Origin of the sequence: Micromonospora sp. WMMD987 (assembly GCF_029581435.1) — a bacterium.
GTDB lineage: Bacteria > Actinomycetota > Actinomycetes > Mycobacteriales > Micromonosporaceae > Micromonospora > Micromonospora rifamycinica.
The window spans coordinates 1,151,488-1,265,574 of sequence record NZ_CP120861.1; the positions used below are offsets into that span (position 1 = coordinate 1,151,488).

The window sequence follows — 114,087 nt, forward strand, 5'->3', positions numbered from 1 at the left end:
CGTACGCCGTGACCCGTGGTCGTACCCGTCCCCGGCTCGACATCGCCCTGGAGGCGCTCGTCGAGACGACGGTGCGCGGTCGCGCTGCTGCCGGTGGCAACGGCGGTCAGGGCCGGGAGCACCAGTACATCGCCGCGCTGTGTGACGGACGCGTGCAGTCGCTGGCCGAGATCGCGGCCCGGATGCAGCTTCCGCTCGGCGTGGCCCGGGTGCTCATCGCCGACATGGCGACGGACGGCCTGGTCGCGGTCCACGAGCCGACCATTCTGGACGACTCGGACGACGCGGTGGGCACTGAACTGCTGGAGAGGGTGCTGAGTGGACTTCGCAGGCTCTGACATGTCGCAGCGACCGCCTGCCCCGAACGGGCGTGTGACGTCGGCGAAGATCGTTATCGCCGGTGGGTTCGGCGTCGGCAAGACGACGCTGGTCGGTTCGGTCTCGGAGATCACACCGCTGACCACCGAGGCCATCATGACCTCTGCCGGCGTGGGCGTCGACGACACCCGGCAGGTGCCGGGCAAGACGACGACCACGGTGGCGATGGACTTCGGCCGTATCTCGATCGATCGGGATCTGATCCTGTACCTGTTCGGTACGCCCGGTCAGACGCGGTTCTGGTTCATGTGGGACGAGCTGGTCCGGGGTGCTATCGGTGCCGTGGTCCTGGTCGACACCCGCCGGTTGGCCGACTGCTTCGCGGCGATCGACTTCTTCGAGCACCGACGGTTGCCGTACCTGGTGGCCATCAACTGCTTCGACGGGATGCAGTACCACGACCCGCAGGACGTCCGGGACGCGCTGGCGATCTCGACCGACGTCCCGGTAGTGGCCTGCGACGCGCGTAACCGCGAGTCGACCAAGCACGTGTTGATCTCGCTGGTCGAGTACGTGCTGACCATGCGTCGTTCGCGCGCGGCGGCACCGGCCTGACCGTTTCGACGCGCCCGGTGGCGGCTCCGGCCGTGACCGGGCGCGTCCGCGTGTGCGGACGACGGCCCTGCCGACCGTCGGCGGCGCTGATGGTCGCCACGCCGACAGGCCGGGCACACCTACCTGGGTGTGCCCGGCCTCTTCGTGGGGTTCGTCAGGACCGGTAGCCGGCGGACCGGAACTCGTACTCCCGGTCGTCCTCCCGCTCGGTCGGATCCCGGCTGAAGTCCCAGCCGCCGGCGGCCTCACGACCCGGCCGACCGCCGACGGCGAAGCCGCCGATCTCCTGTCCGCGCCGCCAGCCCCGGAAGTAACCGGTGGTGTTCTCGGCGAGGCTCGCCGCGTCCCGGACGATCCGCAGCGGACGCTCCTCGCGCAGCGGCGAGCCGGGCACCAGATTGGCCTGGGGAACCCGCTTGGGTAGCCCGGCCGGGGTTTCCGCACCCACCGCCGGGCTCGCCACCTTTTCGGCGGCCTGCCAGCCGGTGTCCGCGGTGGACGACCATTGCAGGTCACTCTCGTCGCCGTGCCCGACGAACCATGCCGACTTGGCCTGGGCGAAGATCAGCAGGTCACCGTCGCCTTCGTCGGAAACCGGCGGCGGCCGGTGCTCCATCGGCGGGGGACGGCGCTCGACCGGCTCCGGCCGACGGTCCAGGCTGGCCCGATCGCTGCGGGTCGGCCGCTCGGGACGGTCGAGGGGTTCCGGTCGGTCGAGGCGCTCGGGACGGTCGAGGCGCGCGGCCCGGTCCGGCCGGTCGAGTCGCCCGGGACGGTCGACCCGGGTGGGACGGTCGAGGTGTTCCGCCCGGTCCAGACGTTCCGGACGCTCGGACCGGGTGGGCCGCCCGGAACGACCGGCCTGCTCCCGGTCCACCAGGCGCAGAGGCGGGGTGTCCAGGTGCGGTTCGGCGGTGTCGGGGCCGTCCCGCAGCGCCCGGTCGGCCAGCGGCGGCGGCTCCACCAGCCGCAGCATCGGCGGCTCCTGGGGCAGGTCGTCGGCGAGCCACGGCGGGGTGACCCGACGCCCGGCCCCGGGGTCGGCAGGAGCGTCCGTCGAGCGACCGGCGCGCTCACCGTACGCCGGGACCACCGGGTTGGCGGCGGAGCTGTCGGCCGGATCCTCGGGGTTGTTGACCAGTGGCCAGTTCGCCCGGGAGCCGGGTGGGGCGGTCGGCTCCGGCTCGGGGCGGGAGAGCGGCACCGGGACGTTCAGGTCGGTCGCGCTGAAGCCTCCGGTGGGCGTCGAGAGCGCGCCGGTGGTCTTGGGTCGGGGCGGGATCACGGTGCGCTGCCGTTCGGCCCGGGCGTTGTTGATCGCGGCCGTGGTGAGGGTCGGCCGGAACGGCTCACCGGCCTCGGCGGGCGGCACGTTGCCGCGCTGCGCCGGGGCGATCGGAGTGATGCCCGGCGGAGGCGGCGGAGGGGCCGAGACCGGCCGGTTGGCCGGCGCGTCCATGCCCCGCCGGATCGGCGGGATCATCGTCGTCGGGGCGTCCGACGCCGATCGGGCCGACGCGGCCGGGTCGACGCGTCCGGGCGGCGCCGAGGTCGGCAGCGTGGACACGGCTGCCGGGGTCACCGGCCGGGGGGCCACCGGCGGCGGGGCTACCGGGGCGGGGGCGACCGGCGGCGGACCGAGCGGCCGGGGGACGGCCGGCGACGCACCGCCGGGGACCGGCTCGGGGCGGCTGCGCCGACCGGTCGGGACGGGCGGCGCCGGCTCGACGGGCCGCACCGGACGCAGCCCGGTGCCGGTGCCGCTGATGCCGGTCAACTCGCCGACCTGCTCACCCCGGCGGGCGGCGGCCCGGCGGCCCGGCAGTGGACTCGGGACGCTGACCCGGGTGCTGAGCGCGCTCACCAGCGCCTCGCAGCCGGCGTCGCAGGCGCGTACCGCGGCGACCGACTGCCGGACCGTCTCGGCTACGGCTGAGGTGAGCGCGCGGTTGACGGTGGCCCGGCGCGGCGTCTCGGAGATGGCCACCCGCAGCGCGGTGACCGCCGCCTCGATCTCTCCGGCCTCGGCCACCCCGTCGGCGGTGAGCTGCGCGGTCACCGCCTCGGCGGCCACCGACAGGTCGCGGCCCCGGGCCGAGGTCCCGCCGAGCATGTTCGGCTCGGGCAGCGCGTCGAGGACGGCCAACGCCACCGGCTCGGCCGGGTCCGGGTACGCCCGCAGGGCGGCCGGGTAGAGCTCCCGGAGCACCTCGCGCAGCGCCACGGCGGCGGAGTGCCGGCCGCTGGACAGGGCGGCGTGCGCCGCGAGGACCTGCTTGAAGCCGGCCAGGTCCCGGGAGGCCGGGAGGGTCACCGCGGAGAGCGCGCCGGCCTGGAGGGCGCGGGCCAGGCCCACCGCCCGCCGCTCGGCCGGCGCGGACTGCATCTCGTCCAGGGAGTCGTCGTCGGCGAACCGCTCGGCGAAGTCGTCGACCGAGTCGTCGTCGGCGATCGCCAGTGGACGGCCCGCCGCGCTCAGCAGCGAGGTGACCGCGTGGTCGTCGCTGTCGGCCGCGATGGCCACGCCGCTCGGCCCACCCGACCGCTCCACGAGGAGCGTGACGAGCTGGGCGTAGCCCGCCGCGTCGTCACCGATCTCGTAGACATGCAGCAGACGGCCTGCGTCGTCGACCACGGCGGACGTCAGCGTCGATCCGGCCGAGGCCGGTCGGTCGGCCGGATCTGCCGAGGCCAGACCGCAGTACACGCGCACGAGCGCCACGGCGTCGTCCTCCTCCCGGGACACAGGTCTATTCTCTGCCAGCCAATGATGCTCCCCGCTCAGCGTCAGTCGCGCCAGTCCACGACGGCAGAGATCTTGCCGACAATGGTGCGCCATCCCAGACTCGCGGTCTGTGCGCCGATTTTCTTCAGCCGCCTACGGCCGAGAAATCCACCGACTCCGCCGTTGACAGAAGCGCGGAGCGCCTCGTCGAGGTCGTCCAGGCTGGAACCGGCCGAGAGCATGTCCAGCACGGCGGGTAGCCGCAGCGCATAGGACAGGTCACGGGCCACCTCGCCGGCCTCGATCAGGAGGGTCGGATCCCACGTGTCGTGTCCGCCGCGCAGGTTCTCCACGACCAGGTCGAGTTCGTAGGTGTCCTCGTCACGCGGAGCGATGTCGGCCGGCTCCACCCGTTCGGACAGTTCATTCCAACCGTCCAGTTGAGACAGGTCGTGGGGTGCGCCGGACCGGATGAAGGTGACGAGCGATTCGGGCGTCTTGAACAGCAGCAGCCGGCCCTTGTGGCTCAGGAAGACCGGCACCTCCTCGTCGCCGTCCGCGTCTTCCTCGTCGCCGTCCGCGTCCTCGTCGGCGCTGTCGGCGTCGGTGTCCGTGGCGTCGGTGTCCGTGCCGTCGGCGTCGCGCTTGCCGTCGGCGCGCTTGCCGTCGGCGTCGTCCTTCCGGTCGGCGTCGTCCTTCCGGTCGGCGTCGTCCTCGTCGTCCTCGGCCGAGAGGGCGGCGAACTCCTCGTCGAGGATCACCACCTCCTCGTCGTCCTCGGTCTCGACGACCTGGCGGCGGGCCAGGAAGGGGTCGTCCTCGTCGCGCTCGGCGACGTCCGTCGGGGTCAGCTCACGCGCGGACCGGTACGCCCGGAGCGTGAAACCGGTGCCGGCGGGCAGGGCGATCTCGACCGGATCGATGCTGAACTCGTCCCAGAGCGAGCGGTCGACCGTGCCGGGCTCCAGGTCCGGCCCGTCGGTGTCGCCGAGGTCGGGTTCGTCGGCGTCGGGCCGTTGGGGCGACTGGCGGGCCACGCTGACCTCCGTGTGCGTCGGGTTGCCCACTCGGCGGCACTGCGGCTGCCAAGTGACTCTGGGCACATACCCTAATGGGCGTCCGTCCATCGGCCGACCCCGCACCCCGACGGCGGTCGAAACCCGGCGATCGCTGGCGGTCCGGCCGCTGGACAAGTAGCGTAGCTACGTATGAAGGCTCAGGCACTGCACGGCCACCTCGACGCCCTGCTGATGGCCGTGCTGGAGCAGGGCGAACTGCACGGTTACGCCGTCATCGAGGCGCTGCGCGCCCGCAGCGACGGCCAGCTCGACCTGCCGACCGGCACCATCTACCCGGCGTTGCGCCGCCTGGAGCGGGCCGGCCACGTGGCCAGTTCCTGGAGCACCGTCAACGGCCGGGAACGGCGCACCTACCGGCTCACCGACTCCGGACGGGCGTCGCTGGCCGGCGAGCGGGCCGGTTGGCGCGAGTTCAGCGCCACCGTCGGCCGCTTCCTCGACCCCGCCGGTCCGGCCGCCGCGCCGGCCTGATCCCGCGCCGGCCTGATCCCGCGCCGGCCTGATCCCGCGCCGGCCTGATCCCGCGCCGGCCTGATCCCGCGCCGGTCGGCCACGGCCGGGTGACCTGACCGGCCGCCGGCCCCACCCCGCACCGGTCGCCGGTCGTCGACGGTGGACCCGGGGCTCCGGTCGCCGCGACGTGCCGCGTCGCCGGTCAGCGGGCCGCGGTCAGCCAGGAACGGCTGGCCCGGAACAGCGAGAAGTGCGCGGCTCCGGCCAGCACCGCCCCGACGATCATCGGTGGCCAGGTCAGGGCCGCCTCCCACAGCCCGACCGACCAACCGAAGAGCGCCGTCCCGGCGACCGCCCCGACAGCCAGCGTGCCGACCAGCCCCAGCCCGAGCAGCCGACCCGCCGGTGTGGTGGCCCGCCCCCGCCGGGCCGCCCGACGCCCGGACAGCAGGACGGCCAGCGCCAGCCCGGCCACGGCCAGCCAGACCGCGTCCAGCGACCCGGCGAGCACCTGGTAACCGGCCGGCGGCGGCGTCCCGCCGTCGCTCCAACTCGACCCCTGCCAGGTCAGGTCCCCGCCGGCCGACAGCACCACGGCGATGCCCAGCGCCCGCCGGGACAGCCCTCGCAGCGCCCCGGCGGCCAGTTCCGCCTGGTACGCCGGAACCAGCTCGCCCGGCGTCCCGAAGTCGGCCACCGCGCGCCGTTCGGCCTCCCGCGCCGGCAGCCCCCCGTCCCGGTACGCCTCGGTGGCGTCGTGCAGCGCGTCCCGTACCTCGCGGAGCAGTTCGGTCTTCAGCCGCCTCGGGCCGTGCAGCCGGGACGTCAGGTCACGGAGCCGCTCGTCGATCCCCACCTCGTCGCAGGCACGCATGGCACCACCCTGCCACGGCCGGCGCACCGACGCGTCGGGGAGATTCCCGGACCCACGACCCACGACCGGGATCCCGACCTCGGACCCGCGCCCCGGCCCCCGCCCCCGGCTGGAGCCGCCCCCGGCCGGAGCCGCCCCGGTCGGCGGGGTCAGGGTGGCGGGGTCAGGGCGTCAGCGCCAGGTACCCGCGCTCGGCGGCCTCCTGGAGCAACCACTGGTCCCGGTACCAGCCGGGGGTGGCCACCAGGTCGGCGTGCCGTCCACGTTGGATGACCCGCCCGGCGTCCAGGACCACGACCTCGTCCAGGCCGGCCAGCCCGCTCAGCCGATGGCTGATCAGCAGCACCGAGTGCCCGGCGGGGGTGGCCGCCAGCGCCCCGGCGAGCACCGCGTCGGCGGCGACCGGGTCGAGGCCCTCGGTCGGCTCATCCAGCACCAGCACACCGGGAGCGGCGAGCAGTGCGCGGGCCAACGCGAGTCGTTGCCGCTGCCCGCCGGAGAGCTGCCCGCCCTCCTCACCGACCAGGGTGTCCCAACCGTCCGGCTGCTCCCGCACCCAGTCCAGCAGGCCGGCGGCCCGGCTCGCGTCGGCCAGCTCCGCCTCGCCCGCGTCGGGTCGGCCGAGCAGCAGGTTCTCCCGTACCGAGGCGTGGAAGACGTACGCCTCGGCGAGTAGCCCGCCGATCATCCGGGGCAGTTCCTCGGGCGGGTACGCCGACACGTCCCGCCCGGCCAGGGTGGCCCGGCCGGCGTCGGGTACCACCGCACCGGTCAGCACGGCCGCCAGCGTGCTCTTGCCGGCGCCGCTGGGGCCCACCACGGCGATCCGCCGGCCGGCGGGCAGGTCGAGGTCGATTCCGGCCAGGGCGGGCGGGGCACCCTCCCGGTAGCGGACGACGACCCCGTCGAAGCGCACGTCGTACCCGGCCGCGGTGCCGGCGTCCGGGGCCGCCGGCTCCGGCCGCCGGGGCGCGGGCTCGTCGAGCAGGGCGGCGACCCGGGACAGGCCGGCGCGCAGCTGGGTACGCTGCCGGGCCGCGCCGACCAGCGCCAGCGCGATCTCCACGGCGGCGAGGGCACCGATCGCGAGTACGCCCACCAGCACCCCGCCCACCTGCGCACGGAGGGCGGTGAGCACGACTCCGGCAGCGGTCAGCCCGGCCACCAGCACCCCGGCCGCGTCCACCGCGAACCCGGTCGCGGCGAGCCGGCGCTCCAGCCGGGCCAGCCGGTCGGCGCGTCGGGTCGCGGCCCGTAGCGCCTGGCCGGTGGCGCCGAAGGCGGCCAGGTCGGCGGCACCCTGGGTGAGGTCGACGGCGTCGGTGGCGAGCGCCCCGCGCAGCGGCGCCACCTCGTCGGCGGCCCGTCGGGTCAGCGCGGTGGCCAACATCGGCAGCGCCACCCCGGCGACCAGCAGGCCGACCGTGAGCACCCCGGCGGCGGGCAGCGAGATCAGGGCGGCCCCGCCGACGGCCACCACCCCGACCAGGGCCGCCGCCGCCCCCGGGACGAGCACCCGCAGCAGCAGGTCCTGGACCGCCTCCACGTCGGAGACCAGCCGGCTCAGGGCGTCGCCGGTACGGTGGACGGCCCGGCCGGGGCAGGCGGCGAGGGTGGCGAAGACCCGGGTGCGGACGTCGGTGACCAGGCGGAGGACGGCGTCGTGGCCGGCGAGCCGCTCGGTGTACCGCAGCACGCCCCGGCTGACGGCCAGCGCCCGGACGGCGACGATGGCGACGGTGAGCCGGTCCAGCGGCGGTCGGCCGGCGGCGCTCATCAGCAGCCAGGTGGCGGTGGCCATCAGGGCCAGCCCGGCGAACTCGGTGGCCGCGGCGAGCAGTCCGGCCCCGAGCAGCCGACCCAGGTACGGTCGGGCCAGCCGCAGCACCACCCGCTCGGGCCGTTCGGCCCGGGTGGCCCGCTCGGCGGCGGCCTGTGCGGGCCGCCCGGTGGGGGCGGGACCGGTGCTCATCGGCGGGCCTCCCCGGCCGGGGTGGGGGTCAGTTCGGTCACCCGGCCGGCGGCGACGTGCAGCACCCGGTCGGCGTCCGCCAGCAGAGCCGGTCGGTGCGCCACCAACAGGGCGGTACGGCCGGCGACCAGTCGCCGGGTGGCGTCCAGGACGACCGTCTCGCTCGCGGTGTCCAGCCGGGCGGTCGGCTCGTCCAGCAGCACCAGCGGGGCGTCCCGGAGGAGGGCGCGGGCCAGGGCGACCCGCTGCCGCTGGCCGCTGGACAGCCCGTGACCACGCTCGCCGAGCAGGGTGTCCAGCCCGTCGGGGAGGGTGCCCACGACCTCGTCCAGCGCGGCGTCGGCGACCGCGTGGGCGAGGGCGGTGTCCGGGGTGTCGGGGGCACCGAGCCGGATGTTGTCGGCCAGCGTGGCGGCGAACAGGTGGGCCCGCTGGGGCACCCAGGCGATCTGCCGACGCCAGTCGTCGGGGTCGACGTCGGCCAGGTCGACCCCGTCGACGGTGATCCGGCCGGCGGTCGGGGTGACGAAGCCGAGCAGCAGTCCGAGCAGGGTGCTCTTGCCGGCGCCGCTCGGCCCGACGATGGCGATCCGTTCGCCGGGCCGGACGGTGAGCGTGACGTCCCGTAGCGCGGTGGTCCGTGGGTAGGCGACGGTGACGTCGTGGAACCGGATCTCGCCGGCCCCGGACGCCGTCCGGGCGGTGCCGCCGGCCGGGGAGGAACCGGCCGACGCCGTGGCGACCGGACCGGCGGCTGCGGCCCCGGCGGCTGCGGCGTCGGTGGCCCGGGTCGCGGCGGTCCCGGTCGCGGTGGCCCCGATGGTGGTGGCCCCGGCGTCGGCGGCCCCGGTCGCGGTAGTCCCGGGAGCGGCCGGGCCGGCCGGTACGGCGGAGACGGTCAGCGCCTCGTCCAGCGCGGTGAGCCCCTCCATGCTGGCGTGGAACCGGCTGCCGGCGGTCCGCAACGGCAGGTACGCCTCCGGGGTGAGCAGCAGTACCAGCAGCGCGGTGGCCAGGGTGATCCCGCCGTCGAGCAGCCGGATGCCGACCGGCACCGCGACCAGCGCGACCGACAGGGTGGCGACCAGCTCCAGCACCAGCGCGGAGAGGAAGGCGATCCGCAGGGTCTTCATGGTGGCGGCCCGGTGCCCGTCGGCCATCCGGCGGACCACCTCGGTCTGTGCGGTGGCCCGACCGAACGCGCGCAGCGTGGGCAGCCCGGCGATCATGTCGAGGAAGTGTCCGCCGAGCATCGACAGCCGTCGCCACTGCCGTTCGGTGGCGGCCTGCGCCTGCCAGCCGAGCAGCGCGCCGAAGACCGGGATCAGCGGCAGGGTCAGCACGACGATCAGGGCCGAACTCCAGTCGGCGAAGACCAGCCGGGCGAGCACGGCCGCCGGCACGGTGACGCTGAGCACGAGCTGGGGGAGGTAGCCGGTGAAGTAGGCGTCCAGCGCGTCGAGACCGCGGCCGGTGAGGGTGGCGAGCTGTCCGGCCCGCTGGCCGGCGACCCAGCCCGGACCGTGCCGGCCGACGGCGGCGAGCAGGTCGGCGCGGAGGGTGGCCTTCACGGTGGCGGCGGCCCGCGCAGCGACGGTGCCCTGCCCCCAGGTGACCAGGGACCGCGCGCCGACGGCGACGACGAAGCCGGCCAGCGCGACGGTGTCCAGCCGCCCGTGGATGCCGGTGGCGAGCACCGTGGCCAGGGCGGTGGCCTGGGCGACGACCAGCAGCGCGGTGAGCCCGCCGAGGGCGGCGAGCACGGCGAGGTCGCGCCGGGCCCCAGGAACCCGGCGCAGCAGACGCGGGTCGAAGGGACGGCGGTTCACCAGTACACCGGTGCCCTGCCGTCGGTCCGTCCCCGGAACACCCACCAGCACATCGCCTGGAAGCCTAGTAGGGCCGGCAGGAGGGGCAGCGCCAGCCAGCCCAGTAACCGCAGGGTCGGCCCACTGGCCGCCGCGTCGGCGACACTCAGCGTGGCCGCCGGATCGATGGTGGAGACCAGCGCGGCCGGCCAGAGCGCCGCACCGGTCAGGGCCACCGGCAGCGCGAGCGCCGCACCGGTGGCGGCGAGGGCCACCCCGGGCTGACCGCGACCGAGCGCCGACCGGGCCGCCAGCAACACTCCGACCAGCGCCACCACCAGGAGTACGGCGGGCAGCGGCTGGCGGGTCGTGGCGCGTACCCGGTCGGAGAGCAGGCCCAGCGCGGTGGCCGCGCCGACCGTGGCGAGTGCCCCGGTGACCAGCCGGCGGGCCAGCCGGGCGGTCACCGGGGCGTCGGCCGCCGGCAGCCGCAGGGTGAGGAAGGTCGCACCGTGCGCCGCGACCAGGGCGGTCAGCGCGAGCCCGGTGGCGGCGACGAACGGGGTCGCCAGGTGGGTCACCCCGGCGACGTGGCCGTCGACCTCCAGCGGTACGCCCTGGAGCTGCCCGGCGAGCAGGGCGCCCCAGCCGAACGCGGCCAGCGCGCTGCCGGTCGCCACCACCCGGTCCCAACCCTGCCGGGCGGACGCCCCGGTGGCCCGGCTGCGCAGCGGCACACCGGCGGTGACCAGGATCACCCCGGCCAGGGCACCGGCGACGGCGGGGTAGTGGCCGGAGAGGAGTTCCCCCTCCAGGGTGGGGAAGGCGCCGAAGAGCAGGCCGATGGCGGCCACCAGCCAGACCTCGTTGCCGAGGAAGAACGGGCCGAGCGCGGTCAGCGTGGCGCGGTGCGCGGCCGGGGTGTCGCGTCGGGCCAGCAGCAGCCCGACCCCGTAGTCGAGACCGCCGAGGACCAGGTAGCCGGCGAAGAAGAGACCGAGCAGGGCGTACCAGAGGGGTGCCATCGGGGTCCTCTCAGGCGAAGGCGGGGGTGGGCCGGGGCTCGGTGTCGAGGGCGTCGGGCGGTCGACCGAGCGCCGGGTCGGCCGCGCCCCGGGCGGCGTGCCGGGCGAGCAGCGTCCAGTTGGCGACGGTGAGCCCGCCGAGGAGCAGGCTGAAGCCGATCAGCGAGGCGAGCATCAGACCCGGGTCGACGCCGGAGACGGCCCGGTCGGTGGGGAGCAGCCCGTACGCGGCCCAGGGTTGCCGGCCCACCTCGCGGGCGAGCCAGCCGAGGATCACCGCGGCGAAGGGCAGCGGCAGGGCGAGCAGGATCAGCCAGAGCGGGAAGCGCAGTCGGATCACCCGGTCCCGCCAGAGCAGCGGCAGCAGCAGCCAGACGCTGCCCAGCAGGAAGCCGATCAGGATCATGAAGCCGAGCCCGACGTTGGACAGCACCGGTGGGGTGTAGTCACCCGGACCGAACCGGGTGGTCCATTCGGCGATCCGGGCGTCGGCGGTCGGGCCGCCGTCGAACTTGGTCGGTTGGAACTCGCCGACCGGGCCGAACTGGGCGAAGCCGAAACCCTGCACCAGGCTGACCGCCACGGCGGCGGTGACCAGCCCGATCCGCAGCGCGGTGCGGTGCAGGGCGAAGTCGGTGGTACGCCGCAGCAGGTGCCCGGCGCTGACCGCGGCCATCAGCATGCCGCCGGTGAGCAGCCCGGCGGCGAGCACGTGGCCCAGCGCCATGCCGAGGGTGGGGTTGCGCAGCAGCGCCCCGAAGTCGGTGAGGTGGGCTACACCGTCGCGTACCCGGTAGCCGACCGGGTGCTGGAGCCAGGCGTTCGCCACCATGATCCAGAAAGCGGAGGCGTACGCGGTGAGCGCGACCCCCCAGAGCAGCGCCAGGTGCACCCCGCGTCGCAGCCGGTGCCAGCCGAAGATCCACATGCCGAGGAACGTCGACTCCAGGAAGAACGCGACGAGCGTCTCGATCGCCAGTGGGGCGCCGAAGACGTTGCCGACGTAGCGCGACAGACCGCTCCAGTTCAGCCCGAACTGGAACTCCATCAGGATGCCGCTGGCGATGCCGAGCACGTAGTTGATCACGTAGAGCTGGCCCCAGAACCGGGTCAGCCGTTCCCACTGCGGATTGCCGGTGACGAACCAGGCGGTCTGCATCCCGACCAGGAGGGTGACCAGCCCGAGGGTGACCACGACGAAGAGGAAGTGCAGGGAGGTGGTGGTGGCGAACTGCAGGCGTGCGAGGAGCAGGGTGTCCATGGCCGCTCTCCAGGGGTTGGCTCGCTTTCCGTAGGGAGCCTACACGTAGCTTGGCTACCTATTGGCACCCGTGTCGCCCCGCACCGGGTGCGGGGGCGTCGGTGCTACCGGGAGCGGGGCGTCAGCTCAGGAAGAGGGAGATCGGGAGCGCGGCCAGGGTGGTCGTCACCGCCAGCGCGGCGGCCCCGAGCAGCCGGGGCGGCCGGTCGGCGACCAGCAGCCGCTGCACCCGGACGTCGAGGTCGCGGTCACCGAGGCCCAGCGCGCCGGCCGGGGTGACCCGGTCACCGGCGGCGGCGAAGCGCCGCAACGCGCCCGCCAGCGGGGCCTCCGCATGCAGCTCACGCGCCTTGTCGTCGGCCCGCATCTCGACCAGCAGGGCCACCCGTTCGTGCGCGGCGCGGACCCACCGGAACCAGGGCAGCGCCCGCCGCAGCGCGGTGAACGGCAGCAGCACCAGGTCGTGCCGCTCCTGGGCGTGCGCCCGCTCGTGGGCGAGCACCGCCGCCAACTCGGCCCGGTCCAGCAGGCTGAGGGTGCCGGCGCTGACCACCACCCGGGGACGCACCCCGGGCAGGCAGTACGCGGCGGCGCGGGGATGGTCGAGCACCAGCGCGCCGGGAATCGTGGGATCCCGGCGGGCCACCAGGGTGAGCAGGTCCCGGTGCCGACGCTGGGCGCGGACGGTGGAGTGCACGCTGCGCACGGTGGTGGCGAGCAGCACCGCGCCGATGCCGAAGCCCACCCCCACCAGGGCCAGGTGGACGGCGGTCACCCCGGCCGGGAGGGTGCCGTGGCCGAGATCGTCGGCGAGGGTCAGCAGCGCCCCGCCGGTCGGGCGGTCGTACCCGGTCAGCCCGAGTGCCATCGGCAGGCCCATCGCGGACAGCCCGAGGGCCAGCCCGACCGCCTGCCAGCAGACGATCGCCACCCGGGGGGCCCGCCACGTCCAGGTGGAGGCGGCCAGGACCTGCGCGGTCAGCCAGCAGGCCAGCACCGCCCCGGCGAAGTGCACCGCGTATGCCATGGTGGCCGCCCTACCGGTCCGTCGCCTCGTCGGCGACCCTGGCCCGGCCGGTACGGGGTTCCACGAACTGGTCGGTCGACCCGGCCGACGCCGGCCCGGTCAGCCCCGCCTCCGCGCCGAGCGCCGCCCGCAGCACCTCGGCCTCGGTGCCGGTCACCGAGCGGGCGAAGCGCACCAGCGCGGCGTCCCGGCTGCCGCCGAGGTCCAGCGCGTCGAGCATGAGCTGGGCGATGTGCGCCTCGCGGCTGGCGGCGGCCCGGTAGCGCCAGGCCCGCCCCTCGCGTCTGCGCTGCACCATGCCCTTGCCGGCGAGCCGGTCCAGCACGGTCATCACCGTCGTGTACGCCAGCTCGCGCCCGTCCAGCGCCTCGGCGACCTCGCGCACGGTCACCCCGTCCGACGTGCCCGGGACCACGTCCCAGAGCACGTCCATCACCGCCCGCTCAAGATCGCCCAACCGAGTCACCCGGCAATCCTACCCCTGGTAGTACGACCGGCTGTCGGACGTCCCGGCGGGCTGCCGACCGGCACCCGACCCGGCCGGTCACGTGCCCTTGGGGTGCCAGACCGTCTTGGTCTCCAGCAGCGCGGTCATCCGGGAAAGGCCCGGGTCGCCCGTCCAGTCGTGGTCGGCCGGGACCGGTCGGAGCACCCGCTTGAGGTTCTCCGCCGCCCTGGCCTCCAGGTCGGTCGCCAGCTCGGTACCGGTCACCCCGGCCAGGTCGATCGCGTTGACGTCCAGGTGCGCGGCCAGCGTCGGCGCGGTCTCGGTGATCCGGCCGGTGAGCAGGTTGACCACCCCGCCGGGCAGGTCCGAGGTGGCCAGCACCTCGGCCAGGGTCACCGCCGCCAGCGGGGCCGCCGGGGAGGCCGCCACCACCACCGTGTTGCCGGTGACGATGGCCGGGGCGATCACGCTGACCAGGCCGAGCAGCGCCGGGGACTCGGGGGCCACCACGGCCACCACCCCGGTCGGCTCGGGCGCGGACAGGTTGAAGTACGGCCCGGCGACCGGGTTCGCGCCGCCGTACACCTGGGGGAGCTTGTCGGCCCAGCCGGCGTACCAGACCCAACGGTCGACGGCCGCGTCCACCTCGTCGCCGGGGACGCCGAGCGCCACGAACTGCTCGCGGCGGCCCTCCAGCATCTCGGCGACGCGGTAGAGGATCTGACCCCGGTTGTACGCGGTCGCGCCGGCCCAGCCCTTGACGGCGGCGCGGGCGGCGACCACGGCGTCCCGCGCGTCCTTGCGGGAGGCCAGTGACACGTTCGAGTCCTGCACGAGATACGACCGTCCCGACTCGCTGCGCGGGAACTTCCCGCCGATGAAGAGCTTGTACGTCTTGCGTACCGCGACCCGCTCAGACATTGAGGTACGCCTCCAGCCCGTGCCGGCCGCCCTCGCGGCCGTAGCCCGACTCCTTGTAGCCGCCGAACGGCGAGGTCGGGTCGAACTTGTTGAACGTGTTGGCCCACACCACCCCGGCGCGCAGCCGGTCGGCGGTCCACAGGATGCGGGAACCCTTGTCGGTCCAGATCCCGGCCGACAGCCCGTACGGCGTGTTGTTGGCCTTCTCCACCGCCTCGGCCGGGGTGCGGAAGGTCAGCACGGCCAGCACCGGGCCGAAGATCTCCTCGCGGGCGACCCGGTGCGCCTGGGTGACCCCGGTGAAGATGGTCGGCGCGAACCAGAACCCCCGGTCGGGCAGCTCGCACGGCGGCGACCAGCGCTGCGCGCCCTCGGCCGCCCCGGCGTCGGACAGCTCCCGGATCCGGGCGAGCTGGGCGGCCGAGTTGATCGCCCCGACGTCGGTGTTCTTGTCCAGCGGGTCGCCGACCCGTAGCAGCGCCATCCGTCGCTTGAGCGCGTCGAGCACCTGCTCGGCGACGTTCTCCTGGACCAGCAGCCGGGAGCCGGCGCAGCAGACGTGGCCCTGGTTGAAGAAGATGCCGTTGACGATCCCCTCGACGGCCTGGTCGACCGGCGCGTCGTCGTAGACGATGTTGGCGGCCTTGCCGCCCAGTTCCAGGGTGACCTTCTTGCGGGTGCCGGCCACCGACCGGGCGATGGCCTTGCCGACCTCGGTGGAGCCGGTGAAGGCGACCTTGTCCACGCCCGGGTGCTCCACCAGGGCACGGCCGGTGTCGCCCGCGCCGGTGACGATGTTGACCACGCCGGGCGGCAGGTCGGCCTGCTGGCAGATCTCGGCGAACAGCAGCGCGGTCAGCGGGGTGGTCTCGGCGGGCTTGAGCACCACCGTGTTGCCGGCGGCCAGCGCCGGGGCGACCTTCCAGGCCAGCATGAGCAGCGGGAAGTTCCACGGGATGACCTGCGCGGCCACCCCGAGCGGCTGCGGGTCCGCGCCGCCGTGCCGGCTCGTCGGCCTCCCGCCGAATCCGGCGTACGACAGCTTGTCGGCCCAGCCGGCGTAGTAGAAGAAGTGCGCGGCGACCAGCGGCAGGTCGACGTCCCGGGACTCGCGGATCGGCTTGCCGTTGTCCAGCGACTCCAGCACCGCCAGTTCCCGGGAGCGTTCCTGGATGATCCGGGCGATCCGGTACAGGTACTTGGCCCGGTCCCGGCCCGGCATCGGACCCCAGACCTTGTCGTACGCCTTGCGGGCGGCGCGGACCGCCCGGTCGACGTCCTGCGCCCCGGCCCAGGTGACCTCGGCGAGCACCTCCTCGGTGGCCGGGTTGACCGTCTTGTCGAGGCTCTCGCCGTCGACGAATCTGCCGTCGATGAACAGGCCGTAGGACGACCTGATGTCGACGATCGCGCGCGACTCGGGCGCAGGGGCGTACTCGAACATCATGCTCAGTCCAGGGTGAAGTAGTCGGGACCGGGGTAGGCGCCGGTCGTCAGCTTGGTGCGCTGCATCAGCAGGTCGTTGAGCAGGCTGGACGCGCCGAACCGGAACCAGTCCGGGCTCAGCCAGTCGCCGCCGACGGTCTCGTTGACCATGACCAGGTACTTGATCGCGTCCTTGGTGGTCTTGATCCCGCCGGCCGGCTTGACGCCGACCTGCCGCCCGGTGGTGGCCCGGAAGTCGCGGACCGCCTCCAGCATCACCAGGGTCACCGGCAGGGTGGCGGCGACCGGGACCTTGCCGGTGGAGGTCTTGATGAAGTCGCCGCCGGCCAGCATCGCCAGCCAGGAGGCCCGCCGGACGTTGTCGTAGGTGGCCAGCTCGCCGGTCTCCAGGATCACCTTGAGGTGGGCCGCCGGACCGCCGTCGGCAGAGCCGCAGGCCTCCTTGACCGCCCTGATCTCGTCGTAGACCTCGGCATAGCGGCCGGCCAGGAACGCGCCCCGGTTGATCACCATGTCGATCTCGTCGGCCCCGGCGGCGACGGCCGCCCGGGTGTCGGCGAGCTTGACGTCCAACGGGGCCTGGCCGGACGGGAACGCGGTCGCCACGCTGGCCAGGTGCACGGCGCTGCCGCGCAGCACCTCGGCGACGTGCGGCACCATCGCCGGGTAGACGCAGACCGCACCGACGTGCGGGCAGGTCGGGTCGGCCGGATCCGGGCGGAGCGCCTTGGCGGCCAGGGCGCGGACCTTGCCCGGGGTGTCGGCCCCCTCCAGGGTGGTCAGGTCGACCATCCGGATGGCCAGGTCGATCGCCTGCGCCTTGGCGGTGGTCTTGATCGAGCGGGTGCCGAGCTGCGCCGCCCGCTGTTCCACGCCGACCTGGTCCACCCCGGGCAGGCCGTGCAGGAAGGACCGCAGCGTGGTCTCGGATCGTCCCAGCTCGGAGAGGTCCGACCGGGCCGACGTCGTTGTCGCCGTCATGACCCGAATACTACGCAGCCGCGCGTCGGGTGATCCTGGTCACAGCAGCCCCGGTCGGGGTGGCCGTCGGCCCGGACACCGCCGCAGGGTCCGGTGGGCGGGGACGCCACGGTCGGCTACGGGCGGGGCGGTCCGGCCCTTCGGGCGCGGGTGAGCCGCGCCGCCGCCCGCCGCGCACCCGTACTGCCGGCGGGGCCGGACCGGTAGGTTGGGCGATCGTGGACGTACACGTCATTGACCACCCGCTCGCCCAGTCGCGGCTGACCGCCATGCGGGACGCCCGGACCGACTCGTCGTCGTTCCGGGCCGCGCTGCACGAACTCACCACCATGCTGGTGTACGAGGCCGCGCGCACCTTCCCGGTCGAGAAGTACCCGGTGCGGACGCCGGTCACCGGGGCCGAGGGCACCCGGCTGGCGAACCCGCCGTTGCTGGTGCCGGTGCTGCGGGCCGGCCTCGGGATGGCCGACGCGGCGCTCGGGCTGCTGCCGGAGTCGTCGATGGGCTTCGTCGGCCTGGCCCGCGACGAGAAGACGTACGAGCCGCGCGCCTACATGGAGTCGCTGCCCCGGGACCTGGCCGGGCTACCGGTGCTGGTGCTGGACCCGATGCTGGCCACCGGCGGTTCGCTGGAGCACTGCTGCCGGCTGCTCGCCGACCGGGGCTGCACCGACATCACCGTGCTCTGCGTGCTCGCCGCCCCGGTCGGCATCGCCCGCCTGGAGCGGTCGGGGTTGCCGCTGCGACTGGTCACCGCGTCGATCGACGAGGGGCTGAACGACAACATGTTCATCGTCCCGGGGCTCGGCGACGCCGGTGACCGCCAGTTCGGCGGCATGCCCCGCTTCTGACCGGCAGCCCCGCTCCGGCCGGCACGCACCGCCCTGGCCCGCACGCACCGCTCTGGCCGGCAGCCCCGCTCTGGCCGGCAGCCCCGCTCCGGCCGGCACGCACCGCCCTGGCCCGCACCGCCCTGGCCCGCACGCACCGCTCTGGCCGGCACGCACCGGCCTGACCTGCGGGAACACCCGGCCGGTCGGCGGTTCGCGGAGGAGCGGTGCGGTCGGCCGGCGGGGTCGCCTTCCCACGGAGAGCGAGTCGGGGAGCGCGGTGTGCGTTCAGGCGCTACCGTCTCGGGCCATGACTGGTGTTGCGCTGGCCGAGGAGTTGTTGCTTCTCGCGTATGACGATGAGTCCGGCAAGGCGACCATGCCCAGGATCGGTCTCGACCTGGGGATGGCCGCCGCCGTCCTGGTCGAGTTGGCCCTCGCCGGCCGGATCGCGTACGTCGACGGGAACCTGGCGGTGACCGACCCGACGCCGGTCGGCGAGCCGATCCTGGACGGGGTGCTGGGCCGGCTGGCCGCCGACACCCCGCACAGCCCGTCGTCCTGGGTGCAGCGGTTGCGGCACGGCCTGCGCGACCGGATCCTCGGTGACCTGGTCGACCGGGGGGTGGTGCGCGACGTCGAGGAGACCGAGCTGGACTTCATCGTGGTGCACCGCTACCCGACCACGGACCCCTCGGTGGAGCAGGACAGCCGGCGGCGGCTGGCCGAGGCGCTGGCCGGCGAGCAGCTCCCCGACGAGCGGACGGCGGCGCTGGCCACCCTGGTGGCGGTGCTGCGGATGGAACCGGCGCTCGGCCTGACCGGCACCGCCGCGCAGGACGCCCGGCGGCGGCTGGAGGAGATCGCCGGTGGGGCCGGCTTCTCCGGCACGATCAGCCTGGAGGAGTCGGTGGTCCGCCCGTCGGTGGCCCTGGTGGTCACCGCCCTCGGGCAGGCCGTCGACCAGGCCCTCGGCAAGCGCGCGGTCGGCTGATCCTGGCCGCCGCCACACGCGGCCCCGACGGATCACCCGGGAGCCTCCGCCACACGCGGCCCCGACGGGTCACCCGGGAGCCTCGCAGTTTCCTGGTTGTAGTGGCATCCACCCCGCTCGTATGCCACTACAACCAGGAAACTGAGTTGATCATGCCGCGCGGAGTGCGTGCGGGGGTGTGAGAGGGCGAGGGCAGCGGCGGTCCCGGTGCGCAGGGCGTGCGGGCCGGGATCAGCAGGCGCACCGTGGGCTGACCGGACCGCCGCCAGTGGGCCGGACCGCCGTCAGTAGGTGAGCCGGTGGGCCTTGAGGTCGGTGACGAAGGCGGACCAGGCGGCGGGTGGGACGGTGAGGGCCGGGCCGGTCGGGTCCTTGCTGTCCCGGATGCCGATGATGCCGGGGAGGTTGTCGGCCACCTCGACGCACTCGCCGCCGTTGGTGCCGCTGCGGGTGCTGGTGCGCCAGCGGGCGCCGGTCAGGTCACTCATGGCATTCTCCCCGGATCGCATCGATCAGCTCGGCCGATTGTCCCGCGTCGAGGGCGAGGGAATCCAGCCCCTTCCATACCCTTTCGTAGGCGGCGATCTCCGCCGGCTGGTCGAGGTAGAGCGCGCCGGTGAGCCCTTCGACGTAGACGGTCGGTGGCTCGCTCGGGTTGCCGAGTGCCGAGGGTGGGAAGTCGAGCAGCACGAAGGTGCCGGCCTCGGCGGCCAGCGGTGGCCCGGCGGCCAGCGGCAGCACCCGGACGGTGATGTTGTGCCGCTCGCCGACGGCCAGCAGGTGCCGGAGCTGGTCGGCCATCACCGACCGGCCCGGCACCGGGCGGCGCAGCACCGCCTCGCTGAGGATCACCGTCAGCGTGGGGGCCGGTGGAAGTCGCCGGGCCAGCAGCCCCTGCCGCTGGATGCGAAGGCTGACGATCTTGCTCCGCTCATCCTCGCCCAGTTCGGGCCGGTTGTGCTGGAAGAGCGCGGTGGCGTAGCCGGGAGTCTGCAACAACCCCGGCACCAGCTCGGCGTTGTAGTAGCGAATGCTGCTGGCGACGTTCTCCAGGCCGACGTAGAGCGAGAACCAGGCCGGCACGGCGCTCCCGTGGGCGTGCCACCACCCCTCGGCCCGACTCACCTCGGCCAGCCCCAGCAGCACGCTCGTCTGGTCGGGGGTGGCCCGGTACAGGTCGCAGAGCACCCGGACGTCCGGCATCTTGGCCGGCGTGAGGCCCCGCTCGATGCGCCAGAGCTTCTGTCGTGAGCAGTCCAGCTCCCCGGCCGCTGCTTCGATGCTCAGCCGGGCGTCCTCCCGCAATTGGGTGAGCAGCCTGCCGAGCTGCCGTCGCGGCACTGTCGAACTGTTTGTTTCACGCAACGTGCAACACCTTTCCGTCCAGAATGAAACAACGGTCCGCCGCCTATGCAACAGCACGGAGAAAGCACCCCGATGGCGTCGGATAAATGGTGAGAGTGATGCGCTGATGCTAATCGCGCGAACGCTTTGCCAGCAAGAGGTGACACCGGGTGACATTCGGTGGGCGTGGCGGTTCGACGTGATCGATCCCCACCGGTTGCGGGTGACCGGCACCCATCGGTCGTGGCGGATCGGTACCCGCCGCCGCCCTCACCGCCAATTCGCCCGCCCGCCCGAGTGCGGGTTGCGGGGGAAGCGCGCAATTTCATTGTTGTAGTGGCCTCCGAGCGGGATGGATGCCACTACAACAATGAAATTGCGTTGATCATGCAGTGTGACGCGCGGCGAGGAACGTAGTGGGGCGCTCGCGCTGCATGCGGTGGGGCGCGGGGCGGGCGGAGGTCAGATGCCGAGGGCGGCGGCGACCTCGGCGCGTAGCGTGGTGAGCGCCGCCGCCGCGCGCGTCCGGGCCGCCGGCACGTCCCCGTCCGCGACCGGCTCCACCACCTCCAGGTACGCCTTGAGCTTCGGCTCGGTCCCCGAGGGACGGATCACCACCCGGGCGGTGGCGGTCCGCAGGATCACCACGTCGGCGTCGGGCAGCAGGTCCTGCGCCCCGGTGACCGGCGCACCGAGCAGCGTGGTCGGGGTGGTCGCGCGCACCCGGGCCATCGCGGCGGCGATGATCCGCAGGTCGTCCACCCGGACCGAGAGCTGGTCGGTGTGGTGCACGCCGAACTCGGCGGCCAACTCGTCCAGCCGGTCGGTCAGGGTGCGCCCCTGCGCCTTCAGCCCGGCGGCCAGCTCGGCGACGGTCAGCGCGGCGGTGATGCCGTCCTTGTCCCGCACGTGCCCGGGGGCCACGCAGTAGCCGAGCGCCTCCTCGTAGCCGTACGCCAGCGGGGGTGTCCCACCCCCGGCCCGGACGATCCACTTGAACCCGGTCAACGTCTCGTCGTACGCCCGGCCCCGGGCGGTGCACATCGCCCGGAGCAGCGACGACGACACGATCGTGGTGGCGTACAGGCCGTCCACGCCACGCCGCATCAGGTGGTCGGCGAGCAGCACCCCCACCTCGTCCCCGCGCAGCATCCGCCAGCCCGTCGCGGCCGACGGCTCCCGCACCACCACCGCGCAGCGGTCGGCGTCCGGGTCGTTGGCGATCGCCAGGTCGGCGTCGGTGGCCCCGGCGAGGGCCACCAGCCGGTCCACCGCGCCGGGCTCCTCCGGATTGGGGAAGCTGACCGTCGGGAACGCCGGATCCGGCTCGGCCTGGTCGGGCACCACCCCGGGCACCGGGAAACCGGCCCGCGCGAAGGTCGCGGTCAGCACCGCCGCGCCCACTCCGTGCAACGGGGTGTACGCCACCCGCAGGTCGCGCGGCCCGCCCGGGTCGATCACCGCGACGGCCCGCTCCACGTACGCGGCGACCAGGTCGTCGCCGAGCACCTGGCCGGGCGGCCCCAGCGGCACCTGCGCCAGCGGACCGACCGCACGGATGGCCGCCTCGATGCCGGCGTCGGCCGGCGGCACGATCTGCGCACCCGCGCCGAGCGCCCCACCGAGCCCGGCACCCAGATAGACCTTGTAGCCGTTGTCCTGTGGCGGATTGTGGCTGGCCGTCACCATCACCCCGGCCACCCCGTCGAGCCTGCGCACCGCGTACGCCAGCACCGGGGTGGGCAGTGGCCGGGGCAGCAGCAGCGCGGGTCGGCCCGCGCCGGTGGCGACCTGGGCGGTGCGCTCGGCGAACGCCCGGGAACCGTGGCGGGCGTCGTACCCGATCACCAGCGGGCCCTCACCGCCCTCGGCGGCGAGCCAGCCGACCAGCCCGGCCGCCGCCCGGGTGACCACCGCGAGGTTCATGCCGTTCGGGCCGGCCCGCAACGGGCCGCGCAGCCCGGCCGTGCCGAAGGTCAGCGGGCCGGCGAACCGGTCGGCCAGCTCCGGCGCGCTGGCCGGCAGCCGGTCGAGCACGGCCCGCAGCTCGTCCCGGCTGGCCGGGTCGGGGTCGTCGTCGAGCCAGCGCCGAGCCTGGTCACGGATCCGGTCGAGGTCAGTGCTTTCCGCCGCCATTGCCTCTTGATAGCACGGCGGCGGACCACCACGCCCGGTCGGCCGGGACCGCCACGCCCGGTCGGCTCAGCTGGACCCGGTGAGCTGGAACGACTTGACCATCTCGTCGAAGATCGGCCGGCTCTCGGTGAACTTGGCATCGGTGGCGGAGAGGTAGAACGAGTAGACCTTCCCCTCGTGCACCACCCCGCGCCACACGCCGTGCCGCTTGTCGTCGCCCTCGCCACAGGTGTACTCGAGCTCGGCGGCCGACTTTCCGGCCAGGTCCTTCTCACCCATCGCCACCTGCTCGTAGGGCTTGGGGCAGGAACTCGTCCGGTTCTGCAGGCCGTTCTCGGCGACCTCGGCCCACCGGGTCGAGGAGCCGCCGAACTTCTCGGTGAGGATGCGCACCTTGCGCCCCTTGTCCTGCGGGTCGACGTAGTCGATGTAGACCCCGCCGGTCGCCTTCTGCCAGCCCTTCGGCACGTTCACCCGGATGCCCCGGGCGCTGTGCTCCTGCATCGGTGGCAGCGCGCCGCCACCGGCGGCCGGCGTGCTCGGGCCGGCCTGCGGGGGCGGGGTCGGCTCCGGGTCGCCGCCACCGAACAGCGCGACCGCGCCGATCAGCAGCACCACGGCCAGGCCACCGGCCGCCGCGAGCTGGAGCCGGCGCGGCCAGCCCCGCACCGTGCCGACGAGTCGACCGCCGGCGCCCTTCGCCCGGCCGAGTGCGCCGCCGTCGGCGTCGCCCGGCGGTGGGGGTGGCGACGTCCACGACTGACCGGTGCCCGGGATGGACCACTGCCCGCCGTACACGGGCTGGGTCGGCTCGACGCTCCCGCCGCCGTAGATGGCCTGGGTCGGCTCGGCCGCCCCGTAGGCGGGCCGGGCCGGCCCGGTGCCCGTGCCGATGCGCTGGGTGGCGTCCGGGTGCCCGCCGATGCGCTGGGTGGCGTCGGGGGTGCCGCCGATCCGCTGGGTGGCCTCCGGTGCGCCGCCCGGGGTGATCCGCTGGGTGGCCTGGGTGGTGCCGTACGTCCCGGCGGTCGGTCGGGTGGGCAGTGCGTCGGCGGTGGACCCGCCCGGTGCCGGCATCGCGCCGGTCGGGGTGTGCAGCGGGCCGGCGAGCGCGTCGGCGCTGGTGTCGTCGAGGGCGGCGGCGGAGGTGACCACCGGCTTGGGCCGTTCACCCCGGCGCAGCTTCGCCAGCCGGTCGGTCAACGACTCGCCGGCGGCCAGCATCGCCCGGCCGCCGATCTGTCCGCCCGACTTCGGCTCGGCCGGCGGAGCGGCCACGGCCGGCAGCGTCGAGGGACGCTGCACCGGCACCACCGCGTACGGGTCGGTGACCGAGTTGACCGCGGTCGCCGTGCTGGTCAACGGGCCGGCGAGGAGCTCGCGCAGCATCGCGCGGGCGGTGTGCACGTCCAGCCGACGGGCCGGGTCCTTCTCCAGCAGGCCCATCAGCACCCGGGTCAGCGGGCCGCTGCGCTGCGGGGTGGCCGGCGGATCCTCGACCACCGCGTGCATGGTCTCGATCGGGTCGCCCTTGTCGAACGGCGGTCGACCCTCGACGGCCGTGTAGAGCGTCACCCCCAGCGAGAACAGGTCACTGGGCGGGCCGAAATCCTGCCCCATGGCGCGCTCGGGGGAGATGAAGTGCGGTGAGCCGAGCACCATCCCGGGGGTGGTGAGCTGGACGTCGGTGGGCATCCGGGCCACCCCGAAGTCGGTCAGCACGCAGCGGCCGTCGGTGCAGATCAGCACGTTCGCCGGCTTGACGTCGCGGTGCAGCACCCCGTTGGCGTGCGCGACCTCCAGCGCGCCGAGCAGCGCGATGCCGATCTTGGCGACCGCCCGGCCGGCCACCGGGCCGTCCTCGATCACCATGTCGGCGAGGCTGCGGGCGTCCAGCAGCTCCATCACGATCCACGGTCGGCCACCCTCGGTGACCACGTCGTACACCTGGACCACGGCCGGGTGCTGGATCGCGGCGGCGGCGCGCGCCTCGCGCAGGGTGCGTTCGTACATCGCGTCCCGGTCGCTGGGGGCCAGCCCCGGAGGCAGGACCACCTCCTTGACCGCCACGTCACGTCGCAGCAGGGTGTCTGTCGCCCGCCAGACCGTGCCCATGCCGCCGTTGCCCACCGAGGAGCGCAGTGAGTACCGGCCACCGATGATGGTGCCGGGTGCCGCGCGTCCGTTGGAGGGACTCACTGGTCCGCCGCTCCACGTCGGGATCTGAGTCACAGAAAAGCCACCGGGAAAGTCGAGGGGGCTGGGACACAACCTCTCTATCTTGCTGGTTCCGACGCCCGATGCGAAACCCGACGCGGCGGACCTTTGTCCTGACCGACGGTACCGACCGTGCCGTCGAACCGTGTGTACCTGGCCGTTCACCTCCCGTCGACCGATGCCGAACCGAGATGTGCGGCATCGGTCACCACGCCGACGACCGCCGTGCGTCCTACCATCCGTGGATGAGCGATGCGCGGGCTAGCGAGTCGGGGTTCCCCATCAAGGGCGTCTACACGGCCGCCGACCTCCCCCCGGAGCTGGACTCCCGGCTCGGCGAGCCCGGCGGGTACCCGTACACCCGGGGGGTCTACCCGACGATGTACACCTCCCGGCCGTGGACGATGCGGCAGTACGCCGGCTTCGGCACCGCCACCGAGTCCAACGCGCGCTACCACCAGCTGCTGGAGGCCGGCACGATGGGCCTGTCGGTCGCCTTCGACCTGCCCACCCAGATGGGGTACGACTCCGACGACGCCGTCGCGCACGGTGAGGTGGGCAAGGTCGGGGTGGCGATTGACTCCATCGAGGACATGCGGCTGCTCTTCGCCGGCATCCCGCTGGACAGGGTGTCCACCTCGATGACCATCAACGCGCCCGGCTCGGTGCTGCTGCTGCTCTACCAGCTCGTCGCCGAGGAGAACGGCCTGCCGGGCTCGGCGCTCAACGGCACCATCCAGAACGACATCCTCAAGGAGTACATCGCCCGGGGGACGTACATCTTCCCGCCGAAGCCCTCGCTGCGGCTGGTGGCCGACACCTTCGCGTACTGCCGCGGGGAGGTGCCGAAGTGGAACACCATCTCCATCTCCGGCTACCACATGGCGGAGGCCGGTGCGACGCCCGCGCAGGAGATCGCCTTCACCCTGGCCAACGGGGTGGAGTACGTCCGGGCCGCGCTGGCCGCCGGGCTGGCGGTGGACGACTTCGCCCCCCGGCTGTCGTTCTTCTTCGTCGCCCGGACGACGCTGCTGGAGGAGGTGGCGAAGTTCCGTGCCGCCCGACGGATCTGGGCCCGGCTGATGCGCGACGACTTCGGCGCGAAGGATCCGAAGTCGATGATGCTGCGGTTCCACACCCAGACGGCGGGGGTGCAGCTCACCGCCCAGCAGCCCGAGGTCAACCTGGTCCGGGTGGCGATCCAGGGGCTCGGCGCGGTGCTCGGCGGCACCCAGTCGCTGCACACCAACAGCTTCGACGAGGCGATCGCGCTGCCCACCGAGAAGGCCGCCCGGCTGGCCCTGCGCACCCAGCAGGTGCTGGCCTACGAGACCGACCTGACCGCCACCGTCGATCCGTTCGCCGGGTCGTACGTGGTGGAGGCGATGACCGCGGAGATCGAGGCGGCGGTGAACGGCCTGATGGACCGGGTCTTCGACCACGGTTCGGCGGTGGACGCCATCGAGGCGGGGTTCCAGAAGCGGGAGATCGAGCAGTCCGCGTACCGGTTCGCCCAGCAGGTCGACACGGGGGAGCGGGTGGTGGTCGGGCTGAACCGGTTCCAGGTGGACACCGAGGAGCCGTACGAGCCGCTGCGGGTGGACCCGGCGATCGAGGTGGCGCAGGCGGAGCGCCTGGCCCGGCTGCGGGCCGGGCGGGACGGGGCGGCGGTCGAGCGCGCCCTCGCCGAGCTGCGGACCACCGCCGAGGGCGACGGGAACGTGCTCTACCCGATGCGGGAGGCCCTGCGGGCCCGGGCCACCGTGGGTGAGGTATGCGGGACGCTGCGCCAGGTCTGGGGGACGTACCGCCCGAGCGACCGCTTCTGATCCGCCGGTGGGTAGGGGTCGACGTCGGGGCACGGCGGGGGCTCACGGGGTCGCGGGGCCGTCGGTGGGGAGCTACGGTCGGTGACGGCCGGCGGGTACGCCGTACGTCGGGCCGCCCGGCCGGGCGGTGTCCCTGCCCGCGGGGGCGTGACGTCCGGGGCCGCTGGGTAGACCTGAACGGGTGATCGGGACGGACAGCATGTCCGGGCATGCTCAGGGGGGCCGTGCCACGGTCGGGAACCGCGCGCTCACCCAGGGACGTCGGCTAGTTGTCCGACCGGCGGTCAGTGGGGGCCGCTAATGCGACAATTCGGGTATGACGGCCCGGGTCGACGCCGATTTCGCGACCGCCCAATCGGTTACGCGTTGTAGGAGGTGGGGGGCAGATGACGGCGTCCGACCGCGATCTACCTGCTGTCCGGCAGATATTCGACCCCTCCCACCAGGGATTACGTGACGCTGCGCGGTCTGATCGCTACGGTAACGAGGTTGCGCAGCGTCACCGTCGGAGGTCTAGGCTGTCTGCTGTCCGCCCCGATGATCCATCCATTTCTAGTGATCGAGAATTCGACGTGACGAGTGCGTTGACGCTGCCCGAGGGCAGCCTGCTGGCGTCGTCCTGGCCGGAGGCACCGCCCGGGTCGCAGCCCCTGCCCCACGACCTGGACCACCTGCTCGCGGTGCGGGTGCCCGGCCTGATCGCCACCCGCCGCCACCTCCACTCCCACCCGGAACTCTCCGGGGAGGAGTTCGAGACCGCGGCGCTGATCGCCCGGGAGCTGACCCTCGCCGGGCTGCACCCCCGGCTGCTCCCCAAGGGCAACGGGGTGATCTGCGACATCGACGGCCGCCCCGACGGCCCGGTCGTCGCGCTCCGCGCCGACATCGACGCGCTGCCGCTGACCGACGTGAAGGACGTCCCCTACCGCTCCACGGTGGACGGGGTCTGCCACGCCTGCGGCCACGACGTACACACGACCGTGCTGCTCGGCGTCGGGATGCTGCTGGCCCAGCTCGCCGACGCCGGCCAGCTCGACGGCCGGGTCCGGCTCATCTTCCAGCCGGCGGAGGAGATCCTGCCCTGCGGGTCGCTGGAGGTCATCGAGGCCGGCGGCCTGGCGGACGTGGTGCAGATCTTCGCCCTGCACTGCGACCCCAACCAGCCGGTGGGCAAGGTGGGGCTGCGGGTCGGCCCGATCACCGCGGCGGCCGACAACGTCACCGTGCGGCTCACCGGGCCGGGTGGGCACACCGCCCGTCCGCACCTGACCGTCGACCTGGTCGACGCGCTCGGCCGGCTGGTCACCGAGGTCCCGGCCCTGGTCGCCCGCCGGGTGCCGGCCAACAGCGGCCTGCTGCTGGTGTTCGGCCACGCCTCGGCCGGCACCCGGTACAACGTCATCCCGTCCGAGGCGAGCGCGGCCGGCACCCTGCGGGTGATGGACCGCGACACGTGGGAACGGGCTCCCAAGATCGTCGCTCAGGTCGTCCAGGACGTCATCGCGCCCACCGGTGCCACCGTCGACCTGGAGTACCTGCGCGGTCGTCCACCGGTCAGCAACGACGCCCGCGCCATCGACGTCCTCACCGCCGCCACCGCCGCCGCCCTCGGGCCGGAGGGGATCGCGGAGACGCCGCAGAGCATGGGTGGCGAGGACTTCTCCTGGTATCTCGAACACGTTCCCGGCGCGCTCGCCCGGCTCGGCGTCGGCCGGGCCGGCGGCCCCACCGTCGACCTGCACCGGGCGTCCTTCGACGTCGACGAGCGGGCCGTCCCGGTCGGGGTGCGGCTCATGGTGCAGACCGCGTTGCGGGCACTGGCGGCGGTCCGGTAGGAGCCGGCGGCCGGCCCCCACCGACCGGTCCCACCGGCGGCGGGGGCTGCCGCCGACGGCGTCGCCGCCGCAGCACCACCACCAGCGCGGTCACCGGCACCCCGATGAGCAGCAGCCAGGGCAGCAACGCGCCGAGCACGGTCAGCAGCACGCCCATCGAGGCGAGGAAGACCGTCCAGCCGCCGCGCAGACCCACCATGAAGCCGGTCCGGTCCGCCTCCTCCTCGTCGGCCGTCGAGGCGTCCCGCCCCACGAAGGTCACCGTGACCGTGGAGAGCGCGGTCAGGTCGGCCAGCCGACGCTTCTTCGCCTCCAGCGAGGCCAGGTCCGCCTCCCGGCGGGTCACCTCGTTCTCCAGCGAGACCAGCTCCGCCACCGTGTTGGCCCGGGCCAGCAGCCGGCGGGCGCTGTCCACCCGGGCGCGCTGGGTGGTGATCCGGGCGTCCAGGTCGACGGTCTCCTCGGTGACGTCCTGGGTACGGATCTCGCGGCGCTGCTGCCGACCGAACCCGGCCAGCTCGTCGACGAGCGGAGCGAACTTCGCCGCCGGCACCCGCAGTTCCAGTTCCGCCTGGGCGGACGCGTCGGCACTGCGGCGCTGGTCCCCGCCGACGAACCCGCCGGCGGCGGTGACCGCGTCCACCGCCCGACGGGCCGCGCCCTCCACGTCGTCCACCTGCACCCGCATCGTTCCGGTGTAGATGATCGCCCGCTGGTCGACCCGCAGGTCCGGGGCACCGGCACCGGCCTGCCCCGACCCCGCCGGGCGGTCCGGCGCCGCGCCGCCCGGGGCTCCCAGCGCCGGTGCCTTCTCGACCGGTGCCGCCCCGCCGGAGTCGGCCGAGTCCCTGCCCCGGTCGGCAGCCCCGCACCCGGCCAGCAGCAGCGCCGCCAACCCGATCGCGGCGAGCGCGCGTGCCCCGCCGGTCGCTGTCCTCAGTGTCATCCCCGCTCCCGTCGTCGTCGCCCCGGTTCCTCAGGCGATAGTTCGGACGCGGCACGGGGCCGCCCCGGTTCCGGCAGACTGCGCTGAGGACATCACGATTCGATAAGCGAGGAATCACGATGCGGCTCACCAAGTACGCGCACTCCTGCCTCCGGCTCGAACGCGACGGGGCGGTGCTGGTCGTCGACCCGGGCGGGTTCAGCGACCCGGCGGCGCTGGACGGGGCGGACGCGGTGCTGGTCACCCACGAACACCCCGACCACCTGGACGTGGCCGCGCTGACCCGACGGCTGGACCGGGAACCCGTCCCGGTGTACGGGCCCGCCGCGCTCGCCGCCGTGCTCGGCGACGCGGCGGCGGCACTGGTCCCGGTCACCCCGGGTGACACCTTCACCGCCGCCGGTGTCCCGGTACGCGCCGTCGGCGGCCGGCACGCCGTCATCCACCCGGACATCCCGGTGGTGGAGAACATCGGCTACCTGTTCGACGGGACCGTCTACCACCCCGGCGACGCGTTGCACGTCCCCGAGGACGTGGCGGTGGAGACGCTCTTCGCCCCGATCCACGCCCCCTGGTCGAAGTTCTCCGAGGTGGTCGACTTCATCCGGGCGGTCGCCCCCCGCCGGGCGTACGCCCTGCACGACGCGATGCTCAACGACAACGGGTACGGCGTGCTCGACCGGCAGTACGCCGCGTTGTCCCGTACCGACTACCAGCGGCTGGAACCGGGTAGCCGGATCGACGTGTGAACCGTGGCCGCCGACGAGTCCGAGCTGACCCGGCAGCTCTACCGCACCCCGCCCGCCCGGTTCGTCGCCGCCCGGGAGGCCGCCGCCGCCGAGGCCCGCCGGTCCGGGGACACCGCCGCCGTCCGACGGCTGGCCCGGTCGAGGCGGCCCACCGTGGCGGCCTGGCTGGTGAACCTGCTCGCCCTGGACCGTCCGGACCTGGTGGCCGAGTTGGGGCCGCTCGCCGAGGCGCTGCGCGGCGCCCAGCGCGATCTGAAGGGGGCCCGGTTGCGGGAGCTGTCCGGGCAGCGGCGGGCGCTGGTCGCCGCCCTGGTCGCCGAGGTACGCCGGCTGGCCGCCGATCGTCCCGACGCGCCACCGGCCGCCCGGCTGCCGCTGGCCGAGGTGGAGGCGACCCTGCACGCGGCGCTCGCCGATCCCGGGGTCGCCGAGCAGGTGCGCTCCGGTCGGCTGCTCAGGGCGGTGCACCACTCCGGCTTCGGTGAGGTCCCCCGTCCACAACTACGCCTGGTCACCGGCGGTGGCGCGGCGGACACCGGCGGGGGGAGGAAGGCCACCGGTGGTGGGGCGCAGGCCACCGGCGGCGGGAGGAAGGCCGGCGGTGGCGACGTGGGGGCCGACGCCGGCGGCGGGGCGGAGTCTGGCGGCGTACCCGGGCGGGGGGCGGACCGTGGCGGTGCCCGGCGGGCCCGTGACGAGCGGGAGGCGGCGCGGGCCGTGCGGGCCGAACGGGGTCGACGACGCCGTGCCCTGGTGCGGGAGCTGGCGGCGGCCCGGGCCGCCCAGCGGCAGGCGGAACGGGAGCGCGACGGCGCGGCGACGGCCGAGCGGACGGGCGTCGACGCGCTCGACCGGATCGAGCGTGAGCTGGCCGACCTGGAGCGTCGTCGGGCCGCCGCCGAGCAGGAGCTGGGCCGGGCGCGACTGGCCCGCCGGGCGGCCGAACGGAACCACGTCGCGGCCCGTCGCCGCACCGGAGAGGTCGAGGCGGCCATCGAGGCGCTGGACGCCGAAGGGGAGGACGCCACGGCTGGCGGCGGCCAGGCAGACTGAGCACGATGAATACGTGCAACGGGTGGTCGGGATGACACCGGAACAGGTCGCCGCCGGCAGCAAGCCCGCCGTGCTGGAGCTGGGGGAACTGTTCAGCAGGAGCCCGGAGACCCTGCAACGGGCGAGGGAACTGGGGCTGTCCGGTTGGGCGTTCTACGTCACCGGGCGGGCCGGCGCCCTGGGCGACATCCACGCCGAGACGGTGGCGGCGGCGCTGGGCTTCCTCGCCCCGGAGGCCGTCGCCGACGGGTGGGACACCGCCGTCCGGGTGGTCCGGCCGCTGACGGTGGCCAACGCCCACCTGACCGAGTGCTGTCGGTGGGGCACCGCCACCCTCGACGGCCTGCCCGGCACACCCCGGCTGACCGCCCTGCTGGAACGGGTGGTGGTCGCCGCCGACGCGACCGGTATGCCGCTCTTCGCCGCCTGGCGGGCCATGCCGCTGCCGGAACACACCGACGGTGCCCGCGCGGCCGCGGCGCTGCTGCTGCTGCGGGAGTACTTCGCCGGGGCGTACCTGCTCGCGGTGCGGGCCGCCGGGATGACACCGCTGGAGGCGGTACTGGCCGGTCCGGCGGGGGAGGGCGGGGCGGCGGCGTGTGGGTGGTCCCCGCCGTACCCGGCGATCGGGCCGTTGGTGCGGCGTCGGCTGTGGGCCGAGGCGGTGACCGACCGGCTGGCCTCGACCGGCTTCCGGGCGCTCCGCCCGGCCGAGGGGCGGGAGCTGATCGAGCTGCTCAGCGACCTGCGGGCGGGACTGCGGCCCGACCCGGCCGGGTAGCCCGCCGGTCTCCCGTCGCGGCCGGCGGCTCCGGATCCGGCGCTGTCCCGGCCGGCCGCCCCTGACCCGGTGGCGCCGCGTGCGGCGGGGTCGCGGTGGGTGCCGGCCGGAAAACCGGCGGCGGCCGGCGCGGTGGGCTGCCAGGATCGGCGACGTGACGCTCCCCGCCGGCTGGACCGCCCGCCGCCCCACCCTGGACGACGTGCCCGCGTTGCTCGCCGTGGTGCACGCCGCCGACACGTTCGCCATCGGTCATCCCGACTTCGACGCCGACGACGTCCGGGCCGCGCTGACCGCGCCGTTCTTCGACCCGCAGCACGACTCCTGGCTGCTGACCGATCCCGATCAGCGGGTGGTCGGCTGGGCGCTGGTGGACAACCCGACCGGGGTGGGTCGCGAGGCCCTGGACGTCTTCGTCGACCCGCACCGGGCGGCGGCGCTGCGCGCCACGCTGCTCGACCGGATGCTGCACCGGATCGCCGTCCGGGCCGCCGAGCGGGGCCGACCCGCGCTGACCGTCCGCGCCACCGTCTGCGCCCCGGAGACCCGCTGGGCCGGTGAGCTGACCGCTGCCGGTTTCACCCGGGTCAAGCGGTACCTGCGGATGAGCCGGTCGCTGGCCGACCTGCCGGCCGAGCCGCCGCCCCCGCCCGGGGTGACGGTCCGCCCGCTGCGGGCCGGTGACGAGGCCGACCTGCGGCTGTTCCACCGGATCCACGACACCGCCTTCCGGGACACCCCGGACTACGAGCCGGTCGGCTTCGCCGGCTGGCGGGACCGGCTCACCGACGCCGGCCGGGTCTGGGACGAGTGGTTCGTCGCCGAGGTCGACGGTGAGCCGGCCGGCGCGCTCAACTCGTCCGACCAGGCGGTGGACCAGGACATGGGCTGGGTTCGCACCCTGTCGGTGCTGCCCGACCACCGGCGGCGCGGAGTGGGGGCGGCGCTGCTGCGGCGGGCGTTCGCGGTCTATGCGGACAAGGGCCGGGCCCATGCCGGGCTCGGCGTCGACCTGGCCAACCCGACCGCCCCGGTCACCCTCTACCGGTCCGTGGGCCTGCGCGAGAGCCGGTGGACCGACGTGTACGAGCGGAGCGTGCCGGCCCGCGCCCGGGGGTGACACGGCACACCCGGCGGGGTCGCCGTCGGACGGCACCGGCCGCGGTAGCACACTGGGCGGGTGCGAAACGCGTTACGCCGAGGCGGTGCCGGTGGGGCGGGACCGCAGCTCGGAGACGTAGTCGTCGGGTGCGCCCGCCTTCTCGGCGGCGTTCGCGATCTCCGACAGGTACCAGGCGGTCGGCAGGCCGCCCTCGTAGCCGTCGAAGACGTACACCCAGGCGGTCACGTCCCCGTCCAGCGTCGAGACCCGCACGGTGAGCTTGCGGTACGTGCCGGCGGTGACGCCCTCCAACTCGTCGAGCTGCGCGGCGTCGTACGGGTCGATGTCGTACAGCGCCACGAAGACCCGGTCACCCGGGGACTCGACCACGGTGCTGACCGAACCCTCCCAGCCGATCACGTCCTCGCCCGCGAAGGTCAGCCGCCATCCCTCCAGCCAGCCGACACCCACCATCGGCGAATGCGGACAGTAGGCACGCATCCGGGCGGGGTCCAGGTTTGAGCCGTAGGCCGCGTAGTGACGCACGGCGATGACGATAGCCCGACGGACGGGTGGGGGAGAATACGACGGTGCGTGTCGCACGGGTTCGGGAGAAGAAAGTCACTGTGAACACCGAGAGAGGTCGAGGGCTGTGAGCCGCATCGTGATCATCGGCGGGGGGCCGGCCGGCTACGAGGCGGCCCTGGTCGCCGCCCAGCTGGACGCCGACGTCACCGTGGTGGAGGCGGAGGGCGCGGGGGGTGCCTGCGTGCTGTCCGACTGCGTCCCGTCGAAGACCTTCATCGCCAGCTCGGAGGTGGTGACCGGTTACCGGGACACCGAGGAGTTCGGCATCCACTCCGACGGCCTGGAGGCGGTCACGGTCGACGCCCGTGCCGTGCACGAGCGGGTCAAGCGGCTCGCCCTGGCCCAGTCCGCCGACATCCACGCCAAGCTGATCAAGGCCGGGGTGACCTTCGTCGCGGGCACCGCCCGGCTCGGCGAGGACACCCTCGGTCACACCCACCGGGTCGTGGTCACCCCGGCCGACGGTGGCGGGGAGTACTCGATCGCCGCGTCCACCGTGCTGGTCGCCACCGGTGCCACCCCGCGCCAGTTGCCCACCGCGCTGCCCGACGGGGAGCGCATCCTCACCTGGCGGCAGGTGTACGACCTGCCCGAGCTGCCCGCCCACCTGATCGTGGTGGGGTCCGGTGTGACCGGTGCCGAGTTCGCCAGCGCCTACCAGGCGATGGGGGTCGAGGTGACCCTGGTGTCCAGCCGGGACCGGGTGATGCCGCACGAGGACGCCGACGCGGCGATGGCCATCGAGCAGGTGTTCCGCAGCCGGGGCATGAGCATCCTCAACAACTCCCGGGCGGACGCGGTCCGGCGTACCGCCGACGGGGTGGAGGTGGTCCTCTCCGACGGGCGGGTGGTGGCCGGTTCGCACGCCCTGATCGCCGTCGGCTCGATCCCGAACACCGCCGGCCTCGGCCTGGCCGAGTACGGCGTCGAGCTGGCCAAGGGCGGCTACGTCACGGTCGACCGGGTGTCGCGGACCAACGTCCCCGGCATCTACGCCGCCGGCGACTGCACCGGCGTCCTGCCGCTGGCCAGCGTCGCCGCCATGCAGGGCCGGATCGCGATGTGGCACGCCCTCGGTGAGGCGGTCCGGCCGCTGCGGCTGCGGACCGTGGCCGCGAACGTCTTCACCGACCCGGAGCTGGCCACCGTCGGCGTCTCCCAGGACGAGGCGGACGCCGGCCGGACCCTGGCCCGCCAGGTGATGCTGCCGCTGACCGGTAACGCCCGCGCGAAGATGGACGACCTGGCGGACGGCTTCGTCAAGCTGTTCTGCCGCCCGTCCACCGGCCAGGTGGTCGGCGGGGTGGTGGTGGCCCCGAAGGCCAGCGAGCTGATCCTGCCGATCACGATGGCGATCGAGAACAACCTCACCGTCAACGAGCTGGCCCAGACCATCACCATCTATCCGAGCCTGTCCGGTTCGATCACCGAGGCGGCCCGCCAGCTCATGCTGCACGAACTCGAATGACCCGGTGACGGGGCTCGGCACACCCCCGCCGGTGGCTCGGCGCACGCCGCCGGTCCGGTGGTGTCGGAGCGGGCCGGGTTCCGTGACGTCGGCGGGATCAGGTGATCATGGTGGGTTCGGGGTGGACGCGGTCAGGTCGGTGGCGGTTCCCCTGCTGGCGGCGCGGGAGCTGAGCAGGGTCATCGTCCAGCCGGCCGCCCCGAACCCGACCGCCGCCGCTGCCGCGACCAGCCCCAGCCGCCAGGCCGATCCGGTGAGCGCGGTGCCGCCGAGGTGGCCGACCGTGGCCCCGTAACCCGCCCAGCCCACGGCCGCCAGCGCCTCGTAGCAGAGGAACAGCCGGTAGGGGTAGCGGCTGCGGCCGGCGGAGAAGCAGGCCGCCATCCGGCCGCCGGGTACGAACCGGCAGAGCAGGATGGTCAGCGGTCCGGGGCGGCGCAGCCCCCGGGTGACCCGCCCGGCGACCCGACGGGCCCGACCGGGTGCCACGTGCCGGGCCGGTCGCCGGTCGGGGGCGCTGCGGCCGAGCAGGTAGCAGGCCAGGTCGCCGACGAAGACGCCGAGCGCCCCGACACCGATGGTCCACGGCAGGCTGAGCCCGCCCACCACGGTGAGGGCGCCTCCGGTGATCATGACCGCCTGGGTCGGGATGACCGGCACGAAGGCGTCCGCGACCAGCAGGCCCATCAGCAAGAGGTACGCCACCAGGGGCGATGCGACGTCAGTGAGAAGCTCGGGCACGACTGCCACCTCGCCGGTCAGGGCCGATTCCAGACTCCGAGCCTCCCGGTGGCCGGGCCGGGACCGGCGGGCGGACCGGCAGGTGGTGACCACGGACACCTCCGGCGTCCGCGAACGGGACCGCGTGACTGCGCGCCGTGTGCCACCGGTAGCAGCGCGGAGGGACGTCCGCCGCCTGCCGCTCGCCGGCTGCCGCTCGTCGCTCGTCGCCCGGAGGGGGTCGGCGGATCGGGGGTCGTCGGCGTACCGTTGGGTACGCGGCTTCGCCCGCGTCAGGTCCCCCGTTCCTGACGCGCGGGCCGCCCTGGGTCGCCGGCAGGTCCCGTGCCGGCGACCCGCCTAATCTCCGCCCCGGCGGTACCGGGGAGCCGTGTTCAGGGCCGGGGCGTCGCACCGGGGGTCACCGGATCCCGTCCGGGGCCACGGCACCGGTCGGTCCCGGGTCGCACCTGTTGATCATGTTGACCGTCGATTCTGAGGTGGGAAGCTCACTCCACCGTATCGTCGTCGCCGCCGCACGCCCGACCAATAACGTGCCCGTGCGGTCGGCGTCGGCCGTCCGGCTCACCGCCGGGCAGGTACGCCGGGCCGCACCGGGCCGGCGGACCGGACGCCGCGGGCCGGTCCCTCGTCGGCGGTAAAGCGTTCGCCCCGGGCGTCGCCGGGGTCGTACCGTCGCCGGTATGCGCAGTGCGGTGGTGACCACGACGCCGGGAGATCCCGGCGTGCCGCACTGACGTTCACCGTCGACGAGGCCCCGGGCGATCCGCCCGGGGCCTCGTGGCGTTCGGGGCGGATCACCTCCGGGGCGTACCCGATCAAGGAGCGCGACATGATCGACCACCGCAGGCTCGGCCGGGAGCTGGACCTGTTCGTCTCCGATCCGCTGGCGGGGGCCGGACTGCCGATCTGGCTGCCGGCCGGCGCGGCGGCCCGGCACGCCGTCGAGGAGTACGTCCGCGAGTTGGAACGTCGGGCCGGCTACCAGCACGTCTACTCCCCGCCGCTGGGCAAACGGGAACTGTTCGCGCTGTCCGGGCATCTCGGCTACTTCGCCGACGACATGTTCCCGCCGATGCGGTTGAGCGCCGACGACGAGTTCGTGCTCCGGCCGGCGCTCTGCCCGCACCACGCACTGGTCTACCGGGCCCGGGGCCGCTCCTACCGGGAGTTGCCGCTGCGCGTCGGCGAGCTGGGCGGGATGTACCGGGCGGAGCGGTCCGGAGTGCTCGGCGGGCTCTCCCGGGTGCGGGCCATCTCGCTGAACGACGCGCACAACTTCTGCACCCTGGAGCAGGTCGGCGACGAGGTACGGGAGATCCTGCGGCTGATCCGGGAGGCGCACGCCGCGCTCGGCGTCCGCCCGTCGGGGTTCCGGCTGTCGCTGCGGGGGCCGGGAGCGAGGTACGTCGGGGACGACGCGTCCTGGGCCCGTGCCGAGGAGCTGCTGCGCGCCGCGCTCGACGGGGTGGGGCACGAGGAGGCGCCAGGCGAGGCCGCCTACTACGGCCCGAAGATCGACATTCAGATCGTGGACGCGGCCGGTCGGGAGTCGACCCTGTCCACCGTTCAGCTCGACTTCGACAAGCCGGAGAAGTTCGACCTGTCGTACACCGGTCCGGCCGGCGACCGGCGGCGGCCGGTGCTGGTGCACCGCAGTCTGGTAGGGAGCATGGAACGGCTGTTCGCCTACCTGATCGAGGTGCACCAGGGCGCGTTCCCGCCCTGGTACGCCCCGGTGCAGCTGCTGCTCCTGCCGGTCGACGCCGGCCCCGCCGGGCAGGCCGGGGCGGTGGCCGGGGTCGCCCGCCGGGCGGTCGACGCCGGGCTGCGGGTCGAGGTGGACGCCACCGGTTCGCTGGGTGCCCGGGTCCGCGACGCGGCCCGCCGCCGGGTGCCGTACGTCGGGGTGGTCGGGGCCCGGGAGGCGGCCGACGACGCGGTGGCCCTGCGCCTGCGCGACGGCCGCAGCCTCGACCCGATGCCGGTGGGCGAGGCGGTGGGGCTGATCGGCGCGGTGGTCGCGGCCCGCTCGGGCGGACTGCTCCCGGCCGGCTGACCGCGGCGGGGCGGGACCGGGAGCGACGCCCCCGGTCCCGCCCCGCCGGTACGACACCCTCAGCCCCGGGCCGGTGCCGCGGCCACCGCTTCCGGCGCATCCTCGTCGTCCACCACCGCGGCGGTGAACTGTGCCTGGTAGAGCCGGTGGTACGCCCCCCGCGCGGCGAGCAGCTGCTGGTGGGTGCCCTGCTCGACGATCCGGCCGTGCTCCATCATCAGGATCAGGTGGGCGTCGCGGATGGTGGAGAGCCGGTGCGCGATGACGAAGCTGGTCCGGTCGGAGCGCAGCGCCGCCATCGCCCGCTGCAACAGCACCTCGGTACGGGTGTCCACCGAGCTGGTCGCCTCGTCCAGGATCAACAGCGACGGCTCGGCGAGGAACGCCCGCGCGATGGTGATGAGCTGCTTCTCACCGGCGCTGACGTTGCTGCCCTCCTCGTCGATGACGGTGTCGTACCCGTCGGGGAGGCTGCGGACGAACCGGTCCACGAAGGTGGCCCGGCTGGCGGCGAGGATCTCCTCCTCGGTGGCGTCCGGGCGACCGTAGGCGATGTTGTCCCGGATGGTCCCGCCGAAGAGCCAGGTGTCCTGGAGCACCATGCCGATCCGGCCACGCAGGTCGTCGCGGCGCAGCGTGGTGATGTCCACCCCGTCCAGGGTGATCCGCCCGGAGTCGAGTTCGTAGAAGCGCATCACCAGGTTGACCAGGGTGGTCTTCCCGGCGCCGGTGGGGCCGACGATGGCCACGGTGTGGCCGGGCTCGGCGACCAGGGAGAGGTCGTCGATCAGCGGCCTGTCCGGGTCGTACCGGAAGGAGATGTTCTCGAACTCGACCCGGCCGTGCGGTTCGTCGACCCGGGCCGGGGCGGTCGGCTCGGGGCTCTGCTCGTCGGCGTCGAGCACGGCGAAGACCCGTTCGGCGGAGGCCACCCCGGACTGGAGCAGGTTCGCCATCGAGGCGACCTGGGTGAGCGGCTGGGTGAACTGTCGCGAGTACTGGATGAACGCCTGCACGTCACCGAGGCTCATCGACCCGGACGCCACCCGGAGCCCACCGACCACGGCGATCGCCACGTAGCTGAGGTTCCCGATGAACATCATCGCCGGCATGATGATCCCGGAGATGAACTGCGCGCCGAAGCTGGCCCGGAACAGCTCCTCGTTCTTGGCGTGGAAACTGGCCTCGACCTCGGGCTGGCGACCGAAGACCTTGACCAGCTCGTGGCCGGTGAACGCCTCCTCGATCTGGCCGTTCAGCTCACCGGTGTGCGCCCACTGGGCGATGAACTTCCGCTGCGACCGCTTGGCGATCCGCTGGGTCACGACCACCGACAGCGGCACCGCGACCAACGCGACGAGCGCCAGCAGCGGCGAGATCCAGAACATCATCCCCAGGACGCCGACCACGGTCAGCAGCGAGGTGAGCAGCTGGCTGAGCGTCTGCGACAGGGTCTGCGAGATGTTGTCGATGTCGTTGGTGACCCGGCTGAGCAGCTCGCCCCGGGGCTGCCGGTCGAAGTAGGGCAGCGGCAGCCGGTTGAGCTTGTCCTCCACCTCGGCGCGCAGCCGCAGCACGGTGGCCTGCACCACCCCGTTGAGCAGCCAGCCCTGCCACCACGCCAGCAGGCTGGCCGCCACGTACAGGCCGAGCGCGAACAGCAGCGTCCGGCCGAGGGCGTCGAAGTCGATGCCGGCCCCGGGGACCACGTCCATCCGGGCGAGCATGTCGGCGACGTTGTCGTTGCCGGCGGCCCGCATCCCGGCCACCGCCTGGTCGACGGTGGTGCCGGACGGAAGCTGCCGGCCGAGCACCCCGGCGAAGATGATGTCGGTGGCGTGGCCGAGGATCTTCGGGCCGACCACGCTGAACCCGACGCTGGCCACGGCCAGGGTGATGATGCCGGTCAGCGTCACCCGGTGCGGTCGCAGCCGGCGGAGCAGCCGACGGGCCGACGGCCCGAAGTTCATCGACTTCTCCGCGGGCATGGCGGCGCTCATCCACGGTGGGCCACCGCCACGCCGGCCGGCGGCGCTGGGCAGCCGCTGCGGCGCGGCCCCCTCCGGGGCCTTCTTCTGCTCGGGTACGGCGGTCATGCCGGCACCCCCGTCGTCTGCTGGGACGCCACGATCTCGGCGTACGTCGGGCAGTCGTCGAGCAGTTCGTCGTGTCGGCCCATTCCGACCACGCCCCCGTCCTCCAGCACGATGATCTGGTCGGCGTCGATGATCGTGGACACCCGCTGGGCCACGATCACCACTGCGGCCTCGGCGGTGACCGGGCGCAACGCGGCCCGCAACCGGGCGTCGGTGCCCAGGTCGAGCGCCGAGAACGAGTCGTCGAACAGGTAGATCTCCGGTTTGCGGACCAGCGCGCGGGCGATGGCCAGGCGTTGCCGTTGCCCACCGGAGACGTTCGTGCCGCCCTGGGCGATCGGGGCGTCCAGCCCGCCGGACATCTGGGCCACGAAGTCGCGGGCCTGGGCGATCTCCAACGCCGTCCACAGCTCGTCGTCGGTGGCGTCCGGGTTGCCGTACCGCAGGTTGCTCGCCACCGTGCCGGTGAACAGGTACGGCTTCTGCGGCACCAGGCCGATCCGCCGCCACAACTCCTCCGGGGCGAGGTCCCGGACGTCGACCCCGTCGACCAGCACCTGGCCCGCGGTCGGGTCGACCAGCCGGGGGATCAGGGTCAACAGGGTCGTCTTGCCGGCGCCGGTGGATCCGATCACGGCGGTGGTCCGGCCGGGGGTGGCCCGGAACGAGATGTCGTGCAGCACCGGCGCGCTGGCCCCCGGGTACTGGAAGGAGACGCCGCGCAGCTCCAGCTCGCCGCGCCCGTCGACGTCGGTGACCGGGGTGGCCGAGGGGACCACCGAGGACTCGGTGTCCAGCACCTCGGCGACACGTTCGGCGCAGACCGCCGCGCGGGGCACCAGCATCAGCATGAAGGTGGCCATCATGACCGCCATCAGGATCTGCATCAGGTACGCCAGGAAGGCGGTGAGCGCGCCGATCTGGATCTGCCCGGAGTCGACCCGCTGGGCGCCGAACCAGAGCACGGCGACGCTGGAGACGTTGAGCACCAGCATCACCACCGGGAAGATCAACGCCATCAGCCGGCCGACCCGCAGGGCGGTGGCGGTGAGGTCGGCGTTCGCCACCCCGAACCGCTGCGTCTCGTACGGTTCCCGGACGAACGCCCGGACCACCCGGATACCGGTGATCTGCTCGCGGAGCACCCGGTTGACGGTGTCGATCCGGGTCTGCATGAGCCGGAAGCCGGGCACCATCCGACGGATGACCATCCCGAGCGTGACGGCGAGCACCGGCACGCTGACCAGCATCAACCAGGACAGGCCGACGTCCTCCCGCAGCGCCATCACCACGCCGCCGACGCTCATGATCGGGGCCGCGACCAGCATGGTGCAGCTGGTCAGGACGAGCATCTGCACCTGCTGCACGTCGTTGGTGTTGCGGGTGATCAACGAGGGTGCGCCGAAGTGGGCGACCTCCCGCGCGGAGAAGCGGTTGACCTGCCCGAAGATCGCCGAGCGGAGGTCCCGGCCGAAGGCCATCGCGGTGCGGGCGCCGAAGTAGACCGCCGCCACCGAGCAGGCGATCTGCACCAGGCTGACCACCAGCATCCAGCCACCGGTACGGATGATGTAGTCGGTGTCGCCCCGGGCCACCCCCAGGTCGATGATGTCGGCGTTGAGGCTCGGCAGGTAGAGCGAGGCCATCGTGCCGACGAACTGGAGCAGCACCACCAGGCCCAGCGGCCGGTGGTAGGGCCGCAGGTAGCGGCGCAACAGGCTGATCAGCACGGATGGCTCCCGGGCCTCGGGTCGGTCGTTCCCTGGTGCTGTGTTGTCAACCTCTTGTCCTCCCCGTCGGACATGGTCGTGATGACCTCGATCAGGAAATCCCGGATCACCGCGCGCCGGGCCGGATCGGCGTCGACGGAGGTGAGCGGGGTGGCGGTGTGCATCTGGTCGACCAGGGCCTGGGTGCGCTCGCGCCCCTTGTCGGTCAGCGCCAGTCGGACGCTGCGTCGGTCGGCGTCGTCGCGGCGGCGCTCGACGAAGCCGTCCCGTTCGAGGGTGTCGATGATCCCGGTGAGGGTGGCGGGCCGGACGAAACAGCGGTCGGCCACGTCCCGGTGGGTGGCGTCGTCGAGACGGGTGAGGGTGAACAGCACCCGCATCCCGGCCGGGGTGAGACCGTGGTGCTCGGCGAGGTATCGACCCCAGTGCTGGTCGACGAGGTGCCCGGCGACCGACAGCAGCCGGCCGAGTGGCACGCCGCTGAGCACGTCGGGATAGACGGGCAGTGGTTCCATCTGCACGGTAAGTATGTTAGCCCCCGGACCGTCAGGGGCCAAACGAAATGGTCAGAGCCACTGCGACGTACAGGATCTGCAACGCCGTGCGCGGCCCGAGCGGGGTGACGGGTCGACCGGCGAGCGTCAGACCGCGCCGGGCCGCCGAGACGTTGGCGGGGAACATCGCCACCATCAACAGCGCCAGGGCGGCGGCGGCCGGTCGGGCGGTGGCCGGGACCAGGAGCGCCGCGGCTCCGGCCAGCTCCAGCACCCCGGTGGCGGTGACCAGGCCGCCCGGATGGGGCAGGCGGGGTGGGACCATGGCGATCAGGTCCTCCCGGCGGGGTGAGATGAAGTGAGCGAAGCCGGTCAGCGCGAACAGCAGTGCCAGCCCGACGCGGAGCGCGGGATGCCAGCCGTCGAGTGCGGCCACGCCGGCCAGCCCGGCCAGGCGCGCGACGGCGGTGCCGGCGAGCAGAGCGATCAACGGAACCATGCGGGCCTCCTCGGGTGCAAATCTTTATGCTGACAAGATAGCCCCCGGAGCGGCCGTCTTGTCAACGTAAAGATATGCTGGGTGTCATGACCGACACCCGCGCCTACCACCACGGCGACCTACGCCGCGCCCTGCTCGTGGCGGCGGTGGCGGCGATCGAGGAGTCCGGTCCGGCGGCGCTCAGTCTGCGCGACCTCGCCCGCCGCGCCGGCGTCTCGCACGCCGCCCCCACCCATCACTTCGGCGACAAGGCCGGGCTGCTCACCGCCCTCGCCGTCGAGGGGTTCGACCTGCTGGCCACCGCCCTGACCGCGGCCGGTGACGAGCTGCTCGACGTGGGGGTGGCGTACGTCGACTTCGCCGTCCGCCACCGGGCGCACTTCGAGGTGATGTTCCGGCCCGACCTCTACCGCCCCGACGCCCCCGAGGTGCGGGCGGCCCGGGAACGGGCCGGCGCGGCGCTGCACCTCGGGGTGGCGGCCCTACCGCAGGACCGCACCGGCCCGGACGGGTCGCGGACGGACTCGCTGGCCGCCTGGTCGATCGTGCACGGCTTCGCCACGCTCTGGCTCTCCGGTGCGCTGCCGCCCGACGTCGAGGCCGACCCCCGCATCGCCGCCCGCACCGTCATCCGCCGCCTCTTCACCCCACCCCCACCCCACCCCTGACCCCGCCCCCACCTCCTCCGCCCCCGTCCCGGCCCGGGAGGGACGGAGGCGGGCGGGTGTGGTTGGGGGTACGGGTGGGATCACCAGCTGGTGGGGAGGGGCATGCCTTCGGTGTAGCCGGCGGTGCTCTGGACGCCGACCAGGGCGCGCTCGTGGAACTCGTCCAGGGTGCGGGCGCCGGCGTAGGTGCAGGCGCTGCGTACCCCGGAGACGATCTCGTCGATCAGGTTCTCGACGCTGGGGCGGGTCGGATCCAGGTACATCCGCGCGGTGGAGATGCCCTCCTCGAAGATCGCCTTCCGGGCCCGGTCGAAGGCGCTGTCCTCGGCGGTCCGCGCACTGACCGCCCGCGAGGAGGCCATCCCGAAGCTCTCCTTGTAGCGGCGGCCGTCGGGCTCGGTGTAGAGATCGCCCGGCGACTCGTAGGTGCCGGCGAACCAGGAGCCGACCATCACGTTGGACGCCCCGGCGGCCAGCGCCAGCGCCACGTCGCGGGGGTGCCGGACGCCACCGTCGGCCCAGACGTGCCGGCCGAGGGCGCGGGCCGCCGCCGCGCAGTCCAGCACGGCGGAGAACTGTGGTCGGCCGACCCCGGTCATCATCCGGGTGGTGCACATCGCGCCCGGTCCGACGCCGACCTTGACGATGTCCGCGCCCGCCTCGACCAGGTCGCGTACCCCCTCGGCGGTGACCACGTTGCCGGCCGCCACCGGCACCGTCGGGTCGAGCTTGCGGACCGCCCGCAGGGCGGCGAGCATCCGCTGCTGATGCCCGTGGGCGGTGTCCACCACCAGGGTGTCCACCCCCGCCGCGAGCAGCGCCTCGGCCTTGCCGGTGACGTCACCGTTGATGCCCACCGCCGCGGCTATCCGGAGTCGTCCCCGGTCGTCGACCGCCGGCCGGTAGAGGGTGGCGCGCAGCGCACCCTGCCGGGTGAGCACCCCGACGAGGCGGCCCTCGGCGTCCACCACCGGGGCCAGCCGCCGCCGTCCCGCGTTGAGCCGCTCGAATCCGGTACGCGGGTCCGCGTCGGCCGGCACCGTGTGCAGCTCGGTGGACATCACGTGCTGGAGCTGGGCGAACCGGTCAACCTCGTGGGTGTCCCCTTCGGTGACCACCCCCACCGGCCGACCCGCCTCGTCGACCACCACCACCGCACCGTGGGACTTCTTGGGCAGCAGGTGGATGGCGTCACCGACGGTGTCGGTCGGGCCGAGCGTGATCGGGGTGTCGTGCACCAGGTGCCGCTGCTTGACCCAGTCGACCACGGTGGCGACCACGTCGATCGGGATGTCCTGCGGGATCACCGCGATCGCGCCGCGCCGGGCGACTGTCTCGGCCATCCGTCGACCGGACACCGCGGTCATGTTCGCCACCACCAGGGGGATGGTGGTGCCGGTGCCGTCGCCGGTGGACAGGTCGACGTCGAGCCGCGAACCCACCTCGGAGCGGTTCGGCGCCATGAAGACGTCGTTGTAGGTCAGGTCGTGCGCGGGCACCGCGCCATGAAGGAACCTCACCCGGTCATCATTCCCGGTCCCGGTCCGTCCCGCCGCCCGTCGGTGGCTCACACCACCCTGCCCCGGCGGGCGTCCGGCACGCGACGGCCGTTCAGGTGATGGTGCAGATCGCCGCGCCGGCGGTGAGCACCGCACCGACCTCGGCGGTGAGCCCGGCGACCGTGCCGGCCCGGTGGGCGTGCAGCGGTTGCTCCATCTTCATCGCCTCCAGGACGACGACCAGGTCCCCCTCGGCGACGGTGTCCCCGTCCGCGACGGCGATCTTGACGATCGTGCCCTGCATGGGGGAGGTGAGCGCGTCGCCGCTGACCGTCGCGCCGGCGTTGGCGCCGCCGCCCCGGCGGGCCGGCTTCCGCGCGGTCGGCGCGGCGGTGGTCGTACCCCCGGAGAGGCCGGCGGGGAGGGTGACCTCCAGCCGCTTGCCGCCCACCTCGACCACGACGGTCTCGCGCGGGGCCGCCGCGTCGGCGGGGCCGGCGGTGGCGGTGAACGCCGGGACGGTGTTGTCGAACTCGGTCTCGATCCAGCGGGTGTGCACGGTGAACGGCTCGGTGGTGAACGCCGGATCCCGCACGACGAGGCGGTGGAACGGCAGCGCGGTGGCCATCCCCTCGACGATCATCTCGTCGAGCACCCGGCGGGCCCGCTCGATGGCCTCGGCGCGGGTCTCGCCGGTGACGATCACCTTGGCCAGCAGCGAGTCGAAGTTGCCGCCGATCACGTCCCCGGTGCGGACCCCGGTGTCGACCCGTACGCCGGGCCCGCCGGGCAGGCGCAGCGCGGTGATGACGCCCGGGGCGGGGAGGAAGTTGCGGCCCGGGTCCTCGCCGTTGATCCGGAACTCGATGGCGTGGCCGCGCGGGGGCGGGTCGTCGGTGAGGCGCAGCTTCTCGCCGTCGGCGATCCGGAACTGTTCACGGACCAGGTCGATGCCGGCGGTCTCCTCGGTGACCGGGTGTTCCACCTGGAGCCGGGTGTTCACCTCCAGGAAGGAGATGGTGCCGTCCCCGCCCACCAGGTACTCGACCGTGCCGGCGCCGTGGTAGCCGGCCTCCCGGCAGATCGCCTTGGCGCTGTCGTGGATCTGGGTCCGTTGCGCGGCGGTGAGGAACGGCGCGGGGGCCTCCTCGACCAGCTTCTGGTGCCGGCGCTGGAGCGAGCAGTCCCGGGTGCCGACCACGATCACGTTGCCGTGCTGGTCGGCCAGGACCTGCGCCTCCACGTGCCGGGGCCGGTCGAGGTAGCGCTCGACGAAGCACTCGCCCCGGCCGAACGCGGCGACCGCCTCCCGGGTGGCCGACTCGAACAGGTGCGGGATCTCCTCCAGGGTGCGGGCCACCTTGAGGCCGCGCCCGCCGCCGCCGAAGGCGGCCTTGATGGCGACCGGCAGCCCGTGCGTGGCCGCGAAGGCGGTCACCTCGGCGGCGTCGGCCACCGGGTCGGAGGTGCCCGGGACCAGGGGTGCGCCGGCCCGCTGGGCGAGGTGCCGGGCGGTCACCTTGTCGCCGAGGTCGCGGATCGCCTGCGGGGTGGGGCCGATCCAGGTCAGGCGTGCGTCGATGACGGCCTGGGCGAAGTCGGCGTTCTCGGAGAGGAAGCCGTAGCCCGGGTGTACGGCGTCCGCGCCGGACCGCCCGGCCACCTCGATCAGCTTGTCGATCCGCAGGTAGCTGTCGGCGGCGGTGTCGCCGCCCAGGGCGTACGCCTCGTCGGCGAGAGTGGCGTGCAGGGCGTCCCGGTCGGAGTCCGCGTAGACGGCGACGCTGTCCAGCCCGGCGTCGCGGCAGGCCCGGATGACGCGGACGGCGATCTCGCCGCGGTTGGCGATGAGAACCTTGCGCACCTGGTGCTCCTCCCGGGGGTCGTTGACTGGGGAGTGTATCGGCCGGTCGGAAGCACCCCTAACGATCACTCAGTGTGGGATGCCGCACTGTCGACGCCGGGGACTAGTCAAGTTTGGCTATTACGCTTGTGCGGTGTCTGCGACTCGGATGATGATCCTGGGGCTGGTTCGGTGGATGCAGCCCGTACACGGCTACGACGTGCGCCGCGAACTGTTGAGCTGGGGTGCCGACAAGTGGGCGAACGTGCAGCCCGGCTCGATCTACCACGCGTTGCGCAAGCTGACCGAGGAGGGCCTGTTGCGGACGGTCGCCACCGAGCAGGTCGGTGCCCGTCCGGCGCGCACCACGTACGAGGTGACGCCCAAGGGGGACGAGGAGTTCGAGACGTTGCTGCGGGCGCAGTGGTGGCGGCTGCACGAGGTGCCGGACCCGTTCGCGGCGGCCTTCTCGTTCCTGCCGGCGATGCCCCGCGAGGAGGCGGCGGCGGCGCTGCGCAACCGGGCGAACCTGCTGCGTGCCGGTGTCGAGTGGATGCGTGCCTCGTTGGACTCCGGCTGGGCGCGCAACAGCAGGCCGGTGCACGTGGCCTGGATGTTCGAGCTGTGGTTGGCCCGGGCCGAGGCGGAGATGGCGTGGTGCGGGCGGATCGCCGAGCGGATCGACTCGGGGGTGTCGTACCTGCCTGCTGGGCTGACGGGGACGGAGGTCTGGCCCGGCTGGACCGATGGCGGCGAACCACCCGACCGGAAAAGCAATAATCAAAGTTGACCATAGAAGCTATATCGCGTTAGCCTGCTCCCGACCCGATGGTGGGGAGCGCGCCGCATGGTGCCTCGGGGCAGACAGTGGCCGGCACGACCCGGCCCGGACGACCAGGAGCAGAAATGATCGAGACCAGGGGGCTGCGGAAGTCGTTCCGCTCCCGGCAGGGTCGGGAGACGAAAACGGTGGACGCCGTACGGGGGGTGGACCTCCAGGTCCCGGCGGGGGAGATCTTCGGCTTCCTCGGCCCCAACGGCGCCGGCAAGACCACCACCCTGCGGATGCTCGCCACGTTGATCGAACCCGACGGTGGCGAGGCCGTCATCGCCGGCGCCGACCTGCGCAAGGACCCGGCCGAGGTGCGCCGCCGGATCGGCTACGTGGCCCAGGGCGGCAGCACCTGGGACGAGAGCACCGCCCGCGAGGAACTCGTTCTGCACGCCCGGATGTACGGCATCGGCAAGGCCGAGGCGCACCGCCGCGCGGTCCGCGCCCTGGAGGCCTTCCAGCTCACCGAGTACGCCGACCGCAAGTGCAAGACCTACTCGGGTGGCCAGCGGCGGCGGGTGGAGATCGCCCTCGGCATCATCCACGAACCGAAGATCGTCTTTCTCGACGAGCCGACCACCGGCCTCGACCCGCAGAGCCGCGCGCACATGTGGGACGAGATCCGCCGGCTGCGTACCGAGGGGATGACGGTCTTCATCACCACCCACTACCTCGACGAGGCCGACGCGCTCTGCGACCGGATCTCGATCATGGATCACGGCGAGGTGGTCGCCGAGGGTACGCCGGCCGAGCTGAAGCGGGAGATCTCCGGCGACGTCGTGCTGGTCGGCCTGGACGTGGCGAGCACCCCGCAGGCCGCCCAGCTCCTCGACAGCGAGGAGTACCTCAACAAGTTGGAGACCGTCGACGAGGGGGGACTGCGCCTCTACGTCGACGAGGGCGCCACCGCCATCCCGCAGATCCTGCGCCGGCTCGACCACGCCGGGCTGGTCATGAGCTCCATCGAGCTGCACCGCCCCAGCCTCGACGACGTCTTCCTCACCAAGACCGGCCGCTCGCTGCGCGAGTCCTGAGACACCCCGGAGACCACGGATGAAATTCGCCCGCGACACCTGGCTGATCTTCCAACGCCAACTTCAACTGCTGCTTCGCAACCCGGTCTGGGTCTTCGTCGGCGTCTTCCAGCCGGTGATGTACCTGCTGCTCTTCGCCCCGCTGCTCAAGCCGGCCCTGAACGCGCCCACCCAGGCCGCCGCGTACAAGATCTTCGTGCCCGGTCTGTTGGTGCTGCTGGCCATCTTCGGCGGGCTGTTCCAGGGCTTCGGCCTGATCGCCGAGCTGCGCGCCGGGGTGATCGAGCGGTCCCGGGTCACCCCGATCAGCCGGCTCGCCCTGCTGCTCGGTCGCTCCCTGCGCGACGTTGTCTCGCTGATCGTCCAGGCGGTGATCATCACCCTGCTGGCGCTCCTGTTCGACCTGCGGGTCTTCATCGTGGACCTGCTCCTGGCGTACCTGATGCTGGCCCTGATCGCGCTGATGACCTCGGCCGTCTCGTACGGCGTCGCGCTCAAGGTCAAGAGTGAGGACGCGCTCGCCCCGCTGATGAACACGGTGGCCCAGCCGGTGCTGCTCCTCTCCGGCATCCTGCTGCCACTGACCTTCGCCCCCGGCTGGCTCCAGGGGGTCGCCGAGTGGAACCCGTTCTCCTGGGCGGTCGACGGTACCCGGGCGTTGTTCGCCGGTGACCTCGCCAACGACAAGGTGTGGCAGGGGCTGGCCATCATCGCGGTGCTCGCCGCCGCCGGGGTCTACTGGGCGGCCCGGCAGTTCGCCCGCAGCGTCCGCTGATCGACGTCGCCGGTGCGGCGGTGTCCGGCACGGGCCGGACACCGCCGCACCGGCGCAGCCGGTCGCATCCTCCGGCGACCCCGGACCGGCCGGTCAGCGCACCCGGGCGAGGGTGACCCCGTCGGCGAGGGGGAGCATCACCGCGTCGACACGGACGTCGGCCAGCACCTCGTCGTTGAAGGCGGCGATGGCCCGGTCGGCGGCGTCACGCGGGGCGAGCACCCGGCCGCCACGCAGGGTGTTGTCGACCGCGACGACCCCGCCGGGCCGCATCCGGGGTACCAGCTCCGCCCAGTACACCGGGTAGCCGGTCTTGTCGGCGTCGATGAAGGCGAAGTCCAGGTGACGTTCCTGCGTCAGCTCCCGCAGCGTTTCGGCGGCCGGGCCGATCCGCAACTCGATCCGGTCGGCCACCCCCGCCCGCCGCCAGTACGACCGGGCGATGCCGGTGAACTCCTCCGAGATGTCGAAGCAGGTCAGCCGGCCGTCGTCGGGCAATCCACGGGCGATGGCCAGCGACGACAGCCCGGTGAACGTACCCACCTCGACAGCCTGGCGTGCCCCCAGCAACCGGGTCAGGAAGGTGAGGAACGCCGCCTGCTCCGGTGCCACCTGCATCTCGGCGTGCGCCGGCAGGGCGGCACGGGTCTCCTCGGCAAGGTCACGGATGATCTCGTCCGGTGGAGAGCCGTGGGCGACGAGATAGGCGTGCAGTTCCGGCGTCAGCGGCAGCGACTTCGAGGTCATGCCCCGGACGTTAGCCCAGCGGCCGGACCTCCTGGCCTCCCGGCGCGACCCTGGTCCACAGGTCCGTGATGCTCAGCCCCAGGTCACGCAGTAGCCGACGCAGCAGCGGCAACGACAACCCGATCACCGTCCCCGGGTCACCCTCGATCCCGTCCAGGAACGCCCCGCCCAGCCCGTCGATGGTGAAGGCCCCGGCCACCGCCAACGGCTCACCCGTGGCCACGTACGCCGCGATCTCCTCGTCGGTGACGTCGGCGAAACGCACGACGGTCGAGGCCACCGCCTCGACACGGGACTCGTGCACCACGTCGACCAGGCAGTGCCCGGTGTGCAACACCCCGGTGCGCCCCCGCATCTGCTCCCACCGTCGGGTCGCGTCGGCCGCGTCCGCCGGCTTGCCGAGGATCTCACCGCCGAACGCGAGGACAGAGTCGCAACCCAGCACCAGCGTCCGCCCGTCCGGCATGGGGCGCAGCCGGTCGGCCACCGTCTGTGCCTTCATCCGGGCCAGCTCCAGGCACAGATCCTCGGCCCGGTCCGCGACGACCTGGGATTCGTCCACCCCGCTGACCAGCACGTCGGGTTCGATCCCGGCGGCGTGCAGCAGCTTACGGCGGGCGGGACTCTGCGAGGCGAGCACGAGGCGGAGCGGCATGGAGTTGGGCACGGGCCGACGCTACCGGCTGATCCGTGGCGGCGGATCGTCGGCACGTCGGCGTCGCCGCCACACCAGGAATCCACACCCGGCCGCCACGATCACCCCCAACGTCGCCCACCCCCGGGCGGCCGCGCCACGGTCGCCGTCACCCCCGGCCGGCTGCGCGGACGCGCTCGTCGCGCCGCCGCTCGGTGGGGCCGCCGTCGCGCTCTCGAAACCAAGCGGTGGTACGTCGGCGGTCAGCGCGGCCACCAGGTCTATGACGCCGTAGCCGTACTCGTCGTCGCGACCGGGCGGACCTTTGTCGACAGCGGTGGCGGTGAGCCGGTGGACGACCTCGGCAGCCGGCAGATAGGGATACTTCGAACGGACCAGCGCCGCAGCCCCGGCCACGATCGCAGTGGCATCGGACGTGCCGGTGCCCTTGCGGTACTTGCCGTCGATGCTGGTGCTGTAGATGTCTACCGCAGGAGCGACAACATCAATCTCCGGACCAGTCACGGAAACAGACGCATGCTTACCGTCGGGTCCGATCCCTCCTACTGCTAGGACTCCCGGATAAGCTGCTGGATATCCAACAGTATGCTGGCTGGGCTGATTTCCTGCGCCAGCTACAACGACGATGTCGGCTCGAACCGCGTCCCTGACCGCTCTCTGTAGCTGCACATCAGAATCTCCTGTCATGGACACGCTGATGACGCTCGCCTTTTTTGAGATAGCATAATTTATGCCGGCGGTCAAGTCGCCGGAATTGCCTTGGTTGTTGGTGAGTTTGATTCGAATTGGTAGTACTTTGGATTGAGGTGCGATGCCTAGGGCGCCTTTGTTGGCTTGGCCATGCGCGCAAATGAGGCCGGCCATTCCGGTGCCGTGACTGTCGCGGTCTTTTGTATCGTCGCTGCTACCGTCGGTTGATAGATCGACCCCCTGTGTGAGATTATTTAGCAAATCGGGATGCTTGTCGACGCCTGTGTCTGGTACTGCTACTAAAACACCCGCACCTTTGCTGATATCGTGCGCTTTGTCGACTTTGAGATACTGAAGATGCCACTGATCTTTGCGGACCTGCTTTGTGACATCACTTGTTCGAATATCGTTTCCGAATTGATTTGTCGAGATGATTGTCATTGATAGGGCGATTATGGCTACGGCTGATCGAGCGGCTGTTGTTATCACCGATTAAAGCCAATGGCTGGACCAGGATTGATTGGTCCCTGTTCGTCAGGTGGTTTAACTATTGGCGGGATGCCTTCTTCCACGCGCCACGGTTGATCTGCGTTCCAGTGAGATGGTGGATTTTCGCCCTGCGCATCGCTGTGGTTTTCTCCCATCTGTTTGTTCCGGGGGCTGGCGCTTCCACTGATCGGAGAAAATCCAGACATTCCGCCGAACTGATTCATCCGTCCGCCGCGAGGCCTAGATCCTGCTGCACCGGTAGGTCCGGTCCCGGCTCCACCCCCACTAATTACTCCACCAATTGGGTTGATGCGTCGCGCAGGAGTTGAACCTCCGGGTTGCCCTAATCCAATTCCAGGTGCCCCGCCAATTAAGCCGCCAGGCGGAAATGGGTGAGGAGGGGTGGTCGGTGATGTCCTGTGGGGGTTGCCGAAATTCATGCGGGTGGGATTGCCTAGGGTATCCCGGAGCAGTCCATTCTGGATGTCCCTGCTGATGGTTCTACCTATTGGTGCGGGTGGGGGAAATGTCGAGTTGCTCAAAGGAGGATTTTGTGGTGTTAGGCCAAGAGGCCCCTGAGTGGCGAGCGGTGGTGCGGCTCCGCTGCCGGCGCTGCCCAGAATTGGACCTGGGTTGAAAGCTGTGGGTGCTGGCGTGAGGCGCGCTTTGGCGCTCGCCTCGGTCTTGGCTATGCCGTTCTCTGTCTGATTGATGGGTATCGGCAGAATTGGCGGAATGACGGGATTTGAGTGCGGTGAGCCATAAATATCGGGATTGTTTTGGTCTATGCCGGGGGCCGATTTTGGTCGGGGTGGTGGCTGGCGAAGCATTGCCTGGGCTTGTTGGAGTTCGCCGCTGAGCCCGAACATGATCCCGCGCGCCTGCTTGTTCAGCTTCTCCAGGTCCGCGTCGGTCACCGGCGGGTCCACCACCCGGCTGCCCGCCGCCGCCTTGGGGTCGGCGAGCGTCGCTTCGTACCCTCGCTTCTGGTGGAGTTTCCGGGCGTAGTCGTCGTGCAGCCGCTTGATCTCCGGCCTGGCGCTGTCGATGGCGCGGGCGGCGGCGGCGAGGGCGTCGTGGTTGGCGGCGGCAGTGTCGTGGGTGCGTCGCACCTTGCCGATCAGCTCGTCGAGTTCGCCGAGGTACGTCCGGGCGGCGGCGTTCGTGGCGGGCGGCCACGCCTCGGCGAGGGAGCTGCGGTACTGCTGTAGCCGCCGCAGGTGGGTCTGGGCAAGGTCGCACACCTTGCGCCACCCGGCGACGTGTTTCCAGTGCCCCTGCGTCTCCTGGTCCTGGAGGCAGGCCCACATGCTGAGCACGTCCATCAGCTGCCAGTCGGTGAGGCCGGACGTGCGGCCACCGCCCCGTTCGATCATGGGAGCACCACCGGACCCGGATTCTCCGCACTGTTGGGTTCGGGGGCGGTCCACGGGGAGCGGGCGGCGGGGGTGGACCCGGTGGCCCGCGCGCCGTGCAGGGCGCGTTCGACGTCGGTGACCCGCGCCTCGGCGAAGGCGTCGGTCCCCTGGTAGTCGGCGGCGATCCGGTTGGCGGCGGCGGCCAGTCGGCCGGTGGCCCCGGCCAGGCCGTGCACCAGGTCGGAGGTGGACTGCTGGGTCTCCCAGTGTGCCTGGAGGAAGTGCACCAGCTCGATGAACGCGTCGCACGGGTTGGGCACCGCGGCGGTCATGTCGTCGGCGATGTAGCGCAGGTGCGGGGTGTAGTTGCGTTCCACCTCGGTCTGGAGCTGGTCGGCGAACTCCCGCATCTGTCGGATATCGGCCTCGATGCCGCCGTAGTCACCGAGCCAGGAAGCCGGACGGCCCTCCTCAGGGATCACTGGTCCTCCCGAACGTAGCGACGCCATCTCCCAGAGTGAGGCTAGTGGCTGTCCGGCGATACCGGCAGCCCCGTCGGCGACCCCGACCGTCAGCGGGGCAGGCCGGACGCGCGCCAGCCGTCGGGTCCGGCCACCGGGGACACCCCGGCCGGGCGGGCGCTGCGGGTCCATGCGGAGCGCGCCACCTGCACGGGTGCGCCGGTCGGCCGGGAACGGAGCATGACCGCACCCACCAGGGCGGCCAGTTCCTCGGCGGTCGGGTTCCCCCGGACGACCCGGAACAGCGGCTCTTCGGCAGACATGCCGCCAGGGTACGCGTCGAAAGTTGACCCACGTCGCACAGTGGCGTGCCGGCGGTGTGCGCGTTCGTGGGGCCGGGTACCGTCTCACCGATGTCTGACGTGCCTTCCCAACTCGTCGCTGACCGGTACCGGCTGCTCTCGCCGCTCGGTCAGGGTGGCATGGGTCGGGTCTGGAAGGCGCGCGACGAGGTGCTGCACCGGGACGTGGCGATCAAGGAGCTCGTCCCACCGCCCAGCCTGACCGACGACGAGCGCCGCGAGATGCGGGAGCGGTCGCTGCGGGAGGCGCGGGCCATCGCCCGCCTCAACCACGTCAACGTGGTCCGCATCTTCGACGTGCTGCGGACCGACGGCGACCCGTGGATCGTCATGGAGTACGTGGCGTCGAAGTCGTTGCAGGACACCCTCGCCGAGGACGGGCCGGTGTCCCCGGCCCGCGCGGTGGAGATCGGCCTGGGCGTGCTGGGCGCGCTGAAGTCCGCCCACAAGGCCGGCGTGATGCACCGGGACGTCAAGCCGGGCAATGTGCTGCTCGGCACGGACGGCCGGGTGGTGCTGACCGATTTCGGACTGGCCACGATTCCCGGTGACCCGAACGTCACCCGGACGGGCATGGTGCTCGGTTCGCCCGCGTACATCGCGCCGGAGCGGGCCAGGGACGGCACCGCCGGGCCGGAGGCGGACCTCTGGTCGTTGGGGGCGACGCTCTACGCCGCGGTGGAGGGCAAGTCGCCGTACGCCCGGCCGTCGGCGATCGGCACGCTCGCCGCGTTGGCCACCGAGCCGCTGCCGCCGGCCAGGAACGCCGGACCGCTGAAGCCGGTGCTGACCGGCCTGCTCCGCAAGGACCCGGCCGAGCGGATCACCGCCGAGGTCGCGGAACGCATGCTGCGACGGGCCGCCGGCAAGCGGGCCAAGGGCATCTCACTGCTCGACGGGGTACGCCGACCCGGGCCGAACGGTCCGCGCGAGCCACGGGCACCGGTGGTGCCGGCGCAGGGTGGTACCGGCGGGAAGATCTCGTCGTCGCTGGCCGCCGCGGCGGGGATCGCCACCGGCACCGCGGCCGCGAAGGCGGCAGCGGCCAGGGCGGCGGCGAAGGCGGCGTCGGGCGATGCCGCCGCGGACGACAGCGCCGCCGCGCGGACCACCACCGCCGGTGCGGCCTCGACGGACGGTACGGCGACGGTGGTCACCGACGCCCCGGCCGTGGGCGGGGACGCCACGGCGACGATCCCGGCCGGGGTGGACGCCGGACCCACCACGAAGGTCACCCCGCCCACCGGAGCCGACGCCGCGCCGGCCGGCACGGTGGAGGCGACCGAGGGTCCTTCGTCCGACGCGGTCGCCGTAGCGGCGGACGACGACGCCGCGACCGGCAGCACGGTGGCCCCGCCGGCCCACACCGACCGGGCCGATCCGCCCGCGCCGGGCAACCCCACCGCCGTGCTGGACGCGCCGGTCGGCCCGCCGGCCGGGGTCGCGAGCGTCCCGGCGTACGACTCGACGCCGCCGGACAACCGGCGACGTAACCTGCTGGTCGGCGCGCTGGTCGCGGTGCTGCTGGTGGGGCTGGCGCTGGCCGTTCCGCTGCTGACCCGCTCCGACGAGCCGGACGACGGCCCGGCGCCGGCCGGTCCGACCAGTGCCGCCGCGTCCTCCGTGGCCCCGACGTCGGCTCCGGCGGCCCCGCCGCCGACCAGTGCCGCCCCCACCCCCACGCCCACCCCGTCGGCCAGCCCTTCGGCGGATCCGAACGCGCTGCCGGAGGGCTGGGAGATGTTCAAGGGGCCGACGTTCAGCGTGCCGTTGCCGAAGGGTTGGCGGCGCAGCGTCCGGTCCGACTCGGTGACCGTCACCGAGCCCGGTGGGGTGCGGGAGCTGCTCATCCAGTGGACGTCCAGCCCGAAGAAGGACGCGGTCGCCGACTGGCGGGAGCAGGAGCCGAGCCGGCGCAACTTCGTCAGCAACTACCAGTACCTCGACATCAAGGCGTGCGGCGGCTACCGCACCTGCGCCGACTGGGACTGGTTGGAGAGTCGGGACAACACCCGGATCCACGTCCGCAACCGGGGTTTCGTCACCGCCACGAACCGGGGCTTCGCGATCCGCTGGGAGGTCGCGGCGAAGGACTGGAACGCCAACCTCGACAACTTCGCCCTGATCACCAGCCGGTTCGTGCCGGACCGGAGGAACTGATCCCGGGGATTCCCGCCGGGGGGTGACATCGTTTCGCATGACTTTCGGTCGTCCGGGGTATCGGTATCCCGACGACGGAAGGAGGTAGCGAGATGAGTTACCGACGCAGGGACGCCCGACCCAGGTTGGCACTGTGGATGCTCGTCGCCCTCGGCGATGTCGTCCTGCTGCTGCTGAGCGCCGGGGTGGCCGCGCTGGTCACGCTGGTCGCCGTCGTGACCGTCGCCGCCGCCGGGGTCGCCGCCTGGCGGCTGAGCCGACGGACCGCGATGACCACCGGCACGGAGCCGGTGACCATGCCGCTGACCGGTCGTAAGAGCGCCTGAGTCGACGGATCGACCGGACGGGCACCGGCCACGGACGCCGCGACGGGCGGCAGCGGGACCGGTCGTCACCGCAGGGTGGGTGACCGGTGCCGCTGCCGCCTGGTCGTGGACCGCGACGGGTCGGGCGGTCCGGGAGTTCCTCGCCGAGCTGGGCCGGGCCGTCAGGTGTTGTTCGCGAGCGCGACCAGCCGGGCCCGGGTGCCGTTCCAGTAGTTGCGGTCGACGTTGCCGCTGATCCCGGAGACGCTGCCGGTGGCGGTGTACTGCCAGAAGCTCCAGACCGAGGCGCCGGCGGGCAGGGTGCCCGGCGCGCTCGCCCAGCGGGCCAGCCAGAGCGGGTGGTTGGCCCACGGGCCGGTCCAGCTCCCGGTGCACTGGTTCCACCAGCTCGTGGTGGTGTAGATGACCGCGTACCGGCCGGTGCGGGAGCGGTAGGTGTTGAGGAAGTCCTGGATCCAGTTGCGCATCCCGGTGGTGGACAGCCCGTAGCAGGTGCCGCCGCTGTACGGGTTGGCCTCGACGTCGAGCGCGGCCGGCAGGGTGCGGCTGTCCGCCGACCAGGCCCCGCCGTTGCTGGCGAGGTAGTTGGCCTGGGTGGCCCCGGAGGAGATGTTCGGCCGGGCGAAGTGGTAGGCGCCCCGGATCACCCCGGCGTTGTAGGCGTTGACGTAGTTGGTGTTGAAGTTGGGGTCCTTGTAGCTCGTACCCTCGGTGGCCTTGATGAAGGCGAACTCGACACCGGCGTTGCGGACACTGGTCCAGTTGATGGAGCCCTGGTAGTGGGATACGTCGACGCCGGCGGTGGTGGCGGCGGCCGCGGGTCCGGCCGTGGCGACGAGGGCCGCGGCCGCGGTGGCGGCCACGGTGAGACCGGCGGCGAACAACCGGCGCAGCGAGAATCTGGTACGGGTCATGGATTCCTCCAGGGACGCCAATCGATTGACGCCAATCCTTGGAGATTCCTGCCCTTGATCGCAAGGGTGCTTGAGAAAACTTTCATCGACGGCTGTCGAACCCGTAAGGCGCTGATCCGAACCGGTCAGGCTGGTGAGGCAGCAGTGGATGGGCGTCGCCGGGCGCCCGACGGGTAGGCTCCCCGGCCATGGTGTCGATCGACGGGCTGGGCGACCTCTGGGACCGGCTGTTCAGCGCCCAACCCGACCCGCCGCCCCTGCTGGTGCTGCTCACCGCGCTGGCCGCGCTGGTGGTCGTCGCCGTCCGGTCGTCCTGGCGGATCGCCCGCAACGCGGTGACCATCGCCCACGAGGGCGGTCACGCCCTGGCGGCACTGCTCACCGGGCGGCGGCTGCACGGGATCCGGCTGCACTCGGACACCTCCGGGCTCACCCTCAGCGCCGGCCGCCCCACCGGCCCCGGCATGATCCTCACCCTGCTCGCCGGGTACGTCGCCCCGTCGCTGGTCGGCCTGGCCGGCGCGTGGCTGCTCGGCGGCAACCGGATCACCCTGCTGCTCTGGGTCGCGGTGGCCCTGCTGCTCGCCATGCTGCTGCTGGTCCGCAACGTCTTCGGGGTGCTCTCCCTGCTGGTCACCGGCGGGGTGGTGCTCGTCGTCTCCTGGTACGCCACCCCGCAGGTGCAGGCCGCGTTCGCCTGGACCTCGGTGTGGTTCCTGCTGTTCGGCGGCGTCCGGCCGGTGTTCGAGCTGCAACGGCTGCGCCGCCGGGGCCGGATGCCCGAGTCCGACGCCGACCAGTTGGCCCGGCTGACGCCCTTCCCGGCGCTGTCCTGGGTGGTCGTCTTCGGGCTGGTGAACCTGGCCGCTCTCGCCGTCGGCGCGACCCTGCTCGCCGCTCCCCTGCTCACCGGTGCCGACCTCCCGCGCTGACCAGGCCCAGGTAGCCGGATCGTCCGGTGACCAAGCCCAGGTCGCCGGACGATCCGGTGATGAGGCCCAGGTCGCCGGATCGCCCGACGCGGGGCAGAATCGCCGGATGCGATACCTGATCATCGGGGCGGGCGCGGTCGGCGGCACCATCGGCGTGCTGCTGGGGGAGGCCGGGCGCGACGTGACGCTGGTGGCCCGCGGGCCGCACCTGGCGGCGATCCGCCGCGACGGCCTCACCCTGCGCACCCCCGACCGGGCGGTGACCTGGCGGGGGCCGGCGGTGGACGGGCCGGGGACGGCACCGCTGCCGGCCGACACCGTGCTGGTGCTGACCGTCAAGTCGCAGCACACCTGGGCCGCCCTGGACACCTGGGCGGACGCCCCGGTCGCCGGGGGCGGCACGGCCGGTGAGCGCCTTCCGCTGTTCACCGCGCAGAACGGGGTGGCGAACGAACCCACCGCGCTGCGCCTGTTCGCCGACGTCCACCCGGTCTGCGTCTGGCTGCCGGCGACCCACCTCGACCCCGGCGTGGTGATCGCCAGCGGCCACCCGTACCCGGGGATGTTGCACCTCGGCCGCTACCCGGCGGGTGCCGACGAGGTCGACGCGGCGGTGTCGGCCGACCTGACCGCCGCCGGCTTCGTCGCCCCCGTCCGGGACGACGTGATGCGCTGGAAGTACGGCAAGCTGCTGAACAACCTCGGCAACGGGGTGCAGGCCCTGTTCGGGGCCGACCATCCCCGCTGGCTGGTGGACCGGGTCCGGGCCGAGGGCGTCGCCGTGCTCGCTGCCGCCGGCATCGCGCACCCCTCCGACGACGAGGAACGGGCCGAACGGGGTGACCGGGTCGGCACCCGGCCGGTCGACGGGCAGCCGCGCAGCGGCAGTTCGACCTGGCAGAGCCTGGCCCGGGCGGCCGGCTCCACCGAGGCCGACCACCTCAACGGGGAGATCGTGCAGCTCGGCCGGCGGCTCGGGGTGCCCACGCCGGCCAACGCCGCCGTGCAGGTCGCGGTGCGGCGGCTGGCCCGGGACCGGCTCCCCGCCGGCACGTTCCCCCTGACCGAGCTGACCGGCCTGGTCGAGCGGCCAGATTGACCGGCTGAGCACGCAACCCACCGGGGGCCGGCGCGCGTGTCACCTGCGACCGCCACGGGGGAGGTACCAGGGTGCCCGACGTCGACGGGTTCGACGAGTTCTACCGGGGCAGCCGACACCGGCTGCTCGCCTTCGTCTGCGCGCTCACCGGCAACCTGGCCGAGGCGCAGGACGCCGTGCAGGAGGCGTACATCCGTGCCTGGCAGCGCTGGTCGACGGTGCGGGGATACGACGACCCGGAGGCCTGGGTCCGGGTGGTCGCCTCCCGGATCGCGGTCAGCCGCTGGCGCAGCCTGCGCAGCCGGGCCCGCGCCTACCTGCGGCACGGGGCGACCGAGAGCGTGCCCGGCCCCGGCACCGACACCCTGGAGGTGGTCAGTGCCCTGCGGCAACTGCCCGAGGAGCAGCGCACCGCGCTCGCCCTGTACTACCTGGTCGGCATGCCCGTCGCCGAGGTGGCCCGCCAGACCGCGGCCCCGGTGGGCACGGTGAAGGCCCGGCTCTCCCGGGGCCGCACCGCGCTCGCCGGGCTGCTCGCCGTCTCTGACCTGGAGGAGGTCTGATGAGTGAGGTCCCGCACTTCGTCGACCGGCTGCACCGGGACCTCCGCGAGGTCGACTGGCCCGAGCCGGCGGAGATCCGCGCCCGCGCCCGCCGCCGCAGTCGTCGTACCGCGGCGCTGTCGGCGCTGACGGTGCTCGCCGTGCTGGCCGGCTCCGCCGTGGTGGTGCGGCAACGGTCCACCGTGCAGTCGTCGACCCCGGCCGCCCCGGTCGCGGCGTCCGCCTCGACCCCGGCCCGGGCGGAGATCCCGCTCGACGCGCTGCTCGCCCCCGCCGACCTGGTCACGGAGGCCAGGGTGCGGCTGGGCGGGACGGGACTGGGCGAGACCGTCCAGGTCGACCCGCTGCTCGAATCGTGTGGCCGGGACCGCGAGGTGACCGCCCAGCTGCCGGTGTCCCGTGCCTCCCGGTCGCAGACCCTGCTCCGGCCGCCGGACGACGCCGACGCCTCGACCCGGCCGGTGCTGACCCAGGACGTCTACCGGATCGAGCCGACCCGGGGCCGGTGGTTCTTCGACGAGATCGACCGCCTGCTCACCGCGTGTTCGACGTGGAATCTCCCCACGTCCACGCCGGCGGCCGGTCAGCAGCCGGTCCGCACGGATCAGGAGCACCGGTGGGAGCCGTCGGTGCGCGACTTCGCCGGTGACCAGTCGGTGCTGCTGCGGCACGAGGCGCGGCAACCCCGGGCGGAGCCCGACGGGAAGCCGGTCGGCACGCCGTCGACCGTCGAGAACACCCTGGTGGTCCGGGTCGGTGACCTGGTCACCGTGGTCGTGCCCGCCCGGGAGACGGTCGTCGACCGGGTCGACGGCACCGAACCCGGGACCGACTACGGCCCCCTGATCGACGTGGGTAGGGCCGCCGCGAGTCGGCTCTGCCCGGCAGCGAACCGCCCGGCCGGCCCGCCCTGCTGACCGTGCCGCGTGGACCGGCCGTCGCCCCGGCCGACCGGGCGGTGCCGGGGCGGGCACCCCGGCTGCCACGACCGGCCCGGGCCGGTCACAGCGGGATGTTGCCGTGCTTCTTCGGCGGCAGGGTCTCCCGCTTGGTCCGCAGTACCCGCAGCGCCCGGACGATCTGGGTCCGGGTCTCGTGCGGCGGGATCACCGCGTCGACGTACCCGCGCTCGGCGGCGACGTACGGGTTGGCCAGGGTGTCCTCGTACTCGGCGATCCGCGCGGCCCGGACGGCGGCCGGGTCCTCGGCGGCGGCCAGCTCCTGCCGGTAGAGGATGTTCACCGCGCCCTGCGCGCCCATCACCGCGATCTGCGCCGTCGGCCAGGCGAAGTTGAGGTCCGCCCCGAGGTGCTTGGAACCCATCACGTCGTACGCCCCGCCGTACGCCTTCCGGGTGATCACGGTGACCTTCGGCACGGTGGCCTCGGCGTACGCGTAGATGAGCTTCGCCCCCCGACGGATGATGCCGTCCCACTCCTGGCCGGTGCCGGGCAGGAAACCGGGGACGTCCACGAAGGTCAGCACGGGGATGTTGAAGGCGTCGCAGGTGCGCACGAAGCGGGCCGCCTTCTCCGAGGCGGCGATGTCCAGGGTGCCGGCGAAGTGCATCGGCTGGTTGGCGACGACCCCCACCGGGCGGCCCTCCACCCGGCCGTAGCCGACCAGCATGTTCTGCGCGTAGAGCGGCTGTACCTCCAGGAACTCCCCGTCGTCGAGGACGTGCGCGACGACGCGGTGCATGTCGTACGGCTGGTTGGCCGAGTCGGGGATCAGGGTGTCCAGCTCCCGGTCGGCGTCGGTGACGTCGAGGTCGGCCGGGGCGTCGACGACGACCGGCTCGTCGAGGTTGTTCGACGGCAGGTAGGACAGCAGCGCCCTGACGTAGTCGATCGCGTCGTCCTCGTCGGCGGCGAGGTAGTGCGCGTTGCCGCTGCGCGTGTTGTGGGTACGCGCGCCACCCAGCTCCTCCATCGCCACGTCCTCGCCGGTGACCGTCTTGATGACGTCCGGGCCGGTGATGAACATGTGCGAGGTCCGGTCGACCATCACGGTGAAGTCGGTGACCGCCGGGGAGTAGACCGCGCCGCCCGCGCACGGCCCCATGATCAGGGAGATCTGCGGGATGACCCCGCTGGCCCGCACGTTGCGGAAGAAGATCTCGCCGTAGAGGCCGAGCGAGACGACGCCCTCCTGGATGCGTGCGCCACCGGAGTCGTTGATCCCGACCACCGGACACCCGATCTTCATGGCCAGGTCCATCACCTTGACGATCTTTTCGCCGAAGACCTCGCCGAGGGAGCCGCCGAAGACGGTGAAGTCCTGCGCGAAGACACAGACCTGCCGGCCGTCCACGGTGCCGTAGCCGGTGACCACCCCGTCGCCGTACGGGCGGGTGCGGTCCAGCCCGAAGTTGGTGGACCGGTGCCGGGCGAACTCGTCCAACTCGACGAAGGAGCCCTCGTCGAGGAGCAGCTCGATCCGTTCCCGGGCGGTCTTCTTGCCCCGCGCGTGCTGCTTCTCGACGCCGCGCGCCCCCGCGTGCACCGCCTCGTCGACCCGGCGCTCCAGGTCCGCCAGCTTGCCCGCGGTGCTGTGGATGTTGGTCCCGGTCTCGGTAGTCACCCAGGGAATATAACGATGGTTCAGGCCGACGCCGCTGTGCAGTGCACCTCATCGGCCTCCGTCGCCGGCTGGCCGGGCGGGCTCGTCGGCCCGGCCCGTAGGCTGGCGGGATGCCGGGCTCGCCGTACACCGATCTGGACCGACCGCCGCTGTCGGCGGCGCGGCTGTCCCGGGCGTTGACCGCGCCGCTGGGGCCCTGGCGACGGCTGGACCTGCGGTCGGAGACCGGCTCGACCAACGCGGACGCGGCCGACGCCGCGCGGGCCGGTGAGCCGGAGGGCCTGGTGGTGGTCGCCGAGCGGCAGACCGCCGGCCGGGGGCGGCGCGGCCGGGCCTGGCAGTCGCCGCCCCGGGCGGGCCTGGCGACCAGCGTCCTGCTCCGGCCCGGCGAGGCGGTCACCGAACGCGACTGGCCACCGGCCCCGCCGACCGGGTACGGCTGGCTGCCGCTGCTGGCCGGCGTCGCGCTGGTCGAGGCGGTCTCCCGGCTGGCCGAACTGGACGCCGGGTTGAAGTGGCCCAACGACCTGCTGCTCGGCGAGGCCAAGTGTGCCGGCATCCTGGCCGAGGCGGTGCCGGCCACCGCCGTCGGGGAGGCCCCCGCGATCGTGCTCGGCATCGGGTTGAACGTGACGCTGCGTGCCGACGAGCTGCCGGAGAACCCGAGTGGGTTGCCGGCCACCTCGCTGCAACTCGCCGGTGCCACGGCGACCGATCGTGATCCGCTGCTGCGGGCCCTGTTGCGGGCGCTCGCCGACTGGTACGACCGGTGGCGGGTGGCCGGCGGTGACGCCGACGCGTGCGGCCTGCGGGAGGCGTACCTGGCCTCCTGCGCCACGGTGGGCCGGCAGGTGCGGGTGCTGCTGCCCGACGGCTCCGCGTTGACCGGGCTCGCCACCGGGGTGGATCCCGACGGGCACCTGCTGGTCGACACCGCCGCCGGGGAGCGCCGGCTGGCCGCCGGGGACGTGCTGCACCTGCGCTGAACCGGGCGGGCTCCGGTCGGTTCGTGCGCGGGGCGCACGGCGGGCCGCCCGGCTGATCCGACGGGTCGCGCCGACCGGTTACGGTCAGCGCGTCCGGTTGTCGGCTAGGAGGTTCCCGTGGCGTTCCCCGAAGACGTGCTCACCGAGGACGAGCACGTCGTCCTGCACCTGCACCCGCACTGGAAGGCGCTGCTACGGCCGGTCCTGGTGCTGGTGGTCGGCGTCGCGGTGGTGGTGGCGGGCTGGCTCCTGTTGCCCGACGACGGCGCGGTCGTGCTCGCCGTCCTCGCCGGGCTGTTCCTGGTCGCGGCGCTCTGGCTGGGACTGTGGCCGTTCCTGGTCTGGCGCAGCACGCACTACCTGTTCACCAACGAGCGGGTGCTGCTCCAGGAGGGGGTCTTCTCCCGGCACCGGCGGGACCTGCCGCTGGCCCGGATCAACGACCACTCGATGAGCCAGCGTTTCGTCGAGCGGCTGCTCGGCTGCGGCACCCTGACCATCGAGTCGGCCGGGGAACGCGGCCAGTCGGTGCTCGTCGACGTGCCCCGGGTGGACCGGGTGCAGACCACCCTCTACGAGCTGGTGGAGGCGCAGCACGACAAGCACACGCTGGGCGACGGTGAGATGCGCGAGATCCTGGCCGACATGCGGGAGGGAAAGCCGCTGCGCGACACCAGCGGCTGAGCCCGGGGGAGCGGACGCGACGGCCCCGGGGTGTCCCCCGGGGCCGTACCGGTCGGGTGGTGGGGCGACGCCGGTCAGGCGCGGGGCGCCCGGTTGGTGCCGGCGTGCAGCTCGGCGGCCAGCTCCGCGTTCAGGTCACCGCGGGCCGTCGTCCGGCCGACGCCGGTGCTCCCGCCCTTGGGTTGGCTGAACATCCCTTCGGTGGCCGGCGCGGGGGTGAGCGGTGGTTCGACGGCGGGCCTGAGCGGAAGGCCGGTGGCCGGGCCGGGCCGTCGGTCCGGCTGGGCCTGGGCCTCCTCCAGCTCGCTGACCGACTCGGCCAGCTCGGCGACCGGGTCCAGCTCGGCCATGGTGTCCCACTCGTCCCGTTTGATGGAGTGCCAGCTCTCCTCGGCGTGCCGGGGGACCGGCTGGAAGACGAAGGTCCGGTAGGACCAGAAGCGGAACAGGGTGGCGAGCAGCACGCCGCCGGTCTTCGCCACGTTGAGCGCGAGCAGGCTGGTGAACCCCAGTCCGTACTTGGCGGCGGCGAGCACGCCCAACTCGATGATCAGGCCGGCCCCGTTGAAAAGGAAAAACAGGGCGTATTCCCGTCGAAGCGCTGATTTCGGGCGGTCCCGGTACGTCCAGTGACGATTCATCAGATACGACGTGATGGTGGCCACGATCGTGGCGATGACCGTCGCCTTCAGTTGGCCATCGACAAAAACGGTGAGTGCCAGGGCGTTGAACACCGCGTAATTGATAACGGTGTTGACGCCCCCGACGATGCCGAATTTGAGCGCCTCGCGGATGAACTTCTGCCAGCGCTCGGGCAGCAGACGGACAAGACGCATGCGCAACACCTTAGGGCAGAGGACGATGCCGGGGTCTCCGGCTGGACGGTAAGCGACCGCTCACGACCCGGGCGACGGGTCGCCGGTCACCTCCGGAGCCGCAGGAGTTCCCGCATCCACGAAGACGAACCGTCGGTACGACCAGAACCGGAACAGCGTGCCGAGCGCGGTGCCCACCACGTAGCTGGCGATGTTGTCGGCCAACGGGGTGCGGAAGACGCCGGGCCAGATGCTGCCCAGCCCGTAGCGGCTGCCCGCCAGGCAGGCCACCGCGATGCCCAGGCCGACCGCGTTGAAGAAGAAGAACAGCGCGTACTCGCGGGCCGGGTTCGAGCGGACCCGGTGCCGCCAGGTCCAGAACCGGTTGCCGACGAACGCGACGGTCGCCGCGATCACCGTGGAGACCACCCGGGCGGTCACCGGCTCGACCCGCCGGACCAGCGTCAGGTAGTTGAACAGCGCGAAGTCGACCAGAAAGGCCACCCCGCCCACCGTGGCGAACTTGCTCAGCTCACGGATGAGGTGGCCGAAGCGGTCCAGCAACGAACGGACCAGACCCGGGCGGGTATGCGGGGCACCCGGTTGGTCCCCGGTCATCGTCGCGGCCACCTCGCGAGCGTACCGGTTGCCGGCACTTCGGACGGGGCAGCACCGGCGACCCGCCGCCGTGGCGTGCCCCGGGCCGACCGCCCCGTCCGGTTCCGCCGTTTCCCGCCCGCCGTTCCCGGGGCGCCGACAGTTCGTCGGAGGATTTGCGTGAAACTGCGCGTGAAAGCGGGTATCAGCTCGTGTTGCCGCAGCCGGGCCGCACCTTGTGCAGTTGTTCACAACCAGTCCCACTGACTCGCGGGTCGACCCGGTTTACGCTGGGGCCAATCCCAGGTTTCCACGAAGGCGACGCGGCCCGCGTCGGCCGAGACTCGTGCATCCCATAAATCGGTCAGCGTCGACCACAAGGAGATGAGTCATGGTTGCTCCGGCTACTGTGCGGGGGATCGATCAGGCCCCCACCACCCACCCCAAGCTGCTCGCCTGGGTCCGGGAGATCGCGGAACTCACCACGCCGGACCGGGTGGTCTGGGTGGACGGTTCCGATGAGGAGTGGCGGCGTCTCACCGACGAACTCGTCGACAACGGCACCCTGGTCCGGCTGAATCCGGAGAAGAAGCCGAACTCGTTCTACGCCCGCACGGACCCCACGGACGTCGCCCGCGTCGAGGAACGCACGTTCATCTGTTCGGTGGACGAGGCGGACGCCGGCCCCACCAACAACTGGATGGCGCCGGCCGAGATGAAGCGGACGATGACCGACCTCTACCGGGGCGCGATGCGCGGCCGGACGATGTACGTCATCCCGTTCTGCATGGGGCCGGTCGAGGCCGAGAACCCGATGTTCGGTGTCGAGATCACCGACAGCCCGTACGTGGTGGCCTCGATGCGGATCATGACCCGGATGGGTACCGCCGTGCTCGACGCTATGGGCGACGACGCCGACTTCGTGCACGCGCTGCACTCCATCGGCGCCCCGCTCGCCCCCGGCCAGTCCGACGTCGCCTGGCCGTGCAACGACACGAAGTACATCTCGCACTTCCCGGAGACCCGGGAGATCTGGTCCTTCGGGTCCGGTTACGGCGGCAACTCGCTGCTCGGCAAGAAGTGCTACTCGCTGCGGATCGCCAGCGTGATGGGGCGGGACGAGGGCTGGCTCGCCGAGCACATGCTGATCCTCAAGATCACCTCGCCGCAGGGGAAGGTCTACCACGTGGCGGGCGCGTTCCCGTCCGCCTGCGGCAAGACCAACCTGGCCATGCTGGAGCCGACCATCCCGGGCTGGAAGGTCGAGACCATCGGCGACGACATCGCCTGGATGCGGTTCGGCCCCGACGGCCGTCTCTACGCGGTCAATCCGGAGTACGGCCTGTTCGGCGTCGCCCCGGGCACCGACTGGAAGACCAACGCCAACGCGATGCGGACGCTGGACCGGGGCAACTCGATCTTCACCAACGTCGCCCTCACCGACGACGGCGACATCTGGTGGGAGGGGATGGGCGAGCCGCCGGCCCACCTGGTCGACTGGAAGGGCAACGACTGGACGCCGGAGAGCGAGAACCTCTCCTCCCACGCGAACAGCCGGTTCTGCACCCCGATCACCCAGTGCCCGATCCTGTCCGACGACTACTTCGACCCGAACGGGGTGCCGATCGACGCGATCCTGTTCGGTGGCCGTCGCCGGGACACCATCCCGCTGGTCACCGAGGCCCGCGACTGGGTGCACGGGGTCTACCTGGGGGCGACGCTGTCCTCGGAGACCACCGCCGCCGCGTCCGGCGCGGTCGGCGTGGTGCGCCGCGACCCGATGGCGATGCTGCCCTTCATCGGCTACCACGCCGGCGACTACTTCAACCACTGGATCGAGATGGGCAAGGGCGTCGACGGCGACGCCGCCAAGCTGCCCAAGATCTACTACGTGAACTGGTTCCGCAAGGACGCCGAGGGCAACTTCCTGTGGCCCGGCTTCGGCGAGAACTCGCGGGTGCTCAAGTGGGTCGTCGAGCGGATCGAGGGCGACGCCGACGCGGTCGAGACGCCGATCGGCATGGTCCCGACCGCCGACGCGCTGGACGTCGACGGGCTCGACATGACCCCGGAGGACGTCCGGATCGCCCTGAAGGTCGACCCGCAGGAATGGCGCGACGAGTTGCCGCTGGTCACCGAGTGGTTCGAGAAGTTCGGTGACAAGCTGCCGGCCGTCCTCTGGTCGGAGCTGGACGCGCTGCGCGCCCGGCTCGACGCGGAGCAGCCCCGGTAGCAGGTGTGCCGGTCGCCCGTACCGGGCAAGACCGGAGACCATGAGGACGGCCGCCGCGACCCCACCGGTCCGGCGGCCGTCCGCCGTCCGGGCGCTGACCGTCCTGCTCGCGTCGACCGCCGCCGCCACCGTCGCGGTCGAGCTGCTCAACTGGTGGTACGCCCCGGAGCAGGAGTTCGGCCTGGCGGTGCGGACCGGCTGGGCGATGCTGCGCTCGCTGGGCTTCCTGGTGCTGATCGGGCAGGTGGACCGGGGGCGGGCCGGGGCGAAGCCGTTCGGACTGATCCTCGCGGTGACCACCGTGTTCGCGGTCGGGCGGCTGGTGGTGCCCCGGCAGGGGGTACCGCCGCTGCCCGGCCTGCTCGGCTTCGCGGCGCTCACCGCGCTCTGCGTCGCCGTGGTCGTGCTGCTCTACCGCTCCGACGCGGTCGCCGGGCATCTGGTGCGGCACCGTAAGGGGCTGGTGGTCGAGGGCGGGACGATCACCTGGCGGGAGGTCGCCCCGAAACGCCCCCGGGTCACCGGCTGGCTGCTCACCGCCCGGGTGGCCGCCTTCACGTACAGCCCGTTGACGTTGGTGCCCGCCCTGGTGGCCGGCGGCGCGGTGCTGGACGGCCGGCTCGCCGCCATGCCGGTGGTGCTGCTCTGGTTCGGCGCCGGCATCGTGGTCAGCTACCTGGTGCTGTTCGGTACGGCGTTCCTGATGCGCGGTCGGCAGTGGGCCCGCCGGCTGCTGGTGACGATCGCCCTCGGCGTCCTCGCGGTCAACCTCCCCCTCTGCTGGTGGTTGCTGGGCCTGGACGGCCTGATCCGCGACGGCGCCCCCCTCCTCGCCGCCGTCCTGCTCACCCTCTACTCCCTGCACCGCGCCACCCCCACCCCCGCCGGTGAGCCACGGTGATCAAGAGGTTTCGGACATCGAGCGGTCTGTGGATGACGTATTTCTCTTGATCACGCGGTAGGTGCGCCACCGCGGCACTGGTGGTGGGGATGGGTCGCTACGCTGCAGGGTGATGACTCTGCGGAAACTCCTCTACTCCGTCTACGAGCGGCGGCTGACGGCCCGGCTCGCCGGTCGGCCGGTGCCCCGGCACGTGGGCGTGATGTGCGACGGCAACCGCCGGTGGGCGCGGGAGATGGGCCTGGTCGATCCGAACGACGGGCACCGGATGGGCGCCGAGCGGATCAAGGAGTTGCTGCGCTGGTGCGACGCGGCCGGCGTGGGTCACGTCACGCTCTGGCTGCTCTCCACCGACAACCTGTCCCGGCCGGCGGAAGAGCTGGATCCGCTGCTCCAGATCATCGAGGATCTGACCACCGAGCTGGCCGAGGAGGGCAACCCCTGGCGGCTACGGATGGTCGGCGCGCTGGACGTGCTGCCGACGCAGCACGCCCAGGCGCTCAAGGCCGCCGAGGAGCGCACCCGGGAGCGCACCGGTGGCGCGCAGGTCAACATCGCCGTCGGGTACGGCGGCCGGCGCGAGATCGCCGACGCGGTCCGTTCGCTGCTGGTGGAGCACGCGGCTAAGGGCGGCACGATCGAGGAGCTGGCCGGCTCGCTGGACGTGGACCACATCTCCGAGCATCTCTACACCCGCGGGCTGCCCGACCCGGATCTGATCATCCGGACCAGCGGTGAGCAGCGCCTGTCCGGCTTCATGCTCTGGCAGTCGGCGCACTCGGAGTTCTACTTCTGCGAACTCAACTGGCCCGACTTCCGCCGGGTCGACTTCCTCCGCGCCCTGCGTTCCTACGGCACCCGGCAACGCCGCTACGGAGCCTGAGCCGCAACGTCGGCGGCCCTGGTCAGGTCAGGGATGCGGGTCAGGTCAGGTGGTGCAGGGCGCTGGTCAGGAAGTCGCCCAGTGCGGCGGGGGAGTCGATGGTGAGGTCGGCGGCCTCGGCGACCTCACGACCGGTCTCCGGGTTGGCCACCGCCACGCAGACCCCGAGGAACGCCGGGTCGGCGGCGGACCGGGCCCGCAGTGCCGCGAACGCCTTGATGTCGGAGACGTCGTCGCCGAAGTACCAGGCGCCACCGGCGTCCCGGACCACCTCGCCGATGACGAGGCCCTTGTCCCGGTCGACGGGGGGCTTGAGTTCCAGCACCATCCGACCGGCCTGCACCCGGAGCCCGAGCCGTTCGGCCTGCGCGCGGCCCCACCGCTCGACCGCCGGGCCGAGTTGCTGCGCGGTACGCCAGTGCAGCGCCACGCTGAGCCGCTTGAACTCCACCAGCGTCCCGGCGGGCAGTTCGGCGCGGGCCAGGTCGGCCAGTTCGGCCATGGTGGGCACCCAGGGCAGCGCGGCGGGTTCGGTCACCGTCTCGCCGCCGGAGTGGCTGTGCTCCAGCCCGTAGAGCCCGTAGAGGTCGATCCCGGTGAGACCACCGAGGTGGTCGCGGAGGAAGTCGACGGGGCGCGCGGAGACGATCGCCACCCGCTGCACCACCGGGGCGAGGGCCTCCAGTGCGGCGAGCACCTTCGGTGCGGGGCGTACCGCGGTGGGGTCGTCGTCGACCGGCGCGAGGGTGCCGTCGAAGTCGAAGAAGAAGACGGTGTCGGCGGCCCGCTCGGCGGTGGTACGCCAGGCGTGCTCAGCATCCAGCGGGGTCTGCGGCTGCTGGGAACCCAGATTCAACGGCGGCACGCGCGAAAGCGTACCCCGGGGCGGGTGACGGATCCGTGGCTTCGGCGTGGCTTCTTGACACCACGGGGGAGCACCGTCCACCGCTGGTTCTCAGCGCTCGGCGGCACCCCGTCCGGGCCGCCCCAATGGCACCACTGTGGCCGACCGACCCTGGTTGAGCAGGTAACCCTCGACGAAACCGGTGTTCCGGTCGCCGGTGCGGTCGTCGATCTCGTCGAGCCGTGCCACCAGGAACTCGGTGAGCGCGCTGATCCGGTCGTCGAGCCGGTCGTGCAGGGCCGCGACCACCGCCAGGACGACGGCGGTGCCGGCGACGGTGAGCGCGAAGAGGTTCACGACCAGCGGAATCTGCCCGCCCGCCCCGATCCCGACCACCAGGTTCGCGGTCACGCACGCGGTCAGGGAGACGGTGGCGACCAGCACTGCCCACCATTTCAGGGTCACGGACAGACCCCTCCTTCTGTCCCGCAGGGCTGATGTCGGCCTTGTCCTGTCCCCCCGGGCGATGACGAGCCCAAGCAGTACGAATACGGACGCTAGCGGGTCCGTCGCGGCCCCGGAGCGAAACGATCAGGTCCGATCCGGCGTTCTTTCGCCATCTGAGGAACTACCCGGCCCGCTCTCCGCCGGTCCGGGCCTCCAGCGGGAGAGTCGGGCGGTATGCGAGATAACGGATGGTTTCTCGAATGTGGAACTTCTCCGCGTCCGAGACCGCCGGATCGACCAGCCGACGCAGCAGCGCCTCGACGTCCGGGTCCATCGGCGGGGTGCCGGCGGCGCCCCGGGGGGCGGCGGCCCGGTCCCAGCCGAGGGCGGCGAAGGCGGCGGCGGGGTTGAGGCCCAGCCCTTCGCAGAAGGCCACCACCCGTTCCGCCTCCGGGTCGCTGGCCCAGTCGCCGCGGACCCACCGGTTGATCGTCTGCCGGGAGACGCCGGTCCGACGGGAGACCTCGGTGCCGGTCCACGCCCGCATCGCCCGGGCATCGTCGAGCGCTCGACGAACGAAGGTGGCGAAGGCGATTTTCCGGGCGGGGGCGGTCTCGGTCACCCTGTGACGGTACGACCGCAGTGCTCGTCCAGCCCGCCCGGGGCGGATCTTTGTCACGCATATGAGACGGGCTCACGGCGTGGCCCGTTCGCGCTCGACGCCCGCTTCCACCGGGCTTTACCTGGGCATAATAGCCACATCTGCGCGTCCAGGAAACCGGACGAAAAGCTGATACTGTCACGCTCATGGGACAATCTACGGTGTGTCACGTGCTTGAGACGATCAGTGCTCACATGCGTCACGCCCCCGGTGCGAGGGGGGTGTGGTGACCGAACTAGCGACCCGTGCCCAGGCCTTCGGCCTGATCGCGGAGGGGGTCGCCGCGGGACTGAGCGCACCCTGGCGGCTCTACCTCGCCCGGGGTTGCCGCTACCTGTCGCTGAGCGTCGGCGACCGGGACGAGTGGAACGCCTGGCGGACCCACCTCGGCTGCCCGGAGATGAGCGTCCGGGTCTACGACGTCGGCGGCGAGATCCGGCGCTCCTCGATGGCCGAGGTGGTGCTGGACGGCTGCCGGATCAGCGTCGAACTGGTCGAGGAGGTCAGCACCGAGGACCTGGAACGGCTGCTGGTCGTCGATCCGGGCCCGGCCGAGCCGGAGCAACGGTGACCGGGGCGGCACGGCGTGCCGGAGCCGCCCGATGAGCCCGCTCCTCGCGCTGTTCCTCGTGCTCCTGCTGGGGGCGACCAGTTACGCGGCCGGTCGGCTGCACGGCCAGCTCAGCTACCGGGTCGGGTACCGCTTCGGCTACCGGCAGGGCTACTTCGACGGTGACCGGGGGGCCTGGAACCGGCGTCGGCGCGAAGCCCAGGCCGTGCTCGCCTCGGCCCTGGCCGTCCCGGTGGCGCCACCTCCCGCCGGGCTCTGCGCCCCGGTGCCGCCGCGACCCGCCGCCGGCCCGGCGGTCCGCCAGGGCACCACCTACACGGGCTCCTCGTTCGCCGCCGTGCCGGGACCGGCCACCGGCGGGCAGCACCCGGCCGGCACCCTGGTCCGCCGGCCGGGCTGACCGGGGGAGCCGACCACCGTCGGTACGTCGTCCCTGGTGGACGCGGACCGGGGCAACCGCGTCGGACCGACGACGCGCGGTACCACCGGCCGGGATGCGCGCAGGGGGCAGGCATCCCGGCCGGTCCGCCGCGGCCCACTACCCGGCCGGGGAGATCCTCGTCCGCCCTCTAGCCGAGGCGGCCCGGCGCCGCTAGCGTCTAGGCATGGCACGGGGTTCTCCCGGGTCAGCCGGCCCGCCCGGATCTGCGACCTCGCGCACGGGGTTCCGCATCCGACCCCGTGTCCCCGGGCACCGGAGGAGGCGGAACGCGGACGGCGGATGCCCGTCCGTCGGAGCAGGCCTGTGACGACTCGCCGTACGCCCGCCGGTGTCGACCAGATCCCGGCCGCGACTGCCACGACCCGCCGATCCACCCGGAGCCGCCGCGCCACGGCCGCCGCTCCGCCCGGCCCCGAGGAGCCCGGCCCAGCCGGCCAGGTGTTCGTTTTGGACACGTCCGTGCTCCTCTCCGACCCGGCGGCCTTCCACCGCTTCGCCGAGCACGAGGTGGTCCTGCCCCTCGTGGTGATCTCGGAGCTGGAGGGCAAGCGGCACCACCCGGAGCTGGGCTGGTTCGCCCGCCAGTCCCTGCGCATGCTCGACGAGCTGCGGGTCCGGCACGGTCGACTGGACCATCCGGTGCCCGCCAACGAGTCCGGCGGCACCCTGAAGGTCGAGCTCAACCACTCGGACGACGGCGTCCTGCCCCCGGGTTTCCGCAACGAGTCCAACGACGCCCGGATCCTGTCGGTGGCGCTGAACCTGGCCGCCGAGGGGCGGGAGGTGACCCTGGTCAGCAAGGACATGCCGTTGCGGGTCAAGGCCGCCTCGGTCGGCCTGCGGGCCGACGAGTACCGGCACGGCCAGGCCAGCGATCCGACCTGGACGGGGATGGCCGAGCTGGAGCTGGGCGACGACGACATCGGCCGGCTCTACGCCGGGGACTGCCTCGACCTGGACGCCGCCGCCGGGCTGTCCTGCCACACCGGTCTGGTGCTGCACTCCGCCCGGGGGTCGGCCCTGGGTCGGGTGCTGCCCGACAAGACGGTCCGGCTGGTCCGGGGCGACCGGGAGGCGTTCGGTGTGCACGGCCGGTCGGCCGAACAGCGGATCGCGCTGGATCTGCTGCTGGACGAGTCGATCGGGATCGTGTCGCTGGGCGGCCGGGCCGGCACCGGAAAGTCGGCGCTGGCGCTCTGCGCGGGGCTGGAGGCGGTGATGGAGCGTCGCCGGCACAAGAAGGTGGTGGTCTTCCGGCCGCTCTACGCCGTCGGCGGCCAGGAGTTGGGCTACCTGCCCGGCTCGGAGTCGGAGAAGATGTCGCCGTGGGCGCAGGCCGTCTTCGACACCCTCGGCGCGGTGGTGCACGAGAACGTGCTGGAGGAGGTCACCTCCCGGGGCATCCTGGAGGTCCTTCCGCTGACCCACATCCGGGGCCGCAGCCTGCACGACGCCTTCGTCATCGTCGACGAGGCGCAGTCGTTGGAGCGGGGCGTGCTGCTCACCGTGCTGTCCCGGATCGGGCAGGGCTCGCGGGTGGTGCTCACCCATGACGTCGCCCAGCGGGACAACCTGCGGGTGGGCCGGCACGACGGGGTGACCGCGGTGATCGAGGCGTTGAAGGGTCATCCGCTCTTCGCGCACGTCACGCTGAACCGGTCCGAGCGCTCCCCGATCGCCGCGATGGTGACGGATCTGTTGGAGGACATTCCGGGCTGAGTCGTCCGGCGGCGGAGTCCGCCCCCCATCGTCCGCATTCACTTTGTGGCGCGGATCACAAATTTGCCAGTGGGTTTCCCATCAGCCTCACTGTGCGCAATGGTGTCCATCGAGCGCCCACGTCCCGGCGCGGTGGTCGGCGACCGTTCGTCCCCTACTCGGACGGGCCGCCGCCCCGCTGCCGGTACGTCGGTGGCGACCGGCTCAGGTCGGGGCGCTCGTGGCACGGCCGTGCCCGTCCGGGCCGGTCCGCGTCACGTCCTTGCCCCCGACGAAGGGACACTACGTGAGTCGGCTGTGGAGCCGGTTCGGCGCCCGTACGGCCGCTGTCGCGCTGCTCTCCGTGGGCGTCGCCGGCGGTTTCTATCTGGGCGAAGACCGGGAAACCCAGCAACAGGGCCTGACCGCACAGGTCGGCCTCCAGGTCGACCAGGCCGAGTACGACTACCAGCGTGACCTGCAGGCCGACCACCGGCGGGAGTCCGCCAAGCAGCGGGCCGCCGAGTACCAGGCGAGGCTGCGGGCCGCCGCGGCGGCCAAGGAGGCCGCCCAGCGGGCCAAGGCCGCCGAGGACGCGGCGGCGTCGCGCAAGAAGGAACGTGAGAAGGAAGAGGCCAAGGCGAAGGAGGAGGATACGAAGATCAAGTCGTTCGCCGGCCCGATCCCCTCCTCCTGCAGCTCCTACGGCGGCCACCGCAAGACCGGCTGCGCGATGCTGCTCAGCGCGGGCTTCAAGATCGACCAGATGCCCTGCCTGGACAAGCTCTGGACCAGGGAGAGCGGCTGGAACCCCAAGGCCAGCAACTCCTCGTCCGGGGCGTACGGCATCCCGCAGGCGGTGCCGGGTAACAAGATGAGTTCGGTCGCCAGTGACTGGCGGACCAACCCGGTCACCCAGATCAAGTGGGGCCTCGGCTACATCGAGGGCCGGTACGACAGTCCGTGCGGAGCCTGGGCCAAGAGCCAGAGTTCCGGCTGGTACTGATCGACGACCGTGCCGGTGGGGCGGACGGGCGACCGTCCGCCCCACCGTGTTCGTGGCCCCGGGCGGCGCGGGACCGAGGTGGCGGTTCCCCCGGAATGCTGATAGCCATGGTGGGGTGACCCTGCACCCGACGGGCGGCGACCCCGACCGGTTCGGCACCGAGGCGTTCTACGCGTCCCTCGGCCGGGCCTTCGTCGCCATGTGCGCGGTGGTGCCGTTCCTCTTCCTGATCGAGGCCCTCGACCAGGGGCTCGGCTTCGGGCTCGACGTGGCCGCCGGGATCATCCCGCAGCGGATCCAGGGGCTCGACGGGGTGTTCTTCTCGCCGTTCCTGCACCACGGCTTCGACCACCTCTACAGCAACAGCATTCCGCTGATCCTGCTCGGCACCTTCGTGCTGGCCGCCGGCGCCCGCCGGTTCCTCTGGTCCACCCTGGTCATCATCCTGGTCAGCGGGCTCGGCGTCTGGTTCACCGGCTCGCCCAACTCGGTGGTCGTCGGGGCCAGCGGCGTCATCTTCGGCTACCTCGGCCTGCTGCTCACCCGGGGCATCGTCGAACGCAGCTGGTGGAACTTCGCGGTGGTGCTGCTGGTCGGCCTCCTCTACGGCTGGCAACTGCTCGGCATCCTCCCCACCGACGAACGGATCTCCTGGCAGGGGCACCTGTTCGGGCTGCTCGGCGGGGTGGTCGCGGCGATCCTGTTCCGGCGTCGTCGCCCCCACGACCCCTACGGTCCGTACCGGGTGGAGTCCACGCTGAACTCCTGAGCGCCGACGACCCGCCCGCCGCGCGGCCGGGCCGCACGGGTGCTTGCCCGATCGGGGCGGCGGGCCTAACGTCGGCATCAGCACGCGTTCATCGCCAGCGGAAAGCGACGGTACGCCCATGCGTGAGGTCGATGTCGCCGTGATCGGAGCCGGCCCGACGGGGCTGTTCGCCGCGTACTACGCGGGCTTCCGCGGACTGTCGGTGGCGGTGGTGGACGCGCTGCCCGAGCCGGGTGGCCAGATCACCGCCATGTACCCGGAGAAGCTGATCCTCGACGTCGCCGGCTTCCCCGCCGTCAAGGGCCGGGACCTGGTGGCCAACCTGGTCGCCCAGGCCGCGCCCTACCACCCGGAATACCTGCTCGGCATCCGGGCCGAGAAGCTCTCCCACGCCGACGGCAGGCCCGTGCTCGGCCTCGCGGGCGGCGAGGAGCTGCGCTGCGGGGCGGTACTGGTCACCGGTGGGCTGGGCAGCTTCACCCCGCGCCCGCTGCCGGTCGCGGACAGTTTCCTCGGTGGCGGGATCGTCTACTTCGTACCGGACCCGGCCGCGCTGGCCGATCGGGACGTGCTGATCGTCGGCGGCGGTGACTCCGCCTTCGACTGGGCGGCGACCCTGCAACCGCTGGCCCGCTCGGTGACCCTGGTGCACCGCCGCGAGCGCTTCCGGGCGCACGCCGGGACGGTGGGGCGGGTGCTCTCCCTGCCGGTGCGGGTCGTGGTCAACGCCGAGGTGACCCGGCTGCACGGCGACGACACGGTGACCGCCGCCGAGATCACCGTGCGGGGTGGCGCGACGGAGACCCTGCCGGTCGACACGGTCGTCGCGGCGCTCGGCTTCACCGCCGACCTGGGTCCGCTGGCCGAGTGGGGGTTGCGGTTGGACCGCCGGCACATCGTGGTGGACAGCGCGATGGCGACCAGCCTGCCCCGGGTCTACGCCGCCGGTGACATCACCGAGTACCCCGGCAAGGTACGGCTGATCGCCACCGGTTTCGGCGAGGCCGCCACCGCGGTCAACAACGCCGCCGTCGCCATCGACCCGGCCGCCCACCTCTTCCCCGGCCACTCCTCCGACGCCGGCTGACCCCCGCACGGGCCGGGGTGCCGGCCAGCCGGTCAGCGCCGGCCTGCCCGGCCGCCGGGCGGACAGCGGTTCGCCGGCCCGTCCGCCCGCCGGGCGGACAGCGGTTCGCCGGCCTGCCCGGCCGCCGGGCGACAGCGGTTCGCCGGTCAGCGCCGGGGTGCCGGGCCGAGTGTCGCGATCAGCACCGCGACCAGGGTGAGCAGCGCGCCCGCCAGGGTGGCCGGTCCCGGGTGCGACGCCGCCGTCGGCAGCACCGCGTCGAGCGCGACGGCACCGACCACCTGACCGGCGATGGTGGCCAGCCCCAGCAGCAGCACCCCCGTGAAGCGGACGATCGCCGCCGCGACCGTGATGAACACGATGCCGATCGGGCCACCCAGGTAGAGCCACGGCTCGGCCGGCAACGCACCACCGGGGACACCCCGGACGGCCACCTCCACGCCGAAGGCGACCAGCAGGGCGGCCGTCCCGACGGCGAAGTTGACCAGGGTGGCGGTGAGCGCGCTGCCCGAGGCCGCCCGGACCAGCCCGTTGACGGCCTGCTGCCAGGCCAGGCCCAATCCAGCCAGCAGCGGCAGCAGGGCCAGCACCAGGGTGTCCGGGTCGCCGAGCCGGTCACCGACCGCCAGCAGCACCGCCAGCACGGTCAGCACCGCCCCGGCCAGCCGGGCCACGGTCACCGGCTGCCGCCCGCCCGGTCCGATGCCGGCCCGGTCCACGGCCAGACTGCTGGCCGACTGCCCGGCGACCACGGCGACGGTGAAGACCGCCACGCCCAGCACGCCGATGGTGAGCCCCTGGGTGGCGACCAGGAGCGCTCCGCACACCCCGCCCAGCGTCTGCCAGGGGCGCAACGCGCCGGAGCGCAGCGACCCGCGCAGCGCGGCCAGGCCGCGTCGTCCCCCGGGCAGGGCCGGCACCAGCACCAGCAGCACCAGCAGCCCGAGGCCGAAGGAGACCACCGCCGCGGCGATCCCGTCGGCCAGGCGTACGCCCAGCTCGCCGTTGATCCGGGACTGGACGGCCACGCCGACCCCGGCGGCGGTCGCCAGGCCGATCCCGGCGATCCGACGGGAGGTGGACAGGACAGGGCGGGTCGCCGTTCCGGTCGCGGTCACTCCTGCTCTGCCAGTGGCCTGCCGTCGAAGTCCACCGCCGAGTAGAGGGCCAGCTTCTCCAACCGGTGGTACGAGTCGATCACTCGGATGGTGCCGCTCTTGGACCGCATCACGATCGACTGGGTGTACGCCCCGCCGGCCGCGTACCGCACCCCGCGCAGCAGGTCGCCGGAGGTGACCCCGGTCGCCACGAAGAAGCAGTTGTCCCCGGTGACCAGGTCGTCGGTGCCGAGCACCCGGTCCAGGTCGTGCCCGGCGGCGAGCGCCTTCTCCCGCTCCCGCGCGTCCTGCGGCCAGAGCTTGGCCTGCATCGCGCCGCCCATGCACTTGAGCGCGCAGGCGGAGATGATCCCCTCCGGGGTGCCGCCGATGCCCATCAGCACGTCGACGCCCGACTCGCCCCGGGCGGCGGCGATCGATCCCGCGATGTCACCGTCGGAGATGAACCGGATGCCCGCCCCGGTCCGCCTGATCTCGCCGACCAGGTCCTGGTGCCGGGAGCGGTCGAGCACGCAGACGGTCACCTCGGCGACGTCGGTGCCCTTGACCTTGGCGATCCGGCGGAGGTTCTCCGCCGGCCCGGCCTCGATGTCCACCACGTCGGCGTACGCCGGGCCGACGGCCAGCTTCTCCATGTAGAAGACGGCGCTCGGGTCGAACATCGCCCCCCGCTCGGAGACGGCCAGCACCGCGAGCGCGTTCGGCATGCCCTTGCTCATCAGCGTGGTGCCGTCGACCGGGTCCACCGCCACGTCGACCTCCGGGCCGGTGCCGTCGCCCACCTGCTCGCCGTTGAACAGCATCGGCGCGTTGTCCTTCTCGCCCTCGCCGATCACCACCACGCCGCGCATCTGGATCGAGTTGATCAGTTTGCGCATGGCGTCGACGGCGGCCCCGTCGCCGCCCTCCTTGTCGCCCCGGCCGACCCACCGGCCGGCGGCCATCGCCGCGGCCTCGGTGACCCGGACCAGGTCGAGGGCGAGGTTACGGTCGAGGTCCTGCGGGACGCGCGTCCTGGTGTTCGTCATGGCGGCTTCCTCCTCGCGACGGTGCGGGGCGGACCGGCAGGGACGGCGGTCGCCGCTGCCGGCTCTGTCGCTGATCCTCACACGATGCCAGGTCCGGCGGCGGGGCGGGGCGACGGTGGGCGGGATCGCCCTACCGGGCGGCTGCGAGAATGGGCCGGTGGAACCCGCACAGCCTGCCGACCGCGTACCCGCCGATCCGACCCCGCCGGACGGCCGGCCGCCGCTGCCCCCGGCCGCCGGGCCGGTCGGTGGTGGCGCACCCGCCGCCGGGCCGGCGGACGGATCCAGCCCGGCCGCCGCAGCGCAGCCGGTGGCAGACGGTGGCGCCGAGCCGGCGCTGGTCGCGCCGGCCGACGGGCCGACGACGGCGGCGACGGACGGCGGCCGGGTGGCGAAGGCCCGTTCCGAGCGGTCGCCGAAGGACATGGCCCTGTCCCTGCTGGTGCTGCTGGTCCCGATCGCCCTGCTGCTCGCCTTCTACCGGGGTTTCCTCGGCGGCGAGCAGCCCACCGTGGTCGACGCCGGCCCCGCCTACGAACAGGCCCGCGCCGCGAACGTCTTCCCGGTCACCGAACCGTCCGGGCTCGGCTCCGGCTGGCGGACGGTGAGCGCCAGTTTCCGCACCGTCGACGACGGCGCGAACCTGCGGGTGGGTTATCTCACCCCGGAGGGGCGGGGCGCCCAGCTGGTGCAGAGCAACGTGCCGCCGGAGCGGCTGCTCCCCGCCGAGCTGACCGCCGCGGGGCAGCCGCAGGGGCCGGCGGACCTGGGCGGGGCGAGCTGGCAGCGGTACACCGGCCGGGGCAACGAGCAGGCCCTGGTGCTGCTCGCACCGAACCGCACCGTGATCGTGGTCGGGGACGCCCGGGACAACGAGCTGCGTGAGCTGGCCGGCGCGCTGCGCTGACCGGGCCAGGCCCCGGGCCGACGGTCCGTGGCGACGGAGGGATTGCCGAAGGCGACGTCGGGGAACAGAAGGGACGCGCGCCGGTGCCGGTACGACCGGGCGGGGGCCGCGCGCCACGCCTCCGGCACCCGCCGGGGGCCGGACGACCCGACTGGAGAGCCTGACGTGACCATTCGACGTTTCAGCGCGGCGGTCTTCGCCGCGGCGCTGCTCACCCCCGGCCTGGCCGCCTGCAACAACTCCGGGAGCGGCGAGGCGGGGGCCTCCGCATCCCCGTCGGTCTCCGGCAGCGCCGCCCCGGGCAGCGCCTCGCCCGGCACCTCCGACGCCAAGCAGGCCCTGCTGAACTCCACCAATGAGATCCGTAACGGCAACTTCCGGTTCACCATGACCGGGGTGGGCTCCACCGCCGAGGGGCAGGTGCACCAGCCCAGCCAGAGCGCCCAGATCAAGCTGAGCATCGGCGACGCGTCCTCGGACCTGATGATGAACCTCGACGTGATCCACGCCAAGCCGGACAGCTGGGTGAAGCTGGACCTCGGCGGCAAGTCGGCCAGCGGCATCCCCGGCGCGCAGAAGCTCAGCCTCGGCAAGTACCAGCACCTCGACCAGACCCGGATCAAGGGCAACAAGTCGCTCGGCTTCGACTTCGACAAGATCGACCCGGCGGGCAGCGCGGTGCTGACCCAGGGCATCACCGAGGTCCGGCAGACCGGCGAGGGCAGCTACGCCGGCACCCTGGACGTGTCGAAGGCCGCCGAGGCCGGTTCCGTCGACGCCACGGTGATCACCGCGCTGGGCGCGCAGGCCAAGTCGGTGCCGTTCACCGCGAAGCTGGACCCGCAGGGCCGGCTCAGCGAGATGGTGGTCCAGATCCCGGCCGCCGGCCAGAGCGCCGCGCAGGACATCAAGATCACCTACTCCGACTACGGCAACGCCACCGCCGCCCAGAAGCCCGCCGCCGACCAGGTGGTCGAGGCGCCGCAGGAGCTCTACAACCTGTTCAACTGACTCCGGTCGGCCGGCGGCGGGACGGTCCCGGACCATCCCGCCGCCGGCCCCTTCGGGCCGGCGCGGCAGGGCAGACGGTGCGGGTCCACCGGTAGTACGCTGCGCCGTCATGGGCATCTCCCGGCACGGACGTACCGAGCGCCTCGACCTGGCCGACCCCTCGCTGCGCGAGTGGACCTGCCGGGTGGTGCACGTCGACCCCGAGCGTGGCATCGTGCTGGACCGGTCCGCCTTCTACCCGGGCGGCGGCGGCCAGCCACCGGACCACGGGGTCCTGCTGTGGCAGGGGGTACAGACCCGGATCGTCGGCACCCACAAGGGCGACGACCTGTACCTGATCCCCGCCGAGGGCGACCCGGTGCCGCCGGTCGGCGTCGAGGTCCAGGGGGCGGTCGAGGACGAACGCCGGTTCACGCTGATGCGTACCCACTCCGGGCTGCACGTGCTCTGCGGGGTGGTGTTCCGTGACTTCGGCGCGTTGGTGACCGGCGGCAACATGGAGCCCGGCGAGGCCCGGATGGACTTCAACCTGCCGCAGGTCCCCGAGGGCTTCAAGGGGCTGCTCGAAGAGGCGGTCAACAAGGAACTGGCCACCGACCGGCGGGTCTCCGTGCGGGTGCTGCCGCGCGACGAGGCGCTGGCCATCCCCGACATCGTGCGCACCCAGACCAACCTGATTCCCCCGGACGAGCAGGAGGTCCGGATCGTCGACATCGAGGGCCTCGACGTGCAGGCCGACGGCGGCACCCACGTCGCGTCCATCGGGCAGGTGGGGCGGCTCCAGATCGTCAAGGTGGAGAGCAAGGGCCGGCAGAACCGCCGGGTACGCGTCCGCCTCGCCGGCTGACCCACCCTCCCGCCGGCCTGCGTGGGCCGCACCGGCTCCGCCGGTGCGCTGCGACCGGTCGGCCGGCCCCGGTGCGCTGCGACCGATCGGCCGGCCCTGGCACGCTGCGACCGGTCGGCCGGCCCCGGTTCGCCGCGGCGGCGTGCGCTCATGACTCCGGGGTCGACCGGGCGGCGTCGATCCGGGCACGTGCGCCGTCGAGGGCACGCTGGCAGTCCGCGGCGAGCCGCTCGCCGCGCTCCCACAGTGCCAGCGACTCCTCCAGTGAGGTGCCGCCCGCCTCCAGCCGCTCCACCACCTGGGCCAACTCGGCGCGGGCCTGCTCGTAGCTGAGCCGCTCGTCGGGCTTCCGGTCGCTCATCTCGTCCTCGTCTCCTGCACGGTCGCGGTCAGCTCACCCTCGGCGAGGCGTACCCGCAGCGGATCGCCCCCGGCCACCTCGTCGGCCGCCCGGACCACGTGCCCGTCGGCCCGCTGCACGATGGCGTAACCCCGCTCGAGGGTGGCCGCGGGGGAGAGCGCACGCAGCCGGGCCACGGTGTGCCCCAGCTCGTCGGTGGCCGCCCCGAGCCGGTGGGTCAGGCTGCGGATCGACCGGTCGCGCAGCGCGGTCACCTCGGCGGCCCGCTGCTCGACCATCACCTGCGGGCGGGCCAGCACCGGACGGGACCGGAACAGGGCCAACCGGTGCGACTCCCGGTCGACCAGGTTGCGGACCGCCCGCTCCAGCCGGGACCGGGCCTGGCCGATCAGCCGTACCTCGTCGGCCAGGTCGGGGACGACCCGTTTGGCCGCGTCCGTGGGGGTGGACGCGCGGACGTCGGCGACGTAGTCGACCAGCGGGGCGTCCGTCTCGTGGCCGATCGCGCTGACCACCGGGGTACGACAGGCGAAGACCGCCCGGCACAGCGCCTCGTCGGAGAAGGGCAGCAGATCCTCGATGCCACCGCCGCCCCGGGCCAGGATGATCACGTCGACGCTCTCGTCGGCGTCGAGGACCCGCAGCGCGTCGACGATCTGCGACACCGCCCCCGGCCCCTGCACCGCCACGTTGACCGTGCGGAACTCCACCGCCGGCCAGCGCCGCCGGGCATTGGTCAACACGTCCCGCTCGGCCGCCGACGCCCGACCGGTGACCAGGCCGATCCGCTGCGGCAGGAACGGCGGCCGGCGCTTGCGGGACCGGTCGAACAGCCCTTCGGCGGCGAGCAGCTTCTTGAGTTTCTCCAGGCGGGCCAGCAGCTCACCGAGCCCGACCTGACGGATCTCGTCGGCGCGTAGGCTGAGCGTGCCCCGGGCCGCGTAGAACTCCGGCTTGGCGTGCAGCACCACCCGGGCGCCCTCGCGCAGCTCCGGCGCACCGGCGTCTAGGACGTCCCGGTTGGTGGTGACGGTGAGACTGAGATCGGCCGACGGGTCGCGCAGGGTGAGAAAGACCGTGCCCGCCCCCGGCCGGCGGCTGATCTGCGCCACCTGCCCGTCGACCCAGACCCAACCGAGCCGGGCGATCCAGGCGCCGACCTTCTGGCTGACCACCCGGACCGGCCAGGGCTCCTCGGGGGTGCTGCGCGGGGCGTCGGTCACCCGCCCACCCTACGGTCCGCCCCCGACGACCCGGGGCGGCCCCGACCGACCGCGCCACGTGTCCCGCCGTACCCCCGCTGTGGCCCGGGTCGCAGCCGCTGCCGGGCGAGATGCCGGCACGTACGATGGGCGGGTGACCGAGGCTGAGGCGACCCCCAAGACCGGCAAGCGCGTGCTCCTGGCCAAGCCCCGCGGATACTGCGCGGGGGTCGACCGGGCGGTGCAGACCGTCGAGGAGGCGCTGAAGCTCTACGGCGCTCCGATCTACGTCCGTAAGCAGATCGTGCACAACAAGCACGTGGTGCGGACCCTGGAGGCCCAGGGCGCGATCTTCGTGGAGGAGAACGAGGAGGTGCCGGAGGGCGCCACCGTCGTCTTCTCCGCGCACGGCGTCGCGCCCGAGGTCTACGAGCAGGCGAAGGCCCGGTCGCTCAAGGCGATCGACGCGACCTGCCCGCTGGTGACCAAGGTGCACCAGGAGGCCAAGCGGTTCGCCGCGGAGGACTACGACATCCTGCTGATCGGCCACGAGGGGCACGAGGAGGTCATCGGCACCGCCGGGGAGGCCCCCGCCCACATCCAGCTGGTCGACGGCCCCGACGACGCCGACCGGATCACCGTGCGCGACCCGAACAAGGTCGTCTGGCTCTCCCAGACCACCCTGTCGGTGGACGAGACGCTGGAGACGGTGGCCCGGCTCAAGACCCGGCTGCCGCTGCTCCAGTCGCCGCCCAGTGACGACATCTGCTACGCCACCTCCAACCGTCAGCACGTGGTCAAGGAGATCGCCCCGGACTGCGACGTGGTGATCGTGGTCGGTTCCCGCAACTCGTCCAACTCGGTACGCCTGGTCGAGGTGGCCCTGGACGCCGGTGCCCGCGCCGGGCACCTGGTCGACTTCGCCCACGAGATCGACGACGCCTGGCTGGCAGGTGCCACCACCGTCGGGCTGACCTCCGGCGCGAGCGTGCCGGACGAGCTGGTCCAGGAGGTGCTGGCGTACCTGGCCGCGCGCGGCTTCACCGACGTCGACGAGGTGGTCACCGCCAACGAGCGGCTGACCTTCTCGCTGCCGCAGGAACTCAAGCGGGACATGAAGGCCGCCGCGCGCGGCTGACCCGGCAGGCCGGTCGATGCGTCGCCGTGCTCCGCGAGCCACCGGAACCGGATCCGGCCGCCCGGAACGGATCACCGGCGGGGCGCGTCCCAGTGGTATGAGAACTCCTCGGATGGTGCCCGTCGTGCTGGCCGTCGGCCTGGCGCTCGCCGGCTGCGGCAGCGGCGACGGTGCCGACGTCACCGGCCCGCCGGCCACGCCGACCGGCTCCCCGACGGCTTCGGTCACCCCGCCGGCCACCGGGACGCCCGGCACGCCGCCGGCCTCGGCGGCCCCGTCCGCCCCGCCCGCCGGCTCGCTGCCGCCCGGCGGGGTACAGCCCCCACCGGGTGGGGTGAAGCCGCCGCCCGGCGGCCCGCGACTGCCACCCGGTCCGGGCGCGACCGAGCTGACCGGCACCGTCGAGTCGGGGGTGGAGCCGGGTTGCCTGCTGCTCGACGGCCACCAACTGGTCGGTGGCCCGGCCGACGTGCTCGTCGCCGGGGCCAGGGTCAGCGTCACCGGCCGGTCCCAGCCCGACCTGATGAGCACCTGCCAACAGGGCATTCCGTTCCTGGTGGAATCGGCCCGCCGGTCCTGAGCGGCTACGGGGTCAGGGCCGCTCGTCGGTGGGGAGCAGCTCCGGGGCCTGGGGCTGGCGGGGGGCCACCTCGACCTGGCCGGGTGTGCCCAGCTCCTGGTCGGAGACGCCCAGCTCGGCCAGCTTGCGCGCACTGACCAGCACCCGCGCCTCCAACGAACCGACCGCCCGGTTGTACGCCGTCACCGCGCCGCCGAGCGAGGTGCCGAGCCTGCCGACGTGGTCGCCCAGGGTGGACAGTCGGCCGTACAGCTCGCGGGCCAGCGAGTGCACCGCCACCGCGTTGCGGGCCAGCGCCTCCTGTCGCCACGAGTACGCCACCGTCCGCAGCAGCGCGACCAGGGTGGCCGGGGTGGCCAGCACCACGTTGCGGGCGAACGCGTGCTCGAGCAGCGTCGGATCGCGCTGCAACGCCACGTCCAGGAACGGGTCGGCCGGCACGAACAGCACCACGAACTCCGGGGTGTCGTCGAACGCCGCCCAGTACGTCTTCGCGGCCAGCGCGTCGACGTGCCCGCGCAGGTGCTTGGCGTGCCGGTCGAGATGGGTGTTCCGCCCGGGTTCGTCACGCGCCTCCATCGCCGTCAGGTAGGCGTCGAAGGGGGCCTTGGCGTCCACCACCACCGTCCGTCCGCCGTGCAGCCGGACCACCAGGTCGGGGCGGACCCCCTGGTGGTCGGTGGCGGCGGTGACCTGCTCGCTGAAGTCGCAGTGCTCCAGCATGCCGGCCGCCTCGACGATCCGGCGGAGCTGGTGCTCGCCCCAGCGTCCGCGTACCTGCGGGGCGCGCAGCGCGGCGACGAGCTGCTTCGTCTCGGTGCGCAGCTCGCCGGAGACGACCCCCATCGAGCGGACCTGTTCGCGCAGCTCGGCGTAGGCGTCCACCCGGTCCCGTTCCAGCTCTCCCACCCGTTGCTCGTAGCGGCGCAGGGTGTCGTGCAGCGGGGCGACCGCGCGGGCCACCGCCTCCTGGGACTGGGCGGTCGCCTCGTAGCTCAGCGCCCGCATCGACTGCTCCAGCCGGCTCTCGCCCTCCCGGGTGGCGGCGAGGGTGGCCTCCAGCCGGGCGATCTCGGTGGCCGACCGGGAACGGGCGGCGTACCAGCCGACCGCGCCACCGGCGGCGAGGCAGACCACCACCACGGCCAGCGTAGAGAAGTCCATCACCAGAGCTTGCCAAACGGGTACGGCTCGACGCCCCCGGGTACGTTCGGAGGATGGAAATCGTGCTCGTGCTCATCCTGGTCGCCATGCTGGCCGGCGGTTTCGTCTGGTGGCGGCGGGAGAAGGCGGCCCGGGAGGCGCGCAGCCTCGCCGACGTCCGCGCCGACGCCCAGCGCTGGTACGAACGCCTCGGCGGCCAGGTGATGAACCTGCACGGCGACGAGCCGGCGGTGCGCCAGGCCCTGGTCGACGCCGGTGAGCGGTACAACGCGGCGGGCAGCCAGCTGGAGCAGGCGCGGACCGTCCACCAGTTCCGACTGGCCCGGGAGACCGCCCTGGAGGGCCTCGCCTACGCCCGGGCCGCCCGGGTGGCGCTCGGCCTGGACCCCGGGCCGGAGCTGCCCCCGCTGGCCGCCGCGCAGGGGAGCGGGGAGATCACCCGGGAGCGTCAGGTGGACGTGCAGGGGCAGACGTTCAAGGCCGGTCCGCAGCCCGGCCGGGACACCCCGTACTACTACCCGGGCGGGCGCTACCAGGGGCGGCCGGTGCCGGCCGGCTGGTACTCGACGCCCTGGTGGAAGACCGCGCTGGGGGCCGGCGTCGGTGTGGTCGGCGGGATGCTGATCGCCGACGCGCTCTTCTCGCCGGCCTTCGCCGACCCCGGTTACGGTGCCGGCTACCAGGAGGGCTTCGGCGACGGCGCGGACTTCGGCGGCGACTTCGGCACCGCCGGGGATCCGGGCGGCGATTTCGGCACCGCGGGTGACTTCGGTGGGGGCGATTTCGGGGGCGGTGATTTCGGGGGCGGCGACTTCTGATCCGGTGCCGCCGGTCGGCAGCCCCGCAGGGATACGGAGTCCGGCCCGGCCGCCGCCCCCGCCACCGCCGGGGCGGCGGCGGGGGCGGCGTCGGTCAGCCGGTGTTGCGCATCCCGGCGGCGATGCCGTTGACCGTGGTGAGCAGGGCGCGCTCCAGGGCCGTACCGTCGCTGGGGGCGCGTCGGCCGCCCGGCGCGGTGGCGACCGCCCGGCCTGCCGCCCCGGAGTCGCGGTACTGCCGCAGCAGGGCCACCTGGAGGTGGTGCAGCGGCTCCAGGTAGGTGTCGCGCACCGCGAGGGTGCGCTGGAGCACCGGCGAGTTCTCCAGCAGGGCCGGCGAGGAGGTGACCGCCAGCACCTCCTGCTTGGTCAGTTCGTACTCCTGCTCGATCTTGTCGAAGATCGGGTGCAACTGCTCGGGGACCAGCGTCTCCACGTACCGGCGGGCGATGCTGAGGTCGGTCTTGGTCAGCATCATCTCCACGTTCGACAGGAACGTGCGGAAGAAGTGCCAGTTGCGGTTCATCTCGGTCAGCACGTCCTCCAGGCCCGCCGCGCGGGCGGCGGCCAGCCCGGAACCGACCCCGAACCAGCCCGGCACGATCTGCCGGGTCTGCGTCCAGCCGAACACCCACGGAATGGCCCGCAGGCCGCCCAGACCGGCCCCGGTGTTGGGCCGCTTCGCCGGCCGGGAGCCGATGTTCAGCGCGCCCAGCAGCTCGGTCGGGGTGGAGGCCCAGAAGTACGCCGGCAGGTCCGGGTCCTCGACCAGGCCCCGGTAGGACCGGAAGGCCGACTCGGAGACCACGTCCATCGCCGCGTCCCAGCGTTCGAGCTGCTCGGCGGGCTGCCGGGGGGCGGTGTGCAGCAGCGTCGCCTGGAGCACCGCGGCCACGGTCAGCTCCAGGTTCTCCCGGGCCAGCGCCGGCAGGGTGTACTTGTCGGAGATGACCTCGCCCTGCTCGGTCACCTTGATCGCGCCGTCCAGGGTGCCGTACGGCTGGGCCAGGATGGCCTCGTGGGTGGGGCCGCCGCCCCGGCCGACCGTGCCGCCCCGGCCGTGGAACAACCGCAGGTGCACGCCGTGCCGGGCGGCCACGTCCCGCAGCGCCCGCTGGGCCCGGTGGATGGACCACTGGCTGGTGGTGATGCCGGCCTCCTTGTTGGAGTCGGAGTAGCCCAGCATCACCTCCTGCACGTCGCCCCGGGCCGCCACCAGCGCCCGGTAGGCCGGCAGGGAGAGCAGCTCGTCGAGGAGCTCACCGCCGGCGTTCAGCTCGGCCGGGGTCTCCAGCAGCGGCACGAAACCGATCCGGGCCCGCCCGGTGTGCACGTCGACCAGGCCGGCCTCGCGGGCCAGCACCACCGCGGCGAGGACGTCGTCCACGCCGAGCGTCATCGAGATGATGTACGACTCGATGACCTCACCACCGAACCGGTCCTGCGCCTCGCGGATCGCCCCGAACACGTCGAACGTCTTGCGGGCCGCCTCGGTCAACGGGGTGTCCAGGGCGGACAGCGGCCGGCGGCCGGTCAGCTCGTCGGCGAGCAGCTTGGTGCGCTCCAGCCGGCTCAGCGACGGGTAGTCCGACACCTCGCCGACCGCCGCGTAGAGCTGGGTGAGCACCTCGTGGTGCTTCTCGGCGTGCTCCCGGACGTCCATGGTGGCCAGGTGCAGGCCGAACGCGGAGACGGTACGGATGGTCGAGGCCAGCCGGCCGACGGCGGTGAGCTGCCCGGAGTTGCGGGCCAGCGAGGCACGCAGCAGTTCCAGGTCGGCGACCAGCTCGGCGGAGCCCTGGTAGTCCCGGCCGGGCACGTGCGGGGTGCCGGCGCGCAGCCGTTCTCGGGTGTTGGCCAGTTTCGCCTTCACGCAGCGGGCCTTGAGCCGGTAGGGCTCCTCGGCGTTGACCCGGCGGAAGCGGGGGGCCACCTCGGGCAGCGCGTCCAGGTCGGCGGCGAGGCTGGCCGACAGGTCCAGCGACACCGCGCGCAGCCGGCGGGAGACGGAGACCTCGTTGACCAGGTGCTCCATCGCCGCCTCGGTGGCCGCGATGCCGTGCTCGTGCTGGATGCGCAGCACCTCGCGGGTGACGGCGGGGGTGACGAACGGGTTGCCGTCCCGGTCGCCGCCGATCCAGGTGCCGAAGGTCAGCGGGCGGGACGTCGGCGAGGTCTCCACGCCGAGGGTCCGCAACGTGTCGGCCAGGTCGTCGAGGACCTGCGGGGCCGCCTCCGCGTACAGGTCGCGCAGGTAGTAGATGGCGTTGCGGGCCTCGTCGGTCGGGTCGGGCCGGTCGAGGCGCAGCTCGTCGGTCTGCCACATCAGGTCGAGGAGTTCGGCGAGGCGGCGGTTGGCCGGGGCCTCGTCGCTGGCGCCGTAGAGGATGGCGTTGGCGGTCTCGGCGTCCAGCTCGTCGGCGATGGCGCGCAGCTTGGACAGGATCGACCGGCGGGCCGCCTCGGTGGGGTGGGCGGTGAAGACGGGGCGTACCGCGAGCCGGCGGGCGGCGGCGGCGATCTCCTCGGCCGGCACCCCGCGCTCGGCGATCATCTTGGCGGCCTGGTCCAGCCAGCCGCCCTGGATCGCCCGGCGGCGGCGCAGGTCCCGGGCGCGGTGCACCTGCTCGGTGATGTTGGCCAGGTGGAAGTAGGTGGAGAAGGCGCGGGCCAGTCTGGTTCCGGTGGTCACGTCGAGCCCGCCGAGGCGCTGCGCGGCGGCCGGGGCGTCGGAGCGGACCTGGGCGCGGATCTCCTCGACCAGGTCGAGCAGCGGCCGGCCCTCCTGGCGGGCCAGGGTCTGGCCGAGCAGGGTGCCGAGCCGACGGATGTCGGCCCGCAGGGCGGCGTCGGGCCCGTCGTGATCGTGCTGGTCGGTCACGTGCGCTCCTTACGTGAGTACGAAGGACAGCGCTGTCCGACTCCCTGGATGGTATCCGCGCGGCCCGGTCGGGGAGGAAGGGGTGCGGTGTGTCACGTTCCCCACGATCGACGTGGCCTCACCGGGTCGTCCCCGTCGAGTCGACCCGTCGGTTGCGGAACAGGGCGGCGGTGAGCAGGCCGGACACCCCGAGTACGGCCCAGAGCAGCAGCCCGGCCAGCGGCCAACGGGTGGACCGCCAGTCGAAGTAGACCACCGACTTGAGTAGGTCGGTGGCGAGGCCGGGGACGTTCCAGCGGTGCATGCCGCGCAGCGCGGCGGGCAGGAACTCCGGGGCGTAGATGCCGCCGGAACCGGGGTTGCCGAGCACCACCAGCAGCAGGATCACCAGTCCGGTGCCGAGCAGGCCCAGCCAGCCCTGCACGGCGGTGGCCACCATCGCGGCGGTGAACACGGTGAGTACGCCGACCGCCGCCACCGCGACCAGGTCGTGGTCCCAGACGCCGAGCACCGGGCCGACCAGCACCGCGCCGATGATCCCGAGCAGCAGCGCGTGCACCGCCAACGAGCCGATCCGTAGCCCGGCCCGGCGCAGGCCGCGCGGGGCGGTGCCGAGCGAGACGCCGAGCGCGGTCGAGGCCAGGTAGCCGCCGAGCACCAGCCCGACGGCCAGGTAGAACGGCACCAGGCCGCGCGGGTCGTCGGGGGATACGGGCACCTGGTCGGTGACGGTCAGCGGTAGCCGGGCCTGCTGGGCGGCCGGGGTGAGGACCCCGGTGACCAGTTCGGTGGCGGCCGGGGCGGAGGCGCTGGCGGTGGCCAGGGTGAGCGTGCCGTCGGGGGCCGAGGTCAGCACGGCGTACACCTGGCGGGCGGTGAGCGCGTCGTCGGCCGCGCCGGGGCTGTCGTACCCGACGGGTTCGATGGTGTCGGTGCGGGCGCGCACCGCGGCCAGCAACGACTCGGCGCGCTGGTCGCCGGCCACCACGCCGACCGGTACGTCCCGGGGGTGCGGCTGGTGCAGCGCGCCGACGTAGGCCGCGATGAACGCGGTGGCCAGCACCAGCGTGCCGACCAGCAGCGCCACCGTGCGGGGCAGCCAGTCCCGGGTACGCGGCTCGTCGTCCACACCGCCCAGCCTATGGGCATAGTGCCCGGTTTGTGGTGTTTACCGGCTCGTGACCCGGGAGCCGGTGATGTTCGCCGGCACCGGCTGGCGCTGGCAGCGGCCGTCGACAGTGGTGCGGGACGTGGCTGCCGGGAGATCCTGCACTGGCTGATGGCCACCGGCCGGTTCCGTCGCCGCCGAACGGCCGGCTCGGTGCTTGTCGTCGGGACCTCCAACAACCTCCCCGACGCCCGGGACGTCTTCCGGGCGCTGCGGAACATGGGGAGCGGGTCTGCTCGGCGGGTTCCCGGCGATCGTGGTCGGCCGCCCGAAGGCGTGGGACCTCGCCCGCCCGTTGCCGCTGGCCGAGCGGTTGGCCTGGGCCGCCGCCCAGGGGGCTGCCATCAACCCGCCCAGGGGGCTGCCATCACCCGTGCGCTGGCCGCCTGCCATCACCCGCGCGCCGGCTGCCCTGCCATCACCCGCCCAGGGGGCTGCCATCACCCGTGCGCTGGCTGCCTGCCATCACCCGCGCGCCGGCTGCCCTGCCCACCCGGATCGGGTGGTGGTCTTCGGCGTCGACCTCTGCCACACCGACCCAACTCATCCTCCCGTACGGCGGGGAGATCGTGGTCGACACGGTCGAACGTCGGATCATGGTGCGCTCCTGAACGATCGGCGCTACCGGGCGTCTGGTTTCCCGCGCGACAACACCGGCATCCGGTGCGCCCTCCACCAGCCCGCGTGCCTTGAGCCAGTCGATGGCGGGCCGTGCGTCGGACACCCGGTACTGGGCACCGACGATTCACCAGTCCGCGTGTTGAGCCGGTCGATGGCCGAGCGCACCACCTGGCGCGACACCTCGAACTCCGCGCACAGCTCGGTACCCGAGGCGGGGCGGCGCCGGTCGGGGGCGGCGCGTCCAGCCGGCCAGGTGCTCCATGCGCCACGATCGGGATGCCGGCGGAGGAGATCAGGGCAACGGGGTGGACGGGAAACGGATGACCCAGATCGTCAGCACTGTGGCGGGCCGGTCCCGGTGGTCAGATTGTGGAGAGTTGTTGTCGCCAGGGCCGCAACAACTCTCCACAATCCCACGACCGAACCGGCGGTGCCGCTCGGAAGCGGGGAGACCCGTGCGGTGGCCAGCGCCAGCGTGCCGACCGGCAGCGCCGCCGGGCGGGGCAGTCAGTCCGGGTACGCGGCTCCTTGTCGATCGGCCTAACCGATGACCCTAATGTCCGTTCTGTAGGTTTCGTCGGATGATATCCGGGTCAGTCGATCGTGGCGAAGGCGCGGACCGGGAAGGTGCCCATGCCGGCCACCCGGGGCGGGGCGGCGGTGAACCGGAAACCGGTCGGGGGCAGCGCGTCCAGGCCGGTCAGGTGCTCCACGATCGGGATGCCGGCGGCGAGCAGGGCGCTGTGCGCGGGGCGCTCACCGGCGGCGGCCGGGGTCATGTCGTCGATGTTGATCGAGTCGATGCCGACCAGGGCGGCACCCGCCGCCACCAGCGCCTCGGCGCCCTCGCCGGTCAGGTAGGGCGCCTCGGGGGTGGCGTACCGGTCGGTGCCGAAGTACGCGTCCCAGCCGGTACACAGCAGCACCGCCCGCCCGGCCACCTCGTACGGGGCCAGCAGCAGCGGGTCCACCGCTCGGGTGCCGGCCGGCACCCTGACCAGCGCCCCGGGCAGGTCGGCGAGGCGGTCCACCGGAACGCCGGCCAGGTCGACCCCGTCGGCCCAGCGGTGCGCGGGGGTGTCCAGGTAGGTGCCGGTGTTGGCGATCATGTCGATCCGGCCCACCTGGAACTCGACGCCGGGGGCGTAGTTCGCCCGGGACGCCTCCAGGGTCAGCCAGTCGGTGATCCGGGGGGTGGGCCAACCGGGCAGGGTGGTCATCCCGTCGGTGATCACGTGGCTCAACTCGACCAGCCGCCGCCGACCGGGGGCGGCGGTGGCCACGCCCCGGCCACCCTGGTGCGGCTCCTCGATGATCGTCTTCTCGCTGATCCGCACCTCGGCCACCATGAGCAGCCCGAGGTGCCGGACCAGGAGCGTGGCAAGGGCGTTGTCCGTGATGTCCGGGTCGGGGATGTCCAGCCGGAAACCCTCGGTCCGCAACCCGCCACCGTTGGCGAAGGTGATCTCGGCGTCGAACCGCGCCCGGTGCTGCCTCGTCATGGCCTCACCGCACCATGCCCGGCGTACCCGGTCAACATCCGTCCGACGGCCCCGGCACCCTGGAAAAGAGCGAAGGTGCCGTGCAGGGGGGCTGCACGGCACCTTCGGGGTTGCCACGAGGTGGGCAACCCGGGCCCGGCAGGGGGTGTCGGGCCCCCCCGAGCGGGCCCGCGTGCCCCCGTCCGGCCGCCTGTCCGGCGACCGTTCCGGGCCGACGCGATCAATCTTCGCCTTCGGGGTGGCCTTCGTTCTTGTAAAAATGTGCTCAGTTGGGCGGTCAGTCAGCGGCCGGTCGCTTCGGGACGAGCAACGTGCGCAGCCGGGCCGGTGGATGGCCGACCTGCTCCCGGACCACCCGGCTCAGGTGCGCCTGGTCGGTGAAGCCGTAGTCGCTGGCCAGCCGGCCCAGCGGCCGACCATCCGGCTCGGCGAGGGTGTCCAGCACCGCCCGGACCCGTAGTCGGTTCCGGTAGGCGGTGAGGCTGCTGCCGGTGACCCGCTGGAAGACCCGGCTGAGGTGGTGCGGCGAGGCACCCACCGCCCGGGCGACCTCGGCGAGACCCAGGGTGAAGTCCGAGGTGGCCAGCACCTCGCGGGCCCGGTCGGCGAGTTGCCGGTGAGCGGCCATGGTCGCCGGCCGCCGACGTACCGCGCGGTCGATCTCGGCCCCTTCGTCGTCCCCGGCCAGGGCGCTGTGTTGGAGCAATCGGCCGAGGAACCGGTGCAGCCGCTCGGCCATCTCGAACCGGTCCAGCCCGCGCAGGGACTCCGCCACCAGCAACCGGTGCGCCAGGTCCAGGGAGGCGTCCGAGTGGCCGTCCCAGCCGGACCGGTCGAGCCAGCGGGCCCCGTCCGGTCGGTCCGCCAGCACCTCCGGGTCGATCTCCAGACAGGTGAACGAGTCGCCGCAGCCGTAGGGGTGCGCCGCTGACTGTTCGTCACCGGGCCGGGTGATCACTAACGAGGTGGGGTCGACGAGCACCGAGCGGCCGTTGATCCGGTAGTGGGACGCGCCGGAGCGGCCCAGCACCACCTTGTACTTGTCGTCGGCGACGGTCTCCGTCCAGTCGGGGTTCTCGACCATGCACTGGCCCTGGTAGACGAGGATCCCGTCCGGGTGGCCGAGCACCCGCCAGCGGGCGGGCGTGGTCTTGCGGCGCGGATCGCTGCCTGTTCCCTCGGGCATTCGGTTCCCCCAGGTGCTCGCCGACCAGCACGGCGGCCGATCGTCTCCGGTAAGAGATAGTGTCGAATCCGTAGACCCCCCGTCCAGACCGGGCGCGGGGTGATCGTCGTGCCCGTCTCGGAGTTGATCTCGCATGCTCACCGGACTCTTCGCCGCCGCCCTGGCCGACCCCGGGCTGGCCAGGGCGCGTGACCTGGCCCGCTCCGGCGCCGCCCAGGTGGACGGCCTGGACCTGACCGCCCCGGCCGCGCTGCGCCCGTTCGCGGTCGCCGCCGTCGCCGCCGACGGGCCGGCCGGTGGGGCGGGACGCCCGGTCCTCGCGGTGACCGCGACCAGCCGGGAGGCCGACGACCTCGCCTCCGCGTTGGGCAGCCTGCTCCCGCCGGAGCAGGTGGCGGTCTTCCCGTCCTGGGAGACGCTGCCGCACGAACGGCTCTCGCCCCGCTCCGACACGGTCGGCCGGCGGCTGGCCGTGCTGCGCCGGCTCGCGCACCCGGGGTCCGCCGACGCGCACGGGCGTACCGGCCCGCTGCGCGTGGTGGTGGCACCCGTGCGCTCACTGCTCCAGCCGCAGCTCAAGAGGCTCGGCGACCTGGAGCCGGTGCAACTCGCCGCAGGCGAGGAGGTGGATCTCGAAGAGGTCGCCCGGCAGCTCACCGACCTGGCGTACGCCCGGGTGGACCTGGTCACCAAGCGCGGCGAGTTCGCCGTCCGGGGCGGCATCCTGGACGTCTTCCCGCCCACCGACGAGCACCCGTCGCGGGTCGAGTTCTGGGGCGACGAGGTGGAGGAGATCCGCACCTTCGCCGTCGCCGACCAGCGGACCATCGAGGGGGTGCCGATGCTCTGGGCACCGCCCTGCCGGGAGCTGCTGCTCACCCCGGCGGTGCGGGAGCGGGCCGCCGTCCTCGGGCGGGAGCACCCGGAGCTGGCCGAGATCCTCGACAAGCTGGCCGAGGGCATCCCCGTCGAGGGGATGGAGTCGCTGGTGCCGGCGCTGCTCGGCAGCGAGAGCCTGGAGCTGCTGGTCGACACCATGCCGGCCGGCACCCACGTGCTGCTCTGCGACCCGGAGCGGATCCGCACCCGGGCGCACGACCTGGTGCGTACCTCGGAGGAGTTCCTCCAGGCGAGCTGGGCCGCGGCCGCCGTCGGTGGCCAGGCCCCGGTCGACCTCGGCGCCGCCGCCTTCAAGTCCCTGGCCGAGGTACGCGCCACCGCCCGCGCCCTGCGCCAGCCCTGGTGGACCCTGGCCCCGTTCGGGCTGGTCGAGGCGGACACCGCCGGCCCGGCCCGGCAGCCCTGGGAGGACGCGCCGGCCGAGGTCGACGTGACCCCCGACGACGCGATCGCGGTCACCCTGGCCGCCCAGCCCGCCCCGCTCTACCACGGTGAGACCGACCGGGTGGTCGACGACCTCAAGCGCTGGACCGGCGAGGGCTGGTCGGTCGCGTTGGTCTTCGAGGGGCACGGCCCCGCCCAGCGGGCCGTCGAGGTGCTGCGCGACGCGGGCCTCGGCGCCCGGCTCACCGAGGAGGTGCCGGCCGCACCGGCCCCCGGCGAGGTGCTGGTCTCCTGCGGCTGCCTGAGCGCCGGATTCGTCGACGAGGCGTCGAGGTTCGTGCTGCTCACCGGCAACGACGTCAGCGGCAGCCGGGGCAGCTCCACCCGGGACATGCGCAGGATGCCGAGCCGGCGGCGCAACACCATCGACCCGCTGGAGCTGAAGGCCGGCGACTTCGTCGTGCACGAGCAGCACGGCATCGGCCGGTACGTCGAGCTGGTGCAGCGCACCGTCAACGGCGCATCCCGGGAATACCTGGTCATCGAGTACGCGGCGAGCAAGCGCGGCCAGCCCGGCGACCGGTTGTTCGTCCCCACCGACCAGCTCGACCAGCTCTCCCGCTACGTCGGCGGCGAGCAGCCCACCCTGCACAAGATGGGCGGCTCGGACTGGCAGAAGTCCAAGGCCCGCGCCCGCAAGGCGGTCCGGGAGATCGCCGCGCAGCTGATCCAGCTCTACGCCGCCCGCAAGGCGTCCAAGGGGCACGCGTTCGCCCCGGACAGTCCCTGGCAGCGGGAACTGGAGGACGCCTTCCCGTGGCAGGAGACGCCCGACCAGTTGGCCGCCATCGAGGAGGTCAAACGGGACATGGAGCAGACCGTCCCGATGGACCGGCTGATCTGCGGCGACGTCGGGTACGGCAAGACCGAGATCGCGGTCCGGGCGGCGTTCAAGGCGGTGCAGGACGGCAAGCAGGTGGCGGTGCTGGTGCCGACGACGCTGCTGGTGCAGCAGCACTACAACACGTTCGCCGAACGGATGAACCAGTTCCCGGTGACCATCCGGCAGCTCTCCCGGTTCCAGACCGCCAAGGAGAGCGAGCGGACGCTGGAGATGGTCGCCGACGGCACCGTCGACATCGTGATCGGCACCCACCGGCTGCTCCAGACGGCCACCCGGTTCAAGTCTCTCGGCATGGTGGTCATCGACGAGGAGCAGCGGTTCGGCGTCGAGCACAAGGAACACCTCAAGACGCTGCGCGCCTCGGTCGACGTGCTGAGCATGTCGGCCACCCCGATCCCGAGGACGCTGGAGATGGCGATCACCGGCATCCGGGAGATGTCGACCATCGCCACCCCGCCGGAGGAGCGGCACCCGGTGCTGACCTTCGTCGGGGCGTACGACGACCGGCAGGTGGCCGCGTCCATCCACCGGGAGCTGCTCCGCGACGGGCAGGTCTTCTACCTGCACAACCGGGTCGAGTCGATCGACCGGACGGCGCGGAAGCTGCGCGAGCTGGTGCCCGAGGCGCGGGTGGCGGTGGCCCACGGGCAGATGGGCGAGGAGGCCCTGGAGAAGGTGATGGTCGGCTTCTGGGAGAAGGAGTTCGACGTCCTGGTCTGCACCACCATCGTGGAGTCCGGCATCGACATCCCGAACGCCAACACGCTGATCGTGGAGCGGGCCGACCTGCTGGGCCTGGCCCAGCTGCACCAGATCCGGGGCCGGGTGGGCCGGGGCCGGGAGCGGGCGTACGCGTACTTCCTCTACCCGCCGGAGAAGCCGCTCACCGAGCACGCGCACGAGCGGCTGGCCACCATCGCCCAGCACACCGAGCTGGGGGCGGGCATGTACGTGGCGATGAAGGACCTGGAGATCCGGGGGGCCGGCAACCTGCTCGGCGGCGAGCAGTCCGGGCACATCGAGGGCGTCGGCTTCGACCTGTACGTCCGGATGGTGGGCGAGGCGGTGTCGGCGTTCAAGGGGGAGAACACCGAGGAGGAGACCGACGTCAAGATCGATCTCCCGATCGACGCGCACCTGCCGCACGACTACGTCGGGGTGGAGCGGCTGCGGCTGGAGATGTACCGCAAGCTCGCCGAGGCGCGCGACGAGGAGCGGCTGCGCGAGGTGGTGGCCGAGATGACCGACCGGTACGGCGAGCCGCCCGCCCCGGTGCAGAACCTGGTCGCGGTGGCCCGGTTCCGGCTGCTGGCCCGCCGCTACGGCCTGACCGACGTCAGCATGCAGGGCAGGCACCTGCGGTTCGGGCCGCTGCCGCTGCCCGACTCGAAGCAGTTGCGGCTCAAGCGCTACCACCCGGACTCGGTCTACAAGGCGGCCACCGACCAGGTCAGCGTGCCCCGGCCGAGCACCCGCCGGATCGGCGGCGAGCCCCTGCGGGACCAGGCACTGCTCCAGTGGTGCGGCCAGCTTCTCACCGACGTCCTCGGCGAACCCGCCCCGCTGGCCGGCGCGCGGGCGTGAGCGGTCGCGCGCCGGCCAGCGGGTGGGCGTGAGCGGTCGCGCGCCGGTCCGGCGGGTGGGCGTGGGCGGTCGCGCCGGTCCGGCGGGTGGGCGTGAGCGGTCGCGCGCCGGTCCGGCGGGTGGGCCGCCGTACCCTGCGTTCGGCGGCATAGCGGGCGGACGTGGACGGGCGGGGCGGGCGCCTGACGGCAGGCCGGCCCGCCCGGGTCGGGCGGCGTGGAGCGCTGGTGGGGTCGCAGCTCCCGGTGGGCGGCGTCACCGTACCCGGGTAGGCATGAGAGAGTGACCGTCATGCGTGCACGCCGTCTCATCGCCGCCGCCAGCGTCGCGGCCCTGGGTGTCCTCTCCCTCTCCGCCTGCGGCAAGGCATCTCCGGATGTGGCCGCATACATCGGCGACAGTCGTTACTCGGTGGCCCGGGTGGACGCGATCTACGCCGACGCGCAGGCGAAGTACGCCGACGCGGTACGCCAGGGTGCGGCCCAGGCCGGGCAGACCCCCGGCCCCGAGCAGCTGCGGGCCAGGGTGACCCGGCAGGACGTGGTGAACCTGCTGGTCAGCATCGACCTGGGTAAGCGGGTCGCGGCCGGCAAGAACCTCCAGGTGCCCGACCAGATCACCCCGGACCAGCTGGCCGGGCAGCTCCAGATCCCGCCGCAGGCGGAGTACGTGCAGCTGTGGGGCGAGTGGGCCGACCTGTTCGCCGTGCTCAGCCAGCAGCTCCCCCCGGCCGACCTGAGCGACGAGTCAGTGATGGCGGTCTACCACGCGATCGAGAAGACCGGTGGTATCGACAAGGGGCTGCCGGTGGCCCAGGTGCGGCAGCTCTTCGGCGACGGCGGCTTCGTCCGCAGCGCCTCCGCGTTGAGCGCCGCGCTCGGGGAGCAGGCCGACACGGTGGATGTCGAGGTCAACCCCCGGTACCGGCCGCTCGGCGTCCCGGCCTGGGTCAACAAGGGGCAGGAGCTGGTCTTCTACGCGTTGCCCTACATCGACGCCAGCGGCCCGGTGACCGACGTGTCGACCCCCGAGCCGGTCGGCAGCCCGACCCCGGCGCAGGGACCGGTGGCCTCCTGAGCACGTCCCAGCGGATCGTCCTGCTGGTCACCTCGCCCCGGTTGCCGGCGGGGCTGCTGACCGCCGCGGCCTGGGACACGCTGCGCTCCGCGCCGGTGCTGACCGGCGCGGAGAGCGCCCAGGTCACCGCGGTACGCGCGGCCGGCGTCGAGGTCACGGTGGTGTCCGGCGGGGCGACCGACGCGTTGCTGGCCGCGGCGGCCACCCACGGTACGGCGGTGTGGCTGGCCGGTCCCGCCGGTGACGCGACCCTGGCCCGGGAACTGGGCCTGCGGCTGGCCCGGCAGCCAGGGCTGGCCGAGCTGGAGCTGATGTACGGCTCGTGGGATCCGCCGGGAGCCCGGCTGCTCGACGCGGTGGAGGTGATGGACCGCCTCGCCTCCCCGGGCGGTGACCCGTGGAAGCGGGCGCAGACCCACCGCAGCCTCGCCGGTTTCCTGATCGAGGAGTGCTACGAGGCGTACGACGCGATCAACGACGGCGACACCGACGCGCTCCGCGAGGAGCTGGGGGACGTGCTGCTCCAGGTGCTGCTGCACGCCCGTCTCGCGGAGGAGCTGCCCGAGGGTGAGCGGTGGAACGTCGACGACGTGGCCGGCATCCTGGTCGACAAGATGGTCCGGCGCAATCCGCACGTCTTCGCCGGTGCCGAGGTGGGCTCCCTGGCGGACATCGAAGCCAACTGGGAGCGGATCAAGCAGGCCGAGAAGGCCCGCACGTCGGTGCTGGACGGTGTCGCGCTGAGCCAGCCGGCCCTGTCCCTGGCCGCCAAGGTGCTGGACCGGGCGGGTCGGGCCGGGCTGACCGTCCCGCTGCCGTCCCCCGACGCCCAGCCCGACCCGGAATCCCGCCTCGGTGCCGCGCTCCTCGCCCTCGTCGCCGAGGCCCGCCGGGCGCACCTGGACCCCGAGGCCGCCCTCCGCCAGACCACCCTGGCCCTTCCCCTTTCCACCCGCACTCCCCCCACCCCGTCGAGTTGATCAGAACGTCCAGGTCAGGCCGCGCGGTCTGCTGACGTGAACCTCGTGATCACCGGGGCGGGACCGGGTGGGACCGGGGCCGGGTAGGGTCGGTGGGTGGGGTTCTTCGTGCCGCTCGCGGAGCGGATCGTCGATGCGGTGCTGGAGAGTCGGCCGGGGCTGGCCACCTCCAGCGGGGACCACCGGTTCGACGACCGGTTGCCGGATCTCTCCGGGCCGGCGGTGGCGGCGGACCAGGCGATGCTGAAGGAGGCCGCCGACGCGCTCGCCGAGGTCGACGCGGACGCGCTCGACGTCGAGGAGCAGGTCGACCACGCGCTGCTCAGCGCCCTGGTCGACCGGGAACTGTTCGAGCTGGGCGAGATCCGGGTGCACGAGTGGGATCCGCTGGCGCACAACCCCGGCCCGCTGCTGCACGCCCTGCTCGCCCGCCCGTACGCCCCGGTGGAACAGCGACTGGCCCACCTGGTCGGACGCCTGACGGCCGTACCCGATGCGCTGGCGACCGCGCGGGCGACGCTGCGCGACATGCCCCGGATCCACGCCGAGACGGCGGTCGGGCAGTTCGCCGGCACCGCCGCGCTGATCCGCGACGAGGTGCCGCTCCTGCTCGCCCAGGCACCCGCGCTCGACGGCACGGTCGGGCCGGCGGCGAGGGTGGCGACCGCCGCGCTGGACGAGTTCGTCGGCTGGCTGCGCGCCGGGCTGGCCGCCGACGCCGGTCCCGGGCGCGACCCCCGGCTGGGCCGCCGCCGCTGGGAGGCCCGGCTCTGGCACACCCTCGACACCGAGCTGGGCGCGGCCGAGGTGCAGCGCCGCGCCTGGGACAACCTGGACCGGGTCACCGCCGAGATCCGCGCGGCGGCCGTCGAGCTGGTCGGTGGTCCGGCCGACGACGAGACGGTACGCCGGGCGCTCGACCTGCTGGCCGCCGAGCACCCCGACGACCACTCCATCGTGGACCTCGCCTCGGTCAGCCTCGACGAGGCCGCCGAGTTCGTCCGGGTGCACGACCTGGTCAGCCTGGTCGACGACCCGTGCGTGATCCAGGAGATGCCGGAGTTCGCCCGGGGCGTCGCGGTGGCGTACTGCGACTCGCCCGGCCCGTTGGAGCCGGCCGACCTGCCCACCTTCTACTGCATCGCGCCGACCCCGGCGGACTGGCCGGCGCACCGGGTCGAGTCGTTCTACCGGGAGTACAACGACCACATGATCCGCAACCTGACCGTGCACGAGGCGATGCCGGGGCACTTCCTCCAGCTCGCCCACGCCCGCCGGTACGCCGGTCCGACCCGGGTCCGGGCGCTGACCGAGTCGGGGGTGTTCATCGAGGGGTGGGCGGTCTACACCGAGGAACTGATGGCCGGCCTCGGCTTCGGTGGCCTGCCGGTCCGCCTCCAGCAGCTCAAGATGCAGCTCCGGATGACCATCAACGCGCTGCTCGACCAGCTGGTGCACTGCGACCAGATGACCGAGGCGGACGCGTTGGCGCTGATGACCGGGCGCGGCTTCCAGGAGGAGGGCGAGGCGGCCGGCAAGTGGCGGCGGGCGCTGCTCACCTCGACGCAGCTCTCCACGTACTTCGTCGGCTACAGCGAGATGGCCGACGTCGCCGCGTCCCGTCCGGCCGGGGTGCCGGTGCGGGACTGGCACGACGCGATGCTCGCCCACGACTGCCCGCCCCCGCGCCACCTGCGCACCCTGCTCGGCATCTGACCGCCTGCCCGGCTCAGCCGCGGGCGGCGACGGCGTCGATCAGCCAGCGGGAGATCGAGTACGCCGGTGGCAGCTCCGCCGGCAGCGCGTCCACCGGGAACCAGCGCGCCCGGACCAGCTCCCGTCCGTCCACCACCGGCGCGGCACCGGGATCGGCGACGGTGGCGGTGAAGCCGGCGAGCAGCACCCCCGGCCCGGAGATCGCCCAGGGTTGGCTGCCGAAGTAGTCGATCGTGTCGAGGCCCAGCGAGACCTCCTCGCGGACCTCCCGACGGACCGCCGTCTCCAGCGACTCGCCGGCCTCCACGAAGCCGGCGACCAGCGCCCACAGCTCGGTCGGCCCGGACGCGTGCCGGACCAGCAGCAGCTCGGTGGGGCCGCCGTCCGGGCCGGGGCGGGTGATCGCGGTGAGCACCGCCGGGGAGAGCCGCAGCGGCACGTACAGGCCGCAGTCGGGGCAGCGGCGGGCCGTCTCGCCCGGCACGTCGGCCAGCGCGGCCCGGCAGGCCCCGCACCAGCGGTGGGTACGCCGCCAGGTGGCCACGGCCACCGCCCGCCCGGCGAGCGTGGCGACCGGCTCGGGCAGCTCGGCGGCGAGCGCCCGCCAACTCCGCCACCGGCCCCCCGGTCGTCGGCCACCGGTCGGATCCCCGTTCCCGGTCGTCTCCGTCAGCCAGGCGGGCAGACCGTCGAGCGTGCCCAGCGGCACCCACCCGGTGCCGGCCGGCAACTCGCCGACCCGGGGCAGGCCGCCGTCGGGGGTGGTGAGCAGCCGGGTACCGGCCACCACCAGGCCCAGGTCGTCCGGCGCGGGTGCGGGGTCGGTGTGGCGTACCGCCGGCTGGACGTCCGCCGGCGGATTGCCCTGCCCACCGGCGTCGTCGGTCGGGGGAGTGGGACGGCCGGGAAGCGGAACGGTCACGGCTTCGTCGGCCGGCGGTCCGTCACCCCGGCACCGGGCGGCAGGTCGAACGCCGTCGGCGTCACCGAGTCGGTGTAGCGGTCCAGGGTCAGCTCGACCGGTCGGCCGTCGAGCGTCCCGGTGAAGCTGCCGAGCACGCCTTCGCTGGTGACGCAGGCGTCGAAGTCCCCGGCCTCCCGGCGGACCTCGACACAGCTGGCGTGGTGCCCGGTGATCGTGGTGTCGGTCTGCTTGACCTGGGCGCGCGGGTCCAGGGCGGCCTCGGTGAGCAGCCCGATGACGGCGGGCGGGGTGACCAGTCCTACCTTGCGGGCCTCGGTGAAGAGCGGGACGGCGGCCTTGCCGGACATCAGCACGGGCGGCACGACCGTGCAGGTGGTCCGCCCGGCGGCGGTCTCGCAGCGGGTGATGGCCTGTTCGGAAACGGTGATCTTGCCGGCCGTCCAGGTGTACGCGGAACGGGCCGGCTCCTTCTCCTGGGCGATGGTGATGGTCCGGTCGCCGGGGAGCCGGTACTCGGCGGTCCAGGTCCGGGCCAGTGACTCGTCGAGCCGGGTGGCGAGGTCGTTGACCAGATCGGACCGGCCGAGGGTGCGCCCGGCGTCGTCCAGGGCCTGACAGCCGGTGACGGTGAGCAACGCGATGACCGGCACGGCGAGCACGCGGAGGGTGGTCGAGACGGCGGGCATGGCGACCAGCGTGGTCGATCGGGTCCACCGGGCGCAAACCGGTTGCCGGTTGAGCGGCGAGAATCCGGGAATGTCCGTCTCGGCGGGCCGATCAGGGGTCGGCCACGTGTCCCCGGCCGCCGTGCGCCGGGATGCGGCCCGATACGCTGCGTTCAACATCTGCCCCAGCCGCACCGTCGCGGCCCATACCGGATTCGCACAACGAACGAGGAGCGACTCAGTGGCAACCATCGAGGGAATCGTCGCCCGGGAGATTCTCGACTCGCGGGGCAACCCGACGGTCGAGGTCGAGGTAGGGCTGGACGACGGGACGATCGCCCGCGCCGCCGTACCCTCCGGCGCCTCCACCGGCGCCTTCGAGGCGGTCGAACTGCGCGACGGTGACAAGGGCCGCTACCTGGGCAAGGGTGTCGAGAACGCGGTCGCCAACATCGAGGACAAGATCGTCGACCAGCTGATCGGCCACGAGGCCAGCGAGCAGCGGCTGATCGACCAGAAGATGCTCGACCTCGACGGCTCCGACAACAAGGGCGCGCTGGGCGCGAACGCCATCCTCGGGGTCTCGCTGGCGGTGGCCAAGGCGGCGGCCGGCAGCGCCGAGCTGAGCCTGTTCCGCTACCTGGGCGGCCCGAACGCCCACCTGCTGCCGGTGCCGATGATGAACATCCTCAACGGTGGGGCGCACGCCGACTCGAACGTCGACGTCCAGGAGTTCATGATCGCCCCGATCGGAGCGCCCAGCTTCCGGGAGGCGCTGCGCTCCGGTGCCGAGGTCTACCACGCGCTGAAGTCGGTGCTTAAGAAGAAGGACCTCTCCACCGGCCTGGGTGACGAGGGTGGCTTCGCCCCCAACCTGCCCAGCAACGCCGCCGCGCTGGACCTGATCGCCGAGGCCGTCGAGAAGGCCGGCTACCGGCTGGGTACCGACATCGTCTTCGCCCTCGACGTGGCCGCCACCGAGTTCTTCGACAACGGCACCTACACCTTCGAGAGCGCCGCCAAGAGCGCCGAGGAGATGAGCAACTACTACACCAAGCTCATCGGCGACTACCCGATCGTCTCCATCGAGGACCCGCTGGCCGAGGACGACTGGAGCGGCTGGGCCACCCTGACCGCCGCCGTCGGCGACCGGATCCAGATCGTCGGCGACGACCTGTTCGTCACCAACCCGCAGCGCATCGCCCGGGGCATCGCCGAGAAGTCCGCCAACGCGGTGCTCGTCAAGGTCAACCAGATCGGCTCGCTGACCGAGACGCTGGACGCCGTGGACCTGGCCCACCGCGCCGGCTTCCGGTGCATGATGAGCCACCGTTCCGGCGAGACCGAGGACACCACCATCGCCGACCTGGCCGTCGCCACCGGCTGCGGCCAGATCAAGACCGGTGCCCCGGCCCGTTCCGACCGGGTCGCCAAGTACAACCAGCTGCTGCGGATCGAGGAGGAGCTGGCCGACGCGGCGCGGTACGCCGGAGCCGGCGCGTTCCCGCGCTACCGTTCGGCCTGAGCCGGGCGAACCTCGGGGGAGGGGTGTGACGATGCAGCAGCGCCGCACACCGGGTGGCCAACGCCCGGCCCGCCGGCCGACCGGTCGGCCGGGCGCAGGCCGGACGTCGCTGCGCGACGGCGGGGTCCGCGCCGAGGCGCGGGCCACCACGGCCCGGTCGCGCGGCACCGACGGGGTGCGTTCGGCGAACCGTCCGGCGGCGGCCCGCCGGACGGCGGCCGGCGGCACCATCCGGCGGCTCACCGCACCCCACCCCCGGCGGTTCACCGGGCGGGCCACCGTCCTGTTCGCGGTGCTGCTGGCGCTCGCCCTGGCGTACACCTATCCGGTCCGGGTCTATCTCGACCAGCAGGTCGACATCGAGCGGATGGAGGCCAGCCAGGCCGCCCAGCGCGAGCAGATCGCCGAGCTGTCGGCCCAGGCGGCGAAGTGGCAGGATCCCGAATACATCAAGATCAAGGCGCGGGAACGGTTCTACATGGTGGCGCCGGGCGAGACCCCGGTGATCGTGCTCAACGACGCGGACGGGGCGGCCCTGGACGCCAACGGGGGCCGACCGCAGGCCCCACCGAAGACCCCCGACCCCTGGTACGACACCCTGTGGTCGAGCGTCCGGGCGGCGAACGGCGACACCTCGGACCAGTGAGCAGCACCCGCGTACCGAACGAGAGATGGGCACCGTGACTGTCGTACCACCGCAGGAGCCGGCGGCGGACTCCGTACCCCCGCCGGAGCACCAGCCGGCCACCGAGGCCGACCTGGCCGCGGTGGCCGCGCAGCTCGGACGCCCGCCCCGGGGCACCCGGGCGGTGGCCCACCGCTGCCCGTGCGGCCTGCCCGACGTGGTCGAGACCACCCCCCGGCTCGCCGACGGCACCCCCTTCCCGACGCTGTTCTACCTGACCTGCCCGCGGGCGACGGCGGCGTGCAGCCGGCTGGAGTCGGCCGGGCTGATGAGGGAGATGGCCGACCGGCTGGCCGAGGACCCGGAACTGGCCGACCGGTACCGGGCGGCGCACGAGGACTACCTGGCCCGCCGGGCGGCGATCGGCGAGGTGCCGGAGATCGCCGGCATCTCCGCCGGTGGGATGCCCGGCCGGGTGAAGTGCCTGCACGTGCACCTGGGCCACGCGCTCGGGGCCGGGCCGGGCGTCAACCCGTTCGGCGACGAGACGCTCGCCCTGGTGGAGAAGTGGTGGACCGCCGGACCGTGCGTGGACCTGCCGGCGGCGCGGTGAGATGACCGACGGGATCGTGGTACGCCGGGCCCGCACCGGCGACGTACGCGGGATCCGCCGGCTGGTCGACACCTACACCGACGACCGGCGGCTGCTCAGCAAGGCCACCGTCACCCTCTACGAGGACGTGCAGGAGTTCCGGGTCGCGGTGGCCGGCGACGGTACGGTGGTGGGCTGCGGCGCGCTGCACGTGATGTGGGAGGACCTCGCCGAGATCCGCACCGTGGCCGTCGATCCGGTCTGCCGGGGGCGGCGGATCGGCCACCGGATCGTCACCGAGCTGATCGACGCCGCCCGGGAACTGGGCATCGCCCGGATCTTCGTGCTCACCTTCGAGACGGCGTTCTTCGGCGCGTTCGGGTTCACCGAGATCGACGGCGCCCCGGTGCCGCAGCCGGTGTACGAGCAGCTCCTGCGCTCCTACGACGAGGGTGTCGCCGAGTTCCTCAACCTGGAACGGGTCAAGCCGAACACCCTGGGCAACACCCGGATGCTGCTGCGGCTCTAGGCCGGCGGTCTTGACCCGGCCCGGCACCCTGGGCCGGTGACGATCCTGCGTCGGTTGGTCGCGGTGCCCGCCGCCCTGGTGACCCTGTTCGCGCTGGTCGGCGTGGCCCGGCTGATCGCCCCGGCCACCGGTGGTGTCGACCGTCAGCCCCCCGGGGTGGACCGGCAACTCGACCACCTGCGGGCGGAGCTGGACGACGGTGCCGGCGAGGACGCCCAGGCGATGTTCCCGGAGGGCTGGTTCTTCGCCCACGCCCTGTACGGGCTGGCCCGGGTGGAGACCGGCCTGCGGCAACCACCGCAGGGGCGCGACGGGGCGCTGCGGGAGGCCCGGTGGGCGCTGGCCCGGCTGGAGTCCCCGGCCGGCACGGCCCCGTTCAGCGCCGACCTGACCCCGACGTACGGCGTCTTCCACGCCGGCTGGACGAACTGGCTGCGCGGCGGGGTGCTCGCCCTGCAACCGGCGTCGGGGCGGGATCCGGCCGAGGTGCGCCGGTTCACCGGGGCGTCGACCGCACTGGCCGCCGCGTTCGACGCCTCGGCCACGCCGTACCTCGCCGCCTATCCGGGGCAGGCGTGGCCGGTCGACTCGACGGTGGCGGTGGCCTCCCTGCGGCTGCACGACCACCTGCTGCCACCCCGGTTCGACCGGACCACGGCACGCTGGTTGGACGGCGCACGCCAGCGGCTCGACCCGCGTACCGGCCTGCTGCCGCACCGGGTCGACCCGGGCACCGGCGCGTCGGCCGAGGTGGCCCGGGGCACCTCGCAGAGCGTCATCCAGCGCTTCCTGCCGGAGATCGACCCGACCTTCGCCCGGGAGCAGTACCTGCGCTTCCGCGCCGGGTTCGTGGTGTCGCCGCTGGGGCTCGGCCCGGCCGTGCGGGAGTACCCGCGCGGTCTGGACGGCCCGGGGGACGTCGACTCGGGGCCGCTGCCGCTCGGGGTGAGCTTCTCCGCCACCGTGGTGACCCTCGGCGCGGCCCAGGTGCAGGGCGACGACGCGTTGGCCGGGGCGCTGGCCAACTACGGCGAACTGGTCGGCTTTCCGCTGGACACCCCGCACACCCGCCGGTACGCCTTCGGCTTGCTGCCGATCGGCGACGCCTTCCTGGCCTGGTCGAAGACCGCCCGTCCGTGGGTCTCCGCGCCCGCCGACCCGCCACCGGCGACGGTGGACCCGTGGTGGCGGACACCACTGGTGGCCCTGCTGGTGCTGCTCGCCGTGCTGGCCTGGGTGCCGTGGCTGCTGCTGCGACGGCTGTCCCGGCGTCGGTGACCGTCGCCGGTCGGTCCCGCCGTGGGCGGCGGGCGGCTGCCGTAGGGTTGCTGCCGTGACGACGCGTGTGGCCGCCATCGACTGTGGGACCAACTCCATCCGTCTGCTGGTCGCCGACCTGCCCGACCCGTCGGCCGGGCCGCAGGCCCCGCTGGTCGACCTGGCCCGCCGGATGGAGATCGTCCGGCTCGGTCAGGGCGTCGACCGGACCGGCCGGCTGGCCCCCGAGGCGATCGAGCGGACCCGGGTGGCGCTGGCCGGCTACGCCGCCGAGATCGAGCGGCTGGACGTCGGGCGGGTCCGGATGTGCGCCACCTCGGCGTCCCGCGACGCCAGCAACGCGGCCGACTTCCGGGCCATGGTGGAGCAGACCCTCGGGGTCGCGCCCGAGGTGGTCAGCGGCGACGAGGAGGCCCGGCTGTCGTTCACCGGGGCGGTCCGGGGGCTGCCCGCCGACGCGGAGCCGCCGTACCTGGTGGTGGACATCGGCGGGGGCTCGACCGAGTTCGTGGTGGGCACCCGCGACGGCGGCGTCCAGGCGGCCATCTCGGTGGACATCGGCTGCGTCCGGATGACCGAACGGCACCTGCACGGCGATCCGCCGACCGCCGACGAGGTCGCCGCCGCGCAGGCCGACGTCGCCGCCGCCGTCGACCGGGCGCTCGCCGCCGTACCCGGCCGCGAGGCCGCGACCCTGGTCGGCCTCGCCGGTTCGGTCACCACCGTCGTCGCCATCGCCCAGGATCTCCGGGAGTACGACCCGCAACGCATCCACCACGCCCGGGTGCCGTACGAGCAGGTGGCCGAGGTGACCGGCGACCTGCTGGCGAAGAGCGCCGCCCAGCGGTTGGCGATCCCGGTCATGCACCCGGGGCGGGCGGACGTGATCGGGGCGGGTGCCCTGGTGCTGCGGGTGATCATGGAGCGGGCCGGAATGTCCTCGGTGGTCGCCTCCGAACACGACATCCTCGACGGCATCGCCTGGAGCCTCCAACCCTGACCCCACCCCCGGTCCTCAGCCCCACCCAGCCCGCCTCGCCCCGCCTGTCGTGCCCCGCCCGTCCCGTCCCGTCCCGTTGCGCCCCGACTGCCTCGCCGCGCCCGTCCCGTCGCGCCCTCCCGCCGCGCCGCATCGCGGTGATCAAGAGGCTCAGGTCATCCTGCGCGAAAGCTCTGACGCAAACCTCTTGATCAGCCGGAGCGAGACAGTGCGGGGCGAGGGGCGGAGGGCGAAGGTGCAGGTATGGCGTTGTTGACGGTACTTCGTAGTGCACAGTAGTGTGTGATGCGTGGACACCACACAGTTGCTCAAGGGTGTGCTCGACCTGGCCGTCCTGGCCGTGCTGCGGGACTCCGACGGCTACGGCTACGACATCCTCCGCCGGCTCCGCGAGGCCGGGCTGGAGGAGGTCGGCGACGCCTCGGTCTACGGCACGCTACGCCGCCTCTTCGCCGCCGGCCTGCTCACCACGTACGTGGTGCCGAGCGAGTCCGGCCCGCACCGCAAGTACTACGCGCTCAACGCCGCCGGCCGTGACCAGCTCACCCGCTCCGGCAAGACCTGGCGCGCGTTCGCCACGACGATGGACCAGCTGCTCGACGATCGGGGGATGGCGGCATGACCGTCACTGGGCAGGAGATCACGGACTACGTCGAGCGGGTGCGGGTGGCACTGGCCGACCTGCCGGCGCAGGAACGCGACGAGCTGACCGAGGATCTGCCGGAACACCTGGCCGAGGTGGCCGTCGAGTCCGACGGCTCCCTGGTGGACCGGCTGGGCACCCCGGAGGCGTACGCGGCGGAGCTGCGTGCCGCCGCGGGGGCGGGGGATCCGGCCGCCGGTCGACGGGTCCTCGACCGGCGGATCGCCGCCCTCGTGGGGCGCACCCGGGCCCGGGTCGGCCGGGTCGACGCCCGGCTCGGCCCGCTGCTCGGCCACGCCACGGCCGGGGAGTTCCTGCGGCTGCTCCGTCCGGCCTGGTGGGTGGCCCGCGGTTACCTGGCGGCCATGCTGGTCACCGCGATGACCACCGACGGCCCGCTCGGGTTGCTGCCCCGGCTCGACGGTCATGCGTTCGTCGGCCTGCTGATGCTCGCCGGCCTGGTGCTCGGCTCCATCTGGGTGGGTCGGCGTACCCCCGGGCTACGGTCCTGGCGGCGGTGGTCGGTGCACGCCACCGCCGTGGTGCTGGTGCTGTTCGCGATCGTCGCGGTGGCCGACGTGGACGGTCACGCCCGCTCCGGCTACGGCTACGACTACGAATCGACCTCCGTGCAGAACCCGTACGACCTGGTGCAGGACGTTTACGTCTACGACAGCGAAGGACGGCTGGTGCAGAACGCCCGGCTCTTCGACCAGAACGGCACCCCGATCCGGCTGGGCTGGCCGGCCTGCGACGATCCGGCCCTGCCCGACGCCGACCCGGTGCAGCGCGGCTACCCGTACTGTCCCGAGCAGGCGCCGTTCCGGCCGCGTCCACCGGCGGTCGCGCCGCTTCCGCCCGGTTCCGCCGCCACCCCCGGTGCGCCGACGTCGCCGGCCCCACCCTCCGGCACCGCCTCGGCTGTTCCCGCCCCGCCTCCCGCCACCGCGTCGGGTGCTCCGGCCACGCAGACCCCGCCGGCCCCGGCCGGTTCCGTTCCGCCGGTCCCGCCGTCGGTGGCCGGCCCGGCGAGCGCGCCCCTACCCACGGTCACCGGATGACCGTGCCGTTGCTGGGAAATAGCTGAACGGACGAGGGGAACGGGGCAGCGCACGCTGATCTTCGTGGCTACGTTGTCGTCTGCTCATTCACCCCTCGGAAGGACATCCCGTGTCAGAGCAGGTCGCATCGTCCCCCGCGCCGCAGGCAGAGCCGGCCGGCCAGCCCGAGCCGGTCACCCCGGCCCCCGCTGCCGCACCGGAGGAGCCGGAGGGGTCGAAGGGGTCGAAGGGTGGCGGCGCGAAGAAGGCGCTCGGCATCATCGGCGCGATCGTCGCCTTCCTGGTGATCGCCGTCCTGAAGTTCGGCGCGGCCAGCGCCATCGGCAACTTCCTCAACCCCGACGAGACGGCCGAGGCGAAGGCCGGCGACTGCATCGCCGAACTGCCCGAGGTGACCGGCACCGAGGAGCAGTCGGTCGACGACGCCAAGGTGGTCGGGTGCACCTCGACCGAGGCCGTGTACAACGTGGTCGGCCGGGTGGAGGACCAGACCGAGGCGCAGGCCAAGGCGGGCAAGGCGTGCGAGCAGTACATCAAGGAGGGTGACGACGCCTACCTCTTCTACAACATCGCCCCGGGCGGCAAGGGCTACCTGCTCTGCCTGACCAAGAAGGCCTGAGCCGGCCGGATCGTGGCGGGTCGCCAGGCCCGGCACCCAGGCCGACCCCGGCGGGTCGCCAGGCCCGCCACCGAGGCCCACCCGGCCGGAACACGGCGGGTCGCCAGGCCCGCCACCAGGGCCGATGCGGTCGGCACGGTGCACCGTCGACGGCGGCGCGGAATCCCGCGCCGCCGTCGGTGTGTCCCGGGCCACCGACGGGTTAATACGAGGTGTATACCACTGTTCCGGCATCTTCCCGACACGCGTACCGCCGTGGCAGGCTACCGACACGTAGGAACGCCCTGCGACCAGCCAACGATGACTGACCGACAGGAGGACGGGCCGATGGGTGAGATGGTGAGCTACCGCCGCGACGCAGGTGCCGGCGAGGGGTATCTCGCGATACCGTCCAGCGGCGTGGCCAGCCCGGCGGTCATCGTGATCCAGGACTGGTGGGGCCTCGTACCGCACATCCGGTCGGTGGTGGACCGGTTCGCCGAGGCCGGTTTCGTGGCGCTGGCCCCCGACTTCCGGCACGGCCAGCCGGCCAGCAAGCCCAGCGAGCCCCGGCAGATGCTCAACAGCACCCAGATGGACGAGGCGGCGGCCGACATCGCCGTGGCGGCGGAGTACCTGGCCGGCCGGGCCGAGGTGACCGGCAAGGTGGGGTGTGCCGGGTTCTGCGCCGGTGCCAGCCTGGCCCTCTGGGCGGCGACCCGGGCCGAGCGGATCGTGGCCACCGCCGCCTTCTACCCCCGGCTGCCGTGGGACGGGATGCCCACCGAGTGGGCCGACTACGCGGGCAAGGCGGCGGTCGTGCACTGCTCCGAGGCGGACGGCCTGGCCGCCGCCGACGGGGTGCAGACCGTCCGCCGGGCGGTCGAGAACGCCGGCGGCACCTTCCAGACGTACGACTACCCGGGCACCGCGCACGCGTTCTTCAACGAGGACCGGCCGGAGAACTTCGACCAGCGGGCCGCCGCCACCGCCTGGGCCCGCACCCTGGAACTCTTCCGGGCCAAACTTGGTTGAGTCGCGTACCCCCGGGCAGGTGGTCGACCGGGCCGGCCGGGTGGCCGACCTGGCCGGTCTCGACGCCGCGGTCAGCGACTGTTTCGCCTGTCCCCGCCTGGTCGACTGGCGCGAGGAGGTGGCCCGGACGAAACGGGCCGCGTTCCGTGACCAGGACTACTGGGGCCGCCCGGTGCCCGGTTTCGGCGCCCCGGACAACCGCACCGGGCGCGGCGGCGCGGGACCGCCGGCCACCCCGCCCGGCCCGGTGTCCGAGCCCCGGATCGGCATCCTCGGGCTCGCCCCGGCCGCCCACGGCGGCAACCGGACCGGCCGGGTCTTCACCGGGGACCGTTCCGGCGACGTGCTCTTCGCCGCCCTGCACCGCGCCGGGTTGGCCAACCAGCCGACCAGTGTGGCCGCCGACGACGGTCTCGCGCTCACCGGCGTCCGGATCTTCGCCGCCGTACGCTGCGCGCCACCGGACAACAAGCCGACCCCGGCCGAGCGGGACACCTGTGCCCCCTGGCTGCACCGGGAGGTGGAGTTGATCCGGCCGACCCTGCGGGTGGTGGTCGCGCTGGGCGCCTTCGCCTGGGCCGCGTGGTGGCCGGTGCTGCGCCAGGTGTACGGCGTCCGGCCGCCCAGCCCGCGACCGGTCTTCGGGCATGGGGCACACTGGTCCGGGTCGGCCGCTCCCGATCTGCTCGGCTGTTACCACGTCAGCCAGCAGAACACCTTCACCGGGCGGTTGACCACACAGATGCTGGACGACGTGTTCACCCGGGCCAGACAGCTCGCGGGGGTGGACTGAGCAGCGTGGGGTGGTGGCGATGGACCTCGGCGTACTGCGCAGATGGTGGCCCGTCGCCATGGTGGCGCTGCTGCTGCTCGCCACCGCACTCGCCGCCGGGCACTCGTCGATCGGCGCGAGCCGGATTCCGCCGGTCGCCGACGACCTGCCGTACGTGCCGGAGTACCCGACGGCCGAGCCGGCCGCGTCGATCCCGATCGAGCCGCGTGTCGACGCCGAGCAGACCCGGGCGAGCGTCCCGCAGTGGATCGCCACGGTGGCGATCGCCCTGCTCGGACTGGCCGTCCTGACCGCCCTCGGGTATCTGGCCTGGACGTTGTTGCGCGGTGCGTTGCGCCGGACCACCCGGGCGGTGCCCGCCGCGCGGGCCCGGCGTACCGCCGAGGGCACCGCGCGGGAGGTGATGGCCGCCCTCGATGCCGGGCTGGAGGAGCTGGACGACGCCGACGCCGATCCGCGTACCGCCGTCATCGCCTGCTGGGTGCGGCTGGAGGAGGCCGCCACCGAGGCCGGCGTGCCGAGGCACACCGGGGACACCCCGACGGACCTGGTGGCCCGGTTGCTGCGCGGCGACCCGGCGGCCGGCGTGCCCGCCATCGCCAGCACCGACGTGCTGGACGGCTTCGCACACGTCTACCGCGAGGCCCGCTACGCCACCCGCACCGTCGACGCCCGGATGCGCG

106 protein-coding genes (2 of these 106 cut by a window edge) are annotated in these 114,087 nt (G+C 73.1%); 56 read left to right on the forward strand and 50 right to left on the reverse strand.

Going from position 1 to position 114,087, the window contains the following annotated elements; genetic code table 11:
- Positions 1-338, forward strand: the 3' portion of a protein-coding gene (locus O7612_RS05100; RefSeq protein WP_067304754.1) for a DUF742 domain-containing protein. 40 nt of this gene lie to the left of the window's left edge; 338 of the gene's 378 nt are visible here — the last part of the coding sequence; the start codon falls outside the window, past its left edge; the stop codon is at positions 336-338.
- A 1-nt stretch (position 339) separates the two neighbouring features.
- Complete coding sequence (locus O7612_RS05105) at positions 340-933, forward strand: ATP/GTP-binding protein (RefSeq protein ID WP_067304720.1); 594 nt, start codon at positions 340-342, stop codon at positions 931-933.
- Between the two features lie 154 nt (positions 934-1,087).
- Here the strand turns inward: O7612_RS05105 and O7612_RS05110 are convergent, their stop codons facing one another.
- Both O7612_RS05110 and O7612_RS05115 read right to left on the reverse strand, forming a co-directional pair.
- On the reverse strand, positions 1,088-3,679 hold the full coding sequence (locus O7612_RS05110) for a transposase (RefSeq protein ID WP_282270903.1): 2,592 nt from the start codon (positions 3,677-3,679) through the stop codon (positions 1,088-1,090).
- A gap of 41 nt (positions 3,680-3,720) precedes the next feature.
- Positions 3,721-4,725: a DNA primase gene (locus tag O7612_RS05115; protein WP_282270904.1), complete on the reverse strand. Its 1,005-nt coding sequence runs from the start codon at positions 4,723-4,725 to the stop codon at positions 3,721-3,723.
- A gap of 141 nt (positions 4,726-4,866) precedes the next feature.
- On the opposite strand from O7612_RS05115, the gene O7612_RS05120 reads away from it, so the two are divergent.
- Complete coding sequence (locus tag O7612_RS05120) at positions 4,867-5,208, forward strand: helix-turn-helix transcriptional regulator (protein ID WP_282270905.1); 342 nt, start codon at positions 4,867-4,869, stop codon at positions 5,206-5,208.
- 184 nt (positions 5,209-5,392) lie between these two features.
- On the opposite strand, the gene O7612_RS05125 is transcribed toward O7612_RS05120, so the two are convergent.
- The 10 genes from O7612_RS05125 to deoC form a co-directional block, all read right to left on the reverse strand.
- Positions 5,393-6,064: a permease prefix domain 1-containing protein gene (locus O7612_RS05125; RefSeq protein WP_282270906.1), complete on the reverse strand. Its 672-nt coding sequence runs from the start codon at positions 6,062-6,064 to the stop codon at positions 5,393-5,395.
- Positions 6,065-6,227: 163 nt separating this feature from the next.
- Entirely contained in the window at positions 6,228-8,036 is a 1,809-nt protein-coding gene (gene cydC, locus O7612_RS05130) for a thiol reductant ABC exporter subunit CydC (protein WP_282270907.1), read from the reverse strand.
- Positions 8,033-9,865: a thiol reductant ABC exporter subunit CydD gene (gene cydD / locus O7612_RS05135; protein WP_282270908.1), complete on the reverse strand. Its 1,833-nt coding sequence runs from the start codon at positions 9,863-9,865 to the stop codon at positions 8,033-8,035. Before cydD ends, cydC begins: the two co-directional genes overlap by 4 nt.
- Entirely contained in the window at positions 9,862-10,869 is a 1,008-nt protein-coding gene (locus O7612_RS05140; RefSeq protein ID WP_282270909.1) for a cytochrome d ubiquinol oxidase subunit II, read from the reverse strand. Before O7612_RS05140 ends, cydD begins: the two co-directional genes overlap by 4 nt.
- Before the next feature lie 10 nt (positions 10,870-10,879).
- Positions 10,880-12,130: a cytochrome ubiquinol oxidase subunit I gene (locus O7612_RS05145; RefSeq protein WP_282270910.1), complete on the reverse strand. Its 1,251-nt coding sequence runs from the start codon at positions 12,128-12,130 to the stop codon at positions 10,880-10,882.
- Between the two features lie 121 nt (positions 12,131-12,251).
- Positions 12,252-13,157: a M56 family metallopeptidase gene (locus O7612_RS05150; protein ID WP_282270911.1), complete on the reverse strand. Its 906-nt coding sequence runs from the start codon at positions 13,155-13,157 to the stop codon at positions 12,252-12,254.
- A gap of 10 nt (positions 13,158-13,167) precedes the next feature.
- Positions 13,168-13,623 carry a BlaI/MecI/CopY family transcriptional regulator gene (locus O7612_RS05155; RefSeq protein ID WP_067304691.1) on the reverse strand — a complete coding sequence of 152 codons (456 nt, stop codon included), beginning with the start codon at positions 13,621-13,623 and terminating at the stop codon, positions 13,168-13,170.
- A gap of 78 nt (positions 13,624-13,701) precedes the next feature.
- A complete protein-coding gene (locus O7612_RS05160) occupies positions 13,702-14,526 on the reverse strand; it encodes an aldehyde dehydrogenase family protein (protein ID WP_282270912.1) in 825 nt (274 codons plus the stop codon).
- Positions 14,519-15,970 (reverse strand): aldehyde dehydrogenase family protein, encoded by a 1,452-nt coding sequence (locus O7612_RS05165; protein ID WP_282273807.1) that lies wholly within the window; start codon positions 15,968-15,970, stop codon positions 14,519-14,521. Before O7612_RS05165 ends, O7612_RS05160 begins: the two co-directional genes overlap by 8 nt.
- Positions 15,971-15,975: 5 nt before the next feature.
- Positions 15,976-16,953 (reverse strand): deoxyribose-phosphate aldolase, encoded by a 978-nt coding sequence (deoC, locus tag O7612_RS05170; RefSeq protein ID WP_282270913.1) that lies wholly within the window; start codon positions 16,951-16,953, stop codon positions 15,976-15,978.
- A 218-nt stretch (positions 16,954-17,171) separates the two neighbouring features.
- Here deoC and upp point away from each other — a divergent pair, with 218 nt between their 5' ends.
- Positions 17,172-17,804 carry a uracil phosphoribosyltransferase gene (gene upp, locus O7612_RS05175; protein WP_282270914.1) on the forward strand — a complete coding sequence of 211 codons (633 nt, stop codon included), beginning with the start codon at positions 17,172-17,174 and terminating at the stop codon, positions 17,802-17,804.
- Between the two features lie 289 nt (positions 17,805-18,093).
- Positions 18,094-18,777, forward strand: a complete 684-nt coding sequence (locus O7612_RS05180; RefSeq protein WP_282270915.1) for a GPP34 family phosphoprotein — start codon at positions 18,094-18,096, stop codon at positions 18,775-18,777.
- Between the two features lie 284 nt (positions 18,778-19,061).
- Here O7612_RS05180 and O7612_RS05185 read toward each other — a convergent pair whose 3' ends face one another.
- From O7612_RS05185 to O7612_RS05200, 4 genes are all read right to left on the reverse strand, one after another.
- Positions 19,062-19,265 carry a DUF397 domain-containing protein gene (locus O7612_RS05185; protein WP_282270916.1) on the reverse strand — a complete coding sequence of 68 codons (204 nt, stop codon included), beginning with the start codon at positions 19,263-19,265 and terminating at the stop codon, positions 19,062-19,064.
- Entirely contained in the window at positions 19,258-20,118 is an 861-nt protein-coding gene (locus O7612_RS05190) for a helix-turn-helix transcriptional regulator (RefSeq protein WP_282270917.1), read from the reverse strand. The genes O7612_RS05185 and O7612_RS05190 overlap by 8 nt, the downstream gene beginning before the upstream one ends.
- A 465-nt stretch (positions 20,119-20,583) precedes the next feature.
- Complete coding sequence (locus O7612_RS05195) at positions 20,584-22,257, reverse strand: phospho-sugar mutase (protein WP_282270919.1); 1,674 nt, start codon at positions 22,255-22,257, stop codon at positions 20,584-20,586.
- Positions 22,258-22,323: 66 nt separating this feature from the next.
- Positions 22,324-24,489 (reverse strand): protein kinase, encoded by a 2,166-nt coding sequence (locus O7612_RS05200; protein WP_282270921.1) that lies wholly within the window; start codon positions 24,487-24,489, stop codon positions 22,324-22,326.
- 230 nt (positions 24,490-24,719) lie between these two features.
- Here O7612_RS05200 and O7612_RS05205 point away from each other — a divergent pair, with 230 nt between their 5' ends.
- Both O7612_RS05205 and O7612_RS05210 read left to right on the forward strand, forming a co-directional pair.
- Positions 24,720-26,303: a methylmalonyl-CoA mutase family protein gene (locus O7612_RS05205; protein ID WP_282270922.1), complete on the forward strand. Its 1,584-nt coding sequence runs from the start codon at positions 24,720-24,722 to the stop codon at positions 26,301-26,303.
- A 572-nt stretch (positions 26,304-26,875) separates the two neighbouring features.
- Positions 26,876-28,138 carry an amidohydrolase gene (locus O7612_RS05210; RefSeq protein WP_282270924.1) on the forward strand — a complete coding sequence of 421 codons (1,263 nt, stop codon included), beginning with the start codon at positions 26,876-26,878 and terminating at the stop codon, positions 28,136-28,138.
- Here the strand turns inward: O7612_RS05210 and O7612_RS05215 are convergent.
- Positions 28,095-29,084: a DUF4349 domain-containing protein gene (locus O7612_RS05215; RefSeq protein ID WP_282270926.1), complete on the reverse strand. Its 990-nt coding sequence runs from the start codon at positions 29,082-29,084 to the stop codon at positions 28,095-28,097. The genes O7612_RS05210 and O7612_RS05215 overlap by 44 nt on opposite strands.
- Positions 29,085-29,203: 119 nt before the next feature.
- Here O7612_RS05215 and O7612_RS05220 point away from each other — a divergent pair, with 119 nt between their 5' ends.
- The 4 genes from O7612_RS05220 (at position 29,204) to O7612_RS05235 (ending at position 32,787) form a co-directional block, all read left to right on the forward strand.
- Positions 29,204-29,833 carry an MBL fold metallo-hydrolase gene (locus O7612_RS05220; protein ID WP_282270928.1) on the forward strand — a complete coding sequence of 210 codons (630 nt, stop codon included), beginning with the start codon at positions 29,204-29,206 and terminating at the stop codon, positions 29,831-29,833.
- 3 nt (positions 29,834-29,836) lie between these two features.
- Positions 29,837-30,886, forward strand: a complete 1,050-nt coding sequence (locus O7612_RS05225) for a hypothetical protein (protein ID WP_282270930.1) — start codon at positions 29,837-29,839, stop codon at positions 30,884-30,886.
- 31 nt (positions 30,887-30,917) lie between these two features.
- Positions 30,918-31,667, forward strand: coding sequence for a hypothetical protein (locus O7612_RS05230; protein WP_282270932.1), 750 nt, complete (start codon positions 30,918-30,920; stop codon positions 31,665-31,667).
- A gap of 154 nt (positions 31,668-31,821) precedes the next feature.
- A complete protein-coding gene (locus O7612_RS05235) occupies positions 31,822-32,787 on the forward strand; it encodes a GNAT family N-acetyltransferase (RefSeq protein WP_282270934.1) in 966 nt (321 codons plus the stop codon).
- A gap of 72 nt (positions 32,788-32,859) precedes the next feature.
- Here the strand turns inward: O7612_RS05235 and O7612_RS05240 are convergent, their stop codons facing one another.
- Complete coding sequence (locus O7612_RS05240) at positions 32,860-33,315, reverse strand: gamma-glutamylcyclotransferase (protein WP_067304651.1); 456 nt, start codon at positions 33,313-33,315, stop codon at positions 32,860-32,862.
- Positions 33,316-33,421: 106 nt separating this feature from the next.
- On the opposite strand from O7612_RS05240, the gene O7612_RS05245 reads away from it, so the two are divergent.
- Positions 33,422-34,825, forward strand: coding sequence for an NAD(P)H-quinone dehydrogenase (locus O7612_RS05245; protein ID WP_282270936.1), 1,404 nt, complete (start codon positions 33,422-33,424; stop codon positions 34,823-34,825).
- Between the two features lie 105 nt (positions 34,826-34,930).
- Here O7612_RS05245 and O7612_RS05250 read toward each other — a convergent pair whose 3' ends face one another.
- Complete coding sequence (locus tag O7612_RS05250; protein WP_282270938.1) at positions 34,931-35,566, reverse strand: DedA family protein; 636 nt, start codon at positions 35,564-35,566, stop codon at positions 34,931-34,933.
- Between the two features lie 832 nt (positions 35,567-36,398).
- On the opposite strand from O7612_RS05250, the gene thrS reads away from it, so the two are divergent.
- A complete protein-coding gene (gene thrS / locus O7612_RS05255) occupies positions 36,399-37,625 on the forward strand; it encodes a threonine--tRNA ligase (RefSeq protein ID WP_282270940.1) in 1,227 nt (408 codons plus the stop codon).
- A gap of 59 nt (positions 37,626-37,684) precedes the next feature.
- On the opposite strand, the gene O7612_RS05260 is transcribed toward thrS, so the two are convergent.
- Genes O7612_RS05260 through O7612_RS05275 form a run of 4 tightly spaced genes read right to left on the reverse strand, consistent with a single transcriptional unit; the run spans position 37,685 to position 42,444 of the window.
- Complete coding sequence (locus O7612_RS05260; RefSeq protein WP_282270942.1) at positions 37,685-39,721, reverse strand: ABC transporter ATP-binding protein; 2,037 nt, start codon at positions 39,719-39,721, stop codon at positions 37,685-37,687.
- Complete coding sequence (locus O7612_RS05265) at positions 39,718-41,451, reverse strand: ABC transporter ATP-binding protein (RefSeq protein ID WP_282270944.1); 1,734 nt, start codon at positions 41,449-41,451, stop codon at positions 39,718-39,720. Before O7612_RS05265 ends, O7612_RS05260 begins: the two co-directional genes overlap by 4 nt.
- Positions 41,445-41,966: a MarR family winged helix-turn-helix transcriptional regulator gene (locus O7612_RS05270; RefSeq protein WP_282273808.1), complete on the reverse strand. Its 522-nt coding sequence runs from the start codon at positions 41,964-41,966 to the stop codon at positions 41,445-41,447. Before O7612_RS05270 ends, O7612_RS05265 begins: the two co-directional genes overlap by 7 nt.
- A 31-nt stretch (positions 41,967-41,997) precedes the next feature.
- Complete coding sequence (locus tag O7612_RS05275) at positions 41,998-42,444, reverse strand: DoxX family protein (protein WP_282270946.1); 447 nt, start codon at positions 42,442-42,444, stop codon at positions 41,998-42,000.
- An 86-nt stretch (positions 42,445-42,530) separates the two neighbouring features.
- Between O7612_RS05275 and O7612_RS05280 the strand changes: the two genes are divergently transcribed.
- The gene (locus O7612_RS05280; RefSeq protein ID WP_282270948.1) at positions 42,531-43,112 is read left to right on the forward strand and encodes a TetR/AcrR family transcriptional regulator; all 582 of its coding nucleotides are present in this window, start codon (positions 42,531-42,533) and stop codon (positions 43,110-43,112) included.
- Between the two features lie 80 nt (positions 43,113-43,192).
- Here O7612_RS05280 and O7612_RS05285 read toward each other — a convergent pair whose 3' ends face one another.
- The gene (locus O7612_RS05285; RefSeq protein ID WP_282270950.1) at positions 43,193-44,632 is read right to left on the reverse strand and encodes a GuaB1 family IMP dehydrogenase-related protein; all 1,440 of its coding nucleotides are present in this window, start codon (positions 44,630-44,632) and stop codon (positions 43,193-43,195) included.
- A gap of 91 nt (positions 44,633-44,723) precedes the next feature.
- Positions 44,724-46,475 carry a biotin carboxylase N-terminal domain-containing protein gene (locus O7612_RS05290; RefSeq protein ID WP_282270952.1) on the reverse strand — a complete coding sequence of 584 codons (1,752 nt, stop codon included), beginning with the start codon at positions 46,473-46,475 and terminating at the stop codon, positions 44,724-44,726.
- 148 nt (positions 46,476-46,623) lie between these two features.
- Between O7612_RS05290 and O7612_RS05295 the strand changes: the two genes are divergently transcribed.
- The 3 genes from O7612_RS05295 (at position 46,624) to O7612_RS05305 (ending at position 49,095) form a co-directional block, all read left to right on the forward strand.
- Positions 46,624-47,244 (forward strand): PadR family transcriptional regulator, encoded by a 621-nt coding sequence (locus O7612_RS05295; RefSeq protein WP_282273809.1) that lies wholly within the window; start codon positions 46,624-46,626, stop codon positions 47,242-47,244.
- Between the two features lie 116 nt (positions 47,245-47,360).
- The gene (locus tag O7612_RS05300; RefSeq protein WP_282270954.1) at positions 47,361-48,320 is read left to right on the forward strand and encodes an ATP-binding cassette domain-containing protein; all 960 of its coding nucleotides are present in this window, start codon (positions 47,361-47,363) and stop codon (positions 48,318-48,320) included.
- Between the two features lie 19 nt (positions 48,321-48,339).
- Positions 48,340-49,095: an ABC transporter permease gene (locus O7612_RS05305; protein ID WP_282270956.1), complete on the forward strand. Its 756-nt coding sequence runs from the start codon at positions 48,340-48,342 to the stop codon at positions 49,093-49,095.
- 93 nt (positions 49,096-49,188) lie between these two features.
- Here the strand turns inward: O7612_RS05305 and O7612_RS05310 are convergent, their stop codons facing one another.
- From O7612_RS05310 to O7612_RS05335, 6 genes are all read right to left on the reverse strand, one after another.
- On the reverse strand, positions 49,189-49,842 hold the full coding sequence (locus O7612_RS05310) for an O-methyltransferase (RefSeq protein WP_282270958.1): 654 nt from the start codon (positions 49,840-49,842) through the stop codon (positions 49,189-49,191).
- Between the two features lie 10 nt (positions 49,843-49,852).
- Positions 49,853-50,509 (reverse strand): Maf family protein, encoded by a 657-nt coding sequence (locus tag O7612_RS05315; protein WP_282270960.1) that lies wholly within the window; start codon positions 50,507-50,509, stop codon positions 49,853-49,855.
- Between the two features lie 9 nt (positions 50,510-50,518).
- Positions 50,519-51,628 (reverse strand): type VII secretion-associated serine protease mycosin, encoded by a 1,110-nt coding sequence (gene mycP / locus O7612_RS05320; RefSeq protein ID WP_282270962.1) that lies wholly within the window; start codon positions 51,626-51,628, stop codon positions 50,519-50,521.
- Positions 51,629-51,672: 44 nt separating this feature from the next.
- Entirely contained in the window at positions 51,673-53,052 is a 1,380-nt protein-coding gene (locus O7612_RS05325) for a hypothetical protein (protein ID WP_282270964.1), read from the reverse strand.
- The gene (locus tag O7612_RS05330; RefSeq protein WP_282270966.1) at positions 53,049-53,516 is read right to left on the reverse strand and encodes a hypothetical protein; all 468 of its coding nucleotides are present in this window, start codon (positions 53,514-53,516) and stop codon (positions 53,049-53,051) included. The genes O7612_RS05325 and O7612_RS05330 overlap by 4 nt, the downstream gene beginning before the upstream one ends.
- 89 nt (positions 53,517-53,605) lie before the next feature.
- Positions 53,606-53,818: an acyl-CoA carboxylase subunit epsilon gene (locus O7612_RS05335; protein WP_282270968.1), complete on the reverse strand. Its 213-nt coding sequence runs from the start codon at positions 53,816-53,818 to the stop codon at positions 53,606-53,608.
- A 90-nt stretch (positions 53,819-53,908) separates the two neighbouring features.
- Between O7612_RS05335 and O7612_RS05340 the strand changes: the two genes are divergently transcribed.
- Entirely contained in the window at positions 53,909-56,017 is a 2,109-nt protein-coding gene (locus O7612_RS05340; protein WP_282270971.1) for a serine/threonine-protein kinase, read from the forward strand.
- Between the two features lie 92 nt (positions 56,018-56,109).
- Positions 56,110-56,343 (forward strand): hypothetical protein, encoded by a 234-nt coding sequence (locus O7612_RS05345; RefSeq protein WP_282270973.1) that lies wholly within the window; start codon positions 56,110-56,112, stop codon positions 56,341-56,343.
- A 161-nt stretch (positions 56,344-56,504) separates the two neighbouring features.
- Here the strand turns inward: O7612_RS05345 and O7612_RS05350 are convergent, their stop codons facing one another.
- Positions 56,505-57,257, reverse strand: coding sequence for a GH25 family lysozyme (locus O7612_RS05350; RefSeq protein WP_282270978.1), 753 nt, complete (start codon positions 57,255-57,257; stop codon positions 56,505-56,507).
- 188 nt (positions 57,258-57,445) lie between these two features.
- Between O7612_RS05350 and O7612_RS05355 the strand changes: the two genes are divergently transcribed.
- The 4 genes from O7612_RS05355 (at position 57,446) to O7612_RS05370 (ending at position 60,768) form a co-directional block, all read left to right on the forward strand.
- Complete coding sequence (locus tag O7612_RS05355) at positions 57,446-58,189, forward strand: M50 family metallopeptidase (RefSeq protein ID WP_282270980.1); 744 nt, start codon at positions 57,446-57,448, stop codon at positions 58,187-58,189.
- Positions 58,190-58,295: 106 nt separating this feature from the next.
- Positions 58,296-59,288, forward strand: a complete 993-nt coding sequence (locus O7612_RS05360) for a 2-dehydropantoate 2-reductase N-terminal domain-containing protein (RefSeq protein WP_282270984.1) — start codon at positions 58,296-58,298, stop codon at positions 59,286-59,288.
- 71 nt (positions 59,289-59,359) lie between these two features.
- Entirely contained in the window at positions 59,360-59,851 is a 492-nt protein-coding gene (locus O7612_RS05365) for a SigE family RNA polymerase sigma factor (protein WP_282270986.1), read from the forward strand.
- Complete coding sequence (locus O7612_RS05370) at positions 59,851-60,768, forward strand: hypothetical protein (protein WP_282270988.1); 918 nt, start codon at positions 59,851-59,853, stop codon at positions 60,766-60,768. Before O7612_RS05365 ends, O7612_RS05370 begins: the two co-directional genes overlap by 1 nt.
- An 85-nt stretch (positions 60,769-60,853) precedes the next feature.
- Here the strand turns inward: O7612_RS05370 and O7612_RS05375 are convergent, their stop codons facing one another.
- Entirely contained in the window at positions 60,854-62,434 is a 1,581-nt protein-coding gene (locus tag O7612_RS05375; RefSeq protein WP_282270990.1) for an acyl-CoA carboxylase subunit beta, read from the reverse strand.
- Positions 62,435-62,544: 110 nt separating this feature from the next.
- Between O7612_RS05375 and O7612_RS05380 the strand changes: the two genes are divergently transcribed.
- Both O7612_RS05380 and O7612_RS05385 read left to right on the forward strand, forming a co-directional pair.
- A complete protein-coding gene (locus tag O7612_RS05380) occupies positions 62,545-63,420 on the forward strand; it encodes a biotin--[acetyl-CoA-carboxylase] ligase (protein ID WP_282270992.1) in 876 nt (291 codons plus the stop codon).
- A gap of 117 nt (positions 63,421-63,537) precedes the next feature.
- Entirely contained in the window at positions 63,538-64,104 is a 567-nt protein-coding gene (locus tag O7612_RS05385) for a PH domain-containing protein (protein ID WP_282270994.1), read from the forward strand.
- 74 nt (positions 64,105-64,178) lie between these two features.
- Here O7612_RS05385 and O7612_RS05390 read toward each other — a convergent pair whose 3' ends face one another.
- Entirely contained in the window at positions 64,179-64,940 is a 762-nt protein-coding gene (locus O7612_RS05390; protein ID WP_282270995.1) for a GtrA family protein, read from the reverse strand.
- A gap of 60 nt (positions 64,941-65,000) precedes the next feature.
- Entirely contained in the window at positions 65,001-65,537 is a 537-nt protein-coding gene (locus O7612_RS05395) for a GtrA family protein (protein WP_282270997.1), read from the reverse strand.
- A gap of 370 nt (positions 65,538-65,907) precedes the next feature.
- Here O7612_RS05395 and O7612_RS05400 point away from each other — a divergent pair, with 370 nt between their 5' ends.
- The 3 genes from O7612_RS05400 (at position 65,908) to O7612_RS05410 (ending at position 69,533) form a co-directional block, all read left to right on the forward strand.
- Entirely contained in the window at positions 65,908-67,749 is a 1,842-nt protein-coding gene (locus tag O7612_RS05400; protein ID WP_282270999.1) for a phosphoenolpyruvate carboxykinase (GTP), read from the forward strand.
- 40 nt (positions 67,750-67,789) lie between these two features.
- Positions 67,790-68,650, forward strand: a complete 861-nt coding sequence (locus O7612_RS05405; RefSeq protein WP_282271001.1) for a hypothetical protein — start codon at positions 67,790-67,792, stop codon at positions 68,648-68,650.
- A gap of 112 nt (positions 68,651-68,762) precedes the next feature.
- Entirely contained in the window at positions 68,763-69,533 is a 771-nt protein-coding gene (locus tag O7612_RS05410; RefSeq protein ID WP_067302864.1) for an isoprenyl transferase, read from the forward strand.
- A gap of 40 nt (positions 69,534-69,573) precedes the next feature.
- Here the strand turns inward: O7612_RS05410 and otsB are convergent, their stop codons facing one another.
- From otsB to O7612_RS05425, 3 genes are all read right to left on the reverse strand, one after another.
- Positions 69,574-70,398: a trehalose-phosphatase gene (otsB, locus tag O7612_RS05415; RefSeq protein ID WP_282271006.1), complete on the reverse strand. Its 825-nt coding sequence runs from the start codon at positions 70,396-70,398 to the stop codon at positions 69,574-69,576.
- 90 nt (positions 70,399-70,488) lie between these two features.
- A complete protein-coding gene (locus O7612_RS05420) occupies positions 70,489-70,842 on the reverse strand; it encodes a hypothetical protein (RefSeq protein ID WP_282271008.1) in 354 nt (117 codons plus the stop codon).
- A gap of 163 nt (positions 70,843-71,005) precedes the next feature.
- Entirely contained in the window at positions 71,006-71,446 is a 441-nt protein-coding gene (locus O7612_RS05425; protein ID WP_282271010.1) for an XRE family transcriptional regulator, read from the reverse strand.
- 265 nt (positions 71,447-71,711) lie between these two features.
- On the opposite strand from O7612_RS05425, the gene O7612_RS05430 reads away from it, so the two are divergent.
- The 6 genes from O7612_RS05430 (at position 71,712) to O7612_RS05455 (ending at position 77,058) form a co-directional block, all read left to right on the forward strand.
- Complete coding sequence (locus O7612_RS05430) at positions 71,712-72,056, forward strand: hypothetical protein (RefSeq protein WP_282271012.1); 345 nt, start codon at positions 71,712-71,714, stop codon at positions 72,054-72,056.
- A 31-nt stretch (positions 72,057-72,087) separates the two neighbouring features.
- A complete protein-coding gene (locus tag O7612_RS05435) occupies positions 72,088-72,456 on the forward strand; it encodes a hypothetical protein (RefSeq protein ID WP_282271015.1) in 369 nt (122 codons plus the stop codon).
- Between the two features lie 345 nt (positions 72,457-72,801).
- A complete protein-coding gene (locus tag O7612_RS05440) occupies positions 72,802-74,217 on the forward strand; it encodes a PhoH family protein (protein ID WP_282271017.1) in 1,416 nt (471 codons plus the stop codon).
- Between the two features lie 286 nt (positions 74,218-74,503).
- Positions 74,504-75,202 (forward strand): transglycosylase SLT domain-containing protein, encoded by a 699-nt coding sequence (locus O7612_RS05445; RefSeq protein ID WP_282271018.1) that lies wholly within the window; start codon positions 74,504-74,506, stop codon positions 75,200-75,202.
- Positions 75,203-75,317: 115 nt separating this feature from the next.
- A complete protein-coding gene (locus O7612_RS05450; protein ID WP_282271020.1) occupies positions 75,318-75,971 on the forward strand; it encodes a rhomboid family intramembrane serine protease in 654 nt (217 codons plus the stop codon).
- Between the two features lie 118 nt (positions 75,972-76,089).
- A complete protein-coding gene (locus O7612_RS05455; RefSeq protein ID WP_282271022.1) occupies positions 76,090-77,058 on the forward strand; it encodes an NAD(P)/FAD-dependent oxidoreductase in 969 nt (322 codons plus the stop codon).
- 146 nt (positions 77,059-77,204) lie between these two features.
- Here O7612_RS05455 and O7612_RS05460 read toward each other — a convergent pair whose 3' ends face one another.
- Together O7612_RS05460 and glpX are read right to left on the reverse strand one after the other, a co-directional pair.
- Positions 77,205-78,176 carry a DMT family transporter gene (locus O7612_RS05460; protein ID WP_282271024.1) on the reverse strand — a complete coding sequence of 324 codons (972 nt, stop codon included), beginning with the start codon at positions 78,174-78,176 and terminating at the stop codon, positions 77,205-77,207.
- The gene (gene glpX / locus O7612_RS05465; protein ID WP_067302834.1) at positions 78,173-79,204 is read right to left on the reverse strand and encodes a class II fructose-bisphosphatase; all 1,032 of its coding nucleotides are present in this window, start codon (positions 79,202-79,204) and stop codon (positions 78,173-78,175) included. Before glpX ends, O7612_RS05460 begins: the two co-directional genes overlap by 4 nt.
- Before the next feature lie 157 nt (positions 79,205-79,361).
- Here glpX and O7612_RS05470 point away from each other — a divergent pair, with 157 nt between their 5' ends.
- From O7612_RS05470 to O7612_RS05480, 3 genes are all read left to right on the forward strand, one after another.
- Positions 79,362-80,111: a DUF4245 domain-containing protein gene (locus tag O7612_RS05470; RefSeq protein ID WP_282271028.1), complete on the forward strand. Its 750-nt coding sequence runs from the start codon at positions 79,362-79,364 to the stop codon at positions 80,109-80,111.
- A gap of 165 nt (positions 80,112-80,276) precedes the next feature.
- Positions 80,277-81,122: a hypothetical protein gene (locus O7612_RS05475; RefSeq protein ID WP_282271030.1), complete on the forward strand. Its 846-nt coding sequence runs from the start codon at positions 80,277-80,279 to the stop codon at positions 81,120-81,122.
- 109 nt (positions 81,123-81,231) lie between these two features.
- A complete protein-coding gene (locus O7612_RS05480) occupies positions 81,232-81,969 on the forward strand; it encodes an alanyl-tRNA editing protein (RefSeq protein ID WP_282271032.1) in 738 nt (245 codons plus the stop codon).
- A 148-nt stretch (positions 81,970-82,117) separates the two neighbouring features.
- On the opposite strand, the gene O7612_RS05485 is transcribed toward O7612_RS05480, so the two are convergent.
- A complete protein-coding gene (locus O7612_RS05485; RefSeq protein WP_282271033.1) occupies positions 82,118-82,330 on the reverse strand; it encodes an exodeoxyribonuclease VII small subunit in 213 nt (70 codons plus the stop codon).
- The gene (xseA, locus tag O7612_RS05490) at positions 82,327-83,553 is read right to left on the reverse strand and encodes an exodeoxyribonuclease VII large subunit (protein WP_282271035.1); all 1,227 of its coding nucleotides are present in this window, start codon (positions 83,551-83,553) and stop codon (positions 82,327-82,329) included. Before xseA ends, O7612_RS05485 begins: the two co-directional genes overlap by 4 nt.
- 133 nt (positions 83,554-83,686) lie before the next feature.
- Here xseA and O7612_RS05495 point away from each other — a divergent pair, with 133 nt between their 5' ends.
- Complete coding sequence (locus O7612_RS05495; RefSeq protein WP_282271036.1) at positions 83,687-84,670, forward strand: 4-hydroxy-3-methylbut-2-enyl diphosphate reductase; 984 nt, start codon at positions 83,687-83,689, stop codon at positions 84,668-84,670.
- 97 nt (positions 84,671-84,767) lie between these two features.
- A complete protein-coding gene (locus O7612_RS05500; protein WP_282271038.1) occupies positions 84,768-85,250 on the forward strand; it encodes a hypothetical protein in 483 nt (160 codons plus the stop codon).
- 12 nt (positions 85,251-85,262) lie between these two features.
- On the opposite strand, the gene O7612_RS05505 is transcribed toward O7612_RS05500, so the two are convergent.
- Positions 85,263-86,414 (reverse strand): DNA recombination protein RmuC, encoded by a 1,152-nt coding sequence (locus O7612_RS05505; RefSeq protein WP_282271040.1) that lies wholly within the window; start codon positions 86,412-86,414, stop codon positions 85,263-85,265.
- A gap of 53 nt (positions 86,415-86,467) precedes the next feature.
- Between O7612_RS05505 and O7612_RS05510 the strand changes: the two genes are divergently transcribed.
- Complete coding sequence (locus tag O7612_RS05510) at positions 86,468-87,232, forward strand: hypothetical protein (RefSeq protein ID WP_282271042.1); 765 nt, start codon at positions 86,468-86,470, stop codon at positions 87,230-87,232.
- A gap of 94 nt (positions 87,233-87,326) precedes the next feature.
- Here the strand turns inward: O7612_RS05510 and ppc are convergent, their stop codons facing one another.
- The 5 genes from ppc to O7612_RS05535 all read right to left on the reverse strand — a co-directional run bounded on the left by ppc (position 87,327) and on the right by O7612_RS05535 (position 94,590).
- The gene (ppc, locus tag O7612_RS05515) at positions 87,327-90,113 is read right to left on the reverse strand and encodes a phosphoenolpyruvate carboxylase (protein WP_282271043.1); all 2,787 of its coding nucleotides are present in this window, start codon (positions 90,111-90,113) and stop codon (positions 87,327-87,329) included.
- Positions 90,114-90,231: 118 nt separating this feature from the next.
- Positions 90,232-91,242: a hypothetical protein gene (locus tag O7612_RS05520; RefSeq protein ID WP_282271044.1), complete on the reverse strand. Its 1,011-nt coding sequence runs from the start codon at positions 91,240-91,242 to the stop codon at positions 90,232-90,234.
- 457 nt (positions 91,243-91,699) lie between these two features.
- A complete protein-coding gene (locus O7612_RS05525) occupies positions 91,700-92,005 on the reverse strand; it encodes a hypothetical protein (RefSeq protein ID WP_282271045.1) in 306 nt (101 codons plus the stop codon).
- A 490-nt stretch (positions 92,006-92,495) separates the two neighbouring features.
- Positions 92,496-93,404 (reverse strand): cyclase family protein, encoded by a 909-nt coding sequence (locus tag O7612_RS05530; RefSeq protein WP_282271047.1) that lies wholly within the window; start codon positions 93,402-93,404, stop codon positions 92,496-92,498.
- 277 nt (positions 93,405-93,681) lie between these two features.
- Entirely contained in the window at positions 93,682-94,590 is a 909-nt protein-coding gene (locus O7612_RS05535; protein WP_282271049.1) for a helix-turn-helix domain-containing protein, read from the reverse strand.
- Positions 94,591-94,723: 133 nt separating this feature from the next.
- Between O7612_RS05535 and mfd the strand changes: the two genes are divergently transcribed.
- The 4 genes from mfd (at position 94,724) to O7612_RS05555 (ending at position 102,135) form a co-directional block, all read left to right on the forward strand.
- Complete coding sequence (gene mfd, locus O7612_RS05540) at positions 94,724-98,362, forward strand: transcription-repair coupling factor (RefSeq protein ID WP_282271051.1); 3,639 nt, start codon at positions 94,724-94,726, stop codon at positions 98,360-98,362.
- Between the two features lie 291 nt (positions 98,363-98,653).
- A complete protein-coding gene (locus tag O7612_RS05545) occupies positions 98,654-99,439 on the forward strand; it encodes a hypothetical protein (protein WP_282271053.1) in 786 nt (261 codons plus the stop codon).
- On the forward strand, positions 99,436-100,419 hold the full coding sequence (locus O7612_RS05550) for a nucleoside triphosphate pyrophosphohydrolase (RefSeq protein WP_282273810.1): 984 nt from the start codon (positions 99,436-99,438) through the stop codon (positions 100,417-100,419). The genes O7612_RS05545 and O7612_RS05550 overlap by 4 nt, the downstream gene beginning before the upstream one ends.
- Before the next feature lie 96 nt (positions 100,420-100,515).
- A complete protein-coding gene (locus tag O7612_RS05555; RefSeq protein WP_282271054.1) occupies positions 100,516-102,135 on the forward strand; it encodes a DUF885 domain-containing protein in 1,620 nt (539 codons plus the stop codon).
- 13 nt (positions 102,136-102,148) lie between these two features.
- Here O7612_RS05555 and nudC read toward each other — a convergent pair whose 3' ends face one another.
- Positions 102,149-103,057: an NAD(+) diphosphatase gene (gene nudC / locus O7612_RS05560; protein WP_282271056.1), complete on the reverse strand. Its 909-nt coding sequence runs from the start codon at positions 103,055-103,057 to the stop codon at positions 102,149-102,151.
- Complete coding sequence (locus tag O7612_RS05565) at positions 103,054-103,746, reverse strand: hypothetical protein (RefSeq protein WP_282271058.1); 693 nt, start codon at positions 103,744-103,746, stop codon at positions 103,054-103,056. The genes nudC and O7612_RS05565 overlap by 4 nt, the downstream gene beginning before the upstream one ends.
- Before the next feature lie 220 nt (positions 103,747-103,966).
- Here O7612_RS05565 and eno point away from each other — a divergent pair, with 220 nt between their 5' ends.
- The 12 genes from eno to O7612_RS05625 form a co-directional block, all read left to right on the forward strand.
- Positions 103,967-105,250: a phosphopyruvate hydratase gene (gene eno, locus O7612_RS05570; protein ID WP_282271060.1), complete on the forward strand. Its 1,284-nt coding sequence runs from the start codon at positions 103,967-103,969 to the stop codon at positions 105,248-105,250.
- Positions 105,251-105,281: 31 nt separating this feature from the next.
- The gene (locus tag O7612_RS05575) at positions 105,282-105,896 is read left to right on the forward strand and encodes a septum formation initiator family protein (RefSeq protein ID WP_282271062.1); all 615 of its coding nucleotides are present in this window, start codon (positions 105,282-105,284) and stop codon (positions 105,894-105,896) included.
- Between the two features lie 34 nt (positions 105,897-105,930).
- Positions 105,931-106,488, forward strand: a complete 558-nt coding sequence (locus tag O7612_RS05580) for a DUF501 domain-containing protein (protein ID WP_282273811.1) — start codon at positions 105,931-105,933, stop codon at positions 106,486-106,488.
- A gap of 1 nt (position 106,489) precedes the next feature.
- Complete coding sequence (locus O7612_RS05585; RefSeq protein WP_067302777.1) at positions 106,490-106,996, forward strand: amino-acid N-acetyltransferase; 507 nt, start codon at positions 106,490-106,492, stop codon at positions 106,994-106,996.
- Between the two features lie 36 nt (positions 106,997-107,032).
- The gene (locus tag O7612_RS05590) at positions 107,033-108,274 is read left to right on the forward strand and encodes a hypothetical protein (RefSeq protein WP_282271066.1); all 1,242 of its coding nucleotides are present in this window, start codon (positions 107,033-107,035) and stop codon (positions 108,272-108,274) included.
- A 67-nt stretch (positions 108,275-108,341) separates the two neighbouring features.
- Positions 108,342-109,274, forward strand: coding sequence for a Ppx/GppA phosphatase family protein (locus O7612_RS05595; RefSeq protein ID WP_282273812.1), 933 nt, complete (start codon positions 108,342-108,344; stop codon positions 109,272-109,274).
- Between the two features lie 289 nt (positions 109,275-109,563).
- Positions 109,564-109,896 carry a PadR family transcriptional regulator gene (locus tag O7612_RS05600; protein WP_067307540.1) on the forward strand — a complete coding sequence of 111 codons (333 nt, stop codon included), beginning with the start codon at positions 109,564-109,566 and terminating at the stop codon, positions 109,894-109,896.
- Complete coding sequence (locus O7612_RS05605) at positions 109,893-110,978, forward strand: hypothetical protein (RefSeq protein ID WP_282271071.1); 1,086 nt, start codon at positions 109,893-109,895, stop codon at positions 110,976-110,978. Before O7612_RS05600 ends, O7612_RS05605 begins: the two co-directional genes overlap by 4 nt.
- 109 nt (positions 110,979-111,087) lie before the next feature.
- Entirely contained in the window at positions 111,088-111,597 is a 510-nt protein-coding gene (locus tag O7612_RS05610; RefSeq protein WP_282271073.1) for a hypothetical protein, read from the forward strand.
- A gap of 327 nt (positions 111,598-111,924) precedes the next feature.
- The gene (locus O7612_RS05615) at positions 111,925-112,611 is read left to right on the forward strand and encodes a dienelactone hydrolase family protein (RefSeq protein ID WP_282271075.1); all 687 of its coding nucleotides are present in this window, start codon (positions 111,925-111,927) and stop codon (positions 112,609-112,611) included.
- Positions 112,612-112,630: 19 nt separating this feature from the next.
- Entirely contained in the window at positions 112,631-113,404 is a 774-nt protein-coding gene (locus O7612_RS05620; RefSeq protein WP_282273813.1) for a uracil-DNA glycosylase, read from the forward strand.
- Positions 113,405-113,423: 19 nt separating this feature from the next.
- Positions 113,424-114,087, forward strand: partial view of a DUF4129 domain-containing protein gene (locus tag O7612_RS05625; protein WP_282273814.1) — the 5' portion only. The gene runs 74 nt beyond the window's last position; the window shows 664 of its 738 coding nt (coding positions 1-664); its start codon is at positions 113,424-113,426; its stop codon lies off the right edge, out of view.

What these genes read in the sequence shown, in the direction of transcription:
- O7612_RS05405 (WP_282271001.1), top strand. Translation starts at nt 67,790, where the DNA reads ATGAGGACGGCCGCCGCGACCCCACCGGTCCGGCGGCCGTCCGCCGTC.
- O7612_RS05120 (WP_282270905.1), top strand. Translation starts at nt 4,867, where the DNA reads ATGAAGGCTCAGGCACTGCACGGCCACCTCGACGCCCTGCTGATGGCC.
- O7612_RS05615 (WP_282271075.1), top strand. Translation starts at nt 111,925, where the DNA reads ATGGGTGAGATGGTGAGCTACCGCCGCGACGCAGGTGCCGGCGAGGGG.
- O7612_RS05350 (WP_282270978.1), bottom strand. Translation starts at nt 57,257, where the DNA reads ATGACCCGTACCAGATTCTCGCTGCGCCGGTTGTTCGCCGCCGGTCTC.
- O7612_RS05505 (WP_282271040.1), bottom strand. Translation starts at nt 86,414, where the DNA reads ATGGACTTCTCTACGCTGGCCGTGGTGGTGGTCTGCCTCGCCGCCGGT.
- O7612_RS05575 (WP_282271062.1), top strand. Translation starts at nt 105,282, where the DNA reads ATGCAGCAGCGCCGCACACCGGGTGGCCAACGCCCGGCCCGCCGGCCG.
- O7612_RS05165 (WP_282273807.1), bottom strand. Translation starts at nt 15,970, where the DNA reads ATGTTCGAGTACGCCCCTGCGCCCGAGTCGCGCGCGATCGTCGACATC.
- deoC (WP_282270913.1), bottom strand. Translation starts at nt 16,953, where the DNA reads ATGACGGCGACAACGACGTCGGCCCGGTCGGACCTCTCCGAGCTGGGA.
- O7612_RS05455 (WP_282271022.1), top strand. Translation starts at nt 76,090, where the DNA reads ATGCGTGAGGTCGATGTCGCCGTGATCGGAGCCGGCCCGACGGGGCTG.
- thrS (WP_282270940.1), top strand. Translation starts at nt 36,399, where the DNA reads ATGATCGACCACCGCAGGCTCGGCCGGGAGCTGGACCTGTTCGTCTCC.
- O7612_RS05500 (WP_282271038.1), top strand. Translation starts at nt 84,768, where the DNA reads ATGAGAACTCCTCGGATGGTGCCCGTCGTGCTGGCCGTCGGCCTGGCG.
- O7612_RS05215 (WP_282270926.1), bottom strand. Translation starts at nt 29,084, where the DNA reads ATGACACTGAGGACAGCGACCGGCGGGGCACGCGCGCTCGCCGCGATC.
- O7612_RS05485 (WP_282271033.1), bottom strand. Translation starts at nt 82,330, where the DNA reads ATGAGCGACCGGAAGCCCGACGAGCGGCTCAGCTACGAGCAGGCCCGC.
- O7612_RS05480 (WP_282271032.1), top strand. Translation starts at nt 81,232, where the DNA reads ATGGGCATCTCCCGGCACGGACGTACCGAGCGCCTCGACCTGGCCGAC.
- O7612_RS05260 (WP_282270942.1), bottom strand. Translation starts at nt 39,721, where the DNA reads ATGACCGCCGTACCCGAGCAGAAGAAGGCCCCGGAGGGGGCCGCGCCG.
- O7612_RS05145 (WP_282270910.1), bottom strand. Translation starts at nt 12,130, where the DNA reads ATGGACACCCTGCTCCTCGCACGCCTGCAGTTCGCCACCACCACCTCC.
- O7612_RS05325 (WP_282270964.1), bottom strand. Translation starts at nt 53,052, where the DNA reads ATGATCGAACGGGGCGGTGGCCGCACGTCCGGCCTCACCGACTGGCAG.
- O7612_RS05545 (WP_282271053.1), top strand. Translation starts at nt 98,654, where the DNA reads ATGCGTGCACGCCGTCTCATCGCCGCCGCCAGCGTCGCGGCCCTGGGT.
- O7612_RS05280 (WP_282270948.1), top strand. Translation starts at nt 42,531, where the DNA reads ATGACCGACACCCGCGCCTACCACCACGGCGACCTACGCCGCGCCCTG.
- O7612_RS05180 (WP_282270915.1), top strand. Translation starts at nt 18,094, where the DNA reads ATGACTGGTGTTGCGCTGGCCGAGGAGTTGTTGCTTCTCGCGTATGAC.
- O7612_RS05360 (WP_282270984.1), top strand. Translation starts at nt 58,296, where the DNA reads ATGCGATACCTGATCATCGGGGCGGGCGCGGTCGGCGGCACCATCGGC.
- O7612_RS05370 (WP_282270988.1), top strand. Translation starts at nt 59,851, where the DNA reads ATGAGTGAGGTCCCGCACTTCGTCGACCGGCTGCACCGGGACCTCCGC.
- O7612_RS05220 (WP_282270928.1), top strand. Translation starts at nt 29,204, where the DNA reads ATGCGGCTCACCAAGTACGCGCACTCCTGCCTCCGGCTCGAACGCGAC.
- O7612_RS05195 (WP_282270919.1), bottom strand. Translation starts at nt 22,257, where the DNA reads ATGGCGGCGGAAAGCACTGACCTCGACCGGATCCGTGACCAGGCTCGG.
- O7612_RS05400 (WP_282270999.1), top strand. Translation starts at nt 65,908, where the DNA reads ATGGTTGCTCCGGCTACTGTGCGGGGGATCGATCAGGCCCCCACCACC.
- mycP (WP_282270962.1), bottom strand. Translation starts at nt 51,628, where the DNA reads ATGACAATCATCTCGACAAATCAATTCGGAAACGATATTCGAACAAGT.
- cydC (WP_282270907.1), bottom strand. Translation starts at nt 8,036, where the DNA reads ATGAGCACCGGTCCCGCCCCCACCGGGCGGCCCGCACAGGCCGCCGCC.
- O7612_RS05305 (WP_282270956.1), top strand. Translation starts at nt 48,340, where the DNA reads ATGAAATTCGCCCGCGACACCTGGCTGATCTTCCAACGCCAACTTCAA.
- O7612_RS05140 (WP_282270909.1), bottom strand. Translation starts at nt 10,869, where the DNA reads ATGGCACCCCTCTGGTACGCCCTGCTCGGTCTCTTCTTCGCCGGCTAC.
- mfd (WP_282271051.1), top strand. Translation starts at nt 94,724, where the DNA reads ATGCTCACCGGACTCTTCGCCGCCGCCCTGGCCGACCCCGGGCTGGCC.
- O7612_RS05205 (WP_282270922.1), top strand. Translation starts at nt 24,720, where the DNA reads ATGAGCGATGCGCGGGCTAGCGAGTCGGGGTTCCCCATCAAGGGCGTC.
- O7612_RS05435 (WP_282271015.1), top strand. Translation starts at nt 72,088, where the DNA reads ATGAGCCCGCTCCTCGCGCTGTTCCTCGTGCTCCTGCTGGGGGCGACC.
- O7612_RS05150 (WP_282270911.1), bottom strand. Translation starts at nt 13,157, where the DNA reads ATGGCATACGCGGTGCACTTCGCCGGGGCGGTGCTGGCCTGCTGGCTG.
- O7612_RS05185 (WP_282270916.1), bottom strand. Translation starts at nt 19,265, where the DNA reads ATGAGTGACCTGACCGGCGCCCGCTGGCGCACCAGCACCCGCAGCGGC.
- O7612_RS05410 (WP_067302864.1), top strand. Translation starts at nt 68,763, where the DNA reads ATGACTCTGCGGAAACTCCTCTACTCCGTCTACGAGCGGCGGCTGACG.
- O7612_RS05270 (WP_282273808.1), bottom strand. Translation starts at nt 41,966, where the DNA reads ATGGAACCACTGCCCGTCTATCCCGACGTGCTCAGCGGCGTGCCACTC.
- O7612_RS05300 (WP_282270954.1), top strand. Translation starts at nt 47,361, where the DNA reads ATGATCGAGACCAGGGGGCTGCGGAAGTCGTTCCGCTCCCGGCAGGGT.
- O7612_RS05380 (WP_282270992.1), top strand. Translation starts at nt 62,545, where the DNA reads ATGCCGGGCTCGCCGTACACCGATCTGGACCGACCGCCGCTGTCGGCG.
- O7612_RS05125 (WP_282270906.1), bottom strand. Translation starts at nt 6,064, where the DNA reads ATGCGTGCCTGCGACGAGGTGGGGATCGACGAGCGGCTCCGTGACCTG.
- O7612_RS05160 (WP_282270912.1), bottom strand. Translation starts at nt 14,526, where the DNA reads ATGTCTGAGCGGGTCGCGGTACGCAAGACGTACAAGCTCTTCATCGGC.
- O7612_RS05335 (WP_282270968.1), bottom strand. Translation starts at nt 53,818, where the DNA reads ATGTCTGCCGAAGAGCCGCTGTTCCGGGTCGTCCGGGGGAACCCGACC.
- O7612_RS05535 (WP_282271049.1), bottom strand. Translation starts at nt 94,590, where the DNA reads ATGCCCGAGGGAACAGGCAGCGATCCGCGCCGCAAGACCACGCCCGCC.
- O7612_RS05605 (WP_282271071.1), top strand. Translation starts at nt 109,893, where the DNA reads ATGACCGTCACTGGGCAGGAGATCACGGACTACGTCGAGCGGGTGCGG.
- O7612_RS05295 (WP_282273809.1), top strand. Translation starts at nt 46,624, where the DNA reads ATGATGATCCTGGGGCTGGTTCGGTGGATGCAGCCCGTACACGGCTAC.
- O7612_RS05230 (WP_282270932.1), top strand. Translation starts at nt 30,918, where the DNA reads ATGACACCGGAACAGGTCGCCGCCGGCAGCAAGCCCGCCGTGCTGGAG.
- O7612_RS05530 (WP_282271047.1), bottom strand. Translation starts at nt 93,404, where the DNA reads ATGACGAGGCAGCACCGGGCGCGGTTCGACGCCGAGATCACCTTCGCC.
- O7612_RS05105 (WP_067304720.1), top strand. Translation starts at nt 340, where the DNA reads ATGTCGCAGCGACCGCCTGCCCCGAACGGGCGTGTGACGTCGGCGAAG.
- O7612_RS05355 (WP_282270980.1), top strand. Translation starts at nt 57,446, where the DNA reads ATGGTGTCGATCGACGGGCTGGGCGACCTCTGGGACCGGCTGTTCAGC.
- O7612_RS05275 (WP_282270946.1), bottom strand. Translation starts at nt 42,444, where the DNA reads ATGGTTCCGTTGATCGCTCTGCTCGCCGGCACCGCCGTCGCGCGCCTG.
- O7612_RS05340 (WP_282270971.1), top strand. Translation starts at nt 53,909, where the DNA reads ATGTCTGACGTGCCTTCCCAACTCGTCGCTGACCGGTACCGGCTGCTC.
- O7612_RS05585 (WP_067302777.1), top strand. Translation starts at nt 106,490, where the DNA reads ATGACCGACGGGATCGTGGTACGCCGGGCCCGCACCGGCGACGTACGC.
- O7612_RS05390 (WP_282270995.1), bottom strand. Translation starts at nt 64,940, where the DNA reads ATGCGTCTTGTCCGTCTGCTGCCCGAGCGCTGGCAGAAGTTCATCCGC.
- O7612_RS05345 (WP_282270973.1), top strand. Translation starts at nt 56,110, where the DNA reads ATGAGTTACCGACGCAGGGACGCCCGACCCAGGTTGGCACTGTGGATG.
- O7612_RS05310 (WP_282270958.1), bottom strand. Translation starts at nt 49,842, where the DNA reads ATGACCTCGAAGTCGCTGCCGCTGACGCCGGAACTGCACGCCTATCTC.
- O7612_RS05395 (WP_282270997.1), bottom strand. Translation starts at nt 65,537, where the DNA reads ATGACCGGGGACCAACCGGGTGCCCCGCATACCCGCCCGGGTCTGGTC.
- O7612_RS05565 (WP_282271058.1), bottom strand. Translation starts at nt 103,746, where the DNA reads ATGCCCGCCGTCTCGACCACCCTCCGCGTGCTCGCCGTGCCGGTCATC.
- O7612_RS05510 (WP_282271042.1), top strand. Translation starts at nt 86,468, where the DNA reads ATGGAAATCGTGCTCGTGCTCATCCTGGTCGCCATGCTGGCCGGCGGT.
- glpX (WP_067302834.1), bottom strand. Translation starts at nt 79,204, where the DNA reads ATGACGAACACCAGGACGCGCGTCCCGCAGGACCTCGACCGTAACCTC.